Origin of the sequence: Bradyrhizobium sp. Y36 (assembly GCF_002531575.1) — a bacterium.
Classification (GTDB): Bacteria; Pseudomonadota; Alphaproteobacteria; order Rhizobiales; family Xanthobacteraceae; genus Bradyrhizobium.
In genome coordinates this window covers 56,600-171,942 of the sequence record NZ_NWTI01000018.1, presented here as the reverse complement: position 1 = coordinate 171,942, position 115,343 = coordinate 56,600, and the positions used below count along the sequence as shown (strand labels likewise).

Genomic DNA, 115,343 nt, shown 5'->3' with positions numbered 1-115,343 from the left:
AGGTGACGCTGCAGCCGATCCGCAGGTTCGGATTCGACGCCGCGATCATCTTTTCGGACATCCTGGTGATCCCCCATGCGCTCGGGCGCTCGGTACGGTTCGAGGTCGGCGAGGGCCCGCGGCTGGATCCGCTGGATGATCCCGCAAAGGTCGCGACGCTGGCCCCGCGCGCCGATTTAGGCAAGCTCGAGCCGGTGTTCGAGGCGCTGCGTATCGTACGCAGCGCGCTGGACCCGAAGTTTGCGCTGATCGGCTTCTGCGGCGCGCCGTGGACGGTCGCGACCTACATGGTCGCCGGCCAGGGCACGCCCGACCAGGCGCCGGCACGAATGATGGCCTATCGCCACCCAGAGGCGTTCGCTGCGATCATCGACGTGCTGGTCGAGAACTCCATTCAATATCTGCTGGCGCAGCTCGACGCCGGCGCCAACGCCTTGCAGATCTTCGACACCTGGGCCGGCGTGCTGCCGCCTGCCGAGTTCGCGCGCTGGTCGGTCGAGCCGACGCGGCGCATCGTGGAGGGCGTACGGGCCAAGGTGCCGGACGCCAAGATCATCGGCTTCCCCCGCGGGGCCGGCGCCCAGCTGCCGGGTTACGTCGAGGCGACCGGCGTCAATGCGGTCAGCATCGACTGGACCGCCGAGCCCGCCTTCATCCGCGAGCGCGTGCAGAGCAAGGTCGCCGTGCAGGGCAATCTCGATCCGCTGGTCTTGATCACGGGCGGTGCCGCGCTCGACCGCGCGGTCGACGACGTGCTGGCCAATTTTGCGCAAGGGCACCTGATCTTCAACCTCGGCCACGGCATCCAGCCGGAGACCCCGATCGCCCATGTCGAGCAGATGATCAAGCGCGTGCGGGGGTAGTTCGCCCCGCCTCGAACGGGGCGGAAACGAAAACGCGAAATGACCATCGAGGCAGGCGCTGCGCGCGATAGCCTCGGCCGGGGTGTTCCGCGGAAAGCCGCCGACCGTCCATGCCGTCAGTGAACGGTGCGCCTAAAGGCCGCGGGCCGGTCCTTCTGGGGCTGCGCCCCCTCGAAGGCCATGATCGAAAGCTGCGCGGTCGTCTTGACGCCGGCCTTCTGCAGGATACGGGAGCGGTGATCCTCGATCGTTCGCGGACTGATGCCAAGCTTCCGCGCAATCACTTTGCTCGACGACCCCGCAATCAGATGATCCAGGACCTCGCATTCGCGCCTGGTGAGTCCTCGCGACTGCTTGAAATATTCCACTGGACTCGCTGCCTGCGCAGGCAGGCCGGCGCCGGCCGACTCGATCCGCGCAACCAGGTCTGCCGGACTGAAAGGCTTCTCGACAAAATCCGCCGCTCCGATCCGAAGCGCATGCACGGCGGTCGGGATATCGCCCTGCCCCGACACCATGAGGATGGGTGCCGGATAGGTTCGATTGGTCAGTTGTCCGAGAACGTCCAGCCCCGATGTTCCCGGCAAGCACAGGTCGAGAAGAATACAAGCCGGAGACGCATAGCGGGCCTTCGCGATCAGCGCTTCGCCATCGGCAAAGAAAACCGGCTGATAACCCGCTTTCTCGAGAACGACCCTCAGCATCGCACGCGTTGTCAGATCGTCTTCCAGAATGAATATCTCGTTCTCAGTCATCGTCGTCGCCTTTTCCGTTCAAACCGCGATTGCTATGCGCTGGTCGCGGCGACAGGAAAAGTGGAAGTCACCAAGACGGTTCTCGACTAAATAACGACAAGTTTGCGTAAAATTGCAGCGGATTAGGCCGAAATTAACGCGTTCAGCGCGGCCGGCTGCGCTCGATGATCTCGGCGGCGCCTTTCATCAGCAGATCCAGACCCACAGCACGGCCGAGCTCGCGCGGGCGGTCGGCGGGACCTTCGCGCGAGGCTTCGATGATGGTGTTGCCGGAGAGGTCGAGCACGGATGCGGTGAGCGACATCTGATTGCCGGCGATGGTCGAGAAGCCCGCCACCGGCGAATTGCAGTGACCGTTGAGCACCCACAGCACCTCGCGCTCGGCATCGGCAGAGGCATGCGCGGCGGGATCGTCGATCGATGACAGGATTTTTCGCGTCTGCCAGTCCTGCGCTGCGCATTCGACGGCGACGATGCCCTGCCCCGCGGCCGGCAGCATCTCCAGCGGAGTGAATTCGTAGGCAATGCGGCTGGCGAGGCCGACACGGTCGAGACCGGAACGCGCCATGATCAGCGCGTCCGCCGGGCCGACCGCGCCGCCATCCGGCAGCTTCTGCTTCTCGCCATTGTCGAGTTTTCGCACGCGGGTATCGGCGGCGCCGCGGAAGTGGATGATCTCCACGTCGGGAAAGAGCCGTCTTGCATAGGCGGCACGGCGCACAGCATTGGTGCCGATCTTGAACCCCCTGCCGCCGGACCGGCGCAGCGCCTCCAATGTCACGCCGTCCCGAAGCACCAGCGCATCGCTGGGCGGATCGCGCGACAGCGTGGCGCCGATGACGAGGCCGGGCGTGTCCTCGTTGCCGGGCATGTCCTTCAGCGAATGCATCGCCGCCTGCAAGTCGCCCGACAGCACGGCGGCCCGGATCTGCGCCACGAAGGCGCCGCCCTTGCCGCCATGGGGCAGCAGCTTGCTGGTCTGGTCGGTATCGCCGGTGGTGTCGAACTTGACGATCTCGACGTCGAGACCGGGCACGGCGGCGGTCAGGCGGCGCGCGATCTCTTCCGTCTGTGCCAGCGCCATCGCGCTCTTGCGTGTGCCGATCCTCAATCGCGTAGCCAAGTCCTGGTCCTCTCAACAATCGCGGGTCATCCCGCATCCTCCAATATCATGTCGGAGGCCTTTTCGGCGATCATGATGATCGGCGCGTTGGTGTTTCCCGACACGAGATCCGGCATGACCGAGCCGTCGACGACGCGAAGGCCTTCGAGGCCCCGCACTTTCAACCGCTGATCGACCACCGCGAGCGCGTCGTTGCCCATACGACAGGTCGAGGTCGGATGGTAGATGGTGCTGCCGCGGTCGCGGCAATAATCCAGTATCTCGGCGTCCGTGGATACCTTCGTCCCGGGATCATACTCGCCGACCACGAACGGCTTCATGGCTGGCGCATTCAGGATCTTGCGCAGGATCTTGATGGCCTCGACGTTGGTGGTGCGGTCGGTCTCGGTCGACATGTAGTTGATGCGGATTTCCGGCGGCACGGTCGGGTCCGCACTCCGGATGCGCAGGGAACCGCGGCTCTCGGGACGAAGCTGGCACACCGACGCCGTGAAGCCGGAGAAGTCGTGCAGCTTCTCGCCCATCTTGTCGGTCGAGAACGGCAGGAAATGCACCTGGATGTCGGGCGAGGCGAGCCGCGGGCTGGTCTTGAAGAACGCGCCGGCGGTGCCGGCTGCGATCGTCAGCCAGCCCTTTCGGAACAGCGCATAGCGCGCGCCGGCGAGCACGCGGCGGAGCGGATGATTGACAGTGTCGTTGAGCGTGATCTTCTGCGAGCAGCGCATCACGATGCGGACCTGCATGTGGTCCTGGAGATCGTGGCCGACGCCCGGCGCGTCAAGCACGACGTCGATGCCGTGCTTGCGCAGGAGATCGCCGGGCCCGACGCCGGAGAGCTGGAGCAGCTGCGGCGAGTTGTAGGCGCCGCTCGACAGTACGATCTCCCGCCGCGCCCGCGCGCGGCGCACGGTTGCGCCTTGCCCGTATTCGACGCCGACGGCGCGCCGCCCCTCGAACAGCACGCGCTGACCGAGCGCCTCAGTCTCGACCTTGAGATTGCCGCGCGTCCTTGCCGGGCCGAGATAGGAAACGGACGTCGAGGCGCGCCGGCCGTTGCGCGTCGTGGTCTGAAACAGGCCGACGCCCTCCTGGGTGGCACCGTTGAAATCAGGATTGTAGGGCAGACCGGTCTCGACCGCGGCGTCGATGAAGGCCTTTGACAGCGGATCGGTCACGATCATGTCGGAGACCGGCAGCGGACCGCCGCTGCCATGATACTGATCGGCACCGCGCGACTGGTTCTCGGCCTTCTTGAAATAAGGCAGCACGTCGTCATAGCCCCAGCCGGTGTTGCCGAGCTGGCGCCAGCGATCGTAGTCCTCGTGCTGGCCGCGGACATACAGCAGGCCGTTGATCGAGCTCGATCCGCCCAGCGTCTTGCCGCGCGGCTGGAACACCTGCCGTCCCTTCAGCTCGGGCTCCGGCTCGGTCTGGTACATCCAGTTGACGCTCTTCTCCTTGAACAGCTTTCCGTAGCCGAGCGGGATGTGGATCCAGGTGTTGGAATCCTTCGGACCCGCCTCGAGCAGCAGCACCGAATGTTTGCCACTCGCCGAGAGACGATTGGCAAGCACGCAGCCGGCAGAGCCGGCGCCGACGATGATGTAGTCGAACTCGGGATCGGACGGCGCGAGAGAGGAATTTGCGTTCATGCGCTACTGTTCTTCTTGTTGGCGTGGGCGTTTCCGGTATCGAACTAGCACGATCATGCAGCGACACGCAGCGCCTCGACCAGCGACTTGAACGCACGGGCATATTCCGCGCCTGCCCTTGCGATATCGGCGTGGCCGGCGCAGGCGACCGCGGCCTCGGTCACCGCACCGAGCAGCAGCCGCGCCAGCGGCTCGACCGGCTGCCGCGCGATCAGGCCGCCATCCATGGCGGTCGCGATCGCACGCGGCAGCTTGCCGCCGAAATGCTGTGCGTCGATCTCACGCCAGCGCTCCCAGCCGAGGACGGCCGGCCCATCGCGCAGGATGATCTGGCCGGTCGGCCCCTTCGCGGTCGCGGCAAAGTAATGCTGGGTGCCGGCGACCATCGCGGCGAGCACGTCCTTCTCGGCGCGCGCAGCACCGTCGATCTCCACGACGAGGTCGCGCGAGACTTGGTCGAACACGGCCTCGAACACCGCCTCCTTGGTCCTGAAGTGATGATAGACCGCGCCCTTGGCGACGGAGGCTGCCTCCGCGATCTCGTCCATGGTGGTGGCGGCAAAGCCTTGCGTCCCGAACAGGCGGCGTGCCGCCATCAGGATGGCCTCGTTGGTCGCTGCGCGTCGCTCCGCCTGTTTCGCCATGGCTCTCGTCTAATCCAACCGCGCGCCGCCCGCCAGTTGACTTTTCGACTACCAGTCGGTATTTACCGACCATCAGTCGGTTTTACCACGAGGTGCACCATGCCGAGCCGTGAGGTCGTCGAAGCTTTTGCCAAGCGCCTGGAAGATGGGGATTTCGTCGGCGCGATCGAGCAATTCTATCTGCCGGACGCGGCGACCTATGAGAACAACGCGCCGCCGACCGTCGGACGCGAGCAGCTGGTCGCCAAGGAGCGCGGCGTGCTGGCCGCGACCACGGAGATCAAGGCCTTGCGCATCGGTCCGAGCCTGATCGAGGGCGACCACGTCGCGACCCGCTGGACCTTCAGCTTCACCAATGCGGACGGGGTGACGCGGACGCTCGACGAAATCGCGTGGCAGACGTGGCGTGGCGACAAGCTGATCGAGGAGCGGTTCTACTACGATCCGAAGCAGATGGGGCGGTGAGAGGCCTTCCAACATCGCTGTCACCGCCCGGCCAAGGCATGACAGCGGCGCGCATTGCTCTGCCGGTGCGCATTTGTATCGATTTGTTATCGATACCTTCCTTTGAACACGCAGAAGTGGCCAGCGCATCCCGCGCGGCGGAGGATAATTCATAGTTCGTCAAAGGTTTGCAGCGAATTGTCGGCTCCGCGCCGGACGAACGGCCCAAGCTGCTAGGCTCTGGAATGCGGACCCAACTGACCTCTTATTTCGCGCGGCTGTTCGCCGGCGATCTGTCGGCCTTTGGCGGTCCTGCACCCGACGAGGCCATGGCCGGCCATATCCGTGCCGAACAGATGTCCCTGGTGCTCGGCTATTCGGTCGGCATCATGCTTGCCAATGCCTGCAACGCCATCGTGCTCGCCATCGCCTTGTGGCAATCGCCGGACAGGATCTCCGCGGCGATCTGGGCCACCGCCGTGGCCGGCTCAGCGATCGCGTTCGGCTTGCAATCCCGCGTGGCACGCCGCATCACCAAGCCGCAATTCGTCTCGCGCCGCGCCATGTACCGCCTGGTGCGCAATGCCTTCGTGCTCGGCGCCGCCTGGGGGATCGTACCGGTCGCCTTCTTCAACGATGCCTCCACCGGCGGCCAGCTCGTCATTACCTGCCTGTGCTCGGGAATGCTGGCCGGCGGTGCGCTGGCCTTCAGCACCATTCCGATCGCCGCCATCGCATTCACGGCCCCGATCTTCGTCGGCATCGCCATCTGCCTCGGCAGGAACGGCGATCTGGCCTTTCTGCTGATCGCCTTCCTCGTCGTGGTCTACGGAAGCGTGCTGCTGCGCGGTGTGTTCGTCAATGCGTTCTCGTTCGCGCGGCGCGTGACGCGGCAGATCGAGGCCGAGCGAACGGTGCGACAGGATCCGCTGACCCACCTGCCCAACCGCTTCGCCTTCAACGAGACGCTCGATGCCGCCTTGAAGCGGCTTACCTTGTCCGGCGAGGAATTCGCGGTGCTGCTGCTCGACCTCGATCGCTTCAAGGAGGTCAACGACAAATTCGGCCATCCCGCCGGCGACGAATTCCTGGTCCAGACCGCAAGCCGCCTGCAGCGCTGCACGCGTGCGGCCGAGCATGTCGCTCGTATCGGCGGCGACGAGTTCGCGCTGGTGATGGCCAATCTGGCGCGGCCCGAGGATGCACTCGAAATTGCCGAACGCTTTGTCGCCGCCTTCGACGAGCCGTTCCGGATCGAGGGCCGCCAGATCGTCGGCGCGACCAGCGTCGGCATCGTGCTGGCGCCGCGCGACGGCAACACGCAGCTCGACGTGATGAAGAATGCCGACGCTGCGCTCTATCGCGCCAAGAAGGCGGGGCCCGGCACGGTCTGCTTCTTCGAGGAAGCCGACGACCGTTCATCCCGCGACCGCAAGGCGCTGCAGGCGGACCTTCAAGGCGCCATCGCGCGGAACGAGCTGTTCCTCGTGTTTCAGCCGTTCCTCGATCTCGACGAAGGCCGCATCACCGGCTTCGAGGCGCTGCTACGCTGGCAACATCCTGAGCGCGGACTGGTGCCGCCGAGCGAATTCATCCCCATCGCGGAGGAGACCGGGCTGATCCACGAGATCGGTGAATGGGTCGTCCGCCGCGCCTGCGCGACGGTGGCCGAGTGGCCCGACGAGATCAGGGTCGCCGTCAATTTCTCCGCAGCGCAGTTTCACAACGCCGGCATCCTGCAGATCATCGTGCAGGCGCTCAGTGAGGCGAAGATCGCACCCCATCGGCTCGAGATCGAGATCACGGAATCGATGCTGCTGTCGAAATACGGCTCGGCCGAGTCGGTCCTGAATGCGCTGCTGCAGCTCGGCGTCACCGTGGCGCTGGACGATTTCGGGACGGGCTTTTCCTCCCTCACCTATTTGCGCAAGCTGCCGTTCAGCCGGATCAAGGTCGACCAGTCCTTCATCCGGGACATGCTGGTGCAGCCGGACTGCGCCGCGATCGTGAAATCGGTGGTTGGCCTGGCGCGGGACCTCAACATCGGCGTGGTCGCCGAAGGCGTCGAGACCGCCGATCAGCTCGAATATCTCAGGCAGATCAATTGCGGCGAGGTTCAGGGTTATCTGATCAGCCGACCCGTGTCGGCGGATGGCGTTCTGGCACTGCTGGAGCCGAAGAAGCTTCGGACCATTTACGCGGCGTAGTCCCCCGCGGCGTCGTCCGCGGGGCTAGCCCGGGCATGGCGACCTCTCCCGGCGTCAAACCGCATCCGCGCGCAACAGGGTATCCACGGTGATGGTGCCGCGTGCGCGGGAGACGCAGGCGCAGATCTTCTGGTTGCTCTCTTTCTGATGATCGCTGAAGAACACGTCGCGATGGTCGATCTCGCCGTCGACATCGACGACGTCGATGGCGCAAAGGCCGCATTCGCCGCGCTTGCAGTCGGATATCACCTCAAAGCCGCTGGCATTGAGCACGTCCAGCATCGAACGCTCGCGCGGGATTTCGAGTTCGACATCCGAACCCTTCAGGCGAACGCGGAACGTCTCGGTGGGCAGCGCGCCGCTGGAGCCGAAGGTCTCATAGCGGAGATCCGGCAGCGGATGGCCGGCGCCGATCCAGGCATGGCGCGCGGCGTCGAGCATGCGCATCGGGCCGCAGAACAGGGCCAGCGTGCCTTGCGGCAACGACGCGAACAGCGCATCGAGATCGAGCCGCTGGCCTTCGTCGCCGGCATGAACGACCAGGCGGTCACCGAGCATGGCGGCGAGATCGTCGAGATAGGCCGCTTCAGCGCGCGACCGCACTGCGTAATGCAGCGCAACGCTTGCTCCGCGGCGCGCCAGCGCCTGCGCGGCGCCGAGGATCGGCGTGATGCCGATCCCCCCGGCGATCAGGCAGTAACTTTCCCGCGCCCAGTCGACCGCGAGCAGCGAGGCGGGCTGGGTGATGTCGAGCCGCGCGCCCGGCGCGAGCTGCCACATGTAGCGCGAACCGCCGCGGGAATCCTCGGCGCGGCGCACCGCGATCTTGAAGCCGGCCGCGCAGGCTTCGCCGACCAGCGAATAGGACCGCGTCTCGGGCAGGCCGTCGATGGTCACGCTGACGTTGATGTGGCTGCCGACCGGATACGCAGCGGCATCGAACTGATCGGGCCGGATCAGGAATTCGCGAATGCCGGGCGCAAGGTCGCGCGTCGAGACGAGCGTCGCCGGAATCCAGGTTTCGATGAAGCGCATGGCGACTGCCCTCAATCGGTTGTGGTCTTGATCAGCGCGAGCGCCGGCAAGAGGTCGAGATGGGTGCGGTTGCGCAGCGCCAGCCGTAGATTGCGAACGGCGAGCCGCGCATGCTCGCGCATGACCGCTTCGGCGCGCGCGCCTTCGCGGTTCTCGATGGCGTCGATCACGACGCGGTGGTGCTCCTGGCCGATGATCAGGATCTGCTGCGCTTCCGGCAATGCCGACTGCGCCATCACGAAGCCGCTTGGGGATGCGAACGGCAGCGCCGAGGCACGGTCGATCTGCCGGATCAGGGGCGGGCTGCGTGACAATTCGGTCAGCAGCGCGTGGAAGCGTGCGTTCAGCGTGACGTAGGACGAGAAGGCTTCGATCGAGATCGGCACCTGGCTCAGCAAGTCGTCGATCGCGGCCAGGCACTCCTTGAGCGGCTCGAGCTCGCGCGCGGAGACGCCGCGCTCGGCGGCAAAGCGCGCGGCAAGGCCCTCCAGCGTGCCGCGCAGCTCGATGGAATCGGAGATGTCGCGCTCCGAAAACGCCTTCACCATGAAGCCGCCGGAGGGGATCGCCTCCAACAGGCCCTCTTCCTCGAGCCGCACCAGCGCCATGCGCACCGGGGTGCGCGAGGCGCCGGTGGTTTCCACCGCCTGGAGCTCGGAGATGCGCTCGCCCGGACGCAGGCTTCCCGACAGGATCTGGTCCCGCAGCGCGAGCTGCGCCTTCACGGTCTGCGAGACGGAACGGTCGACCTCACGCTCGGCCATGATCTACTCCGCGGCCTGAAGGCGCTGCGGCCCGTTTTCTTTCGCCACCATCCTGTCGATCAGCTTGCGCGTCCACATCGCGCCGGCATCGATGTTGAGGTTGTAGAAGATGCGATCGGGATTCTCGTCCATGGCGCGCTGCTGCGCCTCCAGGATCAGTTCATCCTCGTGGAAGATGCCGGAGACGCCCTCGCGGATCTCGCTGGTGATGCGCTGCTCGCCGAGCTGGTAGTTGCGCACGAAGGCCCAGAAATAGTGGCAGGTCTTCTCGGTCTCGGGCGTGATGGTGTTGAGCACGAAGCCGTTGACGCCCTGCGAGCGGTCGCCCTCCGGCGCACCGGTGCCTGTCGGCGCCACGCCGACGTCGATCGCGATGGTGCACGGTGCTTCGAAACGGATGATCTGCCAGCGGTCGACCAGGCCGGACTTGCCGAGCTGCTTGGCCCAGAACGGCGGCGGCTCGATGTTCCGCATCCAGCGCGTCACCGTGACCGTCTTCTCGCCATGGGTGACGTCGAACGGCGCTTCCGTGACGGCGTCATTGCCGATCGAGGAGCCGTGCACGAAGGTCTCATGGGTGAGGTCCATGAGATTGTCGAGCACGAGGCGATAGTCGCATTTGACGTGGATGGTCTTGCCGTCGCCCGCCCAGGCCGGATCGTGATTCCAGTGCATGTCGGGGACGAGGGCGGGATCGGCCAGCGCGGGATCGCCCATCCAGAGCCAGATGAAGCGGTGGCGCTCGACCACGGGATAGGAGCGCACGCAGGCCGACGGGTTGATGGTCTCCTGCGAGGGCATGAAGGTGCAGCGGCCCTGCGCGTTGAACTTCAGACCGTGATAGCCGCAGACCACGGTGTCGCCCTCCAGCCGCCCCTTGGACAGCGGCACCAGGCGATGCCAGCAGGCGTCCTCGAGCGCGGCCACCGAGCCGTCGGCCTTGCGATACATCACGACATGCTTGCCGCAGATCGTCCGCGGCAGCAGCGCCGGCTTCACGTCGGCGTCCCAGGCGGCGGCGTACCAGGCGTTCATCGGGAAGGGCTTTGGCATCGGTCTCACTCCCACGGCTTATGTATGCGTTATGTATACAATAAACGAGGGCTTGAGAGATTCAAGGCCAAAGAATGCGTATTATAATACCATAAAATCGTTGTATGTATACACAAATGCATCCTCATTCCCCGCGAAGGCGGGGAATCCAGTACTCCGCGGCAGATATTGAGTGCACACAACTTCCGCCGCGGCGTACTGGATCACCCGCTTTCGCGGGTGATGACACCTTTTGATACGGCGCCCCTTCCTTGGAGGAGCAGTGAGAGCGGCGCCGGCAGCTACGCCCCGAACACTTTCGCCAGTCCGGCCTGGGCTTCTTCTTGAATCCGCTTCAGGTGCTCGGTGCTGCGGAAACTTTCGGCGTAGATCTTGTAGACGTCTTCGGTGCCGGACGGCCGCGCCGCGAACCAGCCGAAATCGGTCTCGACCTTGATGCCGCCGAACGGCTGGCCGTTGCCGGGCGCCTTGCTGAGGGTTGAGCGGACCGGGTCGCCGGCGAGGTCCTTGAAGCCGAGCTGCTCGGGCGTGACAGACTTCAAGATGTTCTTCTGCGGCCCGGTCGCGGCGACGTCGATACGGGCGTAGTGCGGCACGCCGAACTCGGCGGTGAGATCGGCAAACAGTTGGCTGGGATCGCGGCCGGTCTTGGCCATGATCTCGGCGGCCAACAGGCCGAGGATGACGCCGTCCTTGTCGGTCGACCACACCGTGCCGTCGCGGCGCAGGAACGAGGCCCCTGCACTCTCCTCGCCGCCGAAGCCGAAACCGCCGGTGAGGAGGCCATCGACGAACCATTTGAAGCCGACCGGGGTCTCGACCAGCTTGCGGCCGAGCTTCTTGGCGACGCGGTCGATGATCGAGCTCGACACCACGGTCTTGCCGATCGCGGCATCCCTGCTCCAGTTCGGGCGGTGCGCGAACAGATACGAGATCGCGGTCGCCAGATAATGATTCGGATTCATCAGGCCGCCGGACCGCGTCACGATGCCATGGCGGTCGGCGTCGGTGTCGTTGGCAAAGGCGACGTCGAAGCGGTCGCGCATCCCGATCAGGCTCGCCATCGCATAGGGCGAGGAGCAGTCCATGCGGATCTTGCCATCCCAATCCACCGTCATGAAGCGGAACGTCGGGTCGATCGCCTCGTTCACCACCGTCGCCTTCAGGCCGTAGCGATCGATGATGGGATGCCAGTAGTGCACGGCGGCGCCGCCAAGCGGATCGATGCCGATCTTGATGCCGGCGGATTTGACCAGCTCGAGATCGACGACGTCGCCGAGATCGGCAACGTAGGGCGTGACGAAGTCATAGGCGTGGACGTTCGAAGACTTGCGCGCCTTCGCATAGTCCATGCGCTTCACGCCCTTGAGATTGTCGGCGAGGTAGGCATTGGCGCGCTTCTCGACGACGCCTGTGACGTCGGTGTCGGCGGGACCGCCATGCGGCGGATTGTATTTGTAGCCGCCATCCTCGGGGGGATTGTGCGAGGGCGTGATGACGACGCCATCGGCAAGGCCGCTGGTGCGGCCCTTGTTATGGGTGAGGATCGCGTGCGAGATGACAGGCGTCGGCGTGTAGCCGCCGTCCTTGTCGATCATGATGTCGACGCCGTTGGCCGCGAACACCTCCACGGCGCTCGCGAGCGCCGGCTCGGCCAGCGCGTGGGTGTCGATGCCGATGAAGAGCGGACCGGTCAGCCCTTTTTCGTGTCTGTAGTCACAGATGGCCTGCGTGGTCGCGAGGATATGGCCCTCGTTGAAGGTATTCTTGAACGAGGTGCCACGATGGCCGGAGGTGCCGAACGCCACGCGCTGCGCGGGATCCGCGGCATCGGGCTTGCCGGCGAAATAAGCCGTCACCAGCCGCGGAATATTGGTGAGCGCGTCGGGCGAAGCTTGCTTGCCCGCACCGGGATGAACATCAGCCACTGGTAAAGTCCTCGTTCTGTCGTAACCGAGATAGCGGAGCACCATAGCATCGGCCGGGCCTTCGCCAAGGGCACAACACAGGCGACGGGGGCGGCGTTCCCTGGGGGATGACCGGAGCGGGACGGGACCCGAGGAAATTCCGTCGAGAGCTGGGTGGCCCGCGCTCTCTCCCCGTCATTGCGAGCGGAGCGACTTGTCCGCCGAAGCCTTGGCGAAGACGGAAGCAATCCAGGGTCTTTCCGCTGCGGGTTTCTGGATTGCTTCATTACCAGCGCAAAATTGCTTCGCAATATTGTAGCGGACGGCGTATGAGGCCGCAGCGCCGTAGGGTGGGCAAAGGCGCAAAGCGCCGTGCCCACGATCTCCATCGATAAGCAACAAAGGCGTGGGCACGCTTGCGCTTTGCCCACCCTACGACATCGAGCTTGTGGCACGCAGCTCGGCTGACAGACTTCGTCGCAAGGGCTCCTCGCAATGACGGAGCATGGGGCGGCGATCTGCTCCTCCACCTGACACTGTCATTCCCCGCGAAGGCGGGGAATCCAGTACACCGCGGCTTATCGGCTCAATCACTGCGGCCTCTGGAATACAGGATCGCCCGCCTTCGCGGGCGACGACACCGAATGTGTGGCTGAGGGCATGGCTTCGCGGCCTCGCGGCTTGTTTCGCCCGAGCTTTGCTTGATCTGATCGCCCTCTTAGCCAAGAGGGCACAGGGAAGACCGGGTGCCGGCTCGCACCCGCGGTCCGCTGCGCGAAATGCGCACGCAGAAGGAACCGCACAGCAGCATACAGGTGGTGCCGATCACGCGGCCTTCCCTGCGCGATGGTCGGACGGCTTATGCCGTGCTCTCCCGGGAGCCGAACTTTCCTCTGGCCTCCCTCGCCCCGCGAATTGACGATGCCGTCTGCCCGGTTGGGCTCGCGCACATCTTCGCGAAAGGCTTGACCGTAGCAACGACGGCCAGGACCACACGGTTTTGCCGTACGCGCGGCCCGCCCTATCGCCGCAGTTTTTCCGGCTCTGTCGACGAAGCCGGAAACTTACGAGCGAGACGAAGCCTGACAGCGCCGTTCGTCCGCACGCGGGGATCGGGCTCACAGGGACTACCCGCCCTGCCCGCCCCATCTCGTGCCGACGCTGCCGCGTCCACCGCAAGCCCGGCTCGCGAAAATGACGACACCATGATCGCCCCTCTTGAGTGAGCCGGGATGAGCGACACATACGTCAAAACCGAATTTCGGTAAAGTGGAATATTTTCGGGGAGATGGGTTGACAGAGAGCGAAACAGCCGGCGCCCGTCCCGTCATCCCGAGGACCCCCGCGAGGGCCGCGGGGTTCACGGTCAAATAAGGAGATCATGCTATGCTTGCCGCCATCGAGGCTCGTCGAATCGTCCCATGGCTCTGTCGCGCAAGCTGCTTCTGCTGATCGCTGGTCTCATTGCGGCGGGTGCGCCGGCGCGCGCGGCGGAATTCTACACCGAGGATCTGCGCATCCCCATGGCGGAAGCCGGGCCGCAGGGGCTGGAGGCCTTTCTGGTCCGCCCGGCGGGCGCAAAGCGCTATCCGCTCGCGCTGCTCAGCCATGGCTCGCCGCGCAGCTTCGATGACCGCGCCACCATGTCCGCGCACCGATATTACGGCATCGCGCTCGAATATGCCCGGCGGGGCTTTGCGGCGCTGATCCTGATGCGGCGCGGCTACGGCACCTCGCCCGGCGGCCGCGTCGACAGCGTCGGCGGTTGCGCGAAGGCGGCCTACTTGCCGGCGGCGGCGGTCGCGGTGGCCGATCTGCGCGCGGCGATCGACGCGATGGCGCGCCGGGCCGACGTCACGACATCAGGCATGATCGCGGCCGGCCATTCCGCCGGCGGGCTGGCGACGATCGCACTCACGGCGCAGGCGCCGCCCGGCCTCGTCGCTGCGATCAACTTCGCCGGCGGCCGCGGCTCGCGCGACGATGACGATGTCTGCAATCAGGATGGACTGGTGCAGGCCTTCGCCACCTTCGGCAAGACCTCGCGCGTGCCCACGTTGTGGGTCTACGCGACCAACGATTCCTATTTCGGCCCCGATCTCGCGCGCCGCCTCCATGACGGATTTCGCGCCGCTGGCGGCAACGCGACATTCATCGCGGCGCCGCCCTTCGGCGATGACGGCCACTACCTGTATTCGGTGACGAGCCGTCCGCAATGGACGCCCTATGTCGACACCTTCCTGCGCGAGCGCGGCCTCATCGGCCGCGACCTTCTTGGTCTGCCCGATCCGCTGCCGCCACCGCGCCAGCTCAACGAGGCTGCGCGGGCCGAGTTCACGCGCTATCTCGCCAGCACGCTGCCGCACAAGGCTTTCGCGGTGTCGCCGAACGGCGGCTACGGCTGGCGAGCCGGACGCGTCACGGTCGACGAGGCCCAGCGTGACTCGCTGGCGGCCTGCATGAAATGGTCGCCGACCTGCACGCTCTATGCGATCGACGACCGCCTCGCCGGGCCTTCGCAAGCGACATCCACCGATCAAAGCGCCCGCGCCCGCTAGCCGCGGAGCCGTTTGTTAACTCGGGCGATCTATGACGAACGCATGCTGTGGGATCGAACAGGCCTTCATCCGGGCGCGACGTGGCGACACGTGGCACTCGTCCTGTTGTTGTCGGCGCCGCTCTGCGCCCATGCCGAGGACAGCGCCCCGGACGAGCCGCGCGTGACATCGGCGATCCCCGGCGGCGGCACGGAACTCGGCGCCGGCGAAACGCCGTCGTCCCGGGCCTTGATCCGGAAGATCATCGAGCGCGAAACCGCCCGCACCAATCTACCGGCCGATATCGCCGAAGCCGTCGTCTTCGTCGAAAGCGGCTACAATTCGGCTGTCATCGGCAACGTTGGCGAGATCGGCCTGATGCAGGTGCGGCCCGAGACGGCGGCGATGCTGGGCTTCCGGGGCAGCGAAGCGGAACTTGCCGAGCCCGACATCAACATCCACTACGGGGTGCTTTATCTCAGCCAGGCCTGGCGGCTGGCCGGCGGGGACATCTGCCGCGCCCTGATGAAATACCGGGCCGGCCATGGCGAGGAGGCAATGACCGCGCGGTCGCAGGTCTATTGCAACCGGGCCCGCAACCGACTTGCCGCCATGAATTCGAAGGCGTTGTCGACCGAAGCTGCGGCAGCTCCCGAACCGGCACCGCCGGCTGCGGCTGTTGCGGTGGCAGCGGCTCCCGCCAAACCGATGATCCGGCCGAAGGTCTCCGTCCAGCCCAAAGCCGTCTATGCCCGCTATCGTCAGGGGACCGCCGCCGCCAGCCGCGCCTATTGGGCCGCCCACGAGGCCAAGGTCAGCCAGATCAAGGCTCGCATCGCAGCGCGATGGAAGCGCGTCGCGTCGCGCTGAAAACGATGCGGCCGACGCCGGCCGCTATTGCTTGAGCATGATCTTCTCGGAAAACCGCTGCACGCCTTGCGCTAGAGCCTTTTCCGTTCCGATGGAATCGGAACGGGGCTCTAGACTCTTGTTTTGACGCGTTTTCTTGACGCGAACCGGTACCCACTTCGCTCGAAAACGCTCTAACGCGGCCCTTCGGGTCCGGATGTTGTCCTACAGTCGCTCGCTGAGCGCAAGCTTGTAGCCGACGCCGGTTACGGTTGCGATCACGGGCGTGCCACTGCCGACGAGCTTGCGGCGCAGCCGCGCGACCAGCGCGTCGACCGTGCGGATGTCGACCTCGGCTTGGCGGTTGCTCACGACCTCGATCAGATAGTCGCGGCTCAGCGGCCGTCCGTCGGCGCCGACGAGCGCCGCGAGCAGATCGAACTCGGCGCGCGTCAGCGCCACCGGCTTGCCGTCGCTGCCGAGCAATTCGCGCCGCGTCAGGTCGATGATCCAGTCGCCGAAGGCGATCGAATTGTGGTTGCGCGCCGCCTTGCGGTCGATCGATCGCCGCCGCAGCACGCTGCGTGCGCGCGCGAGCAGGTCGCGCAGATTGATCGGTTTGGTGACGTAGTGGTCGCCTGCGATTTCGAGGCCGAGGATGCGGTCGACGTCGGTGTCGCGACGCGTCACGAAGATGATGCCCGCGTTGCTGGTCGCCTGGATCTCCTTGGCGAGCTCGAAGCCGTCGCCGTCGGGCAGTTGCAGGTCGAGAAAGACGAGATCGGTGCGGGCACGCAGTGCCTGGCGGCATTCCGCGCAGGAGCCGGCGCCGACCACGTCGAAATTGTTCTCGCTGAAATAGCCGACCAGCATGGTCCGCGTCACCGGGTCGTCCTCGACGACGATCAGCCGCTCGCGGCCGGCGGGACGCACTTCCCGAAGAGCGGAATCGACCAAGGTCTTGGGTGTCCTGTTTGCCTGCGGCCCGACCTGCATATTCAAGCCGCTGCGCAACGCGCTGTCATGTGAACGTACATTCACGACTTGTTCGAGCCCCCGATAGTAGCCGCCGGAATATTAGGCGCGTTGCGACGCGCAAACAATATTGCTCATGCCCTTGACGCATTAAGTATGAATTGGCCCACAATTCTCATTCCGTGCATCAATGATCCGGACGGCCTCTGCGGCGGCCATGGGCCGCTCCCTGGCCATCGATCCCGCACATTCGATTTCGGACACAAGGCCTGGTTAAGGTAAAAAAGGCCTTCGGCTTCGGAAAGCGCGGCCGCGCCTCTATTGTCCCGCCAGCACAATAAGAACCACGGAGCAGGTGTGATGCAGGGGCAGACCCGGTTGGCTGCCGGTCGAACCGGACAGGACACAGCTCCGTTCGCTCGTTCGCACACGCTCGACGTTCTGCGCGGTCTCGCCATCGCCGGCGTCATGGCGATCCACGTCTCGCAATCCTTTCCGTCGAACATCCACGCCGTCGATTACGCCTTCATGTGCGGCTGGACCGGCGTCAACGTGTTCTACTTCGTCAGTGCCATGACGATGTGCCTGATGTGGACGCAGCGCAGCGGCGAGACGAATCCGACCCGCAAGTTCTACATCCGCCGCACCTTGCGCATCGCGCCGCTGTTCTGGCTCGCGATCCCGGTCTACCTCGCCATCAACGGCACCGGGCCGAGCGACAACGCGCCTGGCGGCATCGGGCCGCTTCAAGTGATCCTCACCGCAACGTTCCTGCACGGCTTCTGGCCGGACAGCGTCAACAGCGTGGTGCCCGGCGACTGGTCGATCGCGGCGGAGATGACCTTCTATCTCGTCTTCCCGCTCCTGATCACCGCGTTCGGATCGCGTCGCCATCTCTATCTCGCGCTTGCCATCGCGCTGCATCTCGTCAATGTCGGCCTGTTCAAGCCGTGGGCCTTCGCACTGTTCTCGGCCTATTACGGCCCCGGCCACGAGGCCTTCGTCTGGACCACGCTGCACATCAGCTTCCTGAACCAGCTGCCGGTGTTCCTGATCGGATGCGCGCTGTTCTTCTCGCTGCGCGACGGATTTGCCAGGTCGGACGGTGCAATCTACGCCGTCTTCATCGCGCTGTCCTTCATCGCCGACCGCGCCACCGGCTCGCATGAATTCAACTATCTCATGATCAACCTCGTGCTCGGCGCACTGGTCGTCGGTTGCATCAAGCTAGCCCTCCGCTTCCAGCCCCTGGAGGCTCTCGGCCGCAATTCCTATTCGATGTACCTGTCACACTTCGCGGTGATCCATGGCCTGCGTCGGCTCTGGCCGCTCGCGGACGGCTTGATCTCGCTGCTCGTCGCCTATGTCATCACCGCCGCGCTGAGCTATCTCGTCGCACGCGCGACCTGGCATCTGATCGAGCGGCGCGCGCAGGACCTGGCGCATCGCCTGACGACGACGGGACCGGACCGGTCAAGCCCCCGGCCGGCCATCGCCGCCACCGCAGCCGGCATGCGCTGAACGCCCCTGCTCCGTCTCTGCCGACCCGAAGCGACTTGCTTCACTGCCCGCCTTCGAATCTACTGTGGAGGCTCTTCACGCATGGAGTGGGCACCATGGAGGTCATACTGCTCGGCACCGGCGGCCCGCGCCCGGACCCGCGCCGCATGGCGACGACCACGCTGATCAGGCTCGGCGACGAGAATATCCTGTTCGACGCAGGCCGCGGCGTCGTGGTGCAGCTCAACAGGGCCGGCGTTCCACTCGGCGCGATCAACACGGTCTTTCTCACGCACCATCATTTCGACCACATCGGCGACCTCTACGACGTGATGCTGAATTCGTGGATGTCCGGACGCAAGGACGAGCTGCGAATCTATGGCCCCCCGGATACCGGGCGGCTCGTCGACACGCTGATCACGCAGGTCTACGACAAGGACATCATCTGGCGCGACAAGGGCGAGCCGGCCCTGGGCGGCTGGAAACCTGTCGTCGCAACCGACATCGTCCCCGGTCCCGTTCTCGACACCGGGCGCTGGAAGATCAGCGCCGAGCTGGTTTCGCATGGCGACGGCCTCGACATGCCGCCGGCCTTCCTGGCGCGATGGATGTGTCTCGGCTACCGCTTCGAGGCGGAGGGCAAAGTCATTGCGATTTCCGGCGACACGATCCCCTGCCCCGGGCTCGAACGCCTGGCTGAGGGCGCCGACCTGCTCGTCCAGTGCTGCTTCCTCGCAACGCCTGAGATCAACAACGAGAACCTGCGCCGCCTCGCGAAATTCACGATCGCCTGCGGCGACACCGTCGGCAAGGTCGCGGCCAAGGCCGGCGTCAGGAAGCTCGCGCTGACCCATCACCGGCCGCGCACCGACGATGCCATGCTGGACGCACTGCTTGAGGATGTCCGACGCGACTATGCGGGTCCTGTCGTGATCGGCGAGGATCTCACGCGGATCGAGGTTTGAGGACCTTCGATCAGTTCGCCTTCGAGTTCAGGACGATCCGACCTCGATCCGGAACGACAGCTGCTCTTCGGTACCTGCTGCGATGTGCATCAGGCCCGGCTTGTCATCGAACTCGCCGTCGAATCCGGCGGGAGTGGCATAGCCGCGCCAGGGCTCGATGCAGAGGAACGGCGCGCCCGACGGTTTCGACCAGACGCCGAGTTCGCGAAAGCCGCGCCAGGACATCTTGAGCCAGGGCCCGCTGGGCGCGGCATAACGGACCGCATTGCTCTCGATCTTGTCGAAGATGACGGCGTCGTCGGCGAACAGGGATTCGGACAAGGCGAGCACCGCACCTTTGACCGGGCTCGGCTCCGTTGCCGGACGCAGCAGTCCACCATCGAGCCGGCGGACGGGAGACGACTCCGTGCTTGCGAAAGTCAGCGCGTAGCTCTCCTTGGCAAGTCCCGGCTGGAGCGGCCAGTTGAACGCGGGATGACCACCGATCGAAGCCGGTAACGTCTCCTTGCCGGTGTTGGCGATCACGAGCGTCAGATCGAGGCCTGCATCGTCGAGCCCATAGATTGCGGTCAGCCGGAACGCGAACGGATAGAGCGCACGCGTCGTCTCGTTGTCTTCGAGCACCAGCGCGCAGCGACGCTCGCCGCGTTCTGTCCACGCAAAGCGGCTGTCGCGCGCAAAGCCGTGCTGGGTCATCCGATATGTCTTGCCCCGATGCCGCAATTCGTCGCTGGCGAGCCGCCCGACGATCGGAAACAGAAGCGGCGCATGGCGCGGCCATTCCGGCCCGGCCTGCCAGACGAATTCGGTGACACCGTCCTTCAGCGAGCACAGCTCGGCGCCGTGCGCCTTGATGGTCGCGGTGAGGGAGCCGCCGCGGAGCGTGTGGGTGTCGTCAGTCATGGCCGAGATCTACACCGCGCCCCCGCACGCAGCAAGGCGGCGCCAGCCATGCAGGTGGAGCGTCTCCCCCGTGCAAGGCCGCGTCATATTTCCGTACCTTACGGTTGCTCCTGTGCACCCCGTCCACGGCCTGTGCCGCGCAGGACCGCTCCGGACTCCGATCAACCATTGTGGTAGCCAATTGAAATTCTTCATCAACGGCCGCTTTCTGTCGCAAAAGCTCACCGGCGTTCAGCGTTATGCCGCTGAAATCGTCAAGGCGATCGACGTGCTTCTGGCCTCGGAGCAAACTCCCGCCAGCTTGCGGAACGCGGACTGGCAGTTGCTGACGCCCGTGGATGCAAGCGAAGACCTTCACCTCGAGCGAATCAAGATTCGCACCGTCGGCCGCTTGCGCGGGCACGCCTGGGATCAGATCGATCTGGCGCGCGCCGCTGCGGGAGGCCGCTTGATCAGCCTCGCCAATGCCGGCCCGGTGTTCCATCGCGACCACATTGTCGTGATCCACGACGCACAGGTCTTTCGCAGGCCCGACTTCTTCAACTGGCGCTATCTGGCAGTTCACCGGACGATGGGCCGGCTGCTCGCCCGACACGCAGGCATCGCGACCGTGTCGGCCTTTTCGCGCAAAGAGCTTGCCGAGGTGCTTAATCTGCCGGCAACGGCGATCCCGGTGTTTCCCAACAGCGCAGAACACTTCGCCAAGACGAAGCCGGATCCCGGCATCATCGCCAGGCTCGGAGTGCAGCCGCAGAAATTCTTCCTCTACGTGGGCTCGCGGACCAAGAACAAGAATCTCTCCGTCGCGATCCGTGCCGTGCAGTTGCTCGACCGGGCCGACGTTCCGCTGGTCATCGTCGGAGGAGATAACAGCAAGGTCTTTCAGGACAATTCGGGAGAGGGAGCTTCCGGCCTGTTGCTGGCCGGACGTTTGACGGACAGCGAGATTGCCGCGCTCTATGCGCATGCCTCGGCCTTCGTGTTTCCTTCGCTCTATGAGGGTTTCGGCGTGCCGCCGCTCGAAGCCATGATCTTCGGCTGCCCGGTCATCGCCTCGACGGCCGACGCCGTGGTGGAGACGTGCGCTGACGCGGCTGCGTATTTTAACGCCAATGATGCCGAAGCGTTGAAGCAACTCATGCTCGAAAGATTGGCAATCGGCGCCATCTCCGATCAGGAGCGCCGACGGCAGCAGGAGCGTGTTGCGTTCTTTTCGTGGCAGAAGTCGGCAAAGGCGTTGCTCGATCATCTCGCGCCGGCGGCAGAGATTGCCAGCGCTGCTTGAAGTTCGACGCGCTTCGCCCATCGCGCGCATCGGTTTTCGCACAAACAATTTGCAACTGGCTGCAATTCGCGCGGCTGCACTTGGTTCCACAAGATGTTTTCATGACAATCGTGCGCGCAAGGAGCTTGGCGCAACATCACCACATCGCTGCCCCAATATCGCTACGTATTCGAGGAACTGTGTTTCGCACTCGCGAACTCAGAACAGGGATACATGATGTCCGGCTCTCCGACGCAGCTCTATGCAAGGCAACCGATGAAAGTGCTGCACGTCGCCGAAACGATTCGGGGCGGGATTGCGAGCTACCTGAACGAGTTGCATCCGCAGCAGCAGGCAAGCTTCGGCGCGGAGAACGTGCACTACGTCGTGCCGTCGGATCACCGCCGCGATCTTCCCGGGATCGATGACAGCCAGATCACGACGTTCGAACGACCAGGCCGCAGCATCACCGGACTGTTCCAGATGCTGCGCGCAAGCATGCAGGCGCTCGATGCCTTCCGGCCCGATGTCGTGCACCTGCATTCCTCGTTTGCAGGTCTGGTGCTTCGCCCCGCGCTTGCAGCCCGCTCGGACGGACCGCGCGTGGTCTATTGCCCGCACGGCTGGGCATTCTCGCGCGAGACCGGCCGCCTCAGCCATGTCGTGACGAAGGCGGCGGAGAATCTTCTCGCGCGCACGTCGGATCGAATCATCTGCATTTCCGGCGACGAGTTCAACGAAGCGGTTCGCGCGGGAATTCCGGCCGACCGCCTCACCCTTGTTCACAACGGCATCTCGAAGACGCGCTCGCCGCAGCCCGTCGCGGCGGATTGGACGTCTGACAAGGTCAAGGTCCTGTTCATCGGGCGCCTGGACCGCCAGAAGGGTTTCGATCTCCTGATGGAGGCGGCGCGCGCGCTCGACAACGTGCTCGATATCCGCATGATCGGCGCCTCCGTCGTCAACAAATACGAAGGCCCGAGCGTCCCGCCCAACGTGTCCCTGCTGGGCTGGCTCGACCGCCCGACCATCGAGACCCAGCTCGAGGCCGCCGACCTCGTCGTGATCCCGTCGCGATGGGAGGCCTTTGGCCTCGTCGCCCTGGAAGCGATGCGCGCCGCCAAGCCCATCCTGGCATTCCGCAGCGGAGCACTGCCCGAGATCGTCGTCGACGGCGTCACCGGCGTGCTTTGCGAGCCCGTCGCCGTTCAGCCGCTCGTGGACGGTTTTCGGCGGGCCCTCGATTTCGATCTCAAAGTGTTGGGACAGCGCGGCTACGACCGGTTCAAGCAGCTGTATGACGTTCAGAAGACGCATGGACAGTTGCAGCAGGTCTATCTCGAGCTCCTGCAGGACGACCGCGCACCGGTTGCAACGAAGGCGGCGCTGCAATCGGATCTCTCCAAGAATTTCTGATGGAGAGACGCTCACGCACCTTGGTTCGCGGCAATCTCCTCCGCCTCGCGGGCCTCATCTCGTCGATTGTCCTGGCGGTGCCCGCATGCGCCCAGCACGCTCAGCCGCTCGATGCCCGCTTCCTGCTGGGTGTCGGCACTCATCAGGGGCTGGGCGGACCGGTGAGCGCACGCGGATACGTGCCCGCGGAGAACGTCGCCCAGATCAAGCAACTCGGCCTCAACGCCTTCCGCGACGATTTTCCGTGGTCCGACTTCGAGGTTGGGGGACGCCGGATGGGATTCACGCCCCGTCTGGGGAGGCTGGAAACGCAGGTCAAGTCAGGCGTCGCACGCCCCCTGCTGATCCTTGCATTCGGTCATCATCTGGTTCCGAATTCTTCGCCGCCAACCACCGACGAGGCGCGGCAGCGGTTTGCCGACTACGCGGCGGCGGCGGCGCAATCGGTGGCGGCTCAGCATCCGCTCTTCGAGCTCTGGAACGAGTGGAATCTGGCGTCGAAGAAGGATGCCGCGTTCTCGCCTGAGAACTATCTGGCGCTCGCCGCGGTCGCGCGGCCGGCGGTCAAGCGGGTTGCGCCGAATGCGCCTTTCCTTGTCGGAGCGCTCGGCGACGATCCGGGCTGGACGTGGACCGAGAAGATGCTGCGGACCGGCATCCTTCAATATGCGGACGGCGCTTCGATCCATCTCTACAATTTCTGCATGGGCCCGAGCAAACGCACCTCGGCCGAAATCATCGACCGACTCACGGCGTTCCACCGCCTCGTCGGCCAGGCGAGCGGAAACCCGGACTACCCGATCTACGTCACGGAGACGGGCTGGACCACCGCCAGCAACAAATGCGGCGTCAGCGAGCAGGCCCAGGCCGACAACACGGCGCAGCTCATCCTGTGGGCGTCGACCGCGACACGCTGGCTCAAGGGCATGTGGCTCTACGAGCTGAAGGACAGTGGAAGGAACCCATCGGAGCTGGAGGACAATTTCGGGCTCTATCGTTTCGACAATTCGCCAAAGCCGGTCGCCTGCGCCGCCCAGGGCGCCTGGGCGTTCATTCGCTCCAGCCTGAGCGCCGAGCGGCGCGAGCTCGCCAGCGGCGTCGTGTCGATCAACGCATCGACGGCTTCCGGCGGCAGGATTGCGGTCTGGTCCGAGACGCCGGACCGGCGCTACGAGATCCGGCTCAAGGGCGATCAGCAAGGCGCAAGCTTTGCGATGCCCTGCGACCAGGGGGCGAAGCCTGCCGCCGGGGTCTGGATCCCCGTCTCGAGCACACCTGTTCTGATTGCAGCCAATGACAGTGCCGTTCCCGCCCTGGAGATCAGGCCGGCGCGGTAGACGCGATTTTTGCAGACATGAGGTTGACGCGATGAAAGTTCTATTGACGTCCACGCTTTATCCAACGCCCCAGGCATCCAAGATCGTCGGCGGCGCGGAGATCTTCGCTCGTCGTTTCGCCGAAGGACTGGTGCAGCGCGGTGACGAGGTGGAGGTGATCCGGGCCGCATCCAAGCCCGGGCAAGGTCCGGAGACCTGCGACGGCATCAACGTCTATTCCGCGCCGGTGCAGAACATCTACCTGCCCTTCACCGAGCAGAAGAACGTCGCGCTGCGCAGCATCTGGCACGCGGTCGACGACTGGCAGATGCAAGCCCCCCTGATCGCCGAGCGCATCCGGGCGTTCAAGCCCGACGTGCTGCACTCCAACAACCTGTCCGGCCTCACCACGGCGATCTGGCGCGTGGCCGCCCAGCTCGGCGTTCCCGTGCTCCATACGCTCCACGACTATTATCTGACCTGCCCGCGCTGCTCCCGCTTCGACAAGGGACGGTCCTGCGAGCACACCTGCACGAGTTGCGGAATTCTGACTTTCCATCGCAAGCGCGCCACGCACTGGCTCAGTGCCGTGGTCGGCGTGAGCGAGCGCGTCCTGTCCATCCACACCGACATGGGCATGTTCTCGGAGACGCCGATCCGCACCGTGATCCGCAACGCCTCGACCGAGCCGCCGCACGCGCCCTATCCGCGTCCGATCTGCACCACCGAGGTGACGTTCGGATTCATCGGCCGCCTCACGGAGGAAAAAGGCATCGAGAACCTGATGCGGGCTCTGGCGCTGCTGCCCCGGGATCGCATCCGCATGTTGATCGCCGGCCGGGTCAGCGACGAGGAACAGCGACGCCTCAGGACGCTTGCGCCCGATGCGCGCATCGAGTTCATGGGCTTCGTGGTACCGGACGATTTCTACAAGCAGGTCGACGTCGTGGTCGCCCCCTCCATCTGGCACGATCCCGGTCCTCTGGTCGTCGCAGATGCCAAGGCGGCCGGCCGGCCATTGCTCGGAACGCGCTTTGGCGGCATGCCCGAGGTCATCGAGCACGGCGTGACCGGCTGGCTGACCGAAGCCGATCCGCAATCCCTGGCCAGCAGCATGCTCGCGGTCGCGTCCGATCCGCACAAGATCGACGAGATCAGCCGGCGGCTGATCGCCGACACGAACAAGTGGATCTTTGCCGACGTGCTGTCGTCGTACAAGAGCTTGTACGAGCAATTGCGCGAGCAGCGGATGTCGCGCATGCGCGCGGCAACGACTGAAGCGCCACGGGCCGTAGGCAAGGAGCGCCTCATTCCGCGATGACACGCCGGCCATGACACGCCTCCTCGCGATGGCGGGCTACGTCTATCAGAGCGCCGCGGCGATCGTCCTGATCTTCGCGATCAGCCATCTGCTGCCCGCCGCCGACTACACCAACTTCTCCCTTGCGCTGGCCTCGAGCCAACTCCTTTGCGTCCTGATGTTCGAGTGGCTGCAGCTGGCCGGACTGCGCTTCCTGGCCGCTGCCGGGGAGAACGAAGCGGCCCGGCTGCGGTGGTCGCTCTTTGCAGCCGGCCTGTCGAGTGCGGCCGTGCTCGTCGCGGTCGGGAGTTGCGCGTCTCTGACCAGCGCGCTGCCGAGGGGGATCATCGCGTTGGGCCTCGGCATCTCCGTCCTTCAGGGCCTGACGGACCTCTATTTCCTGTCGGTGCGTCTATCCGACCGGCTCGGCATCGCGTCCTTTCTTCTTGCGCTGCGCGCCACCGCGCTTTTGGCCGGCGCCGCCGCGGGCGGCGTGATCTCGGGAACCGCCGAGGCGGCGCTGCTCGGCATTGCCGCGGGTCACACCCTGGGCCTTCTTGCCGGCCTGATTGCCTATCGCACGCCGGTGGAGCCCACCTCGCTCCAAAGGATGCTGGCCGACTGGAGGGACTTCTCCCGCTACGGCATGCTGGCCGCAGGCGCGTCCGTCATTCATTTGTCGGTGCCGGTTCTGCTCCGTGTCATCGTCATCGGCCGGCTGGGTGCGACAGGGGCCGGGGCTGGATTTTCGATTGCCCTCGATCTCCTGCAACGTCCGTTCTGGGTTCTCAATGCCGCGATCCACACCGTGAGCTATCCCGAGGTCGTCAACGACTTCGAAAACGGCAGCAGCGCAAAATCGGCCCAGTCGGCGCGGCGGATGTTCGAATTCATGATCTGCACGACCCTCGTGCTGCTCGGCGGCCTCATTGGATTCATTCCGGACGCAGCCCGTATCCTGGTGCCGCAGGCGAGCCTGGACGGCTTTCTGGAGACCGCGCCGACGGTCGCCGCCTTCTATTTCCTGCACACCCATTTGCAGGCGACGATGGCGGTCGTCCCCCACCTCGAGAAGCTGGCGGCCAGGCTCGTCGTCGTCGCGGCCGGCCAGCTCACCCTCGTCGTTGCCTTCGCGCTGGTCGCGACGTCGGCCGGCCTGTCGCCCCGAGGGGCCGTCAACTGCGCTGCGGTCGCCACGCTCGCGACCATCCTGGTCGCGCTCGGTCCAACCCTCCGATTTGAGGCCTTCCCGCGCTGGCCACTGGTCGTGCAGGCCTTGCTGGCGGCGATCCTGATCGCGTCGCTTGGGTCTATGCCGACGGAGCCCGCGACATGGCTCGCCGGCAAGATCGCGATCGCAGCGATCGCAACGGCAGTGATCGGATGGCGCGGAGACTTCCTGATGCTGGCCCGCCGCAGCTGATCGTCGCACCGCCAGTCTGCGCAAGCGGATCGGTTCCGAATGGAACCCGGGTTCGCCGCCGTCCTTCGGCAGCGAGCGCCTGCCCCATCAATGAGCAACTACAACTACCGCGCGTAAATTCATCAATTTAACCGCTCACCGAATCGGCATCTGCGAACGCCCCGTGCAGAATGACGGTGGGATGAATGAAACGGCGAGACGAAGATACTCCAACCGGAGGACAGGGAGCGGCGCATTCGCGCTCCAACGCCCGACCCACGAAATCAATCGGCGCAGCCTGCGCATACATTCAGCAGCGCAAATCCAGAATATCTCGAAAGCGCCTTCCTCACGCCATGCTGGCCCGGCATTGCATTCCTATTCCGCTGCAACCGAGCGCATCTGTTCCTGCACAAGGAACCCTACATCGCTCGCGATTTGTAGCTTCGATTTTTATCTGAAATTCACACTCGACAGAGAAGCTTGAACGCAAATCCTGCGAGCAATTTCGTTCGCGTTGAAATTCGAGTGTGCAATGTCAGACCAGACCATCCTGTCCGCCAGCGGCTTCATCAACTCCATTGGCGTCAACACGCATGCCGGCTTCGGATGGACCGGCTACAACAATCTCGCGCTGATGGTCGATGACCTGAAGTATCTCGGCGTCACCCATCTGCGCGACGCGATGGGGACCAGCCCGGCTGCGCAACCCGTCGTCGACGGTCTCGCCGCTGCCGGCTACAAGTTCGACTTCCTGGTGTCGTCCGCCCTGCCCCAGACGGGCACGACCGGGCTGCAGAACTACATCGCCTCGCTGCAGAAGTTCGCGACGAGTCACCCGGGCAGCATCAGCGCCATCGAAGGGCTCAACGAAGCCAACCACCAGCCCTTCAGCTACAATGGCAGCTCGAGCCTCACGGCCGCGGCCCAGTTCCAGAGCGCGCTCTACCAGGCCGTCAACGCCAACGCCACGCTCGGCAGCATCCCCGTCTACAATCTGTCATTGGCCTACAACGATCCGCAAGGCTACAGCCAACTCGGCAACATGTCGGGTTCGGTCGACTACGCCAACGCCCACGCCTATGTCAGCACCAGCCTGACGACCAGCAGCTCGATTGCGGCGACCCTGAGCGCCGTCATGACCGCGGCGCCCGGCAAGCCCGTCGTCATCACCGAGACCGGCTACACCACGCAGGCCAACACCCAATATCTCGGCGTCAACGAGACGGTGCAGGCCAAATCGATCCTGAACACCCTGGTCGATGCCTACAAGGCCGGCGTCAGCGCAACCTATCTCTACGAGCTGTTCGACCGCGACTCCGCCGCCAGCAACACCAATCCCGAAGCCAATTTCGGCCTGTTCAATTCCGACGGCACGCCGAAGCTCGCCGCGACGGCGATCCACAACCTGACGACCATCCTGGCCGACGACGGCAAGGGCGGCCTGCAGCCGACTGATCCGCTGAACTACACGCTGAGCAACATGCCGGCCACCGGCAGCAGCATGGTGCTCGGCAAGAGCAACGGCGCCTACGAGCTCGTGGTGTGGGCAGAGCCGAAACTCTGGAACGATTCCACCGACACCGAGGTGTCCAATTCGGCCCAGACCGTCACGGTGAACCTCGGCGGCGTCCATCATTCGGTCAAGGTCTACGACACCCTGACGGGAACCACGGCGATCGCCAGCTACACCGACGTCAGCACGATCACCATTCCGGTTAGCGATCACCCGCTGATCATCGAGATCGACGCGCCCGCGACCAACCCCACCCCGCCGGACACCCGGACCACCGTCAGCGGCACGGCCGCCGAGATCGTGCCGCAGCTGTCCGACCTCAGCACCTCGACGGCGCTGAAGACCATCACGGTGACCGACTCGCACGTCCTGCCGGTCGCCTCGAAGGCGACGATGGACTACATCATCGCCCATTACGGCAGCGCCCTCTCCAAGATCCAGGGCGGCTACTCGTTCTCGGTGACGAACTCGGCCGCGACCTGGATCAACACCAAGACCTACAATGCCAGCGGAACGCTGGTGTCGAAGTCCGACACCGGCCTGAATTCAAGCGGGCAGCCGACCTCGACCACCGTCGCCTACACCAACGGCTCGCAGGACCTGATCAGCTACACCAATGGCGTGAAGACGAAATCCGTTCATGTCGGCACCGACGCGACCCGGACCACCGACACCTACAACACGGCCGGAACCCTGCTGAGCGAAGTCGTCCAGAAGTCGAGCGGCTATTACTCCACGACGCTCTATACGAACGGCGTGAAGACGGCCGCCTACGTCAAGAATGCCGACGGCTCCCAGGACAATTACACCTACGGCATCACGGGCAAGAGCTTCACCACCCAGGTTCAGCATCTCGACGCCTCCGGGAAGGTCACCTCGGTGACCCGCAGCCATGCCGACGGCTCGCTGGATTCGACGCAAGTCTACAACAGCGACGGCAGCAGCGTGATCACCACCTACAGCGCCACCGGCGTCAAGCTGGTCGAGACCACCTATCACGCCGACCACAGCAAGGACGTCTGGACCTACAACATCACGGGCCAGACCTACACCACCGAGCACGACGTCTACAACACCACCGGCTTCCTCACCGGCCTGACGCGCCTGCATGCCGACGGCAGTCCCGCCTTCAAGCTCACCCAGACGACCGACGGCACCAAGACGACGGACTGGTACAATGCCGCCGGAAGTCTCACCAGCGAGGTGATCCAGAAGGCCGACGGCTACAGCTCGACCACGCTCTACAGCAATGGCGTCAAGACCAACGCCTATGTGAAGAACGCCGACGGCAGCCAGGACAATTATGCTTATGGCATCACCGGCCAGAGCTACACCACGCTGATCCAGCACGTCGATCCCTCCGGCAAGGTCACCGCCGTGACCCGCAAGCATGCCGACGGCACGCTCGACTATACCCAGGTGATCAACAGCGACGGCAGCAGCGTCGTCACCAATTACGATGCCGCGGGGACCCGGACCAAGGAAACCGACTTCCATGCCGACGGCAGCAAGGACGTCTTCCTGTTCAACATCGCCGGCCAGGACTACACGACCGAGCACGACATCTACGATGCGACCGGCTTCCTCACCACTCTGATCCGCAAGCACGCCGACGGCAGCATGGCGTTCAAGCTGGTGCAGAGCGCCGATGGCACCAAGACCACCGACTGGTACGACGCCAGCGGCGTCATCACCAGCGAGGTGTTCCAGAAGCCGAGCGGCTACAACTCGACCACGGTCTACACCAACGGCGTGAAGACGGCGGCCTACATCACCAATGCCGACCAGAGCCACGACAATTACAGCTACAACATCACGGGTCAGAGCTACACCACGCAGTACCAGCACCTCGATCCGGCCGGCCGGACAACGGAGGTGACCCGCTGGCATGCGGACAACTCGCTCGATTACACCCAGGTCATCAACGGCGACGGCAGCAGCGTGGTCACCAACTACGATGCATCGGGCGTCAAGAAGACGGAGACCGACTACCACGCCGACGGGTCGAAGGACGTTTTCCAGTTCAACGTGGTCGGCCAGACCTACACCAACGAGCACGACACCTACGATACGACGGGCTTCCTCACCCACATCGTGCGCACCCACGCCGACGACAGCCTGGCCTTCACGCTTACGCAGAGCGCCGACGGCACCAAGACCTCCGACTGGTACGATGCCAACGGTATCATCACCAGCGAGGTGACGACCAAGAGCGATGGTTACAACTCCACGACCGTCTACACCGGCGGCGTGAAGACCGCCGCCTACATCAAGAATGCCGACGGCACGTCCGACAATTGGAACTACAACGTCACCGGGCAGTCCTACACCACCCAGCATCAGCACCTCGATGCCTCGGGCAAGCTGGTCGAGCTTACCCGAACCCACGCCGACGGCACGCTGGATTATACCCAGGTCATCCACGACGACGGCAGCAAGCTGACCGACATCTACAACAGCGCCGGCACCAAGACCCAGGAGATCGCCAACAACACCGACGGTTCGAAGGACGTCTTTCTGTTCAACTTCAACGGACAGGCCGGCACGACCCAGCACGAGAACTACAACAGCGCCAACGCATTGCAGTTCTTCGATCAGACCAAGGCCGACGGTACCCACAACGTCACGGCCGTCGCCGGCGGCGTGACGATCCAGGGCGGAGCGGGCAACGACGTGTTCTCGGCCGCGCCGAACTCGACGACGGTGGCTTACGACCATGGCCAGGACCAGATCCTCAACTTCCAGGCCGGCGATGGCACGACTCACGACGTGGTCCAGATCTCCAAGCTGCTCGCCGCCGACTACAGCCACCTGCAGATCACGCAGTCCGGCACGAATGCGCTCATCACGTTCTCGGCCAATGACTCGATCCTGTTGAAGAACGTCTATGTCTCCAGCCTGACGAGCCACGACTTCGTGTTCGTCTGAGGAATTGCTGCTCAGACGCGCGCCAGCATAGCCGGGGCCGGGACCATGCAGGGTCCCGGCCCCGTTCGTTTGTTGGGCGCATGCCTCATTGATGAGCGGGAACCCGGCTGCCATCCGCAATTGGATGGGCCCCATGAATCCGGGTCTGACTGCCGCGATTGCGCCGCATCGCCCACGCGCCTGCGAACTTGCGTCACAATTCGCCCCTAGAAGAGAGACGAACCGCGCAAGGACTCCGAGGCCCGATGGACGCCAGTGAAGCAAGACGTTTTGTCGTTCTCGACTTCTACCGCTTCGTCGCCGCGCTCGGGGTCTTCATCTTCCACCTGAAGCTGATCGACACCGGCATTTCGCCGGCGTGGAACGGGTCCTATGGCCTGTTCGTGGACATGTTCTTCATCCTGTCCGGCTTCGTGATCTCCTACTCCTACCCGTCGGACGCGCGCGGCGTGGCCGCCTATACCCGCTTCATGATCCGGCGCATCGCGCGGATCTATCCGCTGCACCTGCTGAGCCTGCTCGTCTTCGTGGTGCTGATCGGCGCCGGGCTGGAACGTACCGCACGCTCGACCTCGCTGGACTTCGTCTACAATTTGCTGCTGCTCCAGGCCTGGGGCGTCACCGACCATCTCAGCTTCAACTCGCCGTCCTGGTCGATCAGCGCCGAGTTCTTCTGCTATCTGATCTTTCCGCTTCTGATGCTGCTTGCACGCAAGGTCCCGCCGGTCGTGCTCGGCGTCATCGTGGCAGCGCTTTACCTGCTCCTGGCCCACGGCCATTTGCCGATCTGGCAGGAACGATCGCAGATGTATGGCGCCAATTTCGACTATGGGATGCTGCGCGCGCTGCCGAGCTTCCTGAACGGCATCCTGCTCGCCATTCTCTTCCGGATGTCGCATCCCTACCGGCACAAGCGGATGATCTTCGCCGGAATCGGCCTGTTCGGCCTCTCCGTGCTCGTCCTCAACGTCTTCGCCAAGCCGGATCTGGCAATCGTGCTGTTCTCTTGCGCGATCCTGCTCACGGCGGTCGGCGAAAGCGCCTTCAAGGAATTTCCGGGCGCCCGCCTGCTCGGCCGGCTCGGCAACACCTCATATGCGATCTACATGCTGCACGACGCCATCCTCATTGCCGTGTTCAAGCCGCTGTGGACCTGGCTCGGCCTGCGCCCCGATCAGTTCGGCCTGTACGCCCTGGCGTGTTGCGCGATCCTCACCATCGTCGCGGACCGCACCTACGCCTATTTCGAGAATCCGGCGCGGCGTCTGATCAACCGCTGGGCCGACGCCGCTGCGCCCTCCTCGCGGAAGATCCAGACCGCCGCCGACACATCGATGCGCTTCGACAACCCCGAACGGGCGGTCAACTGACCGCCCTGCCGATGACATGAGGCCGTTCAGGCAACCTTGCCGCCGGCCTCCGGCACAATCCGCATCGCGCTCTCGCTCAGCAGTGGTGCGATGTTGGCGCGGGACAGGTCCATGACGTCAGGCAGAGCCTGTCGCACCTGCGCGCCGGCAGCCTGGTACGTCCCGAGGAAGTGCAGCAGAAACGTCTCGAAGCTGTCGCCCATGAGGAACTGCGACGGTGACAACAACAGCGATTCGCTGATGCCGAAATGCGCGAACAGGCCCTGGAACTTGTCCTGGTAGGTAATTGCCGCAACGGGCGTTCCCTGTCCCAGCGCCGCAATCGCCAGATGCATGCGGCCGGTGATCACGCCGTCGACCAGGCCGACGACCGCCTTGATCTCGCCAGCCGATAGCGCCTGGTCGACGTGATACACGCGGTCGCCGAGCACAGGCTTGAGCCGCGCGGCCAGGGGCCGCAGGCAATTGTCGTCTGCGATCTCCGGACGGTAGTCGTGCGCGAGCAACAACCAGCTCGCATCATGCTCGCGCGACAACCGCTCCATGGCGCCTGCCGCGAGGTCGATCATTTGCCGCAGCTTGGCCGGCTCCGGTTTCTTGAACAGCATCGGATGGATGTTGAAGACGAAGACCTTGCGACCCTGCGCGCGCTGCCCGGCGATCGCGGTCCCGATCTGCTTCACAGCGGCCGTGTCGGTTCGCGGCGTCAGCATGAACGCCGCATCGGTGACGAGATGGGCGCGCTTGCAGGCGAAATCGTCGAACCGTTGCAGGGATATCGCATCGCGCAGGTTCAGGACCACGCCCGGATCGAGCAGACGGAACACCTCGCGCAGCGCTTTCGCCGGCCGCGAGTTGAAACTGAAGCCGAGCACGCTGACCTTGGCGCCGAACGCAGCCATCAGGTCCGCAACGAGCAGCATGCGCGCGGCATCCACCGGAGAATAGTAGCCGTCGAGCACGTCGGCGCCGAGAACCAGCCCGAAATCGGGCCTCGTGAGCGACAGCTCCTGCGCCACTGTCTCATAGGAGAACGGCTGTCTCCAGAGCTCGAGCGGCTTGAAGCCCATCGCCCGCACGTCCTCGCTGGCCGCCGGGGTCGCGGTGACGATGTAGACCTCGAGATCCGGATAGGCACGCTTCATCTCGCCGGTGGCCGCTTCGATCATGGCCTCGTCACCGCGCGACTGATGCACGCTCCAGGGATCGGACGGAAGAACGACCAGCCGGCGCGGATTGTTGCGCGGTGCGACGTTGACGCCGACGTCCTTCCGCGCGATCTGCCACCTGCGCAGCTCGAGCAGATCGAGGGCCAACGGCGTATTCTTCGCGCTGTTGAGCCAGCCTCGGAGCTGCCTGCGTACGGGTACGGGGATCAACTGCTTCACGATATCCTCCTCGTCTTCATCAGGCGGTCGCACCGCGCTTCACGACGAAATCAATCAGGGAAAGGACCTGCTTCCGCCAGAACAGCAGAAGACCCGTCAGGTAGGTCACGCCAAAACAGGACGACAGCAGCCCGATCCGCAAATAGGGGTTCATGCCCGGCGTCGCCTCCCGGCACAGCACCACCGCGCCGTAGGCCAGGCCGATCGCACAAAGACAGCCCGCAATGGGACGCAGAAACTGGCCCCAGCTCAGGCCCAGCAGCCGGAGCGCCAGCGCGAACGTCACCGGCGTCACCACGAGCTGCGAGAATGCGAAGATGGTGGCGAGTTGACCGATGTCGCGCGACGGAAGCAGGAACATGGCCGGCACGACCGTGCAGAATTTGAGGATGTTGAGCAGGAAGACGACGTTGGGCTTGCCCAGCGCGCCAAAATAGGCGCTGTTGACGAACTGCACCGTCTGGACCGCGCCGATCAGCATCAGCGGCTGCATCACCGCTTCGCTGCCGCCCCATTTCGCGCCGAACAGCAGCAGGGAGAACTCCGGCGCGATCGCCGCCAGCAGCACGAAGACCGGAGATCCGATCAACGCACCGAGGCTGACGCTGCGCAGGTAGGCCCCTGCGATGCGGTCCCGCTCATGCGCGATCTTCGACAATGCGCTCAGCGCCACGTCCATCACTGCCTGGGTGAGCAACTGCATCAGGATGAGGTAGACCCTCGCTCCGACCGTGTAGATGCCGAGCGCCGCGACGCCGTACAGCGACAGGATGATCATGTCGATCGTCCGCACGATGGCGAAGTCCAGCAGCCTGTTCAGCACGACATGGATGCTGTAGCCGGACAGCTCGCGAAAGCTCTTCAGATCGTAGCCGCGCATTGGCAGCCATCGCGGCTGGCTCCAGAGCCACAAGCCGCTGATCGCGCTCTGAACGACCACCTGGATCACGAGGCTGAGGGCGCCAAAGCCGGCATAGGCGCAGGCGATGCCGACGACGCCGGACACGGCTGTCGCCACCATGGTCCTGACCGCAAGCACGCGAAAATCCATCTGACGCTTGTAGAGCGCCTCCTGGAACAGCGTCGCGGTCCCGATCGGAAGGGACAGGCTTGCGGCCGTGAGCAGCGGTGCGAGACCTTTCACGTCCAGCCAACGCTCGATATGCGTCGCGAGCAGCGCAATCAGGACGGCCAGGAGCACCGAGGCTGCGAATGACCAGAAGAAGGGCAGTGTCACGTCGGCAGGCTCGAGGGTCCGCCGCTGAATCAGCGCGTCACCGAAGCCGAATTCCGCGATCGAGCTCAGGAACAGCAGGATGAAGGTGACCAGCGCGGCGAGGCCGAAATCCGCAGGGCTGAGCAGCCGGGCCAAAACCAGAAACAGGACGAATGACAGCGCCCGGCCGCCCCAGTTCTGGGCAAGCGACCAGAACAGAGCCACCACGACCTGATGTTGCTTGCCCTGCGTGACGTTCATCAACAATTCGACCCAATTCCGACAAATCCAACCACAATCGCAGACTAGACGACGGGGCACGCGTTGCTGCCACGACGCCACCATCTCCGATCATCGCGGAGCAGTGATTGCTCGCTACAGTACGGCGGAGTGATGGCAATCAGATGAGCGCCGTCACGATCCGATTTAGAGTGGAAGTGAGTTCAAATCGTGGACTACACTTCGATCGACCTTTGCGAAGTGATGCAAAATGGATGCCTTGATGAATTCGTCCGCTCAGCGTTCTCTCCGTAACTCCAAGCGTCTGCGTGTGGCGATCTACGCACCGCATTTTGCGGAATATTCCTATCGCCTGGCATCCGGATTGGCGCATCATTGCGACGTCCGCCTCGTGCTCAACGCCAAGGACGCGAACCAGCAATGGGAACTTGCCGATATCGCCGTGGCCGCCCCCTTCGAGACACGAATTCGCGACCTGAGCCTGCGCCGCGGCGGCGCGATCGGCATCCCCGCATCCTTCATGGACATAATATCGTTTCGTCCAGACGTGATTCATTGTCACGAAGTTCCGGAGATCTACACGTCCAAGCTGGTCCAGCTGCTTCGTCCGTTTGGCATTCCGCTGGTCCTGACGGTTCACGATGCGATTCCGCATTCGGAAGGCGGTTCGGGCACCTCGCCACGTGAGGATGCGTGGCGCGGGCGCATGCGCGCGGCCGCATCGGTCGTCACGACGCATGGCGAGAGCTGCATTGCCGATTTTCGTCGCGCATCGCCCGACTTCAAGGGCGAGACGGTCTCCAATATGCACGGCGTGCTCATGGTTCCGCCCGCCGGGCGCGCGGCCTCCGCGCCCGAATCCGCCCGCATTCTGTTCTTTGGACGGATGTGGGCCTACAAGGGCCTGGACGTGTTCATCGACGCGATCGACATGCTGGCGAAGCGCGGCGTGGCACACGAGGCGATCGTCGCGGGCCGCGGCCCCGAGATGACGCGGCTCGGCGCGCGGATGGAGGCGATGCCGACGGTGAAGACCATCAACGCCTACATTTCGCCAGCGGATACCGGCCGGCTGTTTCAATCCGCCACCGTGGTCGCCCTCCCCTACAAGGATGCGACGCAGAGCGGCGTGCTTGCATCCGCCTACGGGAATTTTCGTCCCGTCGTCGCCAGCGCCACCGGCGGCATTCCCGACGTCGTCACCGACGGCGTCAACGGACTGCTGGTTCCTCCGGGCGACGCGACTGCTTTGGCGGATGCTCTCGAACGCGTGCTGACCTCGAAGCCGCTGGCCGCGACATTGACCGAGGGCGCACAGCAGACCGCAGCCGGCATTCTGAACTGGGATCGCATCGCCGAGGGCCTGCTGGGCTCCTATCACAGGCTCGCAGGTCGCACCGTGAGTTGACCGCGACAGCGGTCTCTCAAACCGATTGCTCGATCTGCCGTCGAAACAACATACCGCGGATCGCGCTGTCCAACAGACGCCTCAGCCTCACCTCGATCAACTCATAGCTGATCGCGCTTGCGACCAGCGACATCACCAGTCCGATGCCGATGAAGGCGGTCCACAGCAGCCAGCGATCGACACCGACGGCAACCAGCTTCAGGCCGATCACCTGCAAGGGGAAGAGCACGAAGGGGTGCACCAGATAAAGGCTGTAGCTGATCCTGCCGACATATTGCAGGGCCGGCGCACTCAGCGCCCTGCCGAGGCCCGAGTCCGGGGCAAGCACCATGCCGAACAGCAGAAATCCGGGAAGCAGGGCCACGAACGGGTGAAACAGCACGAGGCTCGCATACATCGCCGCGCCGCAAGCGAGCCCCGCGATCAGTCCCATACGTCCCGGAATCCGGATGCGAAAGCCGGTGGCGCTGTAGAGCATGCCGATGCAGAAGAATGCCGTGATCGGCCAGTGCAGGAGGCAAGCGACACCCAGCAGGATCAGCGGCGCGGCCAGCATCTTGCCGCCGATGCGCAGCATCGAAAACGCCACTGCAAACCAGATGTAGAACGCCCATTCATAGGTCAGCGTCCAGGCGTTCTGCTGGGCAATGGGCAGGCCGAGCGCGTCCTGCACGAAGAACAGATTGGCCGCGAAGATCCCCAGATAGCTGGTCAGGTCGATACCGCGGAAGAATTTGTAGCCGACGATCGGGCCAATCGCGAACAGGGCAAGATGCAGGACGACGAACACCGGCATGATGCGCAGGACGCGATCGAAAAAGAACCGCGGCAGCGATCCGTGCCGCACCAGGCTCGCCGGGATCAGGAAGCCGCTGATCATGAAGAACAACTCGACTCCATGACCGCCGACATTGATCACCGATTGCAGCCAGGGCCAGAGCGGCGGCAGGAAGCCGGGATCCGGAATATCGTACATGCCTCCCTTCGGCATGTCGTAGAAATGATCCATCAGCACGCTGAGCGCCGCGATGCCGCGCAGCCCCTGCACCGACGGCACGAACGATCCGTCATAGGCGACGCCCGGCTGGTGCGGGGTCCCGCTCACTCTGCGGCGCCTTGCGTGCTGAGCGCGGGCTCGAGCACCACCTTCTTGCGGCGCGCCGAGCGGAACCGTTGTCCAAACGCAATGCTGGGCTTCTCAACGAAGGTGAACGTCATCCAGCTGACGAGCAGCGAGAGCGCCAGGATCACCGTCAGGAAGATCGACCACCCAACCGGCCCATCGCCGAACCAGACGAGGCGATGGACGAAGACGATCACGAACGGCGACATCAGGTAGACCGAATAGCTGATCACGCCGACGAACGCCATCGGGCGCCACGCCATTCTCTCGCCGAACACGGCAAAGCCGATGAAGACCAGCGCCGCGCAGACATAGGCCGATCCGATCGAATAGCTGTAGAAGAAGTTCTCGTGATAAACGCCGCCGAACCGCCGGTCGGACAGGGTGACGGCGAAGATCGCATACAGCAGCGTGCAGACCGCCACGTGGGTCCATCGCAGCTTTCCGCCGATGACGGTATCGCGGATGATCTTGCCGAGGAACATCGCCGACAGGTTCAACCCGACCTCCATCACCGAGGAAACGGTCCTGTTCTCGACCAGAACCGCGGCGGTGGTTCCGACCAGCGCGGCCGCAATGACGATCGTCACCGCCGTGAAGCGCCGGTTCAGCAGCCCCATCGCAAAGAGGATGGTGCAGCCGACATAGAACAGCAGCTCGATCGCCAGCGTCCAGTAGAACACCCACAGGTTCGGGACGTTCACGAACGTCTGCAGCATCGTCACGTTCGCGGCGATCTGCCCCAGCGGATAGATCTTCGAATCCATCAGTTGCATCGTCACCAGTCCGACCACGAGCGAGGTCCAGTAGGCCGGGTAGAGCCGGAAGAAGCGGCTGATCGCAAAATCCCGCACCGGCGTCGCGCTGTCGGGAAAGCTGAACGGAATGACGAAGCCGCTGACGAAGAAGAACAACACGACGCCGAAGCGGCCGAAGTTCATGTAGTAGCCGAACACATCGTGGATCGGCCAGTAGAACGCGCCCGTCGGGTGCTTCTCGACGATGATCTCGAAGACATGCTGGACCAGGACCGACAACACGGCGATGCCGCGCAGCGTATCGATGAATGCGAGTCTCTTATGCATCATTCGTTCTCACCTGCTTCCGCTCGCCGCCGGCATATCCGGTCGGAAGCCCTCCAACGACGGCACCGGTGGCCGCATGACGATCGGCACGGCGTCGCCGGCCCGTGCGGAGGCCGCACGGCGCGAGAACACTTCGCTGAAGCTCAGTGCGATGATCAAGAGGCCGGACGCCGGGCCGTAGTTCAGCACCGTGATCGTGAACAGATTGACGACGAAGATCAGCGTCAGCTTGTAGACGTCGGTGGCTCCGAACGTCGCCCGGAACACCATCACCATGAATGCGACGAACGGGAGGCCGAACATCAGGTAGGTCCCGATGTAGAAATTGTCGACGGGCACCCAATACGCCGCGAGCGGCGAGAACAGCTGCTGCGGATAGTTGAAGCAACCTGCACCACAGCCGGTCACGAGGCCGACGGGCATGAGCTGCGTGAGGTAGATGAACGGCTTCTGCCAGCTGTTGTTGATGCGATCCAGGATGCTGAAAAGGGTCGAATGCGGCACCGCCGCGGTCCCGGACGCGAACACGATCATGAAGAACGGCACGAAGATCGAGGCATACGACCACAGCGCGATGGTCCGGATCGCCGGAAAGCGCGCCCTCTCCGGCAGCATCCGCACCAACACCAGCAGGATCAGGTAGAGCACGAGGACGATCATGGTCGTCTTGCTCGTGGTCAGCTTGGTGGCATAGATCGCGATGGAACCGAGCAGCAGACACCAGGTGGTGCTCATGCGAATCGACGTGATCGCGAACGACACCAGGATGAAAAAGGCTGCCATGGTGTTGTCGGCAGCAAAGCCCATCAGGCGCTGATCGTCGCCACCATAGGCCCACCACAACCGGCCGGCCTCGCGCACGGCGCCGAACGACTCGTATTTGTAGCCCACCCAGGGCATCAGGTAGAACTTCGTCAGGAAGACGCCGATCACCGACAGGTAGAAGGTGACCGCGATGACCGACAGAAGCTTCTTGTATGAGCCGAGGCTGGAATCACAGAAGCAGAATCCGACGAACACCGGCAGCATCATCTTGAAGGACGAGATCGCCGCATTCGTCGTCCCCAAAAAGAAATAGCCGAGCACGAGCGACAGCATGATCTGCACCAACACAAGCAGGGCCAGGGTGCTGCGATTGCGCAGGATGCAATGGACGAAGAACTGGATGAGGCACAGAACCGCAATCGCGTCGGGCACGTACCAGAGCGCGTTCAAGTGATAGATGCTGGTGTAATAGCGGATCACGCCGCCAAAGGCGTCGCGGACCAGATAGGCCCCGAGTGCGATCGCCTCGATGTTGAGGCTGATCAGCGTGATCTTGGGTCGATGCAGCGCAAGGATCGTCATATCAGGCTCAATTCGCCTGCCGCGCAGGGGACGCCGAGAAATCGGACCGGCTTCCAAGCGCGTTCCGCATGAACTTGCCGCCGGGGATTTCGACGTAGAGATAGGTGAAGTGGGAGACCGCGAGCACGGCGGCCAGCGAGACCACGAGATTCAGCGAGGCCGGCAGACCGGGCAAAATCGAATCGAGCGCGGCGATCCGCCCCGCCCCGACCGCCCGCACGAAATATTCGGCGAGCAGCACCACGAGCGCGTGCACCATATAGATCGAATAGGAACGTTTCCCGAGCCAGACCAGCGGCTTGGCCACCAGCATCCGCGGCACCAGCAGCGCATCCGGAAAGGCGAGCAGGCTGCCGAGGAAGATCGCAAACGTCACGGGCGCGAGGAAGGTCGACGCAGGATTGGTCTCCGCCATGGACACCAGCACAATGCTGGCGATCATGGCGACGAATTGCAGCATGCCCTGAACGGCAGGACCCGGCTTGGCCGGCAGGCGATCGACGATCCTGACCGTGAGCACGCCGAGGAAGAAGCTTACGAAGCAGCGCAGGATGCCGAAATCGGTCTGAAGCCCGAGACTCCTCTTGTCGAGCACGAAGATGATGACGACCAGGCTTGCGACCGCGAGCGCGCCGCAGAGCACGTAGAACCACAACAGCGAACGCATGCGCTGGGCAAAGAGGACGATCAGGCCGAACACCAGGTAGGTGTAGAACTCGACGCTGATGCTCCAGCTCGGCGCATTCCAGCCGAGATAGTCGATGAACCCCATCGAGTGCAGCAGCAGGACGTTGAGCACGAAGGAATAGGCATTATTCACCTCGAACGCCGCCGGCGCCGCCACGACGACTCCCGCCATGACCAGGCTGATCCGCAGCAGGCGAAACAGGAGATTCGCCAACAGCATGACGATGTGCAGCGGATAGACCCGCGCCAGGCGCCGCACCATGAATTCGCGCAGCGAAAAACGCCCGAAGTCGCTCTCGACGTAGCTCAGCGACATGACGATGCCGCTGAGGACGAAGAACAGATCGACCAGCAGCCAGGAGCTTCTGAAGAACGAGCAATTGATCCACGCGTTGTGTGGAAACGCAGCGAGAAAGGTCGGCATCAGCAGCAAATGGTGAATCACCACCGATGTCGCGGCGACGCCCCGGATGCTGTCGAGCGGCAGGACATGCGCCTTCTCACGATGAATCAACTCCGTCACATCAACATTCCCAGCTATTGCACCGCAACAGTGTGCATCACGATTTGCACGCGTTCAATCTCTGCGATCGCGGAGTCGCATTCGACGCATGACGATCGACGATAATTTCAACGCTCGCAGTCATTCGGACATGCGAGCGCCAAGTTCACGCCACTTTTTGCCAGAGACACCGCGCGTCAGCGCGCAAATCAATTCGCGCGCGATGATTGCGAGCATTTGCGTACAAAGTGTGCGCGAAATCCGGCGATGGTGCGATCAAGGCAGAGACGTGCCGGAGCACTGATTTTATAGGAGCAAACGTCGCGTTGATATTTTTTCACCGAGGGAACCAAAGGCTCGTCTGCGACTTGTGTCGGTTTTGCGACGACAGCTTGCGATGCAAGGACGTGCAAACGCCTCATATGTTTTCAGGTTGCAACATTCCTGGGCGCAAGATGCCGATCTCTCAGGCATTGCATTTCTTCATTTTGCAACCGCGCGGAAGAGACCACGCAATGGTGTCACTGACAACGTGAACTCAACTTTTGCGTCGCACAAAATTTGACACAGTTACCTGTCAGGTTTCGCGTGTTCTCCGATTGCAACAGGGAGCAGAGGGACACGGATGGGCCGCGGACTAACACGTCGTCATGCAAGGGCACGATGGCTGCCGATCGTCTTGGCAAGCTCTGCCTTGATCGTGTCGAGCATCGATGCCTGCCGCGCTCAGTGCGTCGAATTCTCGGATCGTGCCTCGCAGCTCGAGCTCGACACGTTCGTCAAGTCGCCCTCCTCGCTCCTGGAACGGCTGCGCAATGACAAGGAGAAGCTGAGATTCAGGCTCGCCACCTATATCGCCACCAATCCCTCGGTGTTGCCGTCCGTGCAGACGCTGATCTCCGCCTCGGCCTCAACCGATCGTTCGGCCATCGGTGCCGCGCTGAAGATTGCCGAGGGGCGGTGCACGTCCACGAAGCCGGACGCGGCGCGCAAGATCAGGGATTTCGTGCAGCGAATCGGCGACCTCAACGTGCAGGCGGGTTATTCCGCCGCAGGTGACGACAGCTCCGGCATCCAGGCTCAATCGCAAGCCAAGGGCCCGGCGCAACCGACGCGCGGCGGGGCGCTGCTCGAGGGCGAGTGGAAGACCAAGCTGGCCAATCCGTTCAAGCCCGTCCCTCTTCCGAATTGATCTGCGATCATCAAAAGGCAGCGAATTAGACAATGTATCAGCCCAGAGAACATTTCCAGTCGGGCCACCGATTCGGCATCGAGTTCGGCGGAGCCGTCCTCAGCTTCGAGCGTGTGGCCGACGTCCTGCGCCGGCAATGGCCGATCGTCGCGGCGTGCACCGGCGCCGCGCTGGCGCTGGTGATCGTCTATCTGGTCATGGCGCAACCCATGTACACGGCGAACGCCCGGATCATGATGGATACGCGTCAGGCGCAGGTGCTGGACAAGGACAGCAACGCCAACAGCGCCCTCATCGACACCGGCTACGTCGACAGCCAGGTCGAGGTCATCAATTCCGACGACCTGATCCTCTCGGTCGTGCGTCGCCTGAAGCTGACGGAAGATCCCGAGTTCAACGGCTCCAAGCCGGGCCTTCTCTCCATCATTCTCGGCAAGATGATGTCGCTGTTCAGCTCCGGCGAACCGGCATCGCAGGATCAGCTCGAACATGCGGTGGTCGAGCAGGTTCAGAAGAACCTGAGAACGGAACGCGTCCTGACGACCTACGTCCTGTCGCTGAACTATCGCGCACGGACCCCCGACAAGGCCGCCAAGATCGCCAACGCCATCGCCAAGGCCTATCTCGTCGGTGCCCTGGAAGCCAAATATGAATCCACCAAGCGGGCCACAGAGTGGCTTCAGCAGCGCAGCATCGAGCTGAGCGAGCAGGCCTCGGCCAGCGACCGCGCGGTGCAGACCTTCAAGGCCGAGCACAACATCGTCGGGACCAGCCGCGGCCTGATGTCCGAACAGCAATTGTCGGACCTGAACACGCAGCTGGTTCAGGCACGGGCGGCGACGGCCGAAGCCAAGGCCCGGCTCGACCGCATCAACGCGATTTCGGACCAGGATGTCGCGCAATCGACGGTGACCGACGCGCTCAACAACTCGGTCATCACCCGCCTGCGCGCACAATATCTCGATCTCGCGGCCCAGTATGCCGACTGGTCCAAGCGTTACGGCAAGACCCATCTTGCCGCGGTCAATCTGGCCAACAAGATGGAGGAAATCCGCAAGAACATGGCGGACGAGCTGCATCGGATCGGAGACGCCTATCGCAGCGACTACGAGATCGCGAAGAGCCGGGAGGCTTCTCTCGACAAGAGTGTCAAGGATCTCGTCGCCCAGGCCGGCCACACCGGCCAGGCCGAAGTCAAATTGCGCGATCTCGAAAGCGCCGCGGACACCTACCGCAACCTCTACAACAACTTCCTCGAGAAGCTGCAGAGCGCGACGCAGAACCAGAGCTTTCCGCTCAGCGAGTCGCGCCTGATCAGCACCGCCACCAAGCCGGATCGCAAGAGCTCGCCGCGCACGGTCCTGGCGCTGGTGGGAGGCCTCGTGGGCGGTCTCTGTCTCGGCTTTGGCGTCGCATTCGGGCGTGAGCTGCTCAGCGATGTCTTGCGGACCCCGGGCGAGGTCGAGGATGAGCTCGGCGTCAAGTGCCTCGGAGTCCTGCCCGACATCGGTCAGCCAACGATGACCGGTGCGCTGCTTTCGAGCTCAGCCAAGACGAGCCCAGCGGATCTGTCCCGCTACGTCGTCGACCATCCGTTCTCGCGGTTTGCCGAGACGTTGCGCAACATCAAGGTGTCGATCGACGTCGCGCGCCTGACCCGCGAGATCAAGGTGATCGGCATCGTCTCGTCTCTTCCCAAGGAAGGGAAGACGACGGTGGCCGCCAACTTCGCGCAGCTGGTCGCGCTCACCGGACATCGCGTGGTGCTGATCGACGGCGATCTGCACACGCGCTCGCTGACCCGGGAACTCGCACCGGACGCCAAGAGCGGCCTGGTGGAGGCCCTCAGCGACCCCGCCAGCCTCGGCTATCATGTGCAACGAAGCAAGGAAACGGGCCTGGATTTCCTGCCGTCCGTCGTCGCTTCCCGCATGGTCAATTCGGCCGACGTGATCGGATCGAAGGCGATGGCCGAGCTGCTCAAGGTGCTGAGAGAGCACTATGAGTACATCGTGATCGACCTCGCGCCGGTGATGCCGGTGGCGGACGCCAAGGCCGTCAGCCTCCTGATCGACGCCATGGTCTACGTGATCGAATGGGGCCAGACGACCCGAAGCGCGCTTCAGGAGTCGGTTTCCGGATCGGAGGTCCTGCAGAAGAAGCTGCTCGGCGCCGTGCTCAACCGCGCCAACCCGAAGATGCTCAAGCGCATCGAGGCGTACAAGGGCAAGCACCACAACAGCTACTACGTCGAGCACGCCTAGCTTCGGCGGAGGCGCCGGCGGCGCCCCCGCCAGACCAGACTGGAACGACCACGGGCCCGCTGCCATCTGGCGGCGGGCCTTTTCGTGTCTTGCGGAACTGTCGCCTGAAGGCAATCGAGTGCGCCTTCGCGCCACGAGACTGGAGTTTGCGCCAAGCCCAACCGGACCGCTCGGGCCTCCGTATTCGCCCGGAATCCACAACTTGCAGTTATTGCTCTAGCCAAAAGCAAGGATTGACGGAGGCGATGGTCGCGAGGACAGTGCGCCCATTGGCAACCATCTGTCGATCAGACGAGACAATCCGAGGCTTGACGCCTCAAAATGCCGAAACTTTGGGCATCTTCCCTTCTGGGTTCACTGAGGCTAACCTCGGCTGATATTTGTAGTTCTTTTCCGGCGGGCTCGGAATGCTGATCGTCCTGACGATTTTGACTATTTGGGTTCTGCTCAACATCCTGTTCGTGTTGGTCGTGGTCCCCCCGCGCAAGCCGCGTCGGCAGACGATGGCCACGACGCTTTCCCCGGCGCCCATCGACCCGAGCCGGCATGACATCGAGCAGGACGAACCGTTTTCGGTTCGTCAGGTCATCGTCTCCGTCGCGATGGGGGCATTCTTCGTGCTGGTGCCGCCGCTGCTCGCCTTGCGCGATGCAGTCATGCGGCTCTTCGGCAGATCGTCGCGAGATGGAACCTGATCTCTCGATCCCGAGGTTCCAGATCGTCGGGACATCGTGCGGCTAATAGGCTTCCTGGAACATCACCGCGGACGCCGTGCGGGCCATGATCTTCAGGTCGAGCCAGATGCTCCAATTGCTGACGTACCAGACGTCGTATTCGACCCGCTTCTCCATCAGATCGATCGTCGGCGTTTCCCCTCTGAACCCGTTCACCTGGGCCCAGCCGGTCAGGCCCGGCTTCATGTGATGCCGGTAGACGTATTTGCTGATGAGCTCGTCATAGTAGTTGTCATGGGCCAGCGCATGGGGACGTGGGCCAACCAGTGACATGTCTCCGCGCAGCACGTTCCAGAGCTGCGGCAGCTCGTCGATGCTGGTCATGCGCAGGAAACGCCCGATCTTGGTGACCCGGGCATCCCTCTTGGTCGCCTGGGCAATCGTTTCGCCGTTCTCGCAGACGGTCATGCTGCGGAACTTCCAGATCTCGAACGGCCGGCCGTTGAAGCCACGCCGCGACTGGCGGAATATGACGGCTCCCGGGGAATCCAGCTTGATCAGCAATGCAACCGTCAGCAGCAGCGGCGTCAGCATCACGAGCGCGAACGTGGCCACGCCGACGTCGAGACAGCGCTTCTGCAACCGCTCGAGAATGGTGAGCGGCGGCCGCTGGATTTCGACCGCGACGGTTCCACTGACCGGCAGAAACGGACGGGCCACCAGATCAGCGACCGAATCGTCCGGCAGCAGGCGGATGGGCTGCGGGACGGCGCGCAGATATGGGCTCAGCTTGCGGAGCATGGGCAACTCGTTCCAGTCGATCGCAAGCAGATATTCGTCGACGTCGGCCGAGCGCGACTGACGGATTACATCGCGAATCTGCCGTTCCCAGTGGCCGTCGTCCCGCTCGGTGCCAAGCACGAAATGGCGCATGACGTCGAAGCCGTTCCGCCGCAGGTCCTTGAACCGGCTCGAGGTGAAGTCGAGCGGCTTGAGGCTGAGCAGGATCACCTTGCGATCGACCAGCCGGCTTCGCGCAAAGCTGGTGCCGAACACCGCCTGCCAGACGAAGCGGAGGCTGATCAGGCCAACTCCGCCGATCACGGCGAAGACGATGACGGTGCCCCGGGACAGATTGTCCGTTGATTTCAGCAGAAAGGCCGCAACCGCCAGGATCGTCAACGACGTCAGCCAGATCAACACCGCCTTTCGAAGCTGCCAGACCACGTTGAGCAGGCGATGCGTGGCATAGACGTCGCGGAAATAGGCGACCGCGACGAACACCACGCCGACGAACAAGCCGGCTCCCACCGAAGCACTGTCGGCGGGCGAAGCGACGGCCGCTCCGTACAGCGAAGACCCGGCAGCATAGCTCAACAGGATCAGCAGAAAGTCAGCAGCCATGACGACGATCTGGAATGGCCTCTGAAGAGCGTTACCCCGCGTCGACGACAGCGTGTGCGCGTTTTCAGAACCGTAAGTTGCAACAGCCATTCGAACCTCTGCCTATCGAGAGAGTGTCTGACGCTCATCGTGATGCTGAAGACTCGTCACTTCCCCGCGCGGAAAGTGTTGAGTGATCGCAGCGACATTGTGGCGCCGCACGCAAAACTTTTGCGGCGCACGGATCGTGCGCCGCGTTGAAATGCTCAGCGAAATTCGGCGCGATGAAAATGTCGTCACAGTGATGACATACGAGCGAACGCGTTGCCCTATTTTGAATCAAGTTCCACGCTCGGCGCGACGCATGGTCATCGCGCGAGCGCTTCTTCGCTCATCTTTCAGGCGAAGCAACGCTCCGACGAGTTGGCACGAGTCGTTTACGAGAATTCCATTGGATTTCTATCTTTGCGTGCGCTACGAAATTTCACCCAGGCATGCATCTTTGCTGCACTCTCGCATTCAGCGATGCAATTTCTCGGGGACCGATCTTTCGCGCCATCGCACCCGCGAGGTGGGCAAAAAGTGCCGTGCCCTTCTTTTGGCGTGATCGAACCGGAGAACAAGGAGGCTCCCTTCACCGAACTCGCGCAGTTCGTGTCGGATGGAAGCTCTCCGGTGCCGGCGACTTGGGGAAATTTTTTTCGACCACCCGATCGATTGAGCGCCATGATATCTCTCGCCCGACCACGTCCGCCGATTTCTAAGCCGCAATTGCCGGAAGGAGTTCGCATCTACGCGATCTCGGATATTCACGGATGCGCGCATCTGCTCCAACCCATGTTGCGGGTGATCGACGCCGACGTCGCCTGCAGCCGGCCGCGCTATGCGATCGAGGTCTTCATGGGCGATTACATCGATCGCGGCCCCGACACGCGCTCCACCCTCGATGTCCTGGTCGAGCGGAGTCGGCGGGGGAACGCGGTCTTCCTCAAGGGAAACCACGAGGCATTTCTTGTGAGGGTGTTCGAGGACCCTTCATTGTTCGAGGATTGGATCGCCGTCGGCGGGACCCAGACGTTGATGTCCTACGGGCTCGCGCCACCGGACCTGAAGCGCAATGACCCGGCATCCATCCTGCGCGATTTGATTCGGGCAATGCCCACCGAGCATCTGGAATTCCTGGACAATCTGCGGCTGAGCTTCAGTTGCGGCGACTTCTTCTTCGTTCACGCCGGCGTTCGCCCGGGCGTTCCCCTGGCCGACCAGACGGAGCGCGACCTGCTCTGGATTCGCGAAGAATTCCTGCAGAGCGACGAGCAGTTCGGCAAATATATCGTGCACGGCCATACGCCGGTCCGCAATGCCGAATTCCTGACGAACCGCGTCAACATCGACACCGGCGCCTATGCGACCGGCAATCTCACGCTGATGAGCATCCAGGGCAGCCGCATGCTCGCGGTGTGAGGTGGGACAGGCTTGGCCGCCACGGCAGGTGAAGCGCTGCGCTCAATTGAGCAAGCAAGGCCTCTCCAGCCGCGCGCGCGTTTCGGCCATCCAGTCGTGCCAGGCCCGCTCGTGCTTGACGTAGAGCTCCAGCCAACGCTCCCCATGCCTGTCCTGACGGACATGAGGCGGCTCGACAAGCAAATCGACGCCAAGGCGGGCGCCCGGATTGTCGAGGGCTTCGAACTCGACCGTCTCCGAGATCGTCAGCCCGACAAGCACGCGTTGTCCGGCACCATCGACGATGTAGCGCCGCGGCGCGTCCTTCCTGGGTTCGCTCATCTCGTCATGCCCCATTCGTATGGTGAGATCCCCGGTACCGCCAGGACGCCGCCTCTAGAAGGCTCGTCGGGCGTGGCCGAAGGTCGAGGTAGGAGTCGCCCCGGCCGCCCGATGCAAGGCGGCACGGGACGAGTTTGCAGGACTTCGCTGGACCCGCCGAGCGCGCAGCGCGTATCCCAAGATGATGCCGGCGCTGAAGATGAAAGCGGAGACGAAGGCAGAAGTCATGAGAGCCGTCCTGGAAAGTCCGGGACTCATCAAGAGCGAGCAGTGTGTCGACATCATGGTTCTGGCCGACGCCGGGGCGCCGAAAGATTGTTCATGCCTGATGTCCTGTGTGCAAGCAGCGCAAATCTCGTGTGCATGACTCGCGACGAGTGAGATCACGCTGTGAGAGGCACTCATTATAGAAAGAGTCATTCCATAGAGAGACATCTCGCTGTGCTTGGACGGCCTCGCCGCGCCCGCCCTCGAGGAGGAAATTTCGGCCGATCGACCAGCCCATGCCCTTGCAACCATCCGGGACCCGTCGCATTATTTCGTATCTCATTCGACCAGGGATTCAATCCAATGAACTTCCGTGCGGTTATTCCATCCATTGCCCTTTCCGCTTTCGCCCTCGCTATGACAGCTTCCGTCGCGCCGGCCGCCGAGCTCGCGCTTGCGCCGGCGCATCATCGGGCAGCCTATGTCCAAACCGGGGTCGTGCTGTGGGACGACGTTTATCCGCCCGCGATCTACGGCCCGCAGGTCCGCTCCGTCGAGGAAGTCGCGGCGATGAAGGCGCAGGCGCGCCCGGTCTCCCAACGCTGGTGGGGCTATTGGTACGTCCGGTGAGCGCGGAAGCGCTTGTCCGCACGGAGCCCTGAGGGCCCAGCGGCTTTCAACCACAGACCGCCGATCCACCTGAAGGTGGCGGCGGTCTTTTTTTTTGGGAGACCGCACGCCAGTGCCTTTCGGTCGATCGATCCAATCGGGAGCCAGCGGCCGAGGCCGGCTGCCCGGACGACGGCTCCGAAGGCAGGCGGTTGACGCCTCCTCCGAAGCGGGCCCTCTTTCTCACGTCAGGAAGTTGCCATTGTGCAGCGTGCCGCTGGCGTTCAGCAGGCTCACATCCATGTCGCTCGTTCCGTCACCATCGATATCGATCTGGAGATAGTCGTTGCCTGGCCCGACATTCTGCAGATGGGCCGAAGCCTGGTTGCCGCCGATCAGAGGCGCCCCATCCACATACTCGATGTGACCGCCGGCGATGCTGATGCCGGAGAACGTGAAGCTATCGCTGGTCGCGTCGAAATTGTGAATGGTATCGGCAGCACCGGCGGCGGAATCCGCGGTGCTGACGAAGCGGAAGTTGTCATGTCCCGCGCTGGCGTAGATCTCGTCCGCGCCCGTCCCGGCGGTGATCGTGGTGTTGCCCGCCGTGTTGCCGATCGTGATGCGGTCGAAATTCGCGGAGCCGTTGATGGTCTCGACGTTCGTCACCGTGATGTCGAAGACATTCATGTTGAAGTTCAGGGTGTCGTTGCCGTCGCCGAGATCGATCACGTTCGCCGGGCTGCCCTGCAACGTCAGAACGTCGTCCGACGAGCTGCCGTTGAGCAGGTTCACGTTCCAAAGATTGTCGAACGAATTGCTGCCTGCGGCGAGATTGAGGACGTTGGCCGTTCCTTCGCCGAGATTGACGGTCACGCCGGACACCGCGTTCAGCAGCGTGACCGTATCGTTCGACGGATTGAGATTGCCGGTAAAGTCGCTGCCGTTGAGGTTTTCGACGCCACTGATGCTGAGCGAATTGACACCGTTGGCAAGCCACACCCAGTCGCTTCCGCCGCCCATATCGATGGCGGTTCCGTTGATGTCGTTCGTCAAGGTGAGCTGATTGTCGCCCGAATTGCCGTCGATGTGCTCGATACCGATCGCGGCGAATGTGGCGAAGTTTCCATCGAGGACGATCGTGTCCTGGCCGCCGCCGAGGTCGATCGCGACGCCGTTGGCCGCCGCGATCGAACCGGTGACGGTCAGGGTGTCGGCGCTCGTCGTTCCGTTGACGTGGTTGACGTCGTAGATGTTCCCGAACGAATTGGCGCCGGCAGCGAGGTACATCGTGTTGTCGCCGTTGCCGAGGCTGATGCTGAGGCCCGTGACCGTCGTCGACAGGGTGAGCACGTCGTTGACGCCGGGCGTCGCGCCGTAATCGGTTCCGCCGACATTCTCGACGCCGATCAGGCTGAGCGTGTTGGCACCGGCTGCGAGGCTGACCTGATCGCTGCCGCCGCCGAGATCGACGACCAGCCCGTTGGCGTTCGCCGTGAGATTGACGAACTCGTCGTTGCCGGTGCCGATCACGTTCTCGACGCCGGCGAGATTGAGCGTGTAGCCGTTGCCGAAGGTGCCGTTGAGCAGGACGGTATCGCCCGTCCCCGCCCCCAGATTGAGCGCGTGTCCGAAGATGTTGGACCCGACGCGAAGATAATCGTCTCCGGCCGTTCCGATCACGGGTGCGGAGTTGGAGAACTGCTGCGCCGAGAGATCGATCGGACTTCCCAAGGTACCCGCCGACTGCAGCACGATGGCATTGCTGAACTGCAGCACCTCGACATTGGTCAAGGTGTCGGTGCCATCACGTCCCGCAACATTGTCTTGAACCTGGATCGTTCCCGCCGTCGTGACGGTGTACTGCGATTGCGTGCCTGAGAAGATCGCCATGTCGGTGCCGGCGCCACCGTCGATCGTATCGTCGCCGCCCTGGCCGGTCATGCCGTCATTGCCGCCGCCGGCATTGATCGTGTCGCCAGCGCCGCCACCGAAGAAGAACTCGTTGTTTGAGCCGCCGACGAGCAGGTCGGCCTGGTTCGAGCCCTGGACGCTGTTGACGCCGCCGGTGATGACGTCGGCACCGGCCGCGCCGCTCACCATTCCCGTCGAAAGGTCGACCGAAACGCCGCCCCCGCTCGCCTGGGAATACGACACCCGCGTATTGCCGTTACCGGTGATGGTGTCGTTGCCGAGCAGGCCTTCGAACAGGTTGAAGGTGCCGAACGATCCGGCCGAGGTGACGCCGGTGAAGCCTGTGGCATTGTAGACGTCGTTCTGGTTGCTGCCGGTCGCACTGTTGACGCCCACATAGGTGTCGGTACCGATCGAGCTGCCGCCGGTTGCGGTTCCCGCCTGCAGATTGACGGTCACCGCATCGGTCGCGCTGGAATAGATGATACGGGTGTTGCCGTTGCCGGTGATTGTGTCGTTGCCGGCCAGACCTTCGAACTGGTTGAAGTTGCCGTTGTTGCCGACGTTGTTGGTCGCGGCATTCTGGAAGCCGACGGCGCCGAAATTCGTGGCCGTGAAGACATCGTTGAAGTTGGTGCCCTGGGCCCCCTCGATCCCGCGGAGCGTATCGTTGCCGATCGAAGCGTCGCCGGTCGCGGTGCCCGCCGTGAAGTCGATGGTAACAGGTCCGGTCGAGAAGTAGAGGTTGTTGTAGCTGGCAATGTCGAACCCACCGCGGCCGTCGATGAAATCGTCGCCGGCAAAGCCGGTGAACGTCTCCGTTGCCGTGGTAATGTTGCTGCCGCGGATGGTGTCGTTGAACATCGACCCCATCACGGCGTTGACGCCGCTGAACGTATCGTTGCCCGTGGAGGCGTCGCCACTCGCAGTACCTGCCAGCAGATCGACGGTCACCCCGCCGGTTGCGTTGGTGAAGGCAACGCGCGTGTTTCCGTTGCCGACGATGCTGTCGTCACCTCCCATGCCGATAAATTCGTTGAACGTGCCGTTGGACCCGCCATTTTGGCTGGATCCGCCGAAGCCGACAGCGTTGAAGACGTCCGCGGCGTTCGAGCCGCGCACGGATTCGACCGACCGCAGCGTGTCGGTGCCGACCGTTGCGGCATCGCCCGTCACGGTTCCCGAGGCGAGCTGAACGTTGATTCCGCCGACCGCGGCCGGGTCGAGCGCGTAGTCCGCCCGGTCGAAGCCGGCCCGGCCGTCGATGAAGTCGTCGCCGGCGCGGCCTTCGAAGATTTCCACGGTTCCAGGGCCATTGGTGCTGCCAAGCAGCTGGTCGCCAAATCCAGAACCGACGACTCCCCCGAAGCCCGAACCCACCAGGGTATCGGTGCCGACCGAACTATCTCCGGTCGCCGAATGGGCCGCCAGATCGACGGTCACGCTGCCGGTTGCGCTGGCGTAGGAGATGCGCGTCAGGAGCGCACCCAGGCTGTTGGTCGCGCCTGTGATGCTGTCGTTCCCGCCGCGGCCCTCGAACTCGTTGAAGCCCGCGTTGGTACCGGCAATGCCGGTATCGCCGGTGAAGCCGGTCGCGTTGAACGTGTCGGCATAGTCGCTGCCCACGATGGCCTCGACGTTCACCAGCGTGTCAGTGCCGACGCCTGGACCCGTCACGGAGCCTGCCGCGAGATTGGCGGTAATGCCTCCGGTTGCCGCGACATAGTCGGCGCGGTCGAAGCCGAGGCCGCCATCGAGCAGATCATTGCCGTCGAGGCCCTTGAGGCGGTCGTTGCCGGCGAGACCGCTCAGATTGTCGGCGTAGGCGGTACCGACCAGCGTATTTGCGCCGGCATCGCCGGTGAGGTGCACGCCTTGCCCCAGGATGAAGTCGGCAGCCGTGAGGTTCGCCAGCGTCACGTTCAGCAGCGTGAGAGTGTCACCATTGGCGAAGTTGATGACCGTGTTCGACCCTTGTTGTGTGGCAAGCGCCTGAATGTCGGCGAGAGTCGAGACACCGGGGATCCCCGTGAGGTCGATCTTGTCGGCGTCTATCTGCAGGAATTCGACGATGGTGTCGGCGCCGCCGCCGGCCGCGTAGACGAAGGTATCGGCACCGGTGCCGCCGTTCAGGGTGTCGCTGCCCGCACCGCCGCTGAGCAGGTCGTTGCCGCTGTTGCCGGACAGCAGGTCGTTGCCGCCGGAACCGGTGATCGTGTCGTTGAAGTTGGAGCCCGAAACGTTCGTCACTCCACTCACGATGGTGTCGTGACCAACCGAACCGTCACCGTCCGCGGTGCCGTTGGCGAGGTTGACGACCACACCGGACGTCGCATTCGCGAACTGGATCTGCGTGCTGCCGTTGCCGATGATGGTGTCGTTACCACCCTGGCCCTGGATAGCGTTGAAGCCGGCGAATCCGGTTGCGTCGAACACATCGGCGAAATTGCTGCCGGTGGCGCTGTTGACACCGGAGAATGTGTCGTGGCCGACCGAGGCATCGCCGCTGGCCGTTCCGGCCTGGAAGTTGACGGTGACGCCGCCGGTGGCATTCGTGTAGAGCAGCCGGGTATTGCCGTTGCCGGTGATCTGGTCATCACCGCCGAGGCCCTCGAACTGGTTGAAGGTGCCGTTGTTGCCGACATTGAGCGCACCGGGCTGGCCGTAGCCGGTCGCCACATAGGTGTCGGCATAGCCCGTGCCCTGAACGCCCTCGATCGAGCGCAGCGTATCCGTGCCGATCGACGCATCGCCGGTCGCCGTGCCTGCTGCCATGTCGACGGTAACACCGCTCGTGACCGTGCTGAGGCTGTTGTAGCTCGCGGTGTCGAAGCCGGCGCGGCCGTCGATATAGTCGTCGCCGCCGAGACCCGTGAAGTTGTTGTTGAAGCTGCTGCCGAGCAGCGTGTCCGAGAAGGTCGAGCCCTGCACCGCATTGACACCAGTGAAGGTATCGGTGCCCTCGGTCGCACCGGTGGCGCTGCCGGCAACCGTGACCGCGTTGGTCGTCCCGATGGCGCTGGTCTCGAGGTCGACGCTGACGCTCGAGGCCGCGATCTGGTAGTTCAGGCGGGTGAAGCCGTTGCCGATGATGGTGTCGTTGCCACCGGCGCCGGCGAAGTCGTTGAAGGTGCCGGACGAGCCGACATTGGTTGCCCCGGCCTGGCCGAATCCGGTGGCGTCGAACGTGTCGTCAAAGTTGGTGCCGCGGGCGGCCTCGACATTGCGTATCGTGTCGGTGCCCACGGTTGCGTCGCCGTTCACCGTGCCTGCGGCGAGATGCACATAGACGCCTGACGTGGTCGCCGTATCCGAATTGTAGGTGACCTGGTCGTAGCCGCCGCGGCCGTCGATATAGTCGTCGCCGCCGCGACCTTCATAGGTCTCGTACGTGAAGCTCGCATTGTCGCTGCCGTAGATCGTGTCGTTATAGGCCGAGCCCCAGATCGTCGAGACGTTGGAGAAGGTGTCGTGGCCGACGGAGGCATCGCCATCCGCGGTCCCTGCGCCGATGTCGACGGCAACGGCGCTGGTTGCCCCCAGATAGGACAGCCGGGTCACGATCTGGCCCAGGGCGTTGATGTCGCCGACAACGACGTCGTTGCCCCCGCGCCCTTCGAACTCGCTCTGACCAGTGGCCACGCCGGGCAAACCGGTCGAGCCGGTAAAGCCGGCCGCATTGAACGTGTCGGCAAAATCGCTGCCGATCACCCCCTCGATGTTGACGAGCGTGTCCGTTCCGACGCCCGGCCCCGAGGCGGTGCCAGCGGCGAGGTTGACGACGATGCCGCCCGTTGCCGCGGCATAGACGGCTCGGTCGAAGCCAAATCCACCGTCGAGAAGGTCGAGACCGTCGCCGCCCTCAAGCCTGTCGTTCCCCCCGAGGGCAACGATCGTGTCGTTGTGCGCCGTACCGACCAACGTATTGGGATTGTCGTCTCCCATGATCGGCGTTCCGAACACGAAGTCGCTTGCGGTGAGATTGCCGAGATTGACGTTCTGCAAATACAGCGTGTTGCCGCCCCCGAAGTCCAGGCTGGTGTCTGAACCGATTTGTGTCGCGTGAGCCTGCACGTCGGCAAGGCTGAACACTCCGTTGACGCCGGTCAGATCGATCTTGTCACCATCGCTATGGACGAAGTCCTGGACGTAGTCCGAACCATCGCCGGTCGCGTAGATGAAGGTATCGGCACCGGTACCACCGCTCAAATAGTCGTTCCCGGCGCCGCCATCGAGGACGTCGTTGCCGGCATTGCCGAACAGGGTGTTGTCACCGCCGCCACTGGTGAGAGTGTCATTGAATATCGTGCCCTGGACAGCTCTGACGCCGCCCGTGATCGTGTCATGCCCCACCGACGCATCGCCGTCGACGGTCCCTGCTCCAAGGTTGACGACAACACCGCCCGTCGGATTGCCGAACGTGATCTGCGTATCGCCGTTGCCGGTGATGGTGTCGTTGCCGGCACCGCCCATGAAGTTGTTGAACGTTCCGTAGACGCTGTTGAAGCCGGTCGCGTCGTAGATGTCGGCAAAGTTGCTGCCGACAACCTGGTTGACGCCGGTGAAGGTATCATTGCCGACGCTACCGTCACCGCTCGCGGTGCCCGCCGCCAAGTGGACCGTCACGCCCGAGGTGGTGGCATTGCCATACTGAATTTGAGTGTTGCCATTGCCGATGACCTGATCGTCGCCACCCAGGCCCTGGAATATATTGAAATTGTTGTTCGGGCCGACAAATCCGGTCGCGTCGTAAAGATCGGCGAAGTTGCTGCCGTTGACGGCGTTGACATTGGTGAAGCTGTCATGGCCGACGGACACATCGCCCGTGACCGTGCCGGCACTCATGTTGATGGTCACACCGCCCGTAGCGCTGCCGTAGATTAGCCTCGTGCTGCCATTGCCCGTGACGACATCATCCCCGCCGAGACCTTCGAAATTGTTGGAAGCGCCGTTGTTGCCGACGTTGAGTGCGCCAGCCTGACCAAAGCCTGTCGCATCATAGGAATCGGCGAAGATTGTGCCCTGAACGCCCTCGATCGAGCGCAGGCTATCGGTGCCCGTCGAGGCGTCGCCGGTGACCGTGCCGCTCGCCATGTTGACGCTGACACCCCCCGTGACGAAGGTCAGGTTGCTGTACTGAGCAGTGTCGAACCCGGCGCCGCCGTCGATCTGATCGTTTCCGGCGAGCCCCATAAAGACTTCGCTGGCACCGCTCCCGTTGAGGACGTCGCCAAACAGCGATCCCATCACCGCATTGACACCCGTGAAATGATCGGTGCCGACCTGCGCGATGTCGCCGGCCGCGGTACCGTGGGCCGTTCCCAGGGCGAGATCGACCGTCACGCCGTCGAGCGCCAGGGTGTACTGGATCCGGGTCGAGCCATTTCCGCTGATCGTATCGTCGCCGCCCATACCTTCGAAATTATTGAAAGTGCCGAACGAGCCGGCATTGGTGCTCACACCGCTGAAACCGACGGCGCTGTAGGTGTCGGCGAAATTGGTTCCGCGCACGGCCTCGACCGAACGCAACGTGTCGGTACCGACCGAGCTATCTCCCGTGACAGTGCCGGCCGCAAGGTTGACCGTAATGCCCGATGCCGTCGTCGGGTCGTTATTGTAGGTCGCAAAATCGTAGCCGCCGCGGCCGTCGATCAGATCATTGCCGCCGCGGGCATCGTACTGCTCGTAAGTGCCGCTCGGATTGTCGCTGCCGCGCAGAGTGTCGGCATAGGCGGAGCCGACGATCGCGTTGATGGCGCTGAACGTATCGTGTCCGACCGAAGCATTGCCGTCGGCGATTCCCGCAGCGATGTCGACCGTCACGGCCGCCGTGGCGCTGGCATAGGATACCCTACCAAGGATTTCACCGGACGCATTGACTGAGCCGATGATAGTGTCGTCTCCGCCTCTGCCCTCGAACTCGGCCAAACCGATTGCGGCTCCCGGGATCCCGCTGTCACCCACAAACCCGGTAGCATTAAACGTATCAGCAAAGTCGCTGCCGACCGCGCCTTCGATGTTGACGAGCGTGTCCGTTCCGACGCCCGGTCCAGATGCCGTGCCTGCCGTCAGATTAACGGAAACACCACCGGTCGCGTCGGCATAGACTGCTCGGTCGAAGCCCAGACCGCCATCCAGATAATCACTGCCGCCCAGACCCTGAAGCCGATCATTGCCGCCGAGGCCGCTGATGGATTCGGCGTTCGCCGTGCCGACGAGGGTATTCGGATTGCCGTCACCGACAATCGGTGCCGCCGGCGTGCCGAACAGGAAGTCGCTGGCCGTCAAGCTGTTCAGGTTGACGTTCTGAAGCGTGAGGCCTTCACTCGGGCTGAACGTGATGATCGTGTTGGGGCCGCTCTGCACCGCATGCGATTGCAGATCGGCAAGGCTGTAGATGCCGTAGACGCCGGTCAGATCGATCTTGTCCTGGCCGTGGACGAAGTCCTGAATGAAGTCCAAGCCGCCGCCGGTTGCATAGACGAAAGTGTCCGCGCCCGCGCCGCCGTTGAGGGAGTCGTTGCCGGCCCGGCCATCAAGGGTGTCGTTGCCGACATTGCCGGAGAGAGCGTCGTTGCCGGCGCTGCCGATGATGGTGTCGTTGAAGTTGGACCCCGCCACGTTGAACACGCCACCGGTGATGGTGTCGTGGCCGACCGAGCCGTCGCCGTCGACCGTGCCCGCGGTGAGGTTGACGGTCACGCCGCCGGTCGCATTGCCGAACTGGATCTGGGTATTGCCGTTGCCGGTGATGGTGTCGTTTCCGGCGTTGCCCTGGAACGAATTGAAATTCGCGTTGGGACCGGTGAAACCGGTCGCATCGTAAACATCGGCAAAATTGCTGCCGAGCGCACTGTTGACGCCCGTGAAGCTATCCTGGCCGGTCGAGCCGTCGCCGGTGGCGGTGCCACCCGCGAGATTGATGGTCACCCCGCCGGTCGCGTTGACGAAGATCAGGCGCGTGTTGCCGTTGCCGGTGATCTGATCATCGCCGCCAAGGCCTTCGAACTGGTTGAAGGTGCCGTTGTTACCGACATTGGCCCCCGTACCGTAACCGGTCGCATTATACGTGTCGTCGAAGTTGGTGCCCTGGATACCTTCGATCGACCGAAGTGTATCCGTGCCGTTCGACCCATCTCCGGTGACGATGCCGGCCGCCATATCGACGCTGATGCTGCCCGTGACGAAGAAGATATTGTTGTAGGACGAGACGTCGAAGCCGCCACGGCCGTCGATGTAATCGTTTCCGGCAAGGCCGGTGAAGGTGTCGTTGGTCGCGCCGCCCAGCAGGGTGTCGTCGAACATCGATGCCTGGACGGCGTTGACGCCCGTGAATTGATCGGTGCCGACCGATGAATCGCCGGTGGCGATGCCGGTGACGAAGTCAACGTTGACGCCGCCGGTGGCATTATTGAAACCGAGCCGCGTGAAGCCGTTGCCGGTGATGAGGTCGTCGCCACCGTTGCCGGTGAACTCGTTGAACGTCCCGCTCGAGCCGGCATTGATGCTGCCCGAGCCGAAGCCCGTGGCATTGTAGGTGTCGGCGAAGTTCGTGCCGCGGATCGCCTCGATCCCGCGCAACGTATCGGTTCCGATGGTCGCATCGCCGGTCACGGAGCCGGCGGCGAGATTGACCGTAATTCCCGTCGTGGTGTTCGGATCAACGTTGTAGTCCACGCGGTCAAAGCCACCGCGGCCGTCGATGTAGTCGTTGCCCGCGAAGCCCGAATAGACCTCCGCGGTGAACATCGGATTGTTGCTGCCCAGAATCGTATCGCTGTAGGCGGAGCCCCAGACACCGTTGAAGCCGGAGCCCACGAGCGTGTCATGGCCCACCGACGTATCACCCTGGGCGTAACCGGCGGCGAGATCCACCGTCACCGCGCCAGTGGCGCTGACGTAGGAAACGCGCGTCAGCTCTGCACCCTGACTGTTGGTGTTGCTGATGATGAAATCGTCGCCGCCCTTGCCTTCAAACTCGTTGTAGCCGACCGGGCTGCCCGGAACGTGAGCGTCGCCGGTGAAGCCAGCTGCGTTGAACGTATCGGCAAAGTTGCTGCCGATGGCTGCTTCGATGTTGACGAGGGTGTCTGTCCCGACGCCTGCGCCGGACGCCGTTCCCGCCGCAAGATTGATCGTGACGCCGCCGGCTGCGTCCGTGTAGACGGCGCGGTCGAAGCCCGGGCCGCCGTCGAGAATATCATCGCCGGAACCGCCGGTGAGATAGTCCCTGCCGGCGCCGCCGAACAGGATGTCGTTCCCGTCACTTCCGCTGATGCGGTCGTTGCCGTCCTGGCCGTCGATCAGATCATTGCCGCTTCCGCCGGAGAGCACGTCATCGCCGAGCGAACCGAACAAGGTGCTCCCGATCGGGGTCAGCACGGCATTCGCGACCTCGGTGTCGAGATGATCGACAAAGCGGTCGGTCAGTTGATCGATGGAACCCTGATCGGCAAAATTGGTCGTCGCTAGTTGATCTGCAGCCGCACCTTGGGCGACCTGACCGGCTTGCGCCAGCTCGGTGACGTTCGTGGCCGTCTGGATGCTGTCGTTCGCGGCAGCAACGACCTGGATAACCGTCGCAGCAGCGGCTGTGCTGACTCCGGACAGCGTGACAACACTCTGAACCGTATCCGAAGAGGCCAGATCGAAGGCCGGCGCGTTGGGAGCGGTCTGAGATGCGGTAATGGCCCCCGCAATAGCTGAAATCACCGCATCCGGCGCCACGCCGACCGCCGAAACCTGGGCCACCGTGCTTTGGACCTGGATGGCCGCAGCAAGCACCGCGGTCGCCGTCGCATCGCCACTCACCGCAGCCGGCACCGGGTCGTACGACAGCAGGTCGATCGGGTTTTGGGGATCAGAGAGGAGATTGACGTTGAATGCGGCCGCAATGGCGCCGATGGCCTGGTCCACCGTCAGCGGATGCTCATCGCCTGCCGTGCTGTCGACCAAAGCGACGATCAGCGTCGTCAGCGGCGTGATGACGGTGGAGCCCTCCGGCGCCCTCAGCACACCCGCGACCTGCAAGCCCGTCGAGATATCGACACCGCCGATGCTCACGAGCGGGCCGGATCCGCCCGCCAGCGTGAAGCTGCCGTCGGCCCGTGTCGTCGTGAACGCCTCGCCCGCGTCGAGTATCCCGTTGTTGTTGGCGTCGGCGAAGACGGTCGCGCCGCCGATATAGCCGTCGATATCCAGCGCGTTGATCTCGTTGGCACCGGAATTCACCGTCAGCGCAAGATTGGCCGTGCTCACAGCCTGATGAACGCCGTCGTCGGAGATGGCGGTGACGTGCAGGGTGAAGGGATCGGGGCTGCCGACCGCGTGGTTCGGGATCAGGACGACATTCTGGATCGAGTCGCCCGTCACAAGCCACGTGCCGTCGCCGATCGATGCGCCGTTCTGGACCGTAAAGCTCGATGGCACGCCCTCGATCTTCACCGACAAGGTGCTGCTTTGGTCGATCTTCGTGGCCGCAATTTGCAATACGATGTTGCTATCCGCGGCGCCCGATGAGTCGTGAACGCTCAGCGTCGGCGCGTCCTGCGCGCCGTGGATGTCGAAGCTGATGCTCTTGCTCGTGCCGTCGACGGACTTGACCGTGAAGGTCTCCGTCCTGACGTCGTTGGCGCCGAGAGACTGGATCGCCGCATTGCCCACCGAATAGGTGTAATGACCGTCGGCCTGCAGCGTCACCGTGCCGAGATTCCCGGCTGCCGTAATCTGGCCGGCCTGGAACGCGGCCTGGTTCTGGTCGGCATCGCTGATGGTCAGCTGCCCGGAGGCGGTCAGTTGGCCGTCTTCGGTGACGTCGTGCTGGGTGGGGCCGCCGATGACCGCGGCGTCGTTGACGCCGTGGATCGTGAACGTCACGTTCTTGGACGTGCCGTCCAGAGCCTTGACGGTGAAGATCTCGTCGCGGGTCTCGCCCTGGCCGAGATATTGAACGGCGCCGTTGGCGACCGAATAGCTGTAGGCGCCGTTGGTGCCGATCGTCAGCGCACCGAGGTTGCCGGGGGCGGAGGCGACGACGGTCTGGAACGAATTCTGGTTCAAGTCGACATCGTTGATCGACAGCGTGCCGGACGCCGTCAGCACACCGTCCTCGGTGACGTCGTGCTGACCGAGATCGCCGATCACGGCGGCGTCGTTGGTACCCGTGATGTTCACCACGATGTCGCGGGTGGCGGTGCCGTCGGCGGAGACGACCGTCAGGGTGTCGGTGACCTGCTGCCCCGCGGTGAGCGGGTTCGACTTCACGGGATCGAGCGTATAGGTCCAGGCGCCCGTCGCCGCATTGAAGGTGAAATTGCCATAGGTACCGGCGAGCGAGGCCGGGACTGCGAAATGGTCTTGGCCGCTGTCGGCATCTAGCACCGCAAGCTTGCCCGACGCGTTGGGATCGCCGGCGATGCTTCCGGCCTCCGTCACGGAGATGTCCTGGGTTCCCGATACCGTGATGGTGGCCGCGTCGTTGTTGCCGGTGATGGTCACCGCGAGCGTCGACGACCCAGTTCCACCGTGGTTGTCGGCATTCGTGTAGGTGAATTGCTCCGTCACCTGCTGGCCTGCGGCGAGCGCTTGCACGGCGGCGCTGGAATTGTTCAGCGTGTAGGAGTAGGCGCCGGTCGCCTTGGTGACCACCAGCGTTCCATAGGTTCCGGCCACGGTGATCGTGGTGCCGTTATCCGTCCCCCCTGCTACGGCCGAAACGCTGTGGGTATCGCCGGCATCGGCGTCCGTGTCGTTTGCGAGCAGATTGCCGCTGGCAATCGTCGTCACGTCCTCCTTGACGGAGGCGGTGTCCGCGACTGCGACAGGCGCGTGATTGGTCGGGCCTTCGATGACGACTTCGACCTTTTCGATCGAAGCGACGGCGAGATCGAAGCTCCTGAACGCATAGTCCGCGCTGCCATAGCGCGCGATGAGGGCCTGGATGGCCGCAAGATCGGACCTGAACGAGGTCGAGTTCGCCATCGTTTGCGTCACGACGAGGCGGAGCGTGTCCTGGCCCTTGCCGCCGTCGTAGATGTCGACCGAGCCTACATTCTCCGAGGCACGATAGATCAGGATGTCGTTGCCGTTGCCGCCGCTGACGATGTCGGTGCCGGCGCCGCCGTCGATGATGTCGTCACCGTTGTCGCCGGAGATCAGATCGTTGCCCGCCCCGCCGAGCACCGTATCGTTGCCGTTGCCGCCGAAAATGATGTCGTTGCCGGTGCCGCCATCCACCGTGTCGTTGCCGTTGCCGGCGTCGATGATGTCGTTGCCTGCACCGGCGTTGATGGTGTCGTTGCCGTTGCCGCCCTGGATGAGATCATTGCCCGCTCCGGCGCCGACGGCATCGTCGCCGTTCTTAGCGTTGATGATGTCAGACGCGCTGGTGCCGGTGATCTGATCGTTTGCGTTGGTGCCGTTAATGATCATGGCGATTCATCTTTCTCGATAGGGCAACAGGCATTGTTCGCGAGCGCGCGGACGCGACGTCGCGTTGTGCGGATGGAGAAATGTTCAATCGTCGAAAACGGAACGCGGTATCGACGCGACGCGTGACATCGTGCGGTCGCTCATGGTGAGCCCCTCCCGTAACCTTCTTGATTTCTTGGGTTCGCCGTCAGCCCAACGGCGTGAGTTTGAAATGAAATGGTCTTGTTATTGTTCGACGCCTTGCCCCGTTGCCCGGCGTCGCCTGGATTCTCGAAATTGCAATTTCCGACCGTCGGAAAGACTTTTCTGATAATTGCAAATTGTTTCCACTGTTGCGTGACTGCGTCAAGACAGCACAGCGGCTAACCTTAAGCGGGGTGTGGACTGGACAGCGCGGCCCGGAATGCGCGCGCACCCAACCGGCGGTCCCGCCCGATTTCGGCGACCTGTGAGATCGAAGCTTTGCGGGACTGCCGCACATTAAGGGCTCGAACGAAGCGATCGCCCTTTGCCCCGGATCGCGCGTGACGAGATCGCCCAGGCTGCCAATCCAGCCAGCCACCACCCCTGATGGCGCCCGCACGCCGGTCGCGCCTCGCCGCGCCGGCCTCCATGCGACACTCTGCCGCACCCCAATCTCACCGCGGATCGGCGCCGTGAGCGGAGCAGCAACACCGAAGACCATTTGGCTCGCACAGGGCAACGTCATCTCGATTCCCGAAATGAAGACTATTCCTCGTTGATGGAATAGCGCCGGTACGTCCTGACGCATGACCCGAATGGGTCATCCGGCCCCTGGTAGCGCCATCCGTGGGACATTATCCGGTTAGACTTTGGTTTAGCGCCGACTCTCAGGAAAAACCGGCAAAGGGCTTGCGTCGGACTGCCTCCTCGCCAAGCATGAGCAGTCAGGGAAACGCACCAGAAGGCCCGACATGAGGGAGTGTCCGCATGGCATGCAGCGGGAGATGCACGCCGGCTTGCAGCGCGTGATCAAGGGCTCGGCGGAGGGGGACCGCGCGTGAAAGCCAATCGAATCGACCATCAGGAACTGTCGAAGGTTCTCAATCGGCTCGGCGAGGCGGCCGTGAATCCGGAAGCCTGGCACGGCATCATGGATGACATCTGCAAGGCGGCCGGGGCGTCGGCGGCCATCCTGCTTCAGAGCGACATCAGGACTCCGGACGTTCCCCGCACGGCGTCGATCGCGGAAGCCACCGATCTCTACTTCAGGAACAACTGGCATTTGAGGGACCCGCGCGCCAAGGCTTTTCCGCGCATGATGGCGGGCGAGGTCGTGACCGATCTCGATGTCATGAGCGCTGAGCAGATTCGTGCCGATCCCATGTACAACGAGGTGCTGTTTCCATACGGATACCGGTGGTTTGCGGGCATCGGCTTCTGGGCCGAAAGCGCGGCGTGGGCCTTGACGCTCCAGCGAACCGGCCGCGAAGGCGCATTCGAGACGCGCGACAAGGAGCTGCTTGCCCAATTGGCGCCGCGCCTGACCGAGACCGCCACGCTTGCGACAGCGATTGGACGGGCCACGCTGACCTCGATGACCGATGTCCTCGACCGGGTTCGCCAACCCGCCCTCGTCATCAATCGGGAAGGGATGGTGCTGCGTACCAACCAGGCGGCAGATCGCGGCTTCGACGATGAGATCCGCATCAGGGAGCGGCGTCTCGTTCTCCGTGACAAGCAGGCGATGACGCGGTTCGATCAGCTGATCAGCATGGTCCGGTCGACGCCGGACGCCATCGCCATCCCCGCCTCTCCGATTCTCATTCGCCGGACGGCCAAGCCGCCGGTCGTATTGCGGCTCCTGCCGGTGGACGGCGCGGCGCGTTCCGTCTTCCTCGGCGCGCGCGCCATGCTGATCCTGTCCAACCTCATCCCGCGCCCGGCCCCGGACCCGGTGCTGATCGCCCAGGCCTTCGATCTCACGCCGGCGGAATCCCGACTGGCCGCCCTGCTCGCAACCGGCACATCGATCGCCGAAGCCGCCGAACATTTGCGCATCTCGCGCGAAACGGCGCGCAACCACCTTAAGTCGATCTTCTCGAAGACGGGCGTTCACCGGCAATCGGAGCTGGTGACGCTGGTCTCGCAGCTGGGGTGACATTGGGCTTGTCTCGATCAGCGGACGCGAGTTCCGCCTGAGCGCAAACCAAAGACCACGCCTCCCCGGCGCTTCTTCAATTTCGGCCCCGAGCCGCCGCGGATACGTTCATCAGCAAGAGAAACAGCGCGCTCGTCGCCTGATATCTCGCCACCACGCGTTTTCTGGCTCTCCCTCGCATGATGGCCTTTCCGTCACGAGAGCCAATGCTCCACTCCCAGCTCCGCGCGCGCTTGCGCATCTCGAACTCGTAGAACGAGAAGCCGTCCAAACCCACCAATTTGGCGTCCAACCGGTTTGACGTCATGTGCCTGTTGAGAGATCCACCGACTTTTGTCCCATCCGCGCCCAAGAAGCGGCTTCTGAACGAAGAGCCATCTAGGCGATAAGCCAGCTTCCCTGGGGGTGCGCCTCCCCCAAATGGGCTAGGCGGCGCCTTTTTCCTGATATTGGTCGGATGTTGCTGCGATCGGTGAGCGGCCTGATCGACCGGCTGAGCGCGATCCGGCTTCATCGATCTTTATTAACGTGCACCGCCGCTCCTGCCACTGGACGGTGGCGGGCTTGCCAAGGCAGCCAGCAGCCAAGCGAGCAGGCAGCCAAAGCTGACGCTCTATCCCGCCGGCAGCAAGATAGCGTCCGAAAACACCTTACCCAGCGACGCGACGTAAGGGCTCTGCAGCATCGAATGATGCGTCCCCTGAACAACGGTCTTGTGGATCCGGGGCGCCTGAACAATTCGATCCCAACCATAGAGCCGGTCATCCAGGGGATTTTCCGCCGCCGTGAAAAGCTGGAGAGCGATCGGAATAGCCGCCCCAACATATTTGCTGCCCGCGCGCTCGCGCGTCCGCGACTGCGCAATCATCTGGCGAACGTCTTCTTCCGTAGACGACCAGGGCAACAAAGCCTTCTCACGACATTCCAGAACCATCGAGCGAAAGTCTGACTGATGCATTCGGCCACCCGTCCGGCTGCCAATATAGTTCCGCAGGAATACGACGTCTGACGTCTTCGACGGAGAGCTCGGCCGCCCATACAGCGCGTCGATCAATCCCAAGAACTGTACGGTCTCCTTTTCATCGACGAGCTGCCTTGTAATCTCGTAGGCCAGTATTCCGCCGAACGACCAGCCTGCCAGGCGGTACGGCCCGCAGGGGTGAATGGACCGTATTGTCCGGACCAAGCTCCCAGCGATCGCCTCGATCGTGCGTGCCGATGCCGTCCCAACTTGGCTCATCGTCAAACCATACACAGGGAAGCCGCCGCGAAGGTGTCGCGTAAGAATCGGACCATAGATCATCTGATTAAAGAGATCCGGCGCGAGAAATAGCGGAGCACCACTCCCCTCTGCACGAAGAGTAATTGCAGCGCCGTCTCTCGAGCGGTCATCAATGCCCGCCTGTTCGCGTGCGAGCAGCGCTATTGTCGGGCTTGCAAACAGCTTGGCCAGCGAGATGTCGGTGCCGCGACGACTCAATTCGTTGACCAAACGCACGGCCAACAGCGAGTGACCACCAAGCTCGAAAAAATTGTCGTCACGTCCGACGCGATCGATCTCCAGAAACTCACTCCAAGTCTGCGCCAACATCTTCTCCAGCCTGCCACGCGGGGGCTCGTAGGCGCGGGATGTACCCGAATCGCCTAAAGGCGCGGGCAAGCTGCCCCGGTCCAGTTTCCCGTTGAGAGTCAGCGGCAGCGCGTCGAGCAAAACAAAGGCCGACGGCACCATGTAGTCCGGCAGATGCTTGAGGAGATGAGTTCGCAAGTCGTCCGACAACGTGCTCAACGCTGTCGAACGCCTGTCGCGCCCTCCCTGCCGCCCTCCAGATGTCCCGCCGTTTTCCACAACATAGGCAACCAAGCGAGGATCATCGGCACGATCCCGGCGCGCGACGACCACTGCCTGCCGCACCGACGCATGGCCCATCAATGCCGCCTCGATTTCACCGAGCTCAATGCGATAGCCGCGCAGCTTCACCTGAAAATCGTTTCGCCCGAGATATTCGATACTTCCCTCTGGCAGTAAACGTCCCAGATCGCCGGTCCGATACATCCGCGCGTCCGGGTCGGTAGCGAACGGCTCGGTGACAAACCGTTCCCCGGTCAGCTCGGGTCGATTGAGATAGCCGCGCGCCACCCCCGTGCCGGCGATATAGATTTCGCCGACGACTCCGATGGGGACGGGAGCCCGGTGCTCGTCGAGGACATAGATTCTCGTGTTCGAGATGGGTCGGCCGATCGGGACGACGGTTGACGGATGCGCCGTTTCCTCGATCGCGTGAGCCGACGACCAAATTGTTGTCTCGGTGGGCCCATAAACGTTCCAGCATGCCGAGGTTCGCCGGAGCAACTGGTCGGCAAGATCGGCCGTCATGGCCTCGCCGCCGCACAGGGCGCGGAGACGTGGCTCTCCCACCCAACCGCTCTCGATCAGAGCCCGCCAGCTCGCGGGGGTTGCCTGCAAGACCGTGATCTGCTCCCGCAGCAGCAAATCCATCATTCGTCGTGGATCGCTGCTCGTCTTACGGTCGGCAATGACAACTCTGGCGCCGACAAGCAAAGGCATTAGCAGCTCGAGGCCCGCGATATCGAACGCTACAGTGGTCACAGACAGCAAGCGATCAGCCGGCTTCATACCGACGAGCTCACTCATAGATGTCAGGAGATTCACCAGCGACCGATGCTCGACCATGACGCCTTTGGGCCGTCCGGTCGAGCCCGACGTGTAGATGACGTAGGCGAGACTTTCGGGTCGCAATCCGCCCCCATCGGGCCGAATATTGCTGCGGTGACCATTCGTCCAAAGCGTCTCGTCGGCGAGATCTATCACCGGGAGGTCCCCCGTGTGGCCCTCCAGGATTCCCATCGTCTCCGCATCCGACAGTATTGCGCGAGGTGCGCAGTCCGCCAGCATGTCCGCCAGCCGCTTGATCGGAAAGGCGGGGTCCATTGGGACGTAAGCCCCACCCGCCTTGAGGACTGCGAGCAGAGCCACGAGCATCTCGACACCGCGCCGGGCGCAAATCGCAACGCGATCATCCGGCTTGACGCCAAGTCCGCGCAGGTGATGAGCAAGGCGGTTCGATCGCTCATTCAGCTCACGATACGTCAGCTCGTGAGCTCCGCTAGCGACAGCTATCGCATGCGGCGTACGCCCCACCTGCTCCACGAACAACTCGCCAACACACTTCCCAGCAGGATAGTCGACCGTCGTTGCGTTCCATTCCGTGATCAGGTGACTGTGCTCGAGCGCATTCAGAAGCTTGAGCTCCGAGACGCGCTTGTCCGGATCGGCAACGATTGCGCCCAACAAATTCTCGAAGTGGCCCACGAGACGTGCGATCGTATCGTCGTCGAACAAATCCGACGCATACTCCAACCATCCGCGGACTCCGGAGGGGGCTTCGTACAAGGTCAATGACAGGTCGAACCTTGTCGTGATGTGCTCGGTGGCGACCTGGCTTACTCGCAGTCCTGGAAGATCGAGCTGCGCCGGGGGGACGTTCAGCAGGATCAAGGCGACTTGGAACAGCGGCTGGCGAGACAGATCGCGGTGAGGCTGCAGCGCCTCCACCACCCTCTCAAGCGGCACATCCTGGTTTTCATAAGCGGAAAGTGTCGTTTCCTTTACGCGCTGCAGCAAATCGCGAAAGCTGGGATCGTCCGACACATCCGTACGCATGACGAGCATGTTCACGAAGCAACCGACCATGGCTTCCAGCTCCGGCAGCCCGCGACCAGCGAAGGGAGAGCCAACAAGAATGTCCCGTTGCCCGCTATAGCGCGCCAGCAGCACCGAAAATGCCGCCAAGAGCACCATATACGGTGTCGCCTTCTCTCGACGCGCGAGGACGCGCAGGTCGGATGAAAGCTGTGGCGTCAGGCTGAAGCCGCGGCTTGCTCCTCGAAAACTCTGCATCTGGGGCCGGGTGCGATCTGTCGGCAGCGCCAATACCTGCGGCGCGCCTGCCAGTTGCCGCTTCCAGTACTCCAGCTGCCGCGTCTGCACTTCGCCCCGAAGCCATTCGCGTTGCCAAAGCGCGTAATCCGCGTATTGAACCGGCAAGCTCTCCAGAGGTGACACCCGTCCTGCCACTCGGGCTGCGTAGAGCGCCGTCACCTCAGCAAACATCACGCCGATCGACCAAGCATCCGATATGATGTGATGCATGTTGACGAGCACGATATGCTGGTTCTGGGTCAATCGAAGCAGCGTGACGCGGAATAGCGGCCCGGCCGACAGGTCAAACAAGCGCCGTCCATCCTCCGACATCAAACGCCCGGTCGCCGCCCGCTGCTCATCGTCCCCAAGCGTGGAGAGATCGACCGTGTCGAGGCGGAAGGCTCCGGCCTCGTCGACCACCTGAAAGCCGCGGCCGTCCACTGTCTCGAACCTGGTCCGGAGGCTTTCGTGACGTCGCACGACGTCTCCGAAACTCAGCTCCAGAGCAACGGCATCCAACGCCCCTTCGAGTTGCAGCATCCAGGGCATGTTGTAAGCCGCGCCCACGAGCCCAAGCTGCTCGAGGAACCATAGCCCCTCCTGCGCGTGGGACAGCGGCACTCGACTGCCCGGCGAGCGCACTGTCAGTGGCGGAGGATCCGAAAGTTCGAGGGGTGGAGAACGAATATCCGACATCACTCGCAGTTCACGCTGATTGTCCGAACGAAGGCATGCTTTTCGGCTCAGAACAAGCCGCTTGCTTGCAGCGCCTTGCCCACATGCCGCATCTCGGCTTCGTCAGCGATCATGTCGAGCATGATCGTCGTCAGGCCTTGGGCCGCGAAAGTTCTGAGCTTTTCACCGATCTCCGCATAGCTGCCGACCAGATAAGGACAATCCGCCTGGAACGTGAGAAACGGCAGTAGCCAATACCCGTTGTGTTGCATCTCGGCCGTCTGTCCCTCAAAGAGCCGCCGCTTCCACACCGAATCTGTATTCTCCATCGTAAGCGTGAGCAGTTCGCGACCTTCTGCACTGTCGCTGAAACGCTCACGCGCGGCCCGACGCGCGGCGTCACGGCCCTGCCGTGCAAAGATCCCGAAGTTCAAGCCGGGCGCGTTGATGCCGCGGTCATGATCCGGCGGCAGCATCTGCATCTTGATACAGCCGGCTTCAGAGGCAATGCGCTGGGCAGCGTCGGATTGGCCGGCGATCAGGAATTCAGGCAGCAGGTCGGCCGGAGGCCGGTAGTGAAGATGCAGGCCGGACGCCGTGTAGAAGGTTCCGCGAAAATCGATCGGGCGGGAGCTCTCAAGCAGCAGGCGGACCAGTTTGATAAACTCGCCCAGCCTGACATACCGGTCAGCGTGCGCACATTGGTCGCCCAGCGCCTGCAAGTCGCTCACGGCGGTGCCGGTGATCATATTCAGATACAGCTTGCGCCCGTAAAGCTGGACAAAGGACGACACCAACTTGGCCGCGGTGAAAGGATGCATGTAGACGGGGTTGACTGCGATCAACGGCGAGCTGCGCTTTGTTTGGGCCACGATGTGCTGCGCCATCGCCCAAGGCTGGACGAACACGTCATTGCCTTCGAACAGCAGAAGTCCCGCGAGACCATTGAGATCCGCAAAATGCGCGACGTGCATCAATTCGTCGACATATTTGCCGGGATCCCGATTGCGCGAAATGGCGGGAAACACGCGAAGCCTTGCATTGTTCATCTAGGCGCTCCTGGACCGCGCGGCGATGAGCGTCGAACGCGAACCGCACCGCACGATCCGGCTCCGCCGGCGGCAGGATCGCGCATACGCTGCGAACTCGTCGGGAGTGGAGGACATCAGCACTCCGCTAACGAGGCCGATCCGTTCGTACGCCATTCCTCTGCCCCAAGCGCCTCATCCTAAGCATCCGGCATCTGCTGGATCGCTTTCTTCCTGCTGGCTTTCGCCTTTAACTTGCCGGACTGCGCGACTGGCGCGCCGATGCCTGTTCCCGCATTGCGAATAGCTTCCTGAAGCTCGCGCTTACGGCGTGCGAGCAGGTTCCTCACATCGTCTTCCTGCTCAGCCGTCATTTCGTCCCGCGCAAACGAAAGTGCGGCCGGACTACTTTGCTCGTCTTTCGGAAACAACGCAGCTTCAGTGAACACCTCTATACCGCGGGCCTCGTCGACGCGTTTGGCGAGCGCTTCGATCGTTGGCAGATCGAAGATCGTCCGGATCGGCAGCGTCACTCCGAATGCCTGCTTGATGCGAGCCATCGCACGGCCCGCCAGCAAGGAATGACCGCCGAGATCGAAGAAATCGTCGGAGACCTTGATATCGCTCACATTCAGCAGGTCAGCCCAGATCTCGCGGATGGCCTTCTCGGTAGAACGGGACGGCTCGACCGCAGGAGGCACGATAATCGGTTCCGATCGAGGGGACGCTGCGATGGCTGCGCGATCGACCTTGCCGTGCCCATTGAGCGGCATGCGCTCCAAAAACAGGAAGACGGACGGCACCGCTTGGCTTGGCAGCCTGGCTTTGAGAAATTCGCGCAGTTCGGCCGCGCTCGGTTGATGGGTGCCCGTGGCAACGAGGTGGGCAAACAGCTTGATGTCGCCGCTTGCCTCACGGCGCGGCTCTATCACCGCGGCGCCGATCCGTGGATGATCCAGGAGGACATGCTCGATCTCCTTGAGCTCGACGCGATAGCCGCGGACCTTGACCTGGTGATCAGCCCGACCGAGACACTCTAGGGTTCCATCCACGCGCCAGCGCGCGAGGTCACCCGTACGATAGAGCCGCGCATGTGCACGATCACTGAAAGGATCGCGCTGAAAACGTGCGCTGGTCTGCTCGTTATCTCCAATGTAGCCGCGGCCCACGCCGTCGCCGCCGACATACAGCTCGCCGGTCACACCGATCGGCAATGGTTGCAACCCGCCGTCAAGAACATAGAGTTGGACATTCGGCAGCGGGCGACCGATGGACACAACTGACCCTGTTGGCGCCGCATCCAGACGATGCAGCGAAACATCGTCGGAACATTCCGATGCGCCGTAGGCATTGATCACCGGCACGCCTGGAAAATGTTGGAACCAGCTCCGGCAGACATCGGCCGGGAGCGGCTCGCCCGTCGAAATTAGCAACCGAAGACCCGCAAAGGCACGATAAATTGCTGTCTCATTCACCCGCTCGAGGATCAACCTGAGGAGCGACGGAACAATCTGCAACACCGTGACGCTTTCACGGTGCATTTCCTGCGCAAGCGACAGGGGATCCCGAACCACCGCGTCTGCGCAGATGTGGACACGGGCGCCAGCGGTCAACCCGGCGAGGAACTGCCAGACCGAGATGACGAAGCTTTGTGGCGCCGTCTGAGCGATCACGTCCCTATTTGAGAGGGCGAGCTCGGACACCAGCGAAGCCAGGTGATTTGACAGACCGCGCTGCTCGATCATCACGCCCTTCGGCGCGCCCGTCGAGCCGGACGTGTAGATGAGGTAGGCGAGGCCCGATGGCGCTCTTGCTTTCATCGGCTTGCCTTGGCTGCGCCCCTTGATGTCGTCTAGCATCGCGAAGGGCAGACGAGCAGCCGAAGAGGCCGAAAATATCTCATCGAGCTGGGCGGCGCAGCCGCGCGAACTCAAGAGCAGTCGGGGTTGCGCCGACTTGAGGATTGCGGCAAGCCGCACCGCAGGCTGCGTCGGGTCCAGACAGAGAAACGCCGCGCCCGCACGCTGGACCGCGATCATTGCCGCAAGCAGGTCGACGCTCCGCTCGGCGAGGAGCGCGACGATCATGTCCTCTCCGACGCCCTCCCGGGCCAGCCGCTGCGCGATGGCAAGACTTCGGCTGGCGAGTTCGCGGTAGCTCGATTTGCCGTTGCTGTCGCTAGCAGCCGTCGTCCCGGGATCACGCGCCGCCCGACGATCAAAGCGCTCAATGAAATTGCCGCGCCGGGGAAGACTTGCTCCCTTCCATTCTTCGAGCAAGCGATGGCGTTCCACCGACTCGATCAAAGGCAGGCGGGATATTTTCATGTCGGGATCGGTCACGATGCCCTGGAGCAGCGATTGGAAGTGTCCCGCCATCCGGGCAATCGTGTCCGCGTCGAACAGATCGGTGGCGTATTCGAAGAATCCCGAGAACTGTCCGTTGGTCTCAAGGAGTTCGAGGGTGATATCGAACCGCGCGACCGCCGGGTCGATCTCGATCCGTTGCGTCGACAAGCCGGGGAAATGGCCGGCCTCGACGGCGGGGTTTTGCAGGATGAACATGATCTGAAACGGTGGACTGCCGTCCCGGCGCGACGCCTGGAGCGCGCGCAAAACCGTTTCGATGGGAATATCCTGGTTGCGATAGGCATCGAGCGTGACTCGGCGCACGCGTTGCAGCAGTTCGCTGAAACGCGGATCGCCTGAGAGATCCGTCCGCATGATCACGCTGTTGGCGAATATGCCGATCAGCGGCTCGGCCTCTATCTGGTTGCGATTGGCAATCAGCGAGCCCGTCGCCACGTCCTCATGGCCCGTGTATCGACAGAGCAGCGTCTGGAACGCGGCCAGCAGCATCATGAACGGCGTAACGCTGTGCTGCTGGCCAAGCGCCTTGACCGCTGCCGACAGTACACGCGGAATTTTGATGTAGTGCCTGGCACCGCGACCCGTCCAGCTCTCGCCACGCGGGCGGTCCGTGCGAAGCGGCAGCGTCGTCACACCGTCAAGCTGCTTGCGCCAAAAGTCGAGCTGGTTGCTCGCGGCCTGCGTTTGCGCCCATGCCTGCTGCCAGCCGACATAGTCATGATACTGATACGCCGGGCCGCGGACCGACGGCCGCTTGCTGCGTCGAGCGGCCGAATATTGTTCCGCAAGCTCCTGCCACAATAGCCGTTGCGACCAGCCATCGGTCGCGATGTGATGCAGCGCGACGATCAGAGCGTGATCGCTTGAATCAAACCGCAACAGCGTTGCCTTGAACGGCGGCTCTCGTTCGAGATCGAAACAATAATGAGCAACCTTCATGGCCTCGCGCCGGATTGCGCCTGACCGCTTCCCGGCGACATAGCCGGCCAGCCTGATCTGTTCGAGCCGCGGAGAAAGGTGGCCGACCTTCTGCACCGGCTCCCCATCGGCCTCCGTAAAGGTGGATCTCAGGATCTGATGACGCCGCGCGACGGCCGCAATGGCCGCCTCGAGTGCCTCCACGTCGAGCCGGCCCGACAACCTCGCCACTTCGACGACATTGTAATTGTATTTGGTCGAATCGAGCTTGGTGAGGATGTACATCCTCTGCTGCTGGAACGAGAGCGCTACGGCACCGCCACCGCTTGCGGCACGATGCCATTTGGGCGCCGCGTCACCGTGGCGCGCTGACGAGGCCTGCAGCCGGACCGCCAACGCTGCGACCGTTCCGGCGTCAAACACATCGCCGAACGTAAGATCGACTCCGAACTGTTCGCGCAGGCGCGACAGCACCTGCGTGACCGCAAGGGAATCGGCGCCGAGCGCAAAGAAATCCTGATCGACGCCGATCCCCTCCACTTCCAGGACCTTCGACCAGATCGCAGCGAGCTGGGCTTCCAGCTTCGAGCGAGGCGCGACGGCCGGTACCGCGGCTTCCAACGCAATCAAGGCGGGGAGCGCGCTTCGCGTGATCTTCCCGCTCGCGCCCTTGGGAATTTCATCGGCGATGTGGATCAAGCTCGGCACCTTGTAGGCGGCAAGCCGGCTTGCCGCCAGTTGCCGCACCTGTTGCGGCGTGACGCTGGCGCCTGGCCTCAGCACCACGACTGCTGCAACGTTCTCGCCGAGCTTCTCGTGCGGAATACCGAACGCTCCGGCCTCCAGCACGTCGGGATGGGTCAGCAGGGCTTCCTCGACCTCGAGCGGCGAGACCTTCTGCCCGCCCCGATTGATGACGTCCTTGATGCGGCCGACGATGAAGAGGTAGCCGTCTTCGTCGAGAAAACCGAGATCGCCGGTCCGCAACCAGCCGTCCCGGAATGCGGCATCCGTCGCCTGCTGATCATTGTCGTAACCGCGCGTGATCGTCGGACCTCGCAGCACGATCTCGCCATGCTGGCCGCTCGGCTGCTCGCGGCCGTTGCCATCCATGATCGCGATATCAGGACCGGCAGCCACGCCGACCGAACCGGACTTGCGCCGATGACGCGGATTGGCGGCGATCTGGGATGCGGCTTCCGTCATGCCGTAGGTCTCGACGACGGGCACTGCAAACAGCGCTTCAAGCCGCTCCAGCGTTGCGGGCGCGAGCGAGGCCGACGCCGAGCGGATGATGCGCAGGGAACTCGGCTCTGCGGCGCGATCACCCGCAGGCGCAGCCGCCAGGACCGCGCGATGGATCGTCGGCACGGCCGTATACCAGGTCGGCTGCAATTCCCTCAACCAACCGAAGAAGGAGGCTCCGTCGAAGCTTTTCGTGCATATGACGCTCGACCCGGCGGCAAGTGCAGTCAAAAGTCCCGAGATCAAGCCGTGCGCATGAAAGAGCGGAAGGACGTTCAAGAGGCGGTCGGCCGCCGTGAGAGACAAAACCGCCCCCGCATTGACGGCTGAAAGACAGACGCTTGCGTGGGTGAGCGGCACCATCTTGGGACGCGCGGCAGTGCCAGAGGTGAGAAGAACGAACGCATCGTCGTCAGGGCCGGTTTCTCCAGTTGCTACTCCTGGAGTGCGAGTGCTGCTCGTGAGCTCAAAATCGGCCGCCTTTTGCGAACCAACGTCGAGAACCGGAATTCCCAACGACTGCGCAACATTCCGGCTCGCGGGCTTCGCGTCGCCGCTGGTGACGAGCGCTGCCAGCCTCAAATCGGCAAAGTAGCGTTGCAGTTCGTCAGGCGTAAAATCCGGATTGATCGGAACACAAACCGCCGCAGCGGCTATCACAACCAATGCAAGAGCGTTATCAGCGCCACGCGGAAGCACAACCGCAACGCGATGATGACTAGCAACGCCAAACTGCCGCAACTGTCGCCGGACACGCTCCGCACAAACCCAGAGCTCGGCGTAACTGACAGAATTTCCAGACGAATCCATGATTGCGTTTTGCGCGGGAGTCGTCCGTGCATAGAACGCGAGCAGACCAGCAATGCTGGAGAAAGCTTCTCGATCCGCCGGGGATCGCTGCGACGATGAGACTCGAGCGGCCAAGGTGATGCCTTTTTTCTGGGCCTGAGCTATCGTGCACGACGATATCGTCAGTGATTGGAAGAAGCAAGATGAGCGACATCGCCGCTGCGCGAAAACGTTACGTCGAGCAGATCAAGAAGCGTGGACGAATTTCCTCGTCGCGATTGCTCGATGCGTTCGCATCTGTTTCGCGCGAACACTTTGCTGGCCCGGGGCCTTGGCGGGTGCGAGCCTCGGAAGGTCGCGAATATCAGACGACGCCAGACGCCGATCCCATCCATCTCTACGATGACGTGCTGGTTGCGATCGACGAAAGTCGAAGGCTGCACACCGGCCTTCCCAGCCTCTGGGCCAATCTGTTCGAAATTCTCGATATCAAAGCCGGCGAGCGGGTTGTCCAGATCGGGTGCGGTCTCGGTTATTTCTCGGCGATCCTGTCCGAACTTGTCGGCCCACATGGCAAGGTCCTCGCGATCGACTGCGAAAAGGAGTTTGTCGCCCAAGCAAAAGCGAACCTGCGCGGCTACAGGAATGTCCGCGCCCTATGCGCCGATGCGTGCCGCAATATCGGGGAGCCGGCGGACGTCATCGTGGTTCACGCCGGCTTCACGCACCCCCACCCGCTCTGGCTGCAGTCGCTTCGCCTTGACGGACGGCTCCTGGTGCCACTGACCAAGCACAACCGCGAAGGAACAATAGTGAAGGTCACGCGAAAAGTTGATGGCTTTCACGCGGAAGCGGTCAGGCGCGTCGAGATATTCCCCTGCAAGGGGCGCGGCGAGACCGAGCTGGACGAGCAGGTCGCCGATTGGTGGGAGCAGGCCTCCGTTCTCGCGCCGGTGCGCTTTCAGGCAATTGAACATGGCCTTCCTTCGGACGGTTGAAAGCTCACTCCACCGATTTGCCGATCAGATTGAGATTTCGCTTGCCTGCGCGCTCGGCTTGGATTTCAATTCGCCCAGGGATTGTGGCGCGGTCTGAGCAGGGGATCAACCTTGACGATCATCACCGACAACGTCGCGGACCAATGGTCCGCGCGAACTCCTTCGATCGCAAAGGTTGCGTGGGCGAGCGTGCTGGGTACCGCGATCGAGTGGTACGACTTCCTTATTTATGGAACGGCCGCGGCGCTTGTATTCAACAAGCTGTTCTTCCCGTCATTCGATCCTCTGATCGGCACCGTTGCCGCCTTTGGTACATATGCCGTTGGTTTCGTCGCCCGCCCGATCGGCGGCGCGATCATCGGTCACTTTGGCGACCGCGTCGGCCGCAAGTCGATGCTGGTCGCGACTCTGCTGATGATGGGCATCGGCACTTTCCTGATCGGCTGCCTGCCCACCTATGATCAGGTGGGCATCTGGGCGCCTATCATGCTGGTGGCGCTTCGCTTTATTCAGGGTATCGGCATCGGCGGCGAATGGAGCGGCGCGGTGACGATGATGATTGAGCACGCTGGCAATCGACGTGGATTCTGGGGCAGCCTGGTGCAGGTCGGCTTTCCCATGGGCGTGGCCGCATCGACGGGGATCTTTGCGCTCGTTACGCAGCTGCCCGAAACGAGCTTTCTGAGCTGGGGTTGGCGCGTGCCCTTCCTTCTCAGTATCGTTCTGGTCTTGGTGGGGCTGTTCGCCAGATATAGCCTGACCGAAACGCCGGAGTTCAGACAGGTTCTCGAGCGAAAGGACGTCGTAAGCCAACCGATCTTCGAGATCTTCCGGCGCGACTGGCGCAACCTTTTGCTGGCCATCGGCATCACGGTATCCGAGGTCGGTTTGGCTTATCTCCTGACCGTGTTCGTGATCACCTATTCGACGACGAAGCTCGGAATGCCGCGGCAGACCGTCCTCAATGCGGTTGTCTATGCGGCCCTGGTCGAATTCGTGACGCTGCCGCTGGCGGGGTGGCTGTCAGACGTCTATGGCCGGAAGGCGCTCTACCTCGCCGGCGCCGTCGCCTCCATCGTCATGGCTTTTCCCCTGTTCTGGCTGCTCGACACCAAGGATGCGACCATCGTGACGCTCGCGCTGATTGTCACCATGACGCTGACGCATGCCCTGCTGTTCGGACCGAAGGCCGCGTACATGCCGGAATTGTTCGGCACGAGAATGCGCTACAGCGGCGCCTCGCTCGGCGCCAATATCGCAGCCGCGCTCAGCGGCGGTCTGTCACCACTGATCGCAACAGCGCTGCTGGTCTGGACGGGCGGGGCCTGGGCAATCTCCGTGTTTATCATTGCGCTTTCCGTGCTCACGCTGGTGTCCGTGCTTGCGGCACCGGAGACGGCTCGCCTTCCGCTCAAGTACTGAGACGAGAGACGAAAGTCGGATCGGACTTGCGCAACTCGCTCTCCCGGTGATCCCATGCACGAGCCCAAATCGAAGCAGACAGCGCACATTGCGCCAGCGGGCCTCGCATTCCTTGTGATTACGTCGATCGGCTGGGGCAGCAACTGGCCCGCGACCAAGTATCTGCTGGGCCAGCTTCCACCGCTGACATATCGCGGTGTCATGGGCCTCGTCGGTGCGGCGCTGCTCGCTAGCCTGGCCGGGCTTCGAGGCCAAAGCCTGCGCGTGCCCGAGGGCATGTGGGGCCGCATCGTCCTGTCAGCAACCTTCAACGTCACCTGCTGGATGATCCTGATCGGGTTTGCTCTGCTCTGGTTGCCCGCCAGCGAAGTCGCGCTGATTGGCTATACAATGCCAGTGTGGGCCGCGATCATTGCCTGGCCGGTGCTCGGCGAAAAGCCGACCGTATTGCGCACGACGGCGCTGTTCATGGCGCTCGCCGGGCTCGCGACCATCATGGGCGGCAACGGCATCTCCGCGAGTTGGGAAAAGCTTCCGGGAATCGTGCTGGCCTTGGGCGGTGCGATCGGCTTCGCATTCGGCACCGTCTTTGCGAAGAAACTGCCGATCCAGATGCCGCCGCTATCGTCGGCTGCCTGGCAGATCCTGATCGGCTGCCTTCCGATCACTTTGATCGGACTTGCGATCGAGACCACTGACGTTTTCGCCATCACGCAGCTCGGCTGGATCCTGATCGTCTATGTGACGATCATGCAATATTGCGTTGCCTATGTGAGCTGGTTCGCGGCGCTGGCCCGGCTTCCTGCCTCGATCGCCTCGATCGGCACGATCGGCGTCCCTATCGTCGGCGTCTTGGCATCCGCGGCGACCCTGCACGAACCGCTCGGCGCGGGCAAGATCGCGGCCCTGCTGTTCACGCTCGCGAGTGTCGTGCTGGCGACCAGATCTTGAGCCGGTGTAGGAACGCAGTCGTAACGTTGGAGTCTCCTAGAGCTTTTGCCAAACGCTCTTTGTCTTCGCCTCCCTCAAATGCCGCGGCCAACTGGAGATTGCCGTAATCCAGTCCATCCGGATCACGTCGAATCTATCTCGATTCCTTTGTTTGCCCATGCCTCCGAGATTTGGACTTCCTCAAACTCGCCGGTCAGAGCTTGCAGGGAAGTTAAGGCCGCACCGGGTCGAGCCGTGTCTCGTCTGCAAGCAAACGCCATCAGATCCCTGTCATCTCAAATTCGCTCAGCCGAGAACGCTGAGCCGCAAGGTCAGCGACGAATTCACCGTGCCTCTATGCCGAAAGCATCACCAGGCCTTGCACAGGTATGGCGACGAACGCACGTGGTGGGCGGGTGTTCAGATGTCGCCGCTGTCTGTCGCGGGCGAACTTTGGGCGTCAAGCCCGGCGCACGTGAGCCATTCTTCGGTCCAGGCGCAGGACGATTTCTCGCCGAGCTGATCGCCTCCGTCGGTGCCCTCGCCTCCGCTCGTTGCGCTGCTTCTCGCGAGCAGCGGTCAAGCAGCGAGCCTACAGCGTGCTGTTCGGCGAGCCGGGGCACGCACACACGTTGAGTCCAAGGGAGTCTATCGTGATCGACGGATATAAGGTGAAACGCCTGAACTTGCCGCCACGTGGTCTTTGGTCGTCTGAGAGCATGCTGAGACTTACTGCACCCATGCCGGGTGATACTCGACGTCGGCATGGTCGTCACTCTCACTGACGACTTGGGCGCGCTCTGCTCCACAATTGAGCATAGATTGCCCTACAATTGTCATAGCAATTCCATTGCACCGCAATATACTTCGCCTAGCAATCAGAAATGTCAGGCGAACTTTCGATGATCAGACATGCGGTCCGCATGCTGGCTATCATGTATTGCGTTTGCGGCCAGCCCGCCTATTCAAAGTATGAATTTCAAGCGGTCACGCCACCGCTGTCATTCTCGCAATTCTGCATTCAGTATCCCGAGGACTGCCAGCGCCACGACGATCGCAGGATCCGGGATTATCGTTCCTCAGTTCAGCGTTGGCGAGAACTCGCCCAGATCAATGCAACGGTGAATTTCGGCATAACGCCGAAGGATCCGCCTGCGAGTCGGCGAGACACCGAGTGGCAGATATTTCCTTATGAAGGCAATTGCGGCGACTACGCCGTCACCAAGCGCCACCTCCTGCTGCGATCCGGCTGGCCCAGCTCCGCACTCCTCCTCGCAGAGGTCGTGATCCAGGTGACCGGAGAGCATCACCTCGTGCTGCTCGTGCGCGAGGGAAAGGCGGTTCTGGTGCTCGACAATCTGAGCCCGGTGGTCACGCCGCTGGTGGATGCGTTGGAGCGATTCATTATCGTGCGGGCGGAGTCGGGTGCGGAACCCCAGCGGTGGACACGCGAAGTTGCCGCTTTCTAGCTGCCTCGGCCGGCGGCTGAAGATGCGCCTCGTGGTCCGCCTTTATCCGCAAGCAGCCCACGGTAACCATGGCCAAACTCCGAAAATCCGGCAATCGCAAGAAGGCCGTTAATCTAAGCTCGATTTTCGGGTGATTTCACCCTCCCTAACCAAGTCAATTTCATGTAAGCACAGGTCTCAAATTTGGGATTGATATGACAAAGAAACGAGCTCTGATCACTGGCGTTACTGGCCAGGATGGCGCCTATTTGGCCGAACTTCTTTTGCAGAAGGGATATGAGGTCCACGGCATCAAGCGCCGGACCTCGCTCTTCAACACCGATCGCATCGATCATCTCTATCTCGATCCGCATGAGCCAGATCCGCCTTTTCGGCTCCACTACGGCGATCTGACGGATTCATCGAGCCTGATCCGGATCGTCGGCCAGGTGCAGCCAGACGAGATCTACAATCTCGCGGCGCAGAGCCACGTCGCCGTGTCGTTCGAGGAACCGGAGTACACTGCAAACTCCGACGCCCTCGGCGCGTTGCGCATCCTTGAAGCGATCCGCATCACCGGCTTGGAGAAGAAGGCTCGCTTCTATCAGGCATCGACGTCTGAGCTCTACGGCTTGGTCCAGGAGATTCCCCAAAAGGAAACCACGCCGTTCTATCCGCGCTCACCCTACGCCGTCGCCAAGCTTTACGCCTACTGGATCACGGTCAATTACCGTGAAGCCTATGGCATGTATGCCTGCAACGGCATTCTCTTCAACCACGAATCTCCGGTCCGTGGCGAAACCTTCGTGACCCGAAAGATCACGCGCGCTCTGGCGCGCATCCATTTGGGACTGCAGGAACGGCTTTATCTCGGCAATCTGGACGCCTTGCGCGATTGGGGGCACGCGCGTGACTATGTCGAAATGCAATGGCTGATGTTGCAACAGGACAAGCCGGAAGATTTCGTGATTGCGACCGGCGTGCAGCACTCCGTCCGAGATTTCGTGAATGTCGCGGCAAACGAAGTCGGCATGACAGTTCGCTGGGAGGGCAACGACGTCGAGGAAAAGGGATATGATGCCAAGACTGGCAAGTGTATCGTTTCGGTCGATCCGCGCTATTTCCGCCCCACCGAAGTCGCGACGCTTCTTGGTGATCCGTCGAAGGCCAAGCAGAAACTCGGCTGGGAGCCCCAGACATCGTTCGAAAGCCTGGTTCGCGAAATGATGAAGGAAGATCTCGAATCCGCAAAACGGGACGAACTCATCAAGCAGCACGGCTTCAGATATTATCCGCGCCATGAGTGAACGGCGGCAAGCGTGAAAACGGAAGGGCGGGAAGCTGAAATGCTCTCCCGCCCTTTTCAATTTACGACTTGCGCCGACTGATGATCGTCAGGGCTGGGGAACGGCATCCTTCACTGGAATTGAGACGGGTGTGGGCGACAAAGCAGGCTTCGGCACCTTCAAGGCTGCCATGTCTTCGACCCAGCGCCGGACAATCGTTCGACGATCCCAACGCTCGACAGAGCGCCTTCGTCCCTCAGCACCCAGCTTTTCGCAAAGCGCAGGGTCCTCACTTAGGCTTTCAATTGCTGCGGCGAGCGCCGGTGTATCGCCTGGGGGAATGACCAGCCCAGCACCTTCAACTTCAGCGGCAAGGCCGGTGCCTTGGCTCGCCATGGCAATAACCGGCCGCCCGGATGCGAGGACCGCCCCGAGCTTTGAAGGCAGGACCAAATCGGCGGCCTCCGCCTTCTGAGGAATAAGATGAAAATCGGCCGTCGCCATCAATTCATTGAAGCTCTCGATAGGCTGCAAGCCCAGGAAATGGATTCTCGAACGGCCGGCCGCCATTTCGACCAGCTTTGACTTGTGAGGGCCCTCGCCCGCGAGAATGAAATGAATGTCGGGGCGCCTCTCTTCCAAGGCGGCAGCCGCATCGATTGCAAGGTCCAGCCCCTGCTTGTTCGACATCGTGCCTGAGTAGAGTCCGACAATCGCGGTGTCGGGAATGCCGAGCTCCTGGCGATATGTGGTCTGCCTGGAGGCGGGATAGATCGCGCTCGTATCGATCCAGTTCCTCACCTCGGTTATGCGTTCTGCGTCCAGCCCCTTGCCGCGCAGGCGATCGACCATTTGCGGGGAGATTGATGAAACCCTGTCAAAGGAACGAAGAATAGCCGCTTCCGTCTTCAGCATCACCGTCCGCAGCTTCTCGTTCTGGAGCAAGCCCAGATCGAAAGCCGCATCGACTTCGAAGTCCTGCACATGGAGCCAAGATTTGGTGCCAATCCGCCGCGCGACAAAGGAGACGAATGCAGCTGACATTAACGAAGGGGCCGCGGAGAGCATGATGTCGGGACGCCAGCTGACGGCTTCCTTCACGACAGGGAGCATGCTGCTCAATGCAAAGGATGCGTGATGAACAAGACGCTTCCCGCCCGATGGCTGCGCAGGCACGTAGATCGGCGCGCGCGTTACGCGCACGCCATTGATATCCCTGGCCCTGAAATAGGACGCATCAAAGCCATGCGGGATCTTCCAGGCGGGATAATAGGGCGGCGCGGTGATCACCCTCACCTCGTGACCTTCGTCGACGAGACTCTCGCACAGCTCCGTATTGTACTTCGCCACGCCAATGAGATCGGGCGCATAATTGATGCCGACCAGAAGAATACGCATCAACGGAATCCAGCTTGCTATTCAAGATCAAAAATTTATTCAAACGAAGTGGTGAGCTGCTCAGCTCGCCCGGCTAACCTCCAGATGGCGGCCATGCCCCTGAAGAAAGTCATCATACGCCGCGGCGATTCCCACACGAAGCGAGGTGGTGGCACGCCAGCCAAGTGCTCGAAGCCGAGAACTATCCAGGAGCTTGCGCGGCGTCCCGTCCGGCTTGGACGTATCGAAGATCAACTTGCCTTCGTACCCTACAACCTCCGCTACGGCCGCAGCGAAGTCTGCGATCGAAACCTCATCGCCACTGCCGACATTTATCGGGAGATCGCTCGAATAATTCTTCAGAAGGAAAACGCAGGCGTCCGCGAAATCCTCGACGCTGAGGAATTCACGGAGCGGCGTGCCGGTGCCCCACACGGTGACCGTCGGCGCCTTGGCAAGCTTGGCTTCGTGGAAGCGACGGATCAGTGCAGCCGGCACATGACTATGATCCGGATGATAATTGTCGCCGCGGCCGTAGAGATTGGTCGGCATGGCCGAGATGAAGTCATCGCCGTATTGCCGGCGATACGCCTGGCACATCTTGAGGCCGGCAATCTTGGCGATGGCGTACCATTCGTTGGTGGGCTCAAGCGGCCCCGTCAGCAATTCGCTTTCGGCCATCGGCTGCTTGGCGTGCTTGGGATATATGCAGGACGAGCCGAGGAACAGCAGACGCTGCACGCCAACTGCGTGACTTGCGCGGATCACGCTCAATTCCAGCGCGAGGTTGTCGCACAGAAAGTCGACCGGGAAATTGTTGTTGGCTGCAATGCCGCCGACCTTTGCAGCGGCGTGGACCACGACCTCGGGACGATTGGCCTCGAGCCATTTCAGCGTGGGCTCTTCTTTCGTGAGGTCCAGCTCACGCCGATCGGCCGTCAGCACGGTGCAATTCTCTGACGCAAGCCTGCGGACGACAGCCGATCCGACCATGCCCCGGTGCCCCGCGACAAAGACACGCTTGCCTGAGAGATCGTAAGTTGCAGCCCCTGTCATCACATCCTCTACAGGCGTCGGTCCGCCGGATCATCACCTCTGTGAGCTCCAGCCACCGCCGCGTTACGCAATCACGCTGCCGATGCAGCCCCGCCAGACTGCTAACACAATCTTCACCATGCGACAGCCGGTCCCGGCCAGGCAAAGATATTCATGGTGAACCTGGGCTGCGCGCACAAAAGGTCGGCACGCGATGAAACAAAAACGAGCAAGGCAGCCGCATCGGCCGTGCGGCTGCCTTGGAAGATCGGTGAAAGCGGCAGCCGCCGCTTGGTTAGCTCAACCTCAGTACGCCCGGCGCAGGACAGGGCCGACAGGCGCACAGACCCGGTCCATGTACCAGCCATAGGGCGTCTCGACCCGCACCAGCGGGCAACGGCGCCACGGCGCGTAGCGGTAGGGATAGGGCTGCGCCCAGAACGTCACCGGCATCGCCTGGCTTTCACCCGCGAGCAGGGCCGCCGGTGCCGGCATCTGCATTGCCGCGCTCGCACCGCTCGCTGCGCAGAAGGTAACAGTTGCGGCCAAAAGGCCTGCTCGCATCAACGTCTTAAACATCCAAAATAGCTCCTCGCCCCTTGCGGATTTGGTCCCCGACCGTGTTCGTCAGATCCCAGCCGATCGACGCCGCCCGTTCGAAGGCACTCCGCGACTAGCCCAAATAGTGAACCGAACTTTACCAAGGCCGCCGACGCAAATGCAACAGACGCCCGGGCAGCCGAGGGCCTTTTGGGACGATATGGCGCGCAAGTGTGGCTTCCAGGTCCTATTTTTCCTCGCTCCAGGCGCCCGGGGCGGCGAGATCGGGCGATCGGCGGTAGACATCCCGGAGGAACTGATAGTTGACCGTCTGCGCCAGAGGCACGTCTTCCTCTCCGAGCTTGGCGAAGAGGAGGATATCCCGGAGCGTCCGCCAGCGGCTTTCGTCGTAGTCGCCGATGCGGCCGCCCGTCGGCAGCACCAGCGGACGCTGCAGCTGCAGCTCGAATTTCAGCCGTTCGGAGTTCAGCTTGGCCGGCCCGGTCCCGGCCAGAACGGGCACGCTCCGTGCATAGTCCGCGTAGGTGAATTGCCATCCTCGAATGAGGCCCTGAAGGGCATCGGCGATCATGGATGGCTGTTCATGGACGAGAGCGTTGCTCGCGAAGTAAACCAAGCCGGGCACATGGATACCGTAGTCTTGCGGTTTGATGACATTCAGCTTCACGACAGCCGAACTGGCGGGATCCGGTTGCTCGTCGATTGCGGCGATGATGGCATCCACCTCACCGGCCCGCAGAGCGTCGAAGCTGTCGCGGTCTGGGACCTTGGTGATCTGGCTTCGCGGCAATCCGAGCTGCGCCATCATGGCATCGAACACCACGTCTCCTTCGCTCGCCCGGCGGTACCCGACCCGCTTTCCGACCAGATCGGCCGGCCGCCGCAAACCGGAGCTTTCGAGCGTGAAGATCGCGACGGAGGTATCGAGGAAGCTTGCGGCAAAGGCCGTGACGGGAACGCCGCGCCAGGTCGCCAGCAGGAACTTGTGGCCGCTCGTCACGCCGATGGCATGTTGACGTGCGATGGTTTGGACGAAGTCTGGATCAGGTTGGGCCGCCAGCTCGATGCGGGAGGAGAAATATCCCTGCCTCGATGCAGCGAGCTCGCCGGCAAAGCGCGCGCCATACGGCCCGTCCAAGAGGAGCTTGGCTGCAACGGCGGTCGAGACCGTCGGGGCCCGTACGGGCGCTGCATCAGGGCGAAGCAGGAGAAGCACAGTTCCCACCAACGCCGCAGCAGCAAGGCCGATGGCGAGGGTGCGCTTCCCCTTCGGCCGGGTCCGCCGCCGGGACTGGGTTCGAGACAACGAGGACTTCCTAACGGGTTGTGAAAATTAACATATCAGGCGGGGCGAGATGGGCTACAATGCAGCTTGTGGGGTAAGGTTAATTTTTCCTTCGCCTTGTTTTAACAGCGATTTTGACCGATAGCACGGCTTGTTCGGGTCAATGAATTTTGCGTCAATGGGCTTGGTAGGATGACAATTCTTTCCACACGGCCGGTGCCCGTCGCTGATTCTACGACGGAAACTCGTCTGGTCGCGCCAGACGCAGAGGCGGCTACGGGTTTTGCGCCGAGCTGGTTGCGGCCTGCAATTGTCGAACGACTGATGGCTGTGGCCGACGCGGCGCTGATCATGGTCAGCGGGATCGGGTGCGCGGTCAGCTATCACATCGCGACAGCGGGCACGCTCGGCAAGGCGGACGTCTATGCGGCGGCGAGCGTGATGGTGGCCGTCAACTTCGTCCTGCTGACGGTCGTGCAGCATGGCTATCGCCTGAAGAACATCACCAACCTGCCCCGCATGTTCCGGATGACGCTGACGACGTGGACCGGGCTGTTCGGGGCGCTGCTGGCGATCGCCTTCACGATGAAGGTCAGCGACGAGTTCTCGCGCGGCACCACGATCTCGTTCTATCTGGTCGGCCTTACCGTCCTGCTCGTCTGGAAGACCGCGGCGGCGCGCTGGACCGGGCGGGCGTTGCGCACCGGCGCCTTCGCCAACGGCCGCGCGATCATGATCGCCGAGTTCGGCCTTGCCAGCTCCTCCAACGCGGTCGAAGACCTCGGCCAGCACGGCTACCGCCTGATGCGGGTGATGGAGATCCCGCCCAAGGAGCTCGCCTCGCCCCTGTTGCTCTCGACGCTGGCGCCGCGCTTCGAGGAGCTGGTCAACTACGCGCGCGAGCACCGGATCGAGCACGTCTTCCTGCTGATGAACTGGAGCCGGCAGCACGCGATCGACAGCATTCTGGACGCGCTGAAGATCCTGCCCATTCCCGTGCATCTGGTGCCGGACCCCAACGCGGCGCGGTTCCTGCGCTATCCGCTGGTCTCCACCGGCAACACCTTCACCGCCGAGCTGCGCCGCGCGCCCTTGTCCTGGAAGGAGCGCGCGCTGAAGCGGGCGCTCGACCTCGTCGGCGCCAGCGTTGCGCTTCTCGTGTTCGCGCCGGTGATGCTGGTGACCGCAGCCCTGATCAAGCTGAGCTCGAAGGGCCCGGTGTTCTTCCGCCAGACCCGCCACGGCTTCGGCGGGCGCGCGTTCAAGATCTTCAAGTTCCGCACCATGCGCGTGCTGGAGGACGGCCCGACGATTCGGCAGGCGGAGAAGAACGACCCGCGCGTCACGCCGATCGGCAAATGGCTGCGCAAGACCTCGATCGACGAGCTGCCGCAGCTCTTCAACGTGCTCAAGGGCGACATGTCGCTGGTCGGCCCCCGCCCGCACGCGGCCGCCCACAACACCGAATATGAGCAGATCATCGGCAACTACGCCTTCCGCCACCACGTCAAGCCCGGCATCACCGGCTGGGCCCAGGTTAATGGTTACCGCGGAGAAACCCGCACGCTCGACCTGATGCAGAAGCGCGTGGAGTATGATCTGTGGTACATCAATAATTGGAGCTTGTGGTTGGACTTGAGGATTGTGCTGGCCACGGCCTCCGTCAGTTTCAGACAGCAATCGGCCTACTGAGCCAGGGGATATAATGAACGGTACTGCTGCACATAAGGTCGCCCGCGTGGTTGGTAATTTCGCGGCTCACCCGAACTATATTCCACGGTATCTGCAAACGTGCCAAGCGATGCCTATCGACCTCAGCTTACCCTGGTTTTCATGGAGCTCCATCGACTATCTGCGCGAGGCGCTGAACGGCTCGATGAACCTCTTCGAGTATGGCAGTGGCGGGTCTACGCTTTTCTTCGCTGAGCGCGTGCAGCAAGTTTCAAGTGTTGAAGATCAAAAAGGTTGGTACGATCATCTCCAAAAGGTATTGGGGAAACGAAACGTCACCAACGTTGATTATCGGTTCGAGGCGATAACCTCTAAGACTCTGGAGGGATCCGACTACCTACTCTCTCTTAATAGACCGTACGATATAATCGTCATTGACGGGAGCGAAGACTGGCCCTCTCACATCGTGCGTCCGGCCTGCTTCACCCATGCACAACAATACATTCGCCCCGGCGGAATGATCATCGTTGACGACGCTTGGAGGTACGACGGACTGCTTCCTCATTCCAAGGCGAAGAAACACCTTAAATTTCAAAGCGTCGGCCCTGGCCGCTTCGGAGTAACGCGGACCGATATCTATCAATATTGAGCCCAGTTCGTATCAATGAATGCCCTCACTGGCTCAATGATGGAACAGGTTAAGCCGAGCTTCAGCTTTTGCAATCGCGTCGAGCGCCTTCTTTTCAGAACCGCTTGGCTTCTGTTGGCCCGTTGGACCTGGAATGGCGCGAACGCATGGCGTCTCGCGCTGTTGCGTGCATTCGGCGCCAAGATTGGAAGAGGTGTCCGCATCGGGGGATCTGTCAAAATTTGGCTTCCCCGCAATCTGATCATCGGGCAATTCTCGACGCTTGGCCCTTTCTGCGATTGTTACAGCATGGCCCCCATCACAATCGGTGAATATACCATTGTCTCTCAACGAGCGGTCCTTTGCGCAGGGACTCACGATTTCGAAGATGCGAAATTTCCACTCGTCGCTAAACCGATTGAGATCGGCTCCAACGTATGGATTGCTGCAGAGGCATTCGTATGCCCAGGGACACGCATCGAGGACGGTGCCGTACTTGGCGCCCGAGGTTGCGCTTTCGGACACCTTTCGAAATGGACGGTGTACGCCGGCAATCCCGCACGCGCTCTTCGTCCGCGAAATTTACGTGTTTGAAACCCTCTCAAGAGCCACGCAAAGTGGCCAAGAGTTGTCCAATGACCAATATTCAAAGCCATAAAATGACCCGCATACTCCATGTCATTGCGTCTGTGGATCCGAAAAGCGGTGGGCCGATCGAAGGCATCATCCAACAAGCTGCTCAGCGCCGTCCCACAGAATATGAAATCAGCATTGCTTGTATTGACTCGCCTTCAGAGAGTTTCGTCTCCAACTGCCCTGTCAAGGCTTATGCGCTGGGACCGAAGCTACGCAGACCCGCATGGATGCGTTGGCTGCCCTGGATCCGCTACGGCTATGTGCGAGCCCTAGTCCCATGGCTTAAGCACAACGTCCAAAACTACGACATCGTTGTCGTTAACGGCCTTTGGAACTACGCAACATACGCTTGCAAAGTAGTGCTCCCGAAGTCCGATCGGCCTTACGTTGTCTTCACTCACGGGATGCTCGATCCCTGGTTTAAGAAAACCTACCCTCTAAAAGCCGCGGTCAAGCAAATATTCTGGTGGCTATGCGAAGGCCCGCTCCTAAAGCACGCTGGCGCGGTACTCTTCACCACCGACGAGGAGAGGATTCTCGCTCGCAATGCTTTTTGGCCATATAAAATTACTGAGCGGGTGGTCGGTTATGGTTGCGGAGACGTGCCTCCAGCCACTCACACGCAGCTGTCAGCCTTCCGAGAGCTCACGCCAAGTCTCGGTGACAAGCGCTATCTCTTGTTCTTGAGCCGAATCCATCCCAAGAAAGGATGCGATCTGCTGATTAAAGCGTTTAGCGGTTTTGCTAAATCGAACCCGCACATCGACTTGGTCATCGCTGGTCCTGATCAAATCGGATGGTTGCCAAAACTTCGCCAGTTGGCGATCGACCTCGGCGTGGACAGCCGAATCCATTTCCCGGGGATGATACAGGGCGATGCCAAGTGGGGCGCATTTGGTGGCGCTGAGGCGTTCGTGCTGCCCTCACATCAAGAAAACTTCGGCATCGTTGTTGCAGAGGCGATGGCCCTCAGCAAGCCTGTGCTGATCACGAACAAAGTAAACATATGGCGAGAAGTAGAAAGTGCCGGAGCGGGACTCGTGGAGACCGACGATGAGCAAGGGATCTCTCGATTACTCTCCAAGTACGCAAGCCTTTCGGAAGATCAAAGATTGGACATGGCGGCCCGCGCGAGGCAGTCGTTTCTAGCAAACTTCGAGATGCGCAATGCCGTCGTTCGAATTGACGAGGCCCTACACGAACTCATCGCCCGTTTCGATCGCCGAGCATAAAAGTGGAACGCCAGCCTTTGGATAATAATCGTGACAGGAAACCTATCGCGATAACATGTGTCATAGGTCCATTCTTTCCCGTTCCTCCAATCCAAGGGGGAGCGGTTGAACGAATTAATTTGACTCTGTGCGAGGAGTTTGCACGCCAGGGTCACTCGGTTAAGATTATCTCCCGCATGTTTCCGGGGCTTCCTAGGACGCAAGTACTTAACGGCGTAACACATCGGCGCGTCAGGTCATGGTCAGCTCCCAAGAACAGAGCGCTGTATCGAATCCTTGATTTGATCTATGCCTTCAGGGTGACCGCTGCGCTTGAAAAATCAGATATAACAATCACAAACAGCGTATCTCTACCGCTGGTATTGCCAAAAGCAAAAGCTGGCCTGATCTATGTTAGTGTTGCCCGAAACCCGAAGGGACAGATGGGCATATACCGACGAGCGGCAAGACTTCAAGCCGTCTCGCGTCACATCGAGAACGCGATTTGCGAGCAATCGCCAAACGTACGCCACCTGGTGAAAACCGTCCCCAATTGCCTCAGCCGAGAATTCTCATCCGCAATTGGAACCACGTTCGGCACAAGAAGAAAGGAGATCTTGTACGTTGGTCGAATTGCAAGGGAGAAAGGTATCCATCTTCTGCTACGCGCGTTCAATTTTCTTTCGCGAGAATATCCCGATTGGAAGTTAACGATCATCGGCCCTCACCAACCACACTTGGGAGGCGACGGTGACGCTTTTCTTAGCGAACTGATGAGTCTCGTGGAGAGAAACCCGGAGTCCGTTAGGTTCTTGGGCCCGATTTTCGACGAGAAAGAGCTAATCCAGAAAATGGGGCAGGCTCAAATCTTCGTCTATCCGTCAATTGCCGTTGCTGGAGAGTCCTTTGGGCTCGCCCCGCTCGAAGCTATGGCGTGTGGGTGCCCGGTGGTTCTATCGCAACTTGAATGCTTTTCCGACTACTTGAAACCCGGGATAAATGGCCTGACATTCGACCACGCCGACGAAACAGGCGAAACACTGGCAGTCGCGCTTAGCCGGCTCATTGAGTCTGAAGAGTTACGAAATAAGCTCGCCGTTAACGCGATTGCGACTAGCCGCGAGTTTACTCCACAAGCTGTAGCCAAACTGTTCCTAGACGACTTCCGATCCCTTCTGAAACAACACGTACAATCTGCATAGCGAGATCGCATGCCGTCGCTTACCGTTGTTATTCTCACGTTCAATGAAGAGTTGCATCTTGAACGCGCGATCAACAGTGTTTCACACATAGCGGAAGCGATTTTCGTTGTAGATTCGTTTTCCACAGATCGCACCGTTGAAATAGCCAAAAGCCTAGGATGTCGCGTGCTTTCAAATCGATTTGAGAGCCATGCAAGGCAGTTCCAATGGGCATTAGAAAATGCATCAATTGCTACCGACTGGGTCATGAAACTCGATGCCGACGAGGTGATCGAACAAGATCTCGCTCATGAAATCGAAACCAGACTCCCCGAGCTTTCGCTAGATGTCACCGGAATCAATCTCAACAGAAAACACATTTTCATGGGCCGATGGATCAAGCATGGCGGTCGATTCCCACTGACGATGCTCCGCATCTTTCGTCGCGGCCAAGGGTACGTTGAGGATCGTTGGATGGACGAGCACGTTGTGGTGAAGGGAGGTAGGACCATTACTTTTAGAGGTGGATTTGCAGATCACAACCTCAACGATCTTACCTTCTTTACAAGCAAGCACAACAACTACGCAACGCGTGAAGCAATAGAGGTCTTGAATGAACGTCTTGGTTTCATGCCACAAGATGCCTCCCTAACAGCATCAGCGACCTCCACCCAAGTAGCGGTCAAGCGACTACTTAAGCAAAAAATCTTCAATCGTCTCCCCTACGAACTGGCTGCCGTGGGGTACTTCATTTTCCGATACTTCTTACAGCTTGGAATATTGGATGGAAGGTCAGGATTGATCTATCATTTTCTTCAAGGATTTTGGTATCGCTTCTTGGTCGGCGCAAAAGTGTATGAGTTGGGGCGGTGCATCGCTACGCTGACAGACGCTTCGCAAATTAGAAAGGAGCTTGAAAATAAGACTGGATTACCGATCGCAACATCGGGCTTCAATGCTTCTGCTGATTAACAGTAGGCACCTTGGTCCGCTTGAAGAAATTCTCACCGATTAAGACGCGTGTCGCGCCGGCATCGATCTTCACTCCCACATCTACATCTTCAACTGAGTTGTGCTCGATGATTGCATCTACAATCGAAGGATTTATGCCGTCCTTCCCTTGAATTTCGATGGTGGCATTTCCACGCAGGCGATTCTTTCGCATAATGACCCCCCGAACCAAAGGGGCAGTATTCGGCGGCACTGGGCTGCCCATTGCTTTGAGCACTGCGTCCGCAGGAACGTAAAAAGTTAGGCCACCTACGGTACCTGCTTCGATCGAATTATCGAGAAACTGAGTATAGAGAGCCGGCTGATAGTATTTTCCGTAAGAACGTCCATCTACAATCATACCACCCGTGCGGGTCGAACTATTGCCGACGGCAATCTGATCCCACGAGCTACCATAAAACTGTATAGCTACCCCCGCATCACGGAATTCGTTTCCAACCAGAACGTACCGTCTGTGCATCGGTGTCAACACGGCTACGGACGTCTCGTTTGTGGTCACCGGAAAGCTCTCGGTAAGAGAAACCACGTCACCTTCAATCTTAGATACACCGGCGTACGCACCGACGCCATACCCGCTCAGAATCGCCAATCCTCCGGCTCTTCGGCAGCCGGGTTCCTCAGAACTCTTCTGCATCAGCTTGGCGGTTTTCGTGCCTCTTACGATCAAAACTGGTCCATAGTAGCAGCCGCCCGGCCCGTCTGATGTGATTCCTTCGGCGTCTTGGCCCATCAGCAACGAAAATTTGTTATTCTTCATGAGGACGTTCTGAGCAATGGCACGGCCCGGGCCAAACAATGTGTTGATTCCTCCTCCGCTGCCTTCTTGATCAACACCGTAAATCTCATTGTCCTCCATAATAAATCCGTCCGGATTTGTGATCGAGTACCATCCGTATCGGCCTATCGCGAACCTATTGCCTCGAACAACGGAGAACCTTGGAGACTGAAGATAGAGTGGATTGACTGACCCATATATGTCAGAGTTTGTTATTGAGATGTTCTCCCCCGCTAGACGGATCATGTCCGGTCCTCGAGGCGGTGATCTCGTCATAGCAGCAGTCAAGAAAGTGGCGGCCTGCTCCGTCTTCAAGTGACCACGAAACATTGAGGCTCGGATCGTTAGGCGATCTATCCCAATATTTGCCGCTTCAACGATTTGTCCGTCAGCCAAGAAACCACCGCTCACGACATGGCCGTGCCTGGTAGTCATGATCGTGAAATTCTCTAGCCGAAAGTCAGACCTGCCTTGGATGAGAGGGCTCGGCGGAGCTTCTGCGTCCTTTAGCAGGAGAACTGATAGCTTTGAACTTTCGCCGTGGACAACGACGTATCTTGGAATCGTTAGTTGGCCGGAAAGGAGATAAGTCCCTCGAGGAATGAAGAGGGTACCGCCTCCGAGTTGCTCGAGTTTACGAAGAGCAGCCCTTATACTTTCAGTATCGTCGTCTTTCGCGTTACCACGAGCACCAAATTCCCGAGCATCGACCCAATGGTCTGGGAAACCGATTTTTGATCTAACGAGAAGCTGTCCGACAGGAGCTACCGCTCGAACGTCTCCCTGCCCATTCCAAAGCTCCAGAGAATATGACCCCATTGGGAGGTCTTTAGGGAGCTCGAACTGTGCGTCCCAGAGATCGCCTATGATTTTGTTAAGTTGAACTGGGGCACCTTGGGCAGGCTTGAGTAGCAGGATCGCACCATTCCCGCGCGAAATATTCCTGCCCATAACGCGCACCCACCCACCTGGAGACGCGTCTGCACCTAGATCCCCCTGTCGCCAATAGATAGTCGGGCCGTTTAGCAATCCGAGGATGCTATTTCCACGTCGCATCAACAGCTCATAAGCGATGACGCCGCTGGGGATATCGGCCGGCAATTTGACTTTGATTGAGGTTCCTGAGCGCTCCACTATTTGACTTGGCAAGTCAAGCAGGTCCTGCCCGCTGGATCCTATAGAGTCTTGTAGCCGTCGCACTTGAACGTTGGATATCTCGTCCAGATCGACACCAGCAAACAACACGACCTCGCCTGGTTCGACGGGATCGCTCGCCCAAAACACAGCGGGCTCGGCCTTCGCCAAGCACAGGCCCAAAAAGAATGTGAATAAGCAACTAAAAGCGAAAAAGGGAAGGCCGTATCGAATACGCATATCCAAACATCCCCCATGACGTCATCAACCAGTCCGGCCAGTTAGAGCTCGCTCGTTAAGCACGCGCTTTCGCACGACACTCGTTCGACTCGACCGCCGGGGATCGGGAAGATCGAATGCGGTCAAAGCGACTACCACCTGGAACACCACCACAGGCAAACTGAACGCATCGACCATGTAGCCCTCGAAGATAGAGCCGACAGCCAAAGATACGGCGAGTCCGGCCAGCAGCACTTCCGGAGAACGCTTTCTGCTAGCACTCAAACTAGTTACTCTGGCTGTCGTCTGAAGGATCACAGCTACCGATAAGAAAGCATAGACGAATCCATACAACAGCCATCCGCGCAAGAAGGAGTTCTCTGAGCGGATCGTTGAAATCCCATATCCCCAAAGTGGCTCTTCCGAAATAAGCGACCACATTAGGGACCAAGCTCCAGTTCGGGTGTCTTGGACTTCGCCGCGACTAAAGCTCTCTCCCAAGATAGATAACTCGATTCCTTGAGACATCACATAGAAGAAGAGCCCTAAGGTACCAAGGGCGATCAGTCCTCCATGGACCCACAGGCCGAGTCGAGCCCACGTGATAACGTACAGAGCACTAACGAGCATCAATAAGCCGGTGCGAGATCCGGTCTCTTTGAGCAGCACGCACCCCAAAGAGAGTACAAAGAGCGCCAAGATTTTCACGACAAAACGGCGCGGGCTCACCACCGCAAACCACAATGCACTGCAGGCCACGGCTAGTTGAACGGCAAAGAAGTTTGGATGGGAGGCGCTTCCAAACATTCTTGGGTTGCCTGGAACGTACCCGTGCCCAGATACGTAATCGACGAAATTAAGCAAGATCAATACCGCGCCAAATATCTGAACCGCAGTGGCAGCGGCCTGTACTACCTCGCGATAGCCAAGCATTACGACGCACGAGCCCGTCACAAAGTAGATATTTAAGAACACTAGCAACCCGAGTGCGGCCTTGAAGCCTTCTGCGGGCTGCACGGCGGATACGCGCAGGCCAGCGATACAAGAACACAACGCAACGGCAATCAAAACTGAGTTTAACCGCCATCTCACTTCCGTAGCTTGCTTCACGAAATACAACGAGAGTGCGGACCCCAGAAACGCTAAATAGACAGAAGATTGCTTGATAACTGCAATTGCGGGACCGGTTGTGAGATCATGCCAGTAGGCGCTCACGCCCAGCGCTTCAATATCGTTCTTGAAGCCAGCCGAAATCAAAAATGCGAGGAGAATAACCGTATAGAGCCGAATCTCTCTACTCATGAGTTCATCCCATCGCCTCATTAGGCCGCATGCTAAATACTCTGTCCTTGAGGCAAATTCGAACGACGATGAGAAAGCTACTCAGCTCCGCCAACACCAGAACTGACGCAACGCCATTGAGTCCATAATAGCGGCATGCTGGTATCGAACCGCCAAGCGCCAATACTGAAATCAACAACAGAAATTTCGCAATCTTCGTGTGGCGGTTCACCGCAACCATTAAGTTCGAAGAAAAAAACCAAAGTCCTTGTAAAAACATTGCCACGGCCATGAGGGCGATAAAGCTCCCGTCTGGATCGATGCGACCAAGCGTCCAGTGACGAACGAACACGCCTCCAAACAGGCTGAACGCTAGCGCACCAGGTAGCAAGACAGCCACGACCGATGCCGCATTCGCTCTTAAGACATGTCTTAGTAGCTGAGTGTCACCCGTCGATGCGGCTCGAGACATCTCAGGCATTGATCCGCGATTCAATGCGCTCGCAAGCTGAAGCGCAATTCTGCTGGCGGTTCGAACAGGATTAAACACCGCGACCGCTTGGGGAGACAAGACAGAACCAACAACTAGCACGATTCCTTGAATGTTGATCGCAAGGGCGATTGGCACAGTCATCGCAGCAATTGCCGGATACGCAAGACGTCGGATTTCAGTAAGGCGCGCCTTCGAGAAGCCCAGCGCCATCCCCCCAACCGACCTCCTAAGGATCTGGTCCAAGACGATCATCGAGAAGCAGCGCCAAACCGTCATCGCGAGAATGCATGCGCCAAACGAGAAACCTGTCCAGGCAATCGCTACGAGAAGCATAGCCTCCAAGAAAGACAAGAATTCATAACTGAACGTACCCACCGCGTAGTTCCCAGTGGAGCGCAAACCGGCAAGCAGCACCCGAGAGCACAGCGACACGGCAGAGTAGCAGACGAACAGAAAAATATCGACGGCGTACTCAGAAAGCCAATTTAAGCTGGCTCCCATCGGGCGTCCCTGAAGCAAGACGATAGGACTCGTCAAAGCTACTGCAAGCACAGAAAGAACGACCAGCATCAGCCAGATGCTTTGATACGTCACGGTGGTGTTCTTCTTATCTCCTCGAGCAAACGACATCGTCATGTCGCTGGTCGCAGCCGTAGCAAAGCCAAAGTCCGAAAGTGCGAAGTATGTCGGTATCGTCGAAAGCATCAACCATGTGCCGTACTGATCCAAGGACCAAATTGAAATCAAGAGTGGCACTTGCAAGATTTGCAAAGACGCATTCAAACCCAATCCAACCAAATTGGTGATAGTATTGAACGCGGTTGCACGATTGACGGACATTGGCCCAGCCTTCGATGCTTCTACCGCAGGCCAGCGGCGGTTAGCTTTTGGAATATTTGGTACTTAAACTCGCGAACTCCCGACATAGTCCCCAAGACTGCATCTATGCGCTTATAGCCCTGAAGATCAAAGTCGTTACATTTGTCCGATCGGAAGTAGCAAACCTTGACCCGGATTGCCTTGGGGCAATTATTCTTAACGCTAACGACGTGATCGATGATCGAAGGATTCACAGCGTGGGCTCGCCCCATGGCCTCCACATCTAGGCAGGGCCGGTTTAGCGCGTCGCGGATGACTGGTGAAGCAGATTGTTCCGCAGGACCTTGCAGGATAAATTTAGATGTTGACTGTCCGAAAGCGGCGGGAGAATTTGCCTGCGATAAGCACACCGCAATCATCAGATTGAACCAGCGATATCGCTTCAAAACCGGGTTCATCTCCACCATCTTTCATCAAGCTGAATTCCTGGCACGCTGATAGTCACACCGTCGCGAGCAACCCTCTTAGCAAATGCTTCTCGCGGGATGAGATCGACATTCACGAGACCTGACAAGAGGCGCCCCCTCCATTCCCACCCAACACCAATAAGGTTGAGTGCAGCAGCATCTGTAAAGTCGCTGTCTACCAAGCCGGCAAACTCCGAAACCACACTAGTCTGCATTACCTCGCTCAGGCTTTCAAACGCAGCGAGCGCAACGCTATTGCGTCGAAGAGCCACCCACCCTTCCAAGGGGCCGGTGGCATAGGATTGAGTTAGAAAGCCAACTGCACGTGGATCAAACCCGTTGCGCAGAACCTCTATTGAATAGAGCATCAACCACAAACAAGAGTCGGTTGGGTTGAGTGCCAAAGAAGATATCACCTTGTCTCTCGCGGTGGCCTCGTCGCGATCCATCTGTTCCGGACCATTGCGTTCCAGTTCTCTTTCAGCAATCCGGAGCCAAATGAGCGCCTCTGCTCGTGCAAGTCTCGCTGATTTGGGACGCGGTTCTGGAACGAAGTGGATCGACGCTAGCACGCCAGTCAGCCTACCGGACTGAAAGCGATCACCAGCCAGGAGTCGCTCGGTGATATCCTGTGCCAAAGCTGCCGATGATAATGGAGCTCGCCCGAGAGCAGGCCACATCACACCGATAACGCCGAGCAACAAAAGCAAGCTGCGTAGACATACTGCGAGTGGCTTGCTTCGCAAGCTCCTTAGCATAAGTACGTCCGCGCGCTATTCGACGTATCCATAGCGAGCATAATATTTCTGATAGTAATAGCGACCGTGATATGACTCGTAGCGAGCGAGCAGCTTCGTATCGGCCTTGTTCAGCACGATGCCCAGAAGCTTGTCCTGGATTTCTGGCGAGTTGCGCAGGTTGTGCCGCACGACATCGATCTTGGTCTTGCCCCACTCCACCACGAACACAAAGGAGTCAACGAAGGGGGAGGTAACCCGCACATCGACCACCGGAGCCATCGGCGGCATGTCGATCACGACATAGTCATATTTCGACCGCAACAGCGCGACGAGATCGCGCATCGGCTTAGACGCCAGCACCTCGTTGGTGTGCAACAGCTTAGAGGTCGTGCCGGCGGGTAGGAACGCGAGCCCGGTCTGCGGGTCGGTGCTGATGACGTCCTCGAGCTGCGCCTTGTTCGCGACGACATCGACAAGACCGGACTGTGCATCCGGTCGCAAGGCACGCGAGAGCGAAGGATTGCGCAGATCGGCATCGACCAGGATCACCCGCGCCCCGCCATGGGCGATCAGCTGCGCAAGGTTGGTCGAGAGCGTGCTCTTGCCCTCGTTGGGCAGGGTCGAGGTCACCGCCAGAACACGGTTCTCGCGCACGATGGAGTTGAGATCGACCGCCACCTTCAGCGAGCGCACCGCCTCGGAGAAACGTGACAGCGGATTGTCGACGACATAACGCAGCAGATCGGGCTCGGGGTTGTTCTTCTTGCGGCCGAGCTTGCCGGAGAGCGCGGCGGGCGCCGGCGCGCCGAGGGCCGGCAGGATGGCAACGCAGTTGGCCCCCAGTTGCTCCTCGACTTGCGAGGTGGTGCGGAACACCTTGTCGGAGAGCTCGCGCGCCATGGCCGCGCCGAAGCTCAGCATCAGGCCACCGAGCAGCGCCGCGCCGAGGATGATCAGCGACTTCGGCGCGCTCTTGATCAGCGGGGTGGTCGCCGCGCTGATGACGCGCGCCTCGGTGATCGGGAACGATTGCTGCTGCACGCTCTCCATGTAGCGCTGCAGGAAATTGTCGTACATCGCCTGGTAGCTCTGCGCGGTGCTTTCGAGCTCGCGGAGCTGAATCTGGGCCTGGTTGGTGAGCTGCGATTCCGAGACGACGTTGGCCAGGCTCGACTTGATCGCCTCCTCGCGCGTCATCGCGATGTCGTAATCACTCTTGTAGGATTCCTGGATGCGCCTGAGCTCGTCGACGATGTTCTTCTTGATCTCGGCCATCTGGCGGCGGAGGTTGACCGCCGCCAAGTGATCCGAGCCGTATTTCATTGCCCAGATCGATTCCTTCGAGGCCATGTCGACATATTGCCCGCGCAGCTTGACGATGGTGTCGTTCTTCAGCGCGTCAGCGACGCTGGCGTCCGGAATCTCCTGCTTGAGGATGTCGTTGATGCGGTCCATCCGGGCCTTGGCTTCGGCAGTCCCCGCATGCGCCATCACCAGCTGGCTGTTCACCTCAGCGAGCTGCTGCTCGTTCATCAGGCGGCCGCCGCTGTCGACGATGTTGTTGGCGATCTTGAAATCCACCACCGCCTTCTGCGCGGCGGAGGCCTGGGTCCGCAGCTCCTTGATGCGGTCCTGCAGCCAGACGCTGGCGCGGCGGGTGGCCTGATACTTCGCCTCGAGCTGGTCGACGATGTAGGCATCCGCGATCGCGTTGGCGATGCGCGCGGCCTTCTGCGGATCGCGCGAGGTGAAGCCGATCTCCATCACATAGGTGAGGCCGAGGCGCCTAACTGTGCGGTTGCTCGCGAAACGCTCCAGTGCCTTGCGCGTCAGCTCGAATTCGGACGGCGCGCGGCTGGAGGAGAACAGACCGGTGACCGAGCCGGTGATCGCGCCGAGCAGGCCGCCGCCGCTGCCGCTGAACTCAGGGTCTTCGGTGAGGTGCAGGTCGCGGATCACGGCGAGGCTGATGTTCTCGGACTTGAGGATCTCGACCTGGGTTTCCACCGTCGCGGAATCGATCGCGATGTCGCCGAGCACGGATTGCTGCTGGAACAGCTGCACCTTGCGGGTGTCGATCACCATCGAGGCCGTGGAGGTGAATTGCGGCGCTGCCGTGAAGAGATAGAGCAGCGCCAGGATCACGCAGGCCGAGACGATCGCGACCATGGTCGGGAACTGGCGGCGGATAATGTCGAGATAGGAGGTCAGCGTCTGCGACGGGGAGCCGTCGGCCTCGGCGAAATCACGGTTGATCTCCGAGGTCGGCTTGTTCACCTGCAACATCTAGCAATTCCTGAAAATGGATCGATGTGTGTTCTTGGGATCAATGGTCGCCAAAAGCCTGGATGCGTCCGGAGCAAACCCGATGCCAAAGCCCGCTGCCGCGAAAGACTAGCACAGTTTCGTCGTCGATTGAACGCGCCTGACGCAGTGCACAGCGCCGCTCGCATGACATTTCACGTGAAGCTTAACGGCGCAAAAGCAAAGCGGCGCCCGCTGGCGCCGCTGCCGTGATCATGCGAGGGCCCCGAGAGGCCCGCCAGGTCAGCGCGGGCTGACGCTGTTCGTGGTGCCGCCGACGGAACCGCTGCCGGTGCCGGTGCCGTTGTTGGCCGTCGTATTATTGCCGAAGGTGGTGCCGCCACCGCCGTTGCCGCCGGTCGCAAAGCCGCTGGTCCCCGTGGGTCCACCCGCGCCGGTGCCGCCGCCGCCCGCGCCGCCGCCGGTCGCGGCGATCGCGACGTCGCCGGTCGCGGCCTGGTAGGCGGCGATCACGTCGGCGTTGCCGGTGCCGGCGATCGCGGCCTGGATCTCATTGGCATAGGCCTGGTCGGTCTGGGCGGCCATGCGGGCGACCTGGGCGAGGCCGGCGACGATGCCGCGCATCTGGTCCTTGGTGGTCGCGGGATCCTTCAATAGCGCGATCAGGCCGGGGAGCGTGGTCGGATCGGAGGCGCCGAGGTCGCGTACGCGCGAGATCAGTTGCGGGCCGCCGGTCGGATATTGCTGCAGCAGGCTGTTGGGAGAAGCCTTGAAGTCGGAAATGACGGTGGCCGGCAGCTGGCGCTGCGGCGGGTAAACGGCGGCGCTGGCGGCCGTGGTAATGGTCGCGGCGAGGGCCGCGGCGGCAGCCATGCGAAGCGCAATCTTGATAACGCTCATAAACAAACCTCCAAAAATCAGCTGCCCCGATGTGCTTCCTCGGCCCGGGCAAATGGCTGTGCAGTGCAGGAACGTAGCGGAAGAGAAAAGGGCTGTCCACTTATTCTAAAGACTTCGTAAACGGCGCAACTGCTTCAAATCTAGACACTTTTGTGAAGCTGAGGCACCCGCCCCGGCGCCTCGTCCGCGGTTGCGATGCGCCCCTCGCCGCGCCGGCTGGTGGGGTCCGCCCCCGCTGCCGGCCGGCCTTCCTGCGTGCGGAAGGACTGCGCCAGGCCGGCGCCGAAAAGCGCAAAGAACGGAATGCTGTAACCGGGCACCTGCAGGGTGAAATCGAGGCACGAATGCAGCAGCGACAGCGTCGCGGTCGCCGCCGCCGCCAGCGGAATGATGGCATCGCGCCGCCGGGTGAACACGCCCCGCGCCAGCACCAGCAGCATGATGGCCCAGCCGAGCGCCACCAGCAGCGCCATGGGAATGCCCACCTCGGAGGCAAGCTCCAGCGGCGTCGAATGTGCGGCATCCCAGACGCCGCGAATCGAGATATTGGGGCTTCGGTACGGCGGAAAGGCCCATTGGAAGGTGCCCATGCCGGTGCCGAACCAGGGATTGTCGCCGATGATCCGAAGTGTCGATTTCCAGGCCTCGATGCGGCCTTCGTCGACCAGGCCATTGCTGTCGAACCGGCTCGAGACGCGGCCGCCCAGGAGCTGCAAAAGCCCCAGCGCCACGGCGAGGCCCGAGCCCAGCGAGATCCAGATGCCGGTGCGCGGCGGCAGATCCTTGCGCAGGAACAGCGTGAACGAGACGATCATCGCGAGCAGCGACAGGCCGACGCCGGCACGCGAGGTCGTCATGAACATCGCCATCAGGCAGATCAGGAGGCAGCCGAGCTGCGGCAGGATCTCGCCTGGCGGGATCGTGCGCAGATCCAGCGACAGGCGCTTCCACTCGATGTGCCGCTCCGGCAAGCGGCGGCGGACGTCCTCCAGGATCAACAGCATCCAGATCACCGCAGCCGAGCCGAAATAGGCCGCCGCCGTGTTGCGGTTGATGAAGGTGCCGGTGACGCTGCCGAGATAGGCCGTCTTGTCCCGCCACAGGATCATGGTGGGCTCGATCAGGAACGAAAGCACGCCGTAGAGCGCGTAAGCCGCCCCCGAGATCGCGATCACCCACAGCATGCGGCGCGCGCGCTCGCGGTCCGCGCCGACGGTGATGCCGAGCACGATGGCGAGGATGTTGGCGAGCGGCGCACCAAGCGCGAAGAACGCCTCGTTCTTCACGATCGAAGCAGAGGGCGCGATCGGCACGCCCAGAAGATCCGAGGCCTGCTTCCAGATCGGCTGGAACGGCGCGAGGAAGGGATGGTCCGAAAGCTGCTCGTGCAGCACGAAGACATAAGCGGCGACGATCACGCCGATGCCGGCGAGCAGCCACAGATGGGGCGCGCGCAGATCGCGCGTCGGCGCGAAGATCACCGCGATGCCGAGACACAGGCACCAGAACGCGATCGACAGATCATTGGTCGAGCCGAACGGGAACGGCGCACTGGCCACGACGAAGAATAGGACGAAGGTCGCGGGCAAGCTCCACGACCAACGAATCCTGAACCAGTTCATGTCGGGAGGCCAAAGGCGCATCGTCGTGTCTTGCGAGCTTGTCTTGCGAGCTTTGCTCTGGGCTTAGAGGAAGCAGTCGATCGGATAGATCTTCAGATCGACGTTGAGGCGGCTGTTCCGGGTCTGCGCCCGGAACGCATAGAATAGCCCAAAGCTATCACTCCCCTGATCGAGTTTTATTCCGGGGGTTAATTCGTCGGGCGGGACCAGCACGCCGATGTGGCGGTTGATGGCCGAAATCTCGATCCGCCCGTCCCCCTCGCCAAAATGCCCGCCGAGCTGGGTCACGGTGACCTTCGGCAGGCCGCGGCGCTGGTGGCAGACCTCCTCCTCCCAGAGCTTGGTCTGCTGGACCAGCGGTTTGCCCGCGCCGTCGGGGATGACGATGTGAGGGAAAGACGGACGCAGCATTCCGAAGAATTTGCTCTCCTTGGAATTCGCCGACAGGCGGACCGTGAAGGACAGCTCGCCCTTGCCTCCCTTCAGGCGCGACATGATCGGGGCATCGGGTTCGGCCGAAACCATCACGTCAATGCGGTGGCGGACGCCGAGGTCAGCAGCGGCGCCGAGCGCCGTTCCGGCCGGTGCGAGCCCAAAGGCGAACAAGACGAGGGCCCGAATTCCCCCAACTGATCGAAAACGCATGCAACCCCTTGCAACAGAGCGGGCTGACGGATGACCGGCGCCTTGCCGAATGGCGCCGCGATCCCGACAGGGCCCCCGCAAGCCCGACAATACAAATCAGATCGCTAAACGAAAATGGCACCGGGACAAGGCCCCGGTGCCATCTCTTTTGTCGATCAAGTCGGCGACTTACGGCGCCAGCTTGATGTTGTTGCGGAAGATCAGCGCATCGTTGCTGAGGTTCACGGCATCGCTGCCGGTCGCCATGATCACCCTCAGGAAGTTGAGGAACTTGGCAGTTTCGACATTGCGCGAGTTCGAGACGTAGATGATGTCGCCGTTCTTCATCATGACCTTGGTGGTCAGGAAGAAGCCGCCCGGATCACGCAAGTTGACGTTGAAGATGACCGGGATCGTCTCCGAGGTGTACTTGCTCACGTCGATGCCGAGCTGGGCAGCGACCTCGCGCGGCTCGCGGCGATAGAGGTACACGGCAGACGGGTCGGCCTGTCCATCGAGCAGACCACCGGCCTTGCCGACGGCTTCGCCGAGGTTGATACGCCAGGCGTCGAAGTTGAACTCGCCGCTCTGGCCGCTGCCGCCGAACGCCATGAACTTCTGCTGCTCGCGGTAGACGTAGATGCTGTCGTCGGGACGCACATAGACGTTGTTCTCGGGCGCCATCACGAGATTTTCGAACGGGACAGTGGCCCGCCGTCCGCCACGCTCCAGCATGACCCAGGTTTCGAAACCCTGGCCCTTGATGCCGCCGGCGCGGGTGATCGCATCGAGCACCTTGTCCTTCGCGCCCGCCGCGCTCGCCGGATAACGCGCCGGCGAATTGACTTCGCCGAGCACGCTGATGAGCTGGGTGCGCTGCGAGGACATCGCAACGACCGCCTGCGGTTCGATGGCGCGGTTGCCGATCTTCTCGATGATCGAACGCTGGATCTCCACCGCCGTGCGGCCCGCAGCCTTGATCTGGCCGGCATAGGGCACCGTGATGAAGCCGTCATTGTCGACCGACTGATCCGGGATGGTGACATAGTTACCCGGGCGGACGCCGGCTTCCGCCGGGATGAACAGACCGCCTGCGGCGGCTTCGAAGATGGTGACGCTGACGACGTCGCCGATGCCGAACACGATGCTGGCGGGCGGGCGGCGATCGGTGAACACGCCGGCAAGCCCCTTGGGCTCATGCGTGTGCAGGATCTTCACCGTGGCCGGATTGAGCGGCACCAGCTCGTAAGCCGGTGCGTTCTCAGTCTGAATCTTGTTGTTAACGTCGTCCGTCAGCGGACCGGAGCCGGGATTGGTCGAGCACGCCCCGAGCGCCAAAGCAGCGGCCAGGAATGCCGGCTTGAATACATATGTTTTTGCAAAGGAATGCATGAATCGCGCCCCAGGAGACCCCAATTACCTTGAAGTGGTACGGCGGAGTGGGCAGAGCGACAAGGGTTCCTGAATGGTTAACGGACGATCGCTCACCGACTGTTGCGTGCGGGCCACGTTTTGGCTCGTGGTTTAACCCTTTGTGACTATTTGTTGTATTTCGTGTGCCCGGTCGGCGAGCACCCCGCCCAAGCGAAGGGCTCGGCACGTCGGCGCCGGCCTTCTGGAGCTTGCCGCCGTCTGCTAAAGGCTGGAACCCGCAAGATAGGATTTCCTCGTGCCTGGCCTCCTTCTGTTCACCCTCCTGGCAGGATCGCTCCTTGGCGGCGCAGACCGCCCCCTGGGCGCGGCTGCTCCCTGCGCACGATCATCGTGTGCGGGTGCCCCGCTCCTGGAAGTGGCCGCCCCTGCCCCCTCCTCGGTCTGGAAATTCAGCCGGACCCAAGGGGGCAAGGAGGGCGAGAGCTTCGCGGCTATCACCAAAACCGCGGACACCGCCCAATCCGATCCGGATTTCGCCGGGCTCATTGTGCGCTGCGCACCCAAGGGCAAGATCGACGTGCTGGTAGCCCTGATCCGCCCCTTCCCGCCGCGGAGCCACCCCAAGGTCACCATCGCCGCCAGCAGCGGCGGCACCCTGACCGTCGAAGCCAGCATGGCCGCCGCCGGCGCTGCGGTGCTGCTGCCCGACGAGGTCTCGGCCTTTGCCGCCGGCAAATGGCAGACAACCGCCTCGCTGTCTCTGGTCGTCAAGGAAAGCGACAGCGAGATCAAAGGTGTGGTCGCCCTGAACGGGCTGCGGGAGGCCTATCACTCGTTGCTGGCAAATTGCGGCCAATAGGCCAAATTTAGCCATACGACTTAAGGGTCTTTTTAGGGTGGGGAACCTAGGGTCCGAAGCACGGAGTGTTTCGGATGACCGCGCTTTTGATTTTCAGCTTTCTGGTGGGTGCCGTGCTGGGCCAACGCTTTCGCGTCCTGGTGCTGCTGCCGGTCACATTCGCCCTGGTGCTCGCCGTGCTGCCGGTCAGCCTGATGACCAGCCTTGGCGTGCTTGAAGGCCTGAAGGCTGCGGCCTTCGCCGCCATTGCGCTCCAGGCCGGCTACCTCTTCGGTTCGGCTGCCCGCTTCAGCCTGGCCGCCGCCCGCGCCGCGCGCGTGTTTGCCCGGCCGGTCAAGAGCGCGCGCTGATCTCGTTGCGATCAACCTTTCGCGCGCATGCGAAAGGCCCACGGGCAAGTTGTTGGCCCGGGCCGAGCTTCGCTTGAAAACAGACCCGCGGCTTGTATGGTGACCTGAACGTTTCAGGATTCCTCGTCGAGCGCGCCGTTTGTCCCTCGCTTATTTTTCCCTCATCGTTTCCATCGTTTCCGCTTCCGCTCTCGAAATCGCCGGCGCCAAGTTCGGTGCGCAGCTCGGGATGATGGCTGCCGCGCTCAGCCTGCTGGCAGCCACGCTAAGTGCGCGAAAAGCCGATTACGACCACTATGTGCGCGCGACCTCCTGGGGCCGCTGGATCCTGATCGCCATTCCGATGTTGATTGCGGCTCAACTGATGCCGCTGCCGCTGGGCTTTGGACATCCGATCTGGGCGAGCGCTCGCGACGTCCTCGGCGGCTTTCCGCTCGGGCCGATCACCGCCGATCTCGGCTTGACCCTGAACGCGCTGATGCTGGCGCTGGCGGCGACAGCGCTGCTCGGCGTGACCATTGTGGTCGTCCGCGATCGTGGCCGCGCCGAGCTAGTCCTGTTCGTCCTCGGTGGCATCACCGCGGTCTCCGCCCTGACCCTGGATCTGCATCGGCTCTCACCGGCGGTTGCAGGAACTGCCGCAACGTCCGAGTTCGCGACGACCCTGGCCGGCTTCGGTCTCGTCCTGAATCTGGCGATCATGCAGCTTGCCGCCGAGCGGGCCGAAACGCGTCATTCGCTGCTTCGCTCGATCGTGCTTGGTCTGCTCGGCCTTGCGGGAGCCTTGATCAGCGCGGCTGCGGTCTTTGGCTTGTCCGGAACCAACAATGCGGTGGCGGCAGGGTTCGGCATTGTGTTGATCCTACTGATCCTCGTCATCCGCCGGCTCGATCTGTCGCCGTTGGCCGCGGGCGCGCTCGCCGCCGCCGCGCTGATCGGGGCGGCGATTGTCCTGACCTTCCTGTTCGAACAGAGCTCCGGTCCGGTTCTCATGCGGCTCACACCCGCTATGGGGGCGGAGACGCGCGCGGCGCTGGAGCGGATGTTGGCGGACACGCGCTGGTTCGGCGCGGGCGCAGGAACCTTTGCCGCCGTAGGCAGGATCTATCAGAGCGATGCCGGCGCGGCCCTGACGGCACCGTCCACGGCGACCGCGATCTTCGCCGGTATGGGATCGGTCGGTCTCGCTGTCTCGATGCTCGCAGCTCTGATCGCCCTGTCGCGCCTGTTCTTCGGCGCCTTGCAGCGCGGACGCGACTCGTTCTTCCCTGCGGCCGCCGCGGCCTGTGTCTTGTTTGCGCTGGTCCAGAGCTTCGCAGGACCTGGATTGCTGCACCCGGCAGCAATCCTTTGCTTGTCGGTGATCGCAGGATTGGGGCTGTCGCAGAGCGTCAGCCAATCCTCGTCACGATAGAGCGCCGATCATCAGACCGAGCGGTCGCCAAGTGAAGCCCAGTAGTTCGGGTTCTTCGGCGATTGGATGCGGACCCAGCGATAGGGCTTCTTCGACCACGGCAGGATGTGGCCGGAGAGATTGTCCAGCACGAGATCGCCGGAGAAGGTGCGCACCACGACGACGAGATGATGCTCGCCCCAGGTGGTCACGACCTCGCTGAGCAGCACCGAGCGCGCCGGAAAGCCCTTGGCGATCAGCTCGTGGCGTTTTGTCACAGCATAGTCGTTGCAGTCGCCGCTCACCGGATGCAGCAGCCATTTCTCGCCGCGCAGCCCTTCCAGATTGGCCTCGGGACGGATGGCGGTATTGACCTGCTGGTTGACCTCTTGCATCTGCGCCAGCCGCTCGGCCGTGAGCTTCAGGCGACCGCCCCGGAAGACGATCTGCTGCGGCCGCGGCTTGCACTCGTCCTTGTACTTCAGGCAAAACAGCGTGAATGCCATCGGCGCCAGCGTCGGCTGCTCGAACTTGATGTACTGGATGGCCCCACGCAGCCCCATCGGCGCACCGACGAAAGCGGCTTCAGCGCGCTGCTGCACCCCTGCAGCAACGACGATTGCGGCCACGGCCGCAAGGAACTTTACAACTTTGCGCATGTCGCGCTCCCCGTTCTTGTTGGGAAGACGCTACGCGAGACGTCTTGAAATACGGCTCAAAGGCCGCGCGATCCTTTAATCAAAATGCGGGCTACTCGGTCGGAAACAATTAAGAATACCGATGCGTAACTTGTTCTGCTAAGAGCGGTCACGACATTCCGCTCGTGACGCTAGAGGCGATTCGACCGACCTGATGGGCCTTTCCAGACGCTTTCGAAAGAAGACCAAGCCGCGGCTTCCCGACGGCGTTCGCGTCTATGCCATCGGCGACGTGCACGGGCGTGCCGATCTGCTTCAATCGCTGTTAACCGTGATCGACGCGGATCTTGCCCGCTCGGCTCCCGAACGCGCCATCCAGGTCTTCCTCGGCGACTATGTCGATCGCGGCCCGGACTCTCGCGCCGTTCTCGATCTCTTGATCGCACGCTCGAAATCGCACGAGACGGTTTGCCTCAAGGGCAACCACGAGATCTTCCTGCTCGAGGTCCTCAAGGACCCCGCCCGCCTGCAGGAGTGGCGCCACTATGGCGGCCTGCTGACGCTGGTCTCCTACGGCATCACGCCGACCATGAACCCGACAGCGGAGCAGCAGGTCGAGTTGATCGACGGATTGAAGCGCGCGATGCCTCCCGAGCACTTGGCCTTCCTCAAGCAATTGCCCTCGTCCTTCACCTGCGGCGACTTCTTCTTCGTGCATGCCGGCGTCAAGCCTGGCGTCCCGCTCGAGCGGCAGAAGGATGAGGACCTGCTCTGGATCCGCGAGGAGTTCCTCGCCTCCGAGGAGCGCTTCGGCAAATACATCGTTCACGGTCATACGCCGGTCAGCGTGCCCGACATTCGCCCGAACCGCATCAACATCGATACCGGCGCCTACGCGACCGGAAACTTGACGCTGCTGACGATCCAGGGCGATAGTCTGATGGCAATTTAAGGGCTTCGGCTCCCCTTTGAATCCCGTGTTCGCCTTGCCCTCAACGGCCTATTCGATTTCACCATGACCCGCATGATCCTGCTTCGCGTCATCGGCATTTGCACCGCGATCCTGCTGGCGCTTCATGCCGCCATGGCGTTCTACGGCGATTTCGTCCGACCGGATTTTCGCGCGAGTGATTTGTTCTCGGGCGAGATCCCGCCCGAGAAGGCCAAAGTGGCGGCCGGCGGTGTCCTGGCATCGGTTTCGCTGGATGGGGACCTGCTCGCGAATTACGCGGCGGCGAGAGCCGCCGACGTGCTCCATCGTCCTTCCTCGGATGCCGGCGGGCGGGCGAGCGAGAACAAGGCGGCCCAGGCCGCCGTCGTCACGGCCCTGAAGGTCTCACCGATCAGGCCCGCGCTCTGGCTCACGCTCGGCACGCTGCAGGCCCAGACCGGCGAAGCGGCAACGCCCGCGGTGAAGATGTCCTACCTGACCGGATCGGTGCCGATTGACGTCGCTTTCTCGCGCGTCCGGATTGTGACCTCGAGTGCCGCCGCAACGGACGAGGAGATCAAGCTGCTGGCGCAATCCGACATCCGCTCGGCGCTGGCTAATCGCTCGCGCTACGAGCCGCTGCTGATAGCGGCTTATGTGCAGGCAACGCCGCAAGGCAAGTCGCTGCTGCTCGAGACCACTGCGGTCACCGATCCCAAATTCAACGAGATCCTGCGGCGGTACTAAAGCCTCAGCGCACCGATTTCGGGTTGACCGGGACGAAGTCCTGATCGCGGCGCGGCTGATCGGGCCGGCCCTGATAGACGAACATGCCCTTCTTGGTCGTGACGATGTCGCCCCGCTGGAGGCTGTCGTCGCGGAGCAGACGTTCGGTCGCGACGAGATCCGGATCTTCCGGGACGGGCTTGTAGAGCTCCGGATGCTCCCGCCGCTCGCGCGAGACCTCCTTGGCGCGGCGCCGTGCGTCCTCGATGCGTTGCCGCCATTCGTCGCGTGTCACTTCCGGCTCGCTTGGTGGAAGATAGTCGCTGAGCGCGGGCTCGGGCTCGCTCTGAGCCCGACATGAGAGCGGACAGGCAACCTGCACGGCAAGTCCGATAGAGGCGGCCACGATCGCCTTGACCGGCGCTTTCCCTCGCATCCGGTGAGGGGATACGGACTTGCGTCGAATGGATTGCACTCCGATGACTCCACAGAAGGCCAACAGCAGCCAGAGGCCGCGGCAACTTCAGCTCATCAGTTTCCCAATTGCAAGAAGGCGGATTCGCCGTCAGCGGCATCGGCCTGTAGGAGTTCCGCACCCCTCCCTCAAAAATCGAAAAACAACCCCATGCACAGTAGCCGGCCCCAACCAAATCAATGACTTACTATTTTTCCGAAACACACATTGACTTGTCGGGCAGAACGCGAGGCGGGAGAACAGGTGCGGACAGTCACCTCGGTCTAAGACCTCGTTAGACCATTGCTGCTATCTTTCGGCGTCACTCTGGAACTGCCGCGCATGCTTGCAAGACCATTATTGCTGTCGGGTACTGCCCTCGCGGCTTTCGTTGCGTCCGGCCTCGCGGCGCAGGCCAGCCCGCTCTGCATCAAGGAGCGGACGCCGTTCGCTCTGTCGCACGACACGGTGAAATGGACGATGTCGATCGCGCCCGGCGCAGACTGTATCCAGGGCCTGCGCTGGTCGTACATGCAGATCTTCAACGTCTCGGTCGTGAGCGGCCCCTCACGCGGACAGTTGGCCGTGGTCGGCTCCGGCTTCCGCTATTCGGCCGAGAACCAGATGCGCGGCACCGACACGTTCACGCTGCTAATCTCGGGCAAGAACCGACACGATGCAGGGACGTCGACCCTGGAGGTCGAGGTCAACCCGCAATAGCTTGACCTAAAGCGCGCGACAGGGTGTTCAGCGCGACTAGCGACGGCTCGACCCGCTGCCCCGGGTCCTGTTCCCATAATAGGGCCGTGCACGCCCGCCGCCGGTCGTCACGGGCGGCTCGATCCGGCTCGGGATATTACGCGTCGCGTTGGGGGGCGCGGGCTGCGACGGATTTACGATGGTCACGTTGCGGTTGGGCGTCGAGGGATCGTTGACGCCCTGGGCCCAGGCGGCTGCGGGCACAAGCAAAGCAATGGCGATCAGAACTGGTCGTTTCATACGATATCTCCCGAGCAAGAACGTCAGGGAGGCGATCACCGTTCCTTCACGGTTCCTTGGGCGGCGGCCTCAGCGGGGAACGGCGACCAGCTTGCCATCGCGCCAGACGCCCTGGGCCGACTTTCCAGCAGGCAGGCTGCCCGAGAGGTTCCGAACGGCGGTCGGCCGCGAGGCCGCCTGACTGGTCTGTGCCTTCTTCGTAGGCGTCGTGATGATGCTGGAGCTCGTGGTGTTGGCCTGATCCTTGGTCCCTTGCGCAACGGCAGGCGAAACCAGAAACGTCAGAACCGAGAGGACTGCCAGAACGCCGCGCATGGTCGAACACCAGAATGAGGAGCTCCGCGAAATGTCACAGGTTTTCCCCTAAAAGCAAGCATCTTCGAACGACACGAGCGGCCTGGGCGGACCGGGACAGCAGCTTTGGAGGCGATGATCCCAAGCGGAAAATCCTAGCGAAATGGCCTCATCCGGGCTACTTGATCGGCCTTGATGACCGACTCCGGTGAAACCGCGGCTAACGCTCCCTCGACGCAGCAGATCAAAGCCGGGTTTATCCGTCTCCTGTCGAGCCGTATCCGCGCCGTATCCGACGATCCCCAGCAGATGCGGGAGATTGTCTACGAGCTGGCGCGCGTCAAGCTGATGGAGCAATTCACGCACGCGGACGCGCGGGAATCGCGCGAGCTTCAGCAGGTTCTCGAACGCGCCATCAAGGAGGTCGAGCGGACCTTCGCGCGCAGCGCTGCAGCGGAGGCGTCAAAGGCGGACGCGGCAGCCGCCGTTTCGGTCTCCCCACCGGTCGCCAACCCCGCTCCCCCGCCCATTCCGGCATCACCCGTTTCGGCTGCGCCCCCTGTTCCGAAGGACGCGGGTGTCCCGCGCCGTGCCGTGGCACCGCCGCCATCGCTCGATCAGCCCAAACGGAGCGGCACCTTCACCCTCCTTGTTCGACTGGCCGGCATTCTTTTGCTCATGGCCGGAGCAAGCGCCGCGGTGATCTTGTGGCCGCGTTTGAAGACGCAGGTGGCCGCACTGTCACAATCATCGCAGCCATCCGAGCCGGTACCGACCAGCTCCGAGCCCCGGCCGGCCGCCACGGCGCTTCCAACGGAGAGCGAGCCTGTCGAGCGGTCGCCCGACACAGCAAAGGAGCCAGCGCAAGCCGCACACCCCTCGATGCCTTTGCCGACGACCTTCGGCGTCTACGCGTTGAACGAGGGGCAATTGCAGGAATTGAAGCCCGTCCCCGGAAAGATTCCCGACCGCCGCGTCGCGATCTCAGCGGCCATCAACACGCCGAGCGCAACGACGCTGACGAACGGAGACGTCAAATTCGTCGTATTCAGACCCGACGGCAGCATCGAGGCAAGCGTGACCGAAGTTCGCGTCGTCGCCAAGGTGTCGCGGTCGATGGGCGTTGATGCCTCCGGCAAGGCGGCCATGGTCAGCGCAGGGGATTCCTGGGTCATTCGCAGCATGTCCTACCCCTACAAGGTGGGGCCGATCGAAGATCAGCAGAGGATGCTGCTGCTGCAGCCGGAGCAGGACGGCTTCACGTTGTCTCCCGGACGCTACGTCGTCGTCGTCAAGGGTATGGGCTACGATTTCACCGTGGCCGGGACCATCACCGATCCCAACCAATGCGTCGAACGCATCAACGCGGCGAATGGCGCGTTCTATTCTCCCTGCCCGCCGCCGCGGTAAAGCATGATCAGGAAAAGTGCGAAGCGGTTTTCCGGAAAGATCATGCGCTAGCAACTCCAGAGCGCGGCTGACGGCTACTTGCTGGGCTTGCCGTCCGTCTTGCTGTCCTTGGACGGCTCCGACGAAGCGTCGTCGACCTTGCCGTTGTTCGCCACGCATTTCTGGAAGTATTCGCGCTGATCCTTGGCCGTTCCCTTGCTGCTGCCGGCCGCGGGGTTGCCGATTTGCCTCGGCGGAAAGGCCTTGGACACCGCCGCGTCGCAGGCGCGCGCCACTTCGACGGTAATGGCCGACGCCGTCACCGGCGCAGCCAATGTCAGCACACATGCCAATCCAACCAACTTTCGCATATCCCTGATCGGCACCTTGTTGCTCCTTCAAACCATGAGTGCTTGCCTGAAGCATAGCAAAAAGGATCGACGCGCCAAACGGCAAAGCAGCGCCGAATTGTCACGCGATCCGCTTATGCGGTGGGGCTATGGCAGATAATTCCTGGCTGCAGCCTGAGCGGGCAGCAAGATCCGAAGACTAGCTGTTGAGCTGCGGCGGCTTGAAATCCGGAAAGCGCGTGAGCATTGCGGTCTTGACGAACTTCAAATGCGCGATGCTGCTCGCCAATTCCTTGAGCCGGCGCTGGCCGTTGGAGATGTCGGCCGCGAACAGATCCTGGTGATAATTGTCGAGCGCCTCACGCTCGAGATACTCGTCGGTGCCGTTTCCGAAGGTGACGGAAGCACGCGCAAGCGCGTCGTCGACACGTCGGCTGAGTCCGACCTGCTCCCTCTCCGCATCTCGTAGTGCCGTATCGATCGCAGCCATGACGGCGCCGATCCTCGCGCGGTCGGTCTCCGCGTCACGCTCTGCGGAGCGGGCCTTGAAGCCCTTGTCCTCACGGCGGGAGCCGAGAAGGTTGTGCGCGCGCGCTCTCAGGAACAGCTGAAACATGTGGGCCATCCCCATTATCGAGATCTAAGCCGCTACCATCGGTCAGGCATAGTTAACAAAGCCTAAATCCTGCGTCCGCACCGCCTGGCTTTGTGCGATCCACACCCGCCAGGCGCCTTCGTGCTTGGAATAGAGCTCAAGCCATCGAACGTCGTCAACCGGGGCGACTTTACCCCCGCCGGCTTCGGCCATGATCTGCACCGTCTCCGTTGATGCAAGATCCAGGGCTTCGAATTCCGCCGTCTCCTCCAGCGAAAGGCCGATCAGCACGCGGTGCCCTTGCGCGTCAACGAAATACCTGCGCGGCGCATTGTGCCGTTGATCAATCATTTGAATGACCCTCGTTCATGATCCAAGGACCTGGAAGATCCCTTAGATGCCGGCCATAGCTACAAACAAACACAATCAGAATGAGGGCGCAGGTCGTCGCGCCCAGCAACGCAATCAGCCACGTCATCTACGCCTATCCGCGCGGCCTTCCAAAAATCGAAGGCCAAGCTCGCCATGAACTGTTCCGTCTTAGGTCGCCTTTCCTGAGCGCTCAAGGGCGACGACGGATTAACCTAACCGCACATGGTTATTTCGACTGCGGCAACGACCGGCATTCCGTCGGGCGACGCATGCTTTTCGATCACGATGGCTGCTGGGGCCGACCGGTCTCCATCGAGGCGGGGGTATAAGGCGCATAAAGACGATATCGTGCCGATCGCTTCCGCG

The 115,343-nt window shown here is 62.1% G+C and carries 81 protein-coding genes (1 of these 81 cut by a window edge); 39 read left to right on the top strand and 42 right to left on the bottom strand.

What is annotated here, in order from left to right:
* Positions 1 to 863 carry the 3' portion of a uroporphyrinogen decarboxylase gene (gene hemE, locus CO669_RS26305; RefSeq protein ID WP_097662845.1) on the top strand. Its footprint begins 172 nt before the window's first position, so only the last 863 of its 1,035 coding nucleotides appear in the window; its start codon lies off the left edge, out of view; its stop codon occupies positions 861 to 863.
* A 116-nt stretch (positions 864 to 979) separates the two neighbouring features.
* Here the strand turns inward: hemE and CO669_RS26300 are convergent, their stop codons facing one another.
* The 4 genes from CO669_RS26300 to CO669_RS26285 form a co-directional block, all read right to left on the bottom strand.
* Entirely contained in the window at positions 980 to 1,618 is a 639-nt protein-coding gene (locus CO669_RS26300; protein WP_097662844.1) for a response regulator transcription factor, read from the bottom strand.
* A 142-nt stretch (positions 1,619 to 1,760) separates the two neighbouring features.
* Entirely contained in the window at positions 1,761 to 2,741 is a 981-nt protein-coding gene (gene hemC, locus CO669_RS26295; RefSeq protein WP_097662843.1) for a hydroxymethylbilane synthase, read from the bottom strand.
* Positions 2,742 to 2,767: 26 nt separating this feature from the next.
* The gene (locus tag CO669_RS26290) at positions 2,768 to 4,393 is read right to left on the bottom strand and encodes a GMC family oxidoreductase (RefSeq protein WP_097662842.1); all 1,626 of its coding nucleotides are present in this window, start codon (positions 4,391 to 4,393) and stop codon (positions 2,768 to 2,770) included.
* A gap of 53 nt (positions 4,394 to 4,446) precedes the next feature.
* Entirely contained in the window at positions 4,447 to 5,037 is a 591-nt protein-coding gene (locus tag CO669_RS26285) for a TetR/AcrR family transcriptional regulator (protein WP_097662841.1), read from the bottom strand.
* A 99-nt stretch (positions 5,038 to 5,136) separates the two neighbouring features.
* Between CO669_RS26285 and CO669_RS26280 the strand changes: the two genes are divergently transcribed.
* The gene (locus CO669_RS26280) at positions 5,137 to 5,502 is read left to right on the top strand and encodes a nuclear transport factor 2 family protein (protein WP_097662840.1); all 366 of its coding nucleotides are present in this window, start codon (positions 5,137 to 5,139) and stop codon (positions 5,500 to 5,502) included.
* Positions 5,503 to 5,726: 224 nt separating this feature from the next.
* A complete protein-coding gene (locus CO669_RS26275; RefSeq protein ID WP_097662839.1) occupies positions 5,727 to 7,688 on the top strand; it encodes a putative bifunctional diguanylate cyclase/phosphodiesterase in 1,962 nt (653 codons plus the stop codon).
* 54 nt (positions 7,689 to 7,742) lie between these two features.
* On the opposite strand, the gene CO669_RS26270 is transcribed toward CO669_RS26275, so the two are convergent.
* From CO669_RS26270 to pgm, 4 genes are all read right to left on the bottom strand, one after another.
* Complete coding sequence (locus CO669_RS26270) at positions 7,743 to 8,723, bottom strand: PDR/VanB family oxidoreductase (protein WP_097662838.1); 981 nt, start codon at positions 8,721 to 8,723, stop codon at positions 7,743 to 7,745.
* A gap of 11 nt (positions 8,724 to 8,734) precedes the next feature.
* Positions 8,735 to 9,487, bottom strand: a complete 753-nt coding sequence (locus CO669_RS26265) for a GntR family transcriptional regulator (RefSeq protein WP_097662837.1) — start codon at positions 9,485 to 9,487, stop codon at positions 8,735 to 8,737.
* A 3-nt stretch (positions 9,488 to 9,490) separates the two neighbouring features.
* On the bottom strand, positions 9,491 to 10,540 hold the full coding sequence (locus CO669_RS26260; protein ID WP_097662836.1) for an aromatic ring-hydroxylating dioxygenase subunit alpha: 1,050 nt from the start codon (positions 10,538 to 10,540) through the stop codon (positions 9,491 to 9,493).
* A 281-nt stretch (positions 10,541 to 10,821) separates the two neighbouring features.
* Positions 10,822 to 12,513, bottom strand: a complete 1,692-nt coding sequence (pgm, locus tag CO669_RS26255; protein ID WP_502694516.1) for a phosphoglucomutase (alpha-D-glucose-1,6-bisphosphate-dependent) — start codon at positions 12,511 to 12,513, stop codon at positions 10,822 to 10,824.
* 1,355 nt (positions 12,514 to 13,868) lie between these two features.
* Between pgm and CO669_RS26245 the strand changes: the two genes are divergently transcribed.
* The gene (locus CO669_RS26245; protein ID WP_097662834.1) at positions 13,869 to 15,005 is read left to right on the top strand and encodes an alpha/beta hydrolase family protein; all 1,137 of its coding nucleotides are present in this window, start codon (positions 13,869 to 13,871) and stop codon (positions 15,003 to 15,005) included.
* A gap of 42 nt (positions 15,006 to 15,047) precedes the next feature.
* Positions 15,048 to 15,854 carry a lytic transglycosylase domain-containing protein gene (locus CO669_RS26240; protein ID WP_097662833.1) on the top strand — a complete coding sequence of 269 codons (807 nt, stop codon included), beginning with the start codon at positions 15,048 to 15,050 and terminating at the stop codon, positions 15,852 to 15,854.
* Between the two features lie 204 nt (positions 15,855 to 16,058).
* On the opposite strand, the gene CO669_RS26230 is transcribed toward CO669_RS26240, so the two are convergent.
* A complete protein-coding gene (locus tag CO669_RS26230) occupies positions 16,059 to 16,874 on the bottom strand; it encodes a response regulator transcription factor (RefSeq protein WP_097662831.1) in 816 nt (271 codons plus the stop codon).
* A 294-nt stretch (positions 16,875 to 17,168) separates the two neighbouring features.
* On the opposite strand from CO669_RS26230, the gene CO669_RS26225 reads away from it, so the two are divergent.
* Positions 17,169 to 18,329, top strand: coding sequence for an acyltransferase family protein (locus tag CO669_RS26225; protein ID WP_097662830.1), 1,161 nt, complete (start codon positions 17,169 to 17,171; stop codon positions 18,327 to 18,329).
* A gap of 95 nt (positions 18,330 to 18,424) precedes the next feature.
* A complete protein-coding gene (locus tag CO669_RS26220) occupies positions 18,425 to 19,273 on the top strand; it encodes an MBL fold metallo-hydrolase (protein WP_097662829.1) in 849 nt (282 codons plus the stop codon).
* A 27-nt stretch (positions 19,274 to 19,300) separates the two neighbouring features.
* Here the strand turns inward: CO669_RS26220 and CO669_RS26215 are convergent, their stop codons facing one another.
* Positions 19,301 to 20,176, bottom strand: a complete 876-nt coding sequence (locus CO669_RS26215; protein WP_097662828.1) for an aldose 1-epimerase family protein — start codon at positions 20,174 to 20,176, stop codon at positions 19,301 to 19,303.
* Between the two features lie 181 nt (positions 20,177 to 20,357).
* Between CO669_RS26215 and CO669_RS26210 the strand changes: the two genes are divergently transcribed.
* From CO669_RS26210 to CO669_RS26180, 7 genes are all read left to right on the top strand, one after another.
* Positions 20,358 to 21,461 (top strand): glycosyltransferase family 4 protein, encoded by a 1,104-nt coding sequence (locus CO669_RS26210; RefSeq protein ID WP_097662827.1) that lies wholly within the window; start codon positions 20,358 to 20,360, stop codon positions 21,459 to 21,461.
* Positions 21,462 to 21,716: 255 nt separating this feature from the next.
* The gene (locus CO669_RS26205; protein ID WP_097662867.1) at positions 21,717 to 22,856 is read left to right on the top strand and encodes a glycosyltransferase; all 1,140 of its coding nucleotides are present in this window, start codon (positions 21,717 to 21,719) and stop codon (positions 22,854 to 22,856) included.
* Positions 22,856 to 24,193 (top strand): hypothetical protein, encoded by a 1,338-nt coding sequence (locus CO669_RS26200; RefSeq protein WP_097662826.1) that lies wholly within the window; start codon positions 22,856 to 22,858, stop codon positions 24,191 to 24,193. The genes CO669_RS26205 and CO669_RS26200 overlap by 1 nt, the downstream gene beginning before the upstream one ends.
* 31 nt (positions 24,194 to 24,224) lie before the next feature.
* On the top strand, positions 24,225 to 25,493 hold the full coding sequence (locus tag CO669_RS26195; RefSeq protein ID WP_097662825.1) for a glycosyltransferase family 4 protein: 1,269 nt from the start codon (positions 24,225 to 24,227) through the stop codon (positions 25,491 to 25,493).
* A gap of 10 nt (positions 25,494 to 25,503) precedes the next feature.
* Positions 25,504 to 26,895, top strand: a complete 1,392-nt coding sequence (locus CO669_RS26190; RefSeq protein ID WP_097662824.1) for a polysaccharide biosynthesis protein — start codon at positions 25,504 to 25,506, stop codon at positions 26,893 to 26,895.
* A gap of 514 nt (positions 26,896 to 27,409) precedes the next feature.
* Positions 27,410 to 31,318, top strand: coding sequence for an RHS repeat domain-containing protein (locus CO669_RS26185; RefSeq protein WP_097662823.1), 3,909 nt, complete (start codon positions 27,410 to 27,412; stop codon positions 31,316 to 31,318).
* Between the two features lie 245 nt (positions 31,319 to 31,563).
* Complete coding sequence (locus CO669_RS26180) at positions 31,564 to 32,688, top strand: acyltransferase family protein (protein ID WP_097662822.1); 1,125 nt, start codon at positions 31,564 to 31,566, stop codon at positions 32,686 to 32,688.
* Between the two features lie 26 nt (positions 32,689 to 32,714).
* Here the strand turns inward: CO669_RS26180 and CO669_RS26175 are convergent, their stop codons facing one another.
* Both CO669_RS26175 and CO669_RS26170 read right to left on the bottom strand, forming a co-directional pair.
* Entirely contained in the window at positions 32,715 to 34,076 is a 1,362-nt protein-coding gene (locus CO669_RS26175) for a polysaccharide pyruvyl transferase family protein (protein WP_245444521.1), read from the bottom strand.
* Positions 34,077 to 34,095: 19 nt separating this feature from the next.
* Positions 34,096 to 35,553, bottom strand: a complete 1,458-nt coding sequence (locus CO669_RS26170; protein ID WP_097662820.1) for a lipopolysaccharide biosynthesis protein — start codon at positions 35,551 to 35,553, stop codon at positions 34,096 to 34,098.
* A 241-nt stretch (positions 35,554 to 35,794) separates the two neighbouring features.
* On the opposite strand from CO669_RS26170, the gene CO669_RS26165 reads away from it, so the two are divergent.
* On the top strand, positions 35,795 to 36,940 hold the full coding sequence (locus CO669_RS26165) for a glycosyltransferase family 4 protein (RefSeq protein WP_245444519.1): 1,146 nt from the start codon (positions 35,795 to 35,797) through the stop codon (positions 36,938 to 36,940).
* Between the two features lie 16 nt (positions 36,941 to 36,956).
* Here the strand turns inward: CO669_RS26165 and CO669_RS26160 are convergent, their stop codons facing one another.
* The 4 genes from CO669_RS26160 to CO669_RS26145 are packed head-to-tail and all read right to left on the bottom strand — an operon-like array spanning position 36,957 to position 41,705.
* A complete protein-coding gene (locus tag CO669_RS26160) occupies positions 36,957 to 38,045 on the bottom strand; it encodes an acyltransferase family protein (RefSeq protein WP_097662818.1) in 1,089 nt (362 codons plus the stop codon).
* Entirely contained in the window at positions 38,042 to 39,151 is a 1,110-nt protein-coding gene (locus CO669_RS26155) for an acyltransferase family protein (protein WP_245444517.1), read from the bottom strand. The genes CO669_RS26160 and CO669_RS26155 overlap by 4 nt, the downstream gene beginning before the upstream one ends.
* 6 nt (positions 39,152 to 39,157) lie before the next feature.
* Complete coding sequence (locus CO669_RS26150; protein WP_097662817.1) at positions 39,158 to 40,495, bottom strand: hypothetical protein; 1,338 nt, start codon at positions 40,493 to 40,495, stop codon at positions 39,158 to 39,160.
* A gap of 7 nt (positions 40,496 to 40,502) precedes the next feature.
* Positions 40,503 to 41,705 (bottom strand): acyltransferase family protein, encoded by a 1,203-nt coding sequence (locus CO669_RS26145; RefSeq protein WP_245444515.1) that lies wholly within the window; start codon positions 41,703 to 41,705, stop codon positions 40,503 to 40,505.
* Positions 41,706 to 42,384: 679 nt separating this feature from the next.
* Here CO669_RS26145 and CO669_RS26140 point away from each other — a divergent pair.
* From CO669_RS26140 to CO669_RS26130, 3 genes are all read left to right on the top strand, one after another.
* Positions 42,385 to 42,876: a hypothetical protein gene (locus CO669_RS26140; RefSeq protein WP_245444528.1), complete on the top strand. Its 492-nt coding sequence runs from the start codon at positions 42,385 to 42,387 to the stop codon at positions 42,874 to 42,876.
* A 32-nt stretch (positions 42,877 to 42,908) separates the two neighbouring features.
* Entirely contained in the window at positions 42,909 to 45,140 is a 2,232-nt protein-coding gene (locus CO669_RS26135; protein WP_097662815.1) for a Wzz/FepE/Etk N-terminal domain-containing protein, read from the top strand.
* 407 nt (positions 45,141 to 45,547) lie between these two features.
* Positions 45,548 to 45,835, top strand: a complete 288-nt coding sequence (locus CO669_RS26130; protein ID WP_097662814.1) for a hypothetical protein — start codon at positions 45,548 to 45,550, stop codon at positions 45,833 to 45,835.
* A 42-nt stretch (positions 45,836 to 45,877) separates the two neighbouring features.
* Here CO669_RS26130 and CO669_RS26125 read toward each other — a convergent pair whose 3' ends face one another.
* Entirely contained in the window at positions 45,878 to 47,308 is a 1,431-nt protein-coding gene (locus CO669_RS26125) for an undecaprenyl-phosphate glucose phosphotransferase (RefSeq protein WP_097662813.1), read from the bottom strand.
* A gap of 615 nt (positions 47,309 to 47,923) precedes the next feature.
* Between CO669_RS26125 and CO669_RS26120 the strand changes: the two genes are divergently transcribed.
* Positions 47,924 to 48,661 carry a metallophosphoesterase family protein gene (locus CO669_RS26120; RefSeq protein WP_097662812.1) on the top strand — a complete coding sequence of 246 codons (738 nt, stop codon included), beginning with the start codon at positions 47,924 to 47,926 and terminating at the stop codon, positions 48,659 to 48,661.
* A gap of 42 nt (positions 48,662 to 48,703) precedes the next feature.
* Here CO669_RS26120 and CO669_RS26115 read toward each other — a convergent pair whose 3' ends face one another.
* Positions 48,704 to 48,982, bottom strand: coding sequence for a hypothetical protein (locus CO669_RS26115; protein WP_198964269.1), 279 nt, complete (start codon positions 48,980 to 48,982; stop codon positions 48,704 to 48,706).
* A gap of 624 nt (positions 48,983 to 49,606) precedes the next feature.
* Here CO669_RS26115 and CO669_RS26105 point away from each other — a divergent pair.
* Positions 49,607 to 49,819, top strand: coding sequence for a hypothetical protein (locus CO669_RS26105; RefSeq protein WP_245444512.1), 213 nt, complete (start codon positions 49,607 to 49,609; stop codon positions 49,817 to 49,819).
* Between the two features lie 222 nt (positions 49,820 to 50,041).
* Here CO669_RS26105 and CO669_RS26100 read toward each other — a convergent pair whose 3' ends face one another.
* The gene (locus CO669_RS26100; protein WP_158228801.1) at positions 50,042 to 63,142 is read right to left on the bottom strand and encodes a VCBS domain-containing protein; all 13,101 of its coding nucleotides are present in this window, start codon (positions 63,140 to 63,142) and stop codon (positions 50,042 to 50,044) included.
* 1,087 nt (positions 63,143 to 64,229) lie between these two features.
* On the opposite strand from CO669_RS26100, the gene CO669_RS26090 reads away from it, so the two are divergent.
* On the top strand, positions 64,230 to 65,264 hold the full coding sequence (locus tag CO669_RS26090) for a helix-turn-helix transcriptional regulator (protein WP_143278739.1): 1,035 nt from the start codon (positions 64,230 to 64,232) through the stop codon (positions 65,262 to 65,264).
* Positions 65,265 to 65,877: 613 nt separating this feature from the next.
* On the opposite strand, the gene CO669_RS26080 is transcribed toward CO669_RS26090, so the two are convergent.
* From CO669_RS26080 to CO669_RS26070, 3 genes are all read right to left on the bottom strand, one after another.
* The gene (locus tag CO669_RS26080; protein WP_097662804.1) at positions 65,878 to 69,906 is read right to left on the bottom strand and encodes a non-ribosomal peptide synthetase; all 4,029 of its coding nucleotides are present in this window, start codon (positions 69,904 to 69,906) and stop codon (positions 65,878 to 65,880) included.
* Between the two features lie 47 nt (positions 69,907 to 69,953).
* Positions 69,954 to 70,934 (bottom strand): LLM class flavin-dependent oxidoreductase, encoded by a 981-nt coding sequence (locus CO669_RS26075; protein WP_097662803.1) that lies wholly within the window; start codon positions 70,932 to 70,934, stop codon positions 69,954 to 69,956.
* Between the two features lie 179 nt (positions 70,935 to 71,113).
* A complete protein-coding gene (locus CO669_RS26070; RefSeq protein WP_349627022.1) occupies positions 71,114 to 76,369 on the bottom strand; it encodes a non-ribosomal peptide synthetase in 5,256 nt (1,751 codons plus the stop codon).
* A 68-nt stretch (positions 76,370 to 76,437) separates the two neighbouring features.
* On the opposite strand from CO669_RS26070, the gene CO669_RS26065 reads away from it, so the two are divergent.
* The 6 genes from CO669_RS26065 to gmd all read left to right on the top strand — a co-directional run bounded on the left by CO669_RS26065 (position 76,438) and on the right by gmd (position 82,339).
* Entirely contained in the window at positions 76,438 to 77,232 is a 795-nt protein-coding gene (locus tag CO669_RS26065) for a protein-L-isoaspartate O-methyltransferase family protein (protein WP_097662801.1), read from the top strand.
* Between the two features lie 120 nt (positions 77,233 to 77,352).
* The gene (locus CO669_RS26060; RefSeq protein WP_245444525.1) at positions 77,353 to 78,654 is read left to right on the top strand and encodes an MFS transporter; all 1,302 of its coding nucleotides are present in this window, start codon (positions 77,353 to 77,355) and stop codon (positions 78,652 to 78,654) included.
* A gap of 54 nt (positions 78,655 to 78,708) precedes the next feature.
* Complete coding sequence (locus tag CO669_RS26055) at positions 78,709 to 79,605, top strand: DMT family transporter (protein WP_097662799.1); 897 nt, start codon at positions 78,709 to 78,711, stop codon at positions 79,603 to 79,605.
* 157 nt (positions 79,606 to 79,762) lie between these two features.
* Complete coding sequence (locus CO669_RS26050; RefSeq protein ID WP_097662798.1) at positions 79,763 to 80,107, top strand: DUF968 domain-containing protein; 345 nt, start codon at positions 79,763 to 79,765, stop codon at positions 80,105 to 80,107.
* A 379-nt stretch (positions 80,108 to 80,486) separates the two neighbouring features.
* Positions 80,487 to 81,053 (top strand): transglutaminase-like cysteine peptidase, encoded by a 567-nt coding sequence (locus tag CO669_RS26045; RefSeq protein WP_097662864.1) that lies wholly within the window; start codon positions 80,487 to 80,489, stop codon positions 81,051 to 81,053.
* 194 nt (positions 81,054 to 81,247) lie between these two features.
* Positions 81,248 to 82,339, top strand: a complete 1,092-nt coding sequence (gene gmd / locus CO669_RS26040; RefSeq protein WP_097662797.1) for a GDP-mannose 4,6-dehydratase — start codon at positions 81,248 to 81,250, stop codon at positions 82,337 to 82,339.
* Between the two features lie 87 nt (positions 82,340 to 82,426).
* Here the strand turns inward: gmd and CO669_RS26035 are convergent, their stop codons facing one another.
* The 4 genes from CO669_RS26035 to CO669_RS26020 all read right to left on the bottom strand — a co-directional run bounded on the left by CO669_RS26035 (position 82,427) and on the right by CO669_RS26020 (position 86,429).
* Positions 82,427 to 83,716, bottom strand: a complete 1,290-nt coding sequence (locus CO669_RS26035; RefSeq protein WP_097662796.1) for a WcaI family glycosyltransferase — start codon at positions 83,714 to 83,716, stop codon at positions 82,427 to 82,429.
* 60 nt (positions 83,717 to 83,776) lie between these two features.
* Positions 83,777 to 84,751 carry a GDP-L-fucose synthase family protein gene (locus tag CO669_RS26030; protein ID WP_097662795.1) on the bottom strand — a complete coding sequence of 325 codons (975 nt, stop codon included), beginning with the start codon at positions 84,749 to 84,751 and terminating at the stop codon, positions 83,777 to 83,779.
* Between the two features lie 285 nt (positions 84,752 to 85,036).
* Entirely contained in the window at positions 85,037 to 85,309 is a 273-nt protein-coding gene (locus CO669_RS26025) for a hypothetical protein (protein ID WP_245444510.1), read from the bottom strand.
* A gap of 208 nt (positions 85,310 to 85,517) precedes the next feature.
* Positions 85,518 to 86,429 (bottom strand): ABC transporter substrate-binding protein, encoded by a 912-nt coding sequence (locus tag CO669_RS26020; RefSeq protein WP_245444508.1) that lies wholly within the window; start codon positions 86,427 to 86,429, stop codon positions 85,518 to 85,520.
* 471 nt (positions 86,430 to 86,900) lie between these two features.
* Between CO669_RS26020 and CO669_RS26015 the strand changes: the two genes are divergently transcribed.
* Together CO669_RS26015 and CO669_RS26010 are read left to right on the top strand one after the other, a co-directional pair.
* Positions 86,901 to 88,268: an undecaprenyl-phosphate glucose phosphotransferase gene (locus CO669_RS26015; protein ID WP_097662793.1), complete on the top strand. Its 1,368-nt coding sequence runs from the start codon at positions 86,901 to 86,903 to the stop codon at positions 88,266 to 88,268.
* 13 nt (positions 88,269 to 88,281) lie between these two features.
* Positions 88,282 to 88,896 carry a class I SAM-dependent methyltransferase gene (locus CO669_RS26010; protein ID WP_097662792.1) on the top strand — a complete coding sequence of 205 codons (615 nt, stop codon included), beginning with the start codon at positions 88,282 to 88,284 and terminating at the stop codon, positions 88,894 to 88,896.
* A gap of 33 nt (positions 88,897 to 88,929) precedes the next feature.
* Here the strand turns inward: CO669_RS26010 and CO669_RS36435 are convergent, their stop codons facing one another.
* Positions 88,930 to 89,226, bottom strand: coding sequence for a hypothetical protein (locus CO669_RS36435; RefSeq protein WP_245444506.1), 297 nt, complete (start codon positions 89,224 to 89,226; stop codon positions 88,930 to 88,932).
* 284 nt (positions 89,227 to 89,510) lie between these two features.
* Between CO669_RS36435 and CO669_RS26000 the strand changes: the two genes are divergently transcribed.
* The 3 genes from CO669_RS26000 (at position 89,511) to CO669_RS25990 (ending at position 92,875) form a co-directional block, all read left to right on the top strand.
* Positions 89,511 to 90,743, top strand: a complete 1,233-nt coding sequence (locus CO669_RS26000) for a glycosyltransferase (protein WP_245444504.1) — start codon at positions 89,511 to 89,513, stop codon at positions 90,741 to 90,743.
* Positions 90,744 to 91,024: 281 nt separating this feature from the next.
* A complete protein-coding gene (locus CO669_RS25995; protein ID WP_143278738.1) occupies positions 91,025 to 91,924 on the top strand; it encodes a glycosyltransferase family 4 protein in 900 nt (299 codons plus the stop codon).
* Between the two features lie 9 nt (positions 91,925 to 91,933).
* The gene (locus CO669_RS25990) at positions 91,934 to 92,875 is read left to right on the top strand and encodes a glycosyltransferase family 2 protein (protein WP_097662788.1); all 942 of its coding nucleotides are present in this window, start codon (positions 91,934 to 91,936) and stop codon (positions 92,873 to 92,875) included.
* On the opposite strand, the gene CO669_RS25985 is transcribed toward CO669_RS25990, so the two are convergent.
* From CO669_RS25985 to CO669_RS25950, 9 genes are all read right to left on the bottom strand, one after another.
* Complete coding sequence (locus tag CO669_RS25985) at positions 92,856 to 95,063, bottom strand: glycosyl hydrolase family 28-related protein (RefSeq protein ID WP_097662787.1); 2,208 nt, start codon at positions 95,061 to 95,063, stop codon at positions 92,856 to 92,858. The genes CO669_RS25990 and CO669_RS25985 overlap by 20 nt on opposite strands.
* A 24-nt stretch (positions 95,064 to 95,087) precedes the next feature.
* Positions 95,088 to 96,344: an O-antigen ligase family protein gene (locus CO669_RS25980; RefSeq protein WP_143278737.1), complete on the bottom strand. Its 1,257-nt coding sequence runs from the start codon at positions 96,342 to 96,344 to the stop codon at positions 95,088 to 95,090.
* Between the two features lie 4 nt (positions 96,345 to 96,348).
* Positions 96,349 to 97,656 (bottom strand): lipopolysaccharide biosynthesis protein, encoded by a 1,308-nt coding sequence (locus CO669_RS25975; protein ID WP_143278736.1) that lies wholly within the window; start codon positions 97,654 to 97,656, stop codon positions 96,349 to 96,351.
* 433 nt (positions 97,657 to 98,089) lie between these two features.
* Positions 98,090 to 98,674: a hypothetical protein gene (locus CO669_RS35435; protein ID WP_143278735.1), complete on the bottom strand. Its 585-nt coding sequence runs from the start codon at positions 98,672 to 98,674 to the stop codon at positions 98,090 to 98,092.
* Positions 98,675 to 98,875: 201 nt separating this feature from the next.
* Entirely contained in the window at positions 98,876 to 101,128 is a 2,253-nt protein-coding gene (locus CO669_RS25970) for a polysaccharide biosynthesis tyrosine autokinase (RefSeq protein WP_097662784.1), read from the bottom strand.
* A gap of 261 nt (positions 101,129 to 101,389) precedes the next feature.
* Positions 101,390 to 102,007, bottom strand: coding sequence for a hypothetical protein (locus CO669_RS25965; RefSeq protein WP_097662783.1), 618 nt, complete (start codon positions 102,005 to 102,007; stop codon positions 101,390 to 101,392).
* A 140-nt stretch (positions 102,008 to 102,147) separates the two neighbouring features.
* Entirely contained in the window at positions 102,148 to 103,650 is a 1,503-nt protein-coding gene (locus CO669_RS25960; RefSeq protein WP_245444502.1) for an O-antigen ligase family protein, read from the bottom strand.
* A 42-nt stretch (positions 103,651 to 103,692) separates the two neighbouring features.
* A complete protein-coding gene (locus CO669_RS25955; RefSeq protein WP_245444500.1) occupies positions 103,693 to 104,235 on the bottom strand; it encodes a hypothetical protein in 543 nt (180 codons plus the stop codon).
* 207 nt (positions 104,236 to 104,442) lie between these two features.
* Entirely contained in the window at positions 104,443 to 105,645 is a 1,203-nt protein-coding gene (locus CO669_RS25950; RefSeq protein ID WP_097662780.1) for a polysaccharide biosynthesis/export family protein, read from the bottom strand.
* A 397-nt stretch (positions 105,646 to 106,042) separates the two neighbouring features.
* Here CO669_RS25950 and CO669_RS25945 point away from each other — a divergent pair, with 397 nt between their 5' ends.
* From CO669_RS25945 to CO669_RS25935, 3 genes are all read left to right on the top strand, one after another.
* Positions 106,043 to 106,486, top strand: a complete 444-nt coding sequence (locus tag CO669_RS25945) for a hypothetical protein (RefSeq protein WP_245444498.1) — start codon at positions 106,043 to 106,045, stop codon at positions 106,484 to 106,486.
* Positions 106,487 to 106,560: 74 nt separating this feature from the next.
* Complete coding sequence (locus CO669_RS25940; RefSeq protein WP_097662779.1) at positions 106,561 to 106,836, top strand: hypothetical protein; 276 nt, start codon at positions 106,561 to 106,563, stop codon at positions 106,834 to 106,836.
* Between the two features lie 139 nt (positions 106,837 to 106,975).
* Positions 106,976 to 108,250 (top strand): hypothetical protein, encoded by a 1,275-nt coding sequence (locus CO669_RS25935; RefSeq protein WP_097662778.1) that lies wholly within the window; start codon positions 106,976 to 106,978, stop codon positions 108,248 to 108,250.
* Positions 108,251 to 108,261: 11 nt separating this feature from the next.
* On the opposite strand, the gene CO669_RS25930 is transcribed toward CO669_RS25935, so the two are convergent.
* Positions 108,262 to 108,888 (bottom strand): transglutaminase-like cysteine peptidase, encoded by a 627-nt coding sequence (locus tag CO669_RS25930; RefSeq protein ID WP_097662777.1) that lies wholly within the window; start codon positions 108,886 to 108,888, stop codon positions 108,262 to 108,264.
* Positions 108,889 to 109,081: 193 nt separating this feature from the next.
* On the opposite strand from CO669_RS25930, the gene CO669_RS25925 reads away from it, so the two are divergent.
* Entirely contained in the window at positions 109,082 to 109,819 is a 738-nt protein-coding gene (locus CO669_RS25925; RefSeq protein WP_097662776.1) for a metallophosphoesterase family protein, read from the top strand.
* Between the two features lie 63 nt (positions 109,820 to 109,882).
* Positions 109,883 to 110,545, top strand: coding sequence for a hypothetical protein (locus CO669_RS25920; protein WP_097662775.1), 663 nt, complete (start codon positions 109,883 to 109,885; stop codon positions 110,543 to 110,545).
* Between the two features lie 4 nt (positions 110,546 to 110,549).
* Here the strand turns inward: CO669_RS25920 and CO669_RS25915 are convergent, their stop codons facing one another.
* Entirely contained in the window at positions 110,550 to 110,819 is a 270-nt protein-coding gene (locus CO669_RS25915; RefSeq protein WP_245444496.1) for a hypothetical protein, read from the bottom strand.
* Positions 110,820 to 111,338: 519 nt separating this feature from the next.
* On the opposite strand from CO669_RS25915, the gene CO669_RS25910 reads away from it, so the two are divergent.
* On the top strand, positions 111,339 to 111,698 hold the full coding sequence (locus CO669_RS25910; RefSeq protein ID WP_245444494.1) for an Ig-like domain-containing protein: 360 nt from the start codon (positions 111,339 to 111,341) through the stop codon (positions 111,696 to 111,698).
* 348 nt (positions 111,699 to 112,046) lie between these two features.
* Here CO669_RS25910 and CO669_RS25905 read toward each other — a convergent pair whose 3' ends face one another.
* Positions 112,047 to 112,292, bottom strand: coding sequence for a hypothetical protein (locus CO669_RS25905; RefSeq protein ID WP_097662773.1), 246 nt, complete (start codon positions 112,290 to 112,292; stop codon positions 112,047 to 112,049).
* Between the two features lie 174 nt (positions 112,293 to 112,466).
* On the opposite strand from CO669_RS25905, the gene CO669_RS25900 reads away from it, so the two are divergent.
* Positions 112,467 to 113,681 (top strand): hypothetical protein, encoded by a 1,215-nt coding sequence (locus CO669_RS25900; protein ID WP_097662772.1) that lies wholly within the window; start codon positions 112,467 to 112,469, stop codon positions 113,679 to 113,681.
* A gap of 74 nt (positions 113,682 to 113,755) precedes the next feature.
* On the opposite strand, the gene CO669_RS25895 is transcribed toward CO669_RS25900, so the two are convergent.
* The 3 genes from CO669_RS25895 to CO669_RS25885 form a co-directional block, all read right to left on the bottom strand.
* Positions 113,756 to 114,004, bottom strand: a complete 249-nt coding sequence (locus tag CO669_RS25895) for a hypothetical protein (RefSeq protein ID WP_245444492.1) — start codon at positions 114,002 to 114,004, stop codon at positions 113,756 to 113,758.
* 205 nt (positions 114,005 to 114,209) lie between these two features.
* A complete protein-coding gene (locus CO669_RS25890) occupies positions 114,210 to 114,626 on the bottom strand; it encodes a hypothetical protein (protein ID WP_097662860.1) in 417 nt (138 codons plus the stop codon).
* Between the two features lie 42 nt (positions 114,627 to 114,668).
* Complete coding sequence (locus CO669_RS25885; RefSeq protein ID WP_097662770.1) at positions 114,669 to 114,956, bottom strand: hypothetical protein; 288 nt, start codon at positions 114,954 to 114,956, stop codon at positions 114,669 to 114,671.
* Positions 114,957 to 115,343 lie beyond the last annotated feature (387 nt).

Bases quoted from the DNA above. Each gene is read 5' to 3' on its own strand.
- CO669_RS26030 (WP_097662795.1), bottom strand. From the start codon at position 84,751: ATGACAGGGGCTGCAACTTACGATCTCTCAGGCAAGCGTGTCTTTGTC.
- CO669_RS25930 (WP_097662777.1), bottom strand. From the start codon at position 108,888: ATGCGCAAAGTTGTAAAGTTCCTTGCGGCCGTGGCCGCAATCGTCGTT.
- CO669_RS26170 (WP_097662820.1), bottom strand. From the start codon at position 35,553: ATGAACGTCACGCAGGGCAAGCAACATCAGGTCGTGGTGGCTCTGTTC.
- CO669_RS25890 (WP_097662860.1), bottom strand. From the start codon at position 114,626: ATGTTTCAGCTGTTCCTGAGAGCGCGCGCGCACAACCTTCTCGGCTCC.
- CO669_RS26185 (WP_097662823.1), top strand. From the start codon at position 27,410: ATGTCAGACCAGACCATCCTGTCCGCCAGCGGCTTCATCAACTCCATT.
- CO669_RS26100 (WP_158228801.1), bottom strand. From the start codon at position 63,142: ATGATCATTAACGGCACCAACGCAAACGATCAGATCACCGGCACCAGC.
- CO669_RS26285 (WP_097662841.1), bottom strand. From the start codon at position 5,037: ATGGCGAAACAGGCGGAGCGACGCGCAGCGACCAACGAGGCCATCCTG.
- CO669_RS26155 (WP_245444517.1), bottom strand. From the start codon at position 39,151: ATGATGCATAAGAGACTCGCATTCATCGATACGCTGCGCGGCATCGCC.
- CO669_RS26025 (WP_245444510.1), bottom strand. From the start codon at position 85,309: ATGTTTAAGACGTTGATGCGAGCAGGCCTTTTGGCCGCAACTGTTACC.
- CO669_RS26045 (WP_097662864.1), top strand. From the start codon at position 80,487: ATGATCAGACATGCGGTCCGCATGCTGGCTATCATGTATTGCGTTTGC.
- CO669_RS26190 (WP_097662824.1), top strand. From the start codon at position 25,504: ATGACACGCCTCCTCGCGATGGCGGGCTACGTCTATCAGAGCGCCGCG.
- CO669_RS25900 (WP_097662772.1), top strand. From the start codon at position 112,467: ATGACCGACTCCGGTGAAACCGCGGCTAACGCTCCCTCGACGCAGCAG.
- CO669_RS26125 (WP_097662813.1), bottom strand. From the start codon at position 47,308: ATGGCTGTTGCAACTTACGGTTCTGAAAACGCGCACACGCTGTCGTCG.
- CO669_RS26015 (WP_097662793.1), top strand. From the start codon at position 86,901: ATGGCTGTGGCCGACGCGGCGCTGATCATGGTCAGCGGGATCGGGTGC.
- CO669_RS26075 (WP_097662803.1), bottom strand. From the start codon at position 70,934: ATGAACAATGCAAGGCTTCGCGTGTTTCCCGCCATTTCGCGCAATCGG.
- CO669_RS26120 (WP_097662812.1), top strand. From the start codon at position 47,924: ATGATATCTCTCGCCCGACCACGTCCGCCGATTTCTAAGCCGCAATTG.
- CO669_RS26270 (WP_097662838.1), bottom strand. From the start codon at position 8,723: ATGCGCTTCATCGAAACCTGGATTCCGGCGACGCTCGTCTCGACGCGC.
- CO669_RS25985 (WP_097662787.1), bottom strand. From the start codon at position 95,063: ATGCGTATTCGATACGGCCTTCCCTTTTTCGCTTTTAGTTGCTTATTC.
- CO669_RS26200 (WP_097662826.1), top strand. From the start codon at position 22,856: ATGGAGAGACGCTCACGCACCTTGGTTCGCGGCAATCTCCTCCGCCTC.
- CO669_RS26115 (WP_198964269.1), bottom strand. From the start codon at position 48,982: ATGAGCGAACCCAGGAAGGACGCGCCGCGGCGCTACATCGTCGATGGT.
- CO669_RS26275 (WP_097662839.1), top strand. From the start codon at position 5,727: ATGCGGACCCAACTGACCTCTTATTTCGCGCGGCTGTTCGCCGGCGAT.
- CO669_RS25970 (WP_097662784.1), bottom strand. From the start codon at position 101,128: ATGTTGCAGGTGAACAAGCCGACCTCGGAGATCAACCGTGATTTCGCC.
- CO669_RS25925 (WP_097662776.1), top strand. From the start codon at position 109,082: ATGGGCCTTTCCAGACGCTTTCGAAAGAAGACCAAGCCGCGGCTTCCC.
- CO669_RS26135 (WP_097662815.1), top strand. From the start codon at position 42,909: ATGTATCAGCCCAGAGAACATTTCCAGTCGGGCCACCGATTCGGCATC.
- CO669_RS25920 (WP_097662775.1), top strand. From the start codon at position 109,883: ATGACCCGCATGATCCTGCTTCGCGTCATCGGCATTTGCACCGCGATC.
- CO669_RS26215 (WP_097662828.1), bottom strand. From the start codon at position 20,176: ATGACTGACGACACCCACACGCTCCGCGGCGGCTCCCTCACCGCGACC.
- CO669_RS26165 (WP_245444519.1), top strand. From the start codon at position 35,795: ATGAATTCGTCCGCTCAGCGTTCTCTCCGTAACTCCAAGCGTCTGCGT.
- CO669_RS26265 (WP_097662837.1), bottom strand. From the start codon at position 9,487: ATGGCCGAGCGTGAGGTCGACCGTTCCGTCTCGCAGACCGTGAAGGCG.
- CO669_RS25885 (WP_097662770.1), bottom strand. From the start codon at position 114,956: ATGATTGATCAACGGCACAATGCGCCGCGCAGGTATTTCGTTGACGCG.
- CO669_RS25980 (WP_143278737.1), bottom strand. From the start codon at position 96,344: ATGAGTAGAGAGATTCGGCTCTATACGGTTATTCTCCTCGCATTTTTG.
- CO669_RS26225 (WP_097662830.1), top strand. From the start codon at position 17,169: ATGCAGGGGCAGACCCGGTTGGCTGCCGGTCGAACCGGACAGGACACA.
- CO669_RS26080 (WP_097662804.1), bottom strand. From the start codon at position 69,906: ATGTCGGATATTCGTTCTCCACCCCTCGAACTTTCGGATCCTCCGCCA.
- CO669_RS25960 (WP_245444502.1), bottom strand. From the start codon at position 103,650: ATGCGCCTTTGGCCTCCCGACATGAACTGGTTCAGGATTCGTTGGTCG.
- CO669_RS26205 (WP_097662867.1), top strand. From the start codon at position 21,717: ATGAAAGTGCTGCACGTCGCCGAAACGATTCGGGGCGGGATTGCGAGC.
- CO669_RS25940 (WP_097662779.1), top strand. From the start codon at position 106,561: ATGACCGCGCTTTTGATTTTCAGCTTTCTGGTGGGTGCCGTGCTGGGC.
- CO669_RS26105 (WP_245444512.1), top strand. From the start codon at position 49,607: ATGACAGCTTCCGTCGCGCCGGCCGCCGAGCTCGCGCTTGCGCCGGCG.
- CO669_RS26130 (WP_097662814.1), top strand. From the start codon at position 45,548: ATGCTGATCGTCCTGACGATTTTGACTATTTGGGTTCTGCTCAACATC.
- CO669_RS25990 (WP_097662788.1), top strand. From the start codon at position 91,934: ATGCCGTCGCTTACCGTTGTTATTCTCACGTTCAATGAAGAGTTGCAT.
- CO669_RS26050 (WP_097662798.1), top strand. From the start codon at position 79,763: ATGCCTCCGAGATTTGGACTTCCTCAAACTCGCCGGTCAGAGCTTGCA.
- CO669_RS25965 (WP_097662783.1), bottom strand. From the start codon at position 102,007: ATGAGCGTTATCAAGATTGCGCTTCGCATGGCTGCCGCCGCGGCCCTC.
- CO669_RS26220 (WP_097662829.1), top strand. From the start codon at position 18,425: ATGGAGGTCATACTGCTCGGCACCGGCGGCCCGCGCCCGGACCCGCGC.
- CO669_RS26000 (WP_245444504.1), top strand. From the start codon at position 89,511: ATGACCAATATTCAAAGCCATAAAATGACCCGCATACTCCATGTCATT.
- CO669_RS25975 (WP_143278736.1), bottom strand. From the start codon at position 97,656: ATGTCCGTCAATCGTGCAACCGCGTTCAATACTATCACCAATTTGGTT.
- CO669_RS26035 (WP_097662796.1), bottom strand. From the start codon at position 83,716: ATGCGTATTCTTCTGGTCGGCATCAATTATGCGCCCGATCTCATTGGC.
- CO669_RS26280 (WP_097662840.1), top strand. From the start codon at position 5,137: ATGCCGAGCCGTGAGGTCGTCGAAGCTTTTGCCAAGCGCCTGGAAGAT.
- CO669_RS26195 (WP_097662825.1), top strand. From the start codon at position 24,225: ATGAAAGTTCTATTGACGTCCACGCTTTATCCAACGCCCCAGGCATCC.
- CO669_RS26290 (WP_097662842.1), bottom strand. From the start codon at position 4,393: ATGAACGCAAATTCCTCTCTCGCGCCGTCCGATCCCGAGTTCGACTAC.
- CO669_RS26260 (WP_097662836.1), bottom strand. From the start codon at position 10,540: ATGCCAAAGCCCTTCCCGATGAACGCCTGGTACGCCGCCGCCTGGGAC.
- CO669_RS25950 (WP_097662780.1), bottom strand. From the start codon at position 105,645: ATGCATTCCTTTGCAAAAACATATGTATTCAAGCCGGCATTCCTGGCC.
- CO669_RS26240 (WP_097662833.1), top strand. From the start codon at position 15,048: ATGCTGTGGGATCGAACAGGCCTTCATCCGGGCGCGACGTGGCGACAC.
- CO669_RS26245 (WP_097662834.1), top strand. From the start codon at position 13,869: ATGGCTCTGTCGCGCAAGCTGCTTCTGCTGATCGCTGGTCTCATTGCG.
- pgm (WP_502694516.1), bottom strand. From the start codon at position 12,513: ATGGTGCTCCGCTATCTCGGTTACGACAGAACGAGGACTTTACCAGTG.
- CO669_RS26150 (WP_097662817.1), bottom strand. From the start codon at position 40,495: ATGACGATCCTTGCGCTGCATCGACCCAAGATCACGCTGATCAGCCTC.
- CO669_RS26180 (WP_097662822.1), top strand. From the start codon at position 31,564: ATGGACGCCAGTGAAGCAAGACGTTTTGTCGTTCTCGACTTCTACCGC.
- CO669_RS26055 (WP_097662799.1), top strand. From the start codon at position 78,709: ATGCACGAGCCCAAATCGAAGCAGACAGCGCACATTGCGCCAGCGGGC.
- CO669_RS25905 (WP_097662773.1), bottom strand. From the start codon at position 112,292: ATGCGCGGCGTTCTGGCAGTCCTCTCGGTTCTGACGTTTCTGGTTTCG.
- CO669_RS26010 (WP_097662792.1), top strand. From the start codon at position 88,282: ATGAACGGTACTGCTGCACATAAGGTCGCCCGCGTGGTTGGTAATTTC.
- CO669_RS26065 (WP_097662801.1), top strand. From the start codon at position 76,438: ATGAGCGACATCGCCGCTGCGCGAAAACGTTACGTCGAGCAGATCAAG.
- gmd (WP_097662797.1), top strand. From the start codon at position 81,248: ATGACAAAGAAACGAGCTCTGATCACTGGCGTTACTGGCCAGGATGGC.
- CO669_RS26300 (WP_097662844.1), bottom strand. From the start codon at position 1,618: ATGACTGAGAACGAGATATTCATTCTGGAAGACGATCTGACAACGCGT.